This window comes from Thioclava sp. DLFJ5-1, assembly GCF_002020115.1.
Classification (GTDB): Bacteria; Pseudomonadota; Alphaproteobacteria; order Rhodobacterales; family Rhodobacteraceae; genus Thioclava; species Thioclava sediminum.
Genome location: NZ_MPZU01000001.1, coordinates 670,374 through 778,564, shown reverse-complemented (window position 1 = coordinate 778,564; position 108,191 = coordinate 670,374). Strand labels below are relative to the sequence as shown.

Below are 108,191 nucleotides of genomic sequence, written 5' to 3'. Positions count from 1 at the left end.
TCGCTCAACTGGTCGCTTGCTGCGGCATTGGCCTCGATGCTGCTGGGCGGCGTCATCATCCTCTACTGGCTCTATGACCGGCTGGTGGGCATCGACAACATGAAGCTGGGCTGAGGAGAAACACAGATGGCCGTTCCCGCATATGCAAGCCCGCTCGAGAGAACTTGGCACTACGCCTATCTCGTGATCTGTGGCCTGATCTTCTTCTTCCTGATCGCGCCGATCGTGGTGATCATTCCGCTGTCCTTCAACGCGGAGCCCTATTTCACCTTCACCGAGAAGATGCTCAGCTTCGACCCTTCCGGCTATTCGATGCGCTGGTATGACCTGCTGCTGACCTTCGGGATGCAGGAGCCGCAGGTGGAGCGTGGCTGGTCGTGGTGGATGGATGCCTGGCAGCATTCGACCTGGATCGACGTGGCGAAGAACTCGGTGATCATCGGCTTCTTCTCGACGATCCTCGCGACGGTGCTGGGCACGCTGGCAGCCCTCGGCCTGTCGCGCCCCGAGATGCCGTTCCGCCGTGCCATCATGGCGGTGCTGATCTCGCCGATGATCGTGCCGATCATCATCACCGCGACGGGGCTGTTCTTCTTCTACTCGAAGACCGGGCTCGCGCATTCCTATCCGGGCATCATCATGGCCCACGCGACCCTGGGCATTCCCTTCGTGATCATCACCGTGACCGCGACGCTGGTGGGCTTCGATCACTCGCTGACCCGCGCGGCGCAGAACCTCGGGGCCGATCCGCGTACGACCTTCTTCAAGATCGTGATGCCGCTGATCCTGCCGGGCGTGGTCTCGGGCGCGCTGTTCGCCTTCGTGACCTCCTTCGACGAAGTCGTCGTGGTGCTCTTCGTGGCAGGCTATGACCAGCAGACGATCCCGCGTCAGATGTGGAACGGTATCCGCGAGCAGATCAGCCCCGCGATCCTTGCGGTGGCCACGATCCTCGTCTTCGTGTCGATTGCGCTTCTGACCACGGTCGAGCTGCTGCGCCGCCGCTCCGAGCGCCTGCGCGGGATGTCACCGGGCTAAGGCGTCCAGCGTCAACGGGCAGCGCTCGCCCTCATAAAACGTCTCAAGGAGCCGGGTGAACACCGGCTCCTTTTTCTTTGAGGCGGCCTCGAACAGCGTCGCGCAGGAGCGCAGCTTCAGCGCATCGACCGGCCCCATGATCTCCTCTATGGGCATGCCTGCATGGGCGAGCACGGCCTCGGAGGCATCCACCAGACGCGCCCGCAACACCGGATCGGCGAGATAGGTCCGCGCCTCGGCCAGATCCGCGATCCCGTATTCCCGCGCGCGCGCAGAGCGCCCGAGCGAGGCCAGTTGCGGGAAGATCCACCAGATCCAATGGCTGGTCTTGCGACCTTGACGGAGTTCCGCGAGGGCGGTGGGGTAGTCGCGGGTTTGGGGGGCGTGGAAGCGTTGGGTCATGGGATGAGGCTAGCACGCTCTGGACATCGCGAGGAGGGCCGCGTCCGGCCCGAGGGTGGGCGCAATCGCGCCCGCCCTGGGGGCGGGTCGGGCGCGGCCCGGCCTAGGGCCGGGCGGTGGGGCAGGTGTTTAGTTCTTCAGTTTTTCGTCTCGAAGCGACTGTAATGCGTTGCCAAGTTCTGAAGAGCGCTTAAAGAGCCAATCTAGATACTTGAGCGACGACCCTTTTTCATGCTCCGTTCGAAGCATCGAATTGAGCAACTTTGCATTCTCGTTGTTAAAGAAGCGCATGAAGGAGAAGTAAGCTTTGACAAACTCCGGACCCAGTTCGGCATGAAAGTGGCCGCTATTCACCAACGGCGAAACTAGCGAATAATCAAATTCCGCAGTCGAGACGAATAGGTCCTGTTCGTCAATCTGTTGAGCGGAAATCAACTCCCTCAGTCCCGAAATGCGCTTTTTGAAGTCTTCAAGTGCTTGGAGGTTGATCGTGATCTCGGTTTTGAGGACTGCAATAGCGTTTTTTCGCTGAGAGTGTTTCACCAAGGCATTAAGCGCGTGCTGAACTAGTGCGCCTGCGACGATGCCGAGAAAGAGCCAAAACGCGTTCCAAAATGCTTGTTCCAAATTTCAGCTCCTAGCTTCAGCCCTCGCTTGCGCTCGGGCGTTCGGCACTGAAAACGCTCCACTGGAGCATTTTCGCCCCGGATCAAGATCCGGGGCCGTGCCTCACCCCCAAACCTCACAAAACTCCCGCCACTCCCCTTTGCTCATGCCAGAGGTCTCCTGCGTGATCTCCTCGCCCGCTAGACGGCGCTTCAGCAGCTCCACCGCCTTGCCCGACAGGTTCACCCCGCCCAGACGGTAATCCTCGAAGGCCGAATAGGCCGCGGGGACCCAGTCCTTGACGATGTCGCACATGGTCTCGGCATAGACGCGGATCTCGTATTGCGCGTGGCTGTCGGCGCGCAGGCGCAGGAAGTGGAAGAGGTTGTGCAGGTCCACCTTCCAATACCACTGCGTGTAGATATTGGTGGGCAGGTTCATCCGCGCCAGTTCCCGGGCGAGGCCCTGTTTGCCCGCGTCCTCGTCGGGCGTCAGCATGTCCTCGTAATGGTCATAGGCGCGCATCGCGTCGTCGCGCAGGATGTCGAGCACGCGGGCGGCCTCGGCGCCTTCGAGCACCTGACCGCGGCCCTGATGGTTCTGGCTCGATTGCGCGGCGAGCTGGCTGGCCTCGGGGATGTAGAATTCGCGGTCGAGGATCGAATAGCGCGCGGAGTATTCGTTGACGTTCGCGGTGCGGTGACGGATCCACTGGCGCGCGACGAAGACCGGAAGCTTGACGTGGAACTTGACCTCGCACATCTCGAACGGGGTCGAATGCCAGTGCCGCATCAGGTAGCGGATCAGGCCCGCGTCGCTGTTCACCGTCTTGGTGCCCCGCCCATAGGAGACGCGCGCCGCCTGCACGATCGCGGAGTCGTCGCCCATATAGTCGATGACCCGGACCACCCCGTGATCGAGCACTTCATGCGCGGTATAGAGCCGCTTCTCCATCCCCGGCGAGACCGCCCGTGCGGTCATTTGCGTCTCGGCGCGCTGTGCGTCGATCTCGGCTTGTTGTTCGGGGGTGAGCGCCATGATGTCCTCCGGATGTCTCGAATCGATCTCCACTATATATGCGATGGGCGGCTCTAGGAACCGCCATATCCTGTGGATAAGCCGGGGCGCTTGCCGCGGCTGCCTCAAGGGCTATCCTCCGGTTAACCGCAATCAGTTCCAAGGAAGCCCGTTCATGAAAATCGAATATCTGCACACGATGGTCCGCGTGCTCGACCTCGAGAAATCGAAAGCCTTCTACGAGCTTCTGGGCCTGAAGGAACGCCGCCGCATCGAAAACGACAAGGGCCGCTTCACGCTGGTCTTCATGTGCCCGCCCGATCAGGACGACGGCACGGCGGATGTGGAGCTGACCTGGAACTGGGACGGCGATAGCGGGCTGCCCTCGGACAGCCGCCATTTCGGCCACCTCGCCTACCGCGTCGAGAACATCTACGAGATGTGCCAGCACCTGATGGACAATGGCGTGACGATCAACCGCCCGCCGCGCGACGGTCACATGGCCTTCGTGCGCTCGCCCGACAATATCTCGATCGAGCTGCTGCAGATGGGCGAGCCGCTGCCGATCCAGGAGCCGTGGTCGAGCATGGAGAACACCGGCAGCTGGTGATCACTTACGGAAGTGATCCTTGAGCTTGTCGAAGGGGCTGCGGGTTTCCGTGGCCTCTTTCTTTTGCGGCGCGGGCTGCGGGGCGTCTTGCGGGGCAGGGGCGTCGGCTTTCGCCGGTGCCTTGGTTCCGGTCGAAGAGCGCGGCGGCGCGACCCGCAGGCTCACCGCATTGAGGAATTTCGAGCCGTCGCCCGCCGCCAGCGCGGGCGCCCCGTCCGAGATCCCGCGCAGCAGGTCGTCGAGCATCTCCTGCTCCGCCTTCGGGAAATCGTTGAGCACATAGCCCGCCACGCGGTCCTTGTGCCCCGGATGGCCGATCCCCAGCCGCACCCGCGCATAGTCGGGGCTCATATGCTGATGGATCGAGCGCAGCCCGTTATGCCCCGCATGGCCGCCGCCCTGTTTGAGGCGGCACTTGCCGGGGGCGAGGTCCAGCTCGTCATGGAAGACGGTAATGTCGGAGACATCGACCTTGTAGAAATCGGCCGTCGCGCGCACGGACTGGCCGGACAGGTTCATGAAGGTTTCGGGTTTCAGCAGCACAACGCGGGTCGAGCCGAAACGGCCCTCACTCACCTGACCCTGAAACTTGGCGCGCCACGGGGCGAAGCCGTGATCCTCGGCGATCCGGTCGAGCGCCATGAAGCCGATATTGTGACGGTTGTTCGCGTATTTCGCGCCCGGATTTCCCAGGCCCACCCAAAGCTGCATGCGTCTCCCCTTTCGAACGCCGGTGTCGAGGCTCTGCTCACAGAGGGATATGTGAGCGGGCGCGCAGGGGAAAGGGGGCGTCGCGCTTAAGCCGCGCGGTATTCGACATAAGTCGGGCGTCCCGACTCGCCTAGGATGATCGGGCGCTCTTGCGGCTCGGGCAGGGCGAATTCATCGAAGAGGCGCTCGCTGGTCTCGTCGATATTGCATTTCGCAATTTCTTCATACCCGTTGCGCGGGAGTCGTCTCGACGCGAAGCGGTAGAACGGGCGCAGAACCGGACGCAGCACGGCATAAACGGCGCGACCAATTGCGCTGAGCATTCTAGGCGGTAGCACCACGAATGCTGCAAGAATGAGTGCGATAAGCTCCAGCATGTGACTAGCCTTTAGGTTGTATTACCTTCGAAGCTATCGCGTTTTGGAAAAAAGGCGAGAAATTTTTTGTTCACATAAAGGTGAGCATGCGTCGCCTGCGGCGTGCCGCGCAGCTGGAAATTGCGGCTTTGGGCAAAGAAAAACGGGGCCCCGAAAGGCCCCGTCTCGAAAATCTCATCGGAAGAAGTATTACTCTTCGGTCGCTTCTTCGCTGGCTTCTTCGCCTTCGTCCTCGTCGGAGGAACCGCCACCGAAGCCTTTCGGCGGAGCGACGTTTGCGATCACGAAGTCACGCTCGATGGTCGGCTTGGCGCCTTTCGGCAGGTCCACGTCGGAGATGTGGATGGTGTCGCCGATCTGCTTGCCTTCGAGGTCGACCACGATCTGCTCGGGGATATCACCGGCGAGAACGTTGAGTTCGACTTCCGGGCGCACCGCGACGAGGGTGCCGCCGCGCTTCAGGCCGGGCGCCTTCTCGTGGTTGATGAACTCGACATGCACGAAGAGCGAGATGCGCGAGTTGCGGTGGGTCCGCATGAAGTCGACGTGGGTCGGCAGGTCCTTGACGACGTCTTTCTGAACGCCGCGGCAGATCACGCGGACATCTTCCTGGCCTTCCATCTTCAGGTTGAAGAGGGTGGACATGAAGCGGCCTTTACGCAGGCGGGTGATCAGGCGGTTGTAGTCGAGGTTGATTGCAACCGGGTCCTTGCCGTCGCCGTAGACGATACCGGGCACGAGGCCCTCACGACGCGCTTGCCGAGCGGCCCCCTTGCCCGTCCCCGTACGCGCCACGGCTTCGATCGTTTCGATCTCTTTTGCCATAACTGGTCTCCAATTTGTCAAAGTGATGGGCCGCCTCCAAGGGTGTCGGGCCCATGAAGCCGCGCGGATACTCGGGATTGGCCGAGTTGGCAAGGGGAAACCGACGGTGCGGCGGAATCCGGGTTGCTATAGAAGGATATCTGACTAATGTCAGAAAGTATCTCGGACACAGGTCAGGTATTCCCATGGACGCACTCGCACATATACGCCGGTTCAACCGGGCCGTCACCCGGCAGGTGGGCGCGCTGAACTCCTCCTTCCTCGATCGCGGGCGGCCGCTGGGGTCTGCGCGCGTGCTCAATGCGATCGGGCGCGGGCAGGGCGATGTTGCGAAGCTGCGGCAGGCGTTGGCGCTCGATTCCGGGCTGATGAGCCGTCTGCTGCGCGGGCTGGAAAGCGAAGGGCTGGTGGTGGTGGAAGACGATCCCGAAGACGGGCGCCGCCGCATCGCGCGTCTGACCGAGGCGGGACAGGCGGAATTCGCGGAATATGAAAGGCTCTCCGATGCGCAGGCGGCGGATATCCTCTCGCGCCATCCCGACCAGAGCGCGCTCTTGGCGGCGATGGACCTGATCGCGACCGCGCTGACCCGCGCCGAGATCGAAATCGTGCCCTGCGATCCGCTCGATCCGCGGGCGCGGGATTGCCTTGCGCAGTATTACGCGGAACTCGCCGCCCGGTTCGAAGGCGGCTTCGATGTGAACCTGTCGAAAGACCCCGAGGCCGACGCTATGCGCCCGCCCCGTGGCACCTTCCTGATCGCACTATCCGACGGGGTGCCGGTTGGTTGCGCGGCGCTGAAGGGCGGGGCGGACTACGCCGAGGTGAAGCGCGTCTGGATCGCGCCTGCCGCGCGCGGCCTCGGGCTGGCGCGGCAGCTGATGGAGGCGATCGAGGAGGAGGCGCGCGAGTTGGGCCAGATGCATCTGCGGCTCGATACGAATTCGGCGCTGCCCGAAGCGGTCGCGATGTATCAACGCTTAGGTTGGGATGAGATCGACCGATTCAACGACGATCCCTATCCCGACCGGTTCTTCGAGAAGCGCCTAAACCCTTAGGAGCCCGCCCTTAGGAATAGGTGTCGAAGAAGCCATTGGGGATCAGCAGATCGTCCCGGCCCAGATCCTCGATCCGACGCTCGCCGCACAGCGCCATCGAGGTGTCGAGCTCCTTCTGGATTACTTCGAGTGCCTTGGTCACGCCCGGCTCGCCCATCGCGCCCAGACCGTAGACATAGGCGCGCCCGATCATCACGCCCTTCGCGCCAAGCGCCAGCGCCTTGAGCACGTCCTGACCCGAGCGGATGCCGCTGTCGAGCCAGACTTCGGTCTTGTCGCCGACCGCGTTGACGATCTTCGGCAGCATCCGGATCGAGCTGAGCGCCCCGTCCAGCTGGCGCCCGCCGTGGTTCGAGACCACGATCGCATCGGCCCCGGTCGCGGCAGCCATCTCGGCGTCTTCCTCGCTGAGGATCCCCTTCAGGATCACCTTGCCGCCCCACATATCCATGAGCTGCTTGATCCGGTCCCAGTTCAGCGACTGGTCGAACTTCTCCGCAGTCCATGACGACAGCGAGGCCGGGTCGGCGGCGCTGTCCACATGGCCCACGATATTGCCGAAGAAGCGTCGTTTGGTCTGCAACATCTCAATGCCCCAGCGCCATTTCGTCGCCAGATCCGCCAGCACGGCCGGGGTGAATTTCGGCGGCGCGGTCAGGCCGTTCTTCAGGTCCTTGTGCCGCTGGCCCAGCAGTTGCAGATCGACCGTGATCACCAGCGCCGAACAGCCCGCTGCCCGCGCCCGCTCCAGCACCCGCTTGTTATAGTCGTCATCGGTCAGCGTGTAGATCTGGAACCAGAAGGGCTGGCTGACATTCTCGGCCACGTCCTCGATCGAGCAGATCGACATCGTGGACAGCGTGTAGGGTACGCCGAATTTCTCCGCCGCCTTCGCCGCCTTGATCTCGCCATCGGCGCGCTGCATCCCGGTCAGCCCCACGGGCGCGAGCGCCACCGGCATCGCGACCTCCTGACCCAGCATCGTCGATTTCGTTGTGCGCCCCGTCATGTCCCGCGCTATCCGCTGGTTGAGGCGGATCTGCGCGAAGTCCTCGGTGTTCTCGCGGAAGGTCTGCTCGGTGTACGAGCCGCTTTCCGCGTAATCGTAGAACATCTTCGGCGTGCGGCGCTTATGCAGACGTTTCAGATCGGCGATGGAGGTGATGACGGGCATGGGTGTTCCTCTCTCCGTGGTTAAGTTTCCTTACCAATCCCTCGAAATTTGCGCAATCACCCATCGCAAGGCTTGCAATCATGCGCGATCCGTTCCCATCTCGCCGAGCGAACACGAAAAGGAGAGCGGCGTGAACGAGATTTGGCTCGGCCTTATGGGCGGCATGGTGGCGGGCGTCGCAACGGCTGCCGGGGCGATCCCGGCGCTGCTCGGGCGCTCCATGAGCCAGCGCACCGCCGATACGATGCTGGGCTTCGCGGCGGGCGTGATGCTCTCGGCCTCGTATTTCTCGCTGATCCTGCCGGGCATCGACGTGGCCGAGACCATGTTCGGCTCGGTCTGGGTCGCCGCCGCCATCGCCGCGATCGGGATTGCCATCGGCGCGGGCTTCGTGGCCTGGCTGAACGCGACGCTGCCGCATGAGCATTTCACATCAGGGCGCGAAGGGGCGGATGCGGCGCAACTGGCGCGGATCTGGCTCTTCGTGATTGCGATCACGATCCACAACTTCCCCGAAGGCCTGTCGATCGGCGTCGCTTTCGGCGCGGGCAACGAGAATGGCTTCTCGGTGATGACCGGCATCTCGCTGCAGGACATCCCCGAGGGGCTGGCTGTGGCCGTCGCGCTGATCGGGCAGGGCTACACCCGCCGCAAGGCCTTCTTCGTCACCGCGATGACCGGGGCGGTCGAACCCGTAGGCGCGCTGGTCGGCGCGGCGGCGGTCTCGGTCTCCGGTGCGCTGCTGCCATGGGGCCTGACCTTCGCGGCGGGCGCCATGCTCTACATCATCAGCCACGAGATCCTGCCCGAAACCCACCGCAACGGGCATCAGAACCGCGCGACCGCGGGGCTGCTTTTCGGGCTGATCCTGATGATGTTCCTCGACGTGACGCTTGGCTAAACCCTCTTTACTTCCGCGCTGCCCCGGCGTAAGCGCAAACGCATGATCGCACGGACCGCATATATCACCCGTCCCCGACGTCGCCGCTGAAGCGCCTGACGTCCGATCTGCCGTGGCATGCCGCCACACCCTATCCCAAATCGCTGACCTTAGGCCCCTGAATGTTGACAGCCCCCCGGGACTGTTGCACGCATTTGCCTTCTCTTACTGGAGTTTGACCCGATGATCCCCTCCGTTTTGCCGACCTATAATCGCGCACCGCTCGCCTTCGTGAAGGGCGAGGGCTCCTGGCTGGAGACGGCGGACGGGACCCGATATCTCGACATGGGCGCGGGGATCGCGGTGAACGCGCTGGGTCATGCCGCGCCCGAACTGGTCGAGGCGCTGACCGAGCAGGCGAGCAAGCTGTGGCATGTCTCGAACCTCTATCAGATCCCGCAGCAGCAGGCGCTGGCCGATGCGCTGGTCGAGAAAACCTTCGCCGATACGGTCTTCTTCACCAATTCCGGCACCGAGGCCGCGGAACTCGCGATCAAGATGGCGCGGAAATACTGGTCCTCGAAAGGCGAGGACCGGGTGGAAATCATCACCTTCGAGGGCGCCTTCCACGGCCGCTCCACCGGTGCGATCTCGGCCACGCCGAACTCGGAAAAGATGGTGAAGGGCTTCGGTCCGCTGCTGCCCGGTTTCACCCAGCTTCCCTGGGGCGATCACGAGGCGCTCAAGGCTGCCGTCACCGACAAGACCGCCGCAATCCTGATTGAGCCGATCCAGGGCGAGGGCGGGATCCGCCCGGTGCCCGATCAATGCCTGAAAGGGCTGCGCGATCTCTGCGACGAGACCGGCGCGCTCCTGATCTTCGACGAGGTGCAATGCGGCGTGGGTCGCTCGGGACGGCTGTTCGCGCATGAATGGGCGGGCATCACCCCCGACATCATGATGGTCGCGAAAGGCATCGGCGGGGGCTTCCCGCTGGGCGCTGTGCTGGCCACCGAAGACGCCGCCTCTGGCATGGTCGCGGGCACGCATGGCTCGACCTATGGCGGCAACCCGCTGGGCTGCGCTGTCGGCGCGAAGGTGATGGAGATCGTCTCCGAGCCCGCCTTCCTCGATCAGGTGAACGCGAAGGCTGGGCTCCTGCGCCAGAAGCTCGAAGGGCTGATCGCCGCGCATCCCGACACGTTCGAGAGCGTACGCGGCACCGGTCTGATGCTCGGGCTCAAATGCAAGCGCGCGCCGACCGATCTCGTCGCGGCCGCCTACGATCAGCACCTGCTGACCGTGCCGGCTGCCGATAATGTGCTGCGCCTTCTGCCCGCGCTGAACATTTCCGAGGCCGATCTGGCCGAGGCGGTGACCCGTCTCGATGCCGCCGCGTCGCAACTCGAAAAGGCCGCCTGACTTCCTCTTGGCGTAAATATCCTCGGGGCTGCGCGGGAGCGCAGCGGGGCGGACAGCCCCTCAGGCCCCTCCACGAAAGACAAACCGATGAACCATTTCCTCGATATCCACAAAACCGACCCCGCCGCGCTGCGGTCCATGATCGACCAAGGCATCGCGATGAAGCAGGCCCGCAACGGTCGCCCGAAAGGCGCGCCCGATGACGAGCAGCCACTGGCCGGTCACATGGTCGCGCTGATCTTCGAGAAGCCCTCGACCCGGACGCGCGTCAGCTTCGATGTCGGCGTGCGCCAGATGGGTGGCCAGTCGATGGTGCTCTCGGGCGCGGATATGCAGCTGGGCCATGGCGAGACCATCGCCGACACCGCCCGCGTTCTGTCGCGCTATGTCGATCTGATCATGATCCGGACCTTCGAGGAGGAAACCCTGCTCGAGATGGCCGAATATGCTTCGGTGCCGGTGATCAACGGTCTCACCGACCGCACCCACCCCTGCCAGATCATGGCCGATGTGATGACCTATGAAGAGCAGCGCGGGCCGATCGCGGGCAAGAAGGTGGTCTGGTCGGGTGACGGCAACAACGTCTTCGCTAGCTTCGCCCATGCCGCCGCGCAGTTCGGCTTCGATCTGACTTTCACCGGGCCCGAGACGCTCGACCCCGAGCGCGCTTGGCTGGACGTGGCCGAGAAGGCGGGCCATCCGATCACCATCGAGCGGGATCCGGTCAAGGCGGTCGACGGCGCCGATCTCATCGTCACCGACACTTGGGTGTCGATGCACGATCCGGAATCCGCGAAGGAGCGTCGCCACAACCAGCTGCGCCCCTATCAGGTCAATGAGGAGCTGATGAGCCACGCCAAGCCCGACGCGCTCTTCATGCATTGCCTGCCCGCGCATCGCAATGACGAAGCGACGAGCGGCGTCATGGACGGCCCGGCCTCGGTGATCTTCGACGAGGCGGAAAACCGTCTGCACGCGCAGAAGGCGGTGATGCGCTACTGCCTCGGCAAGTAACGACTGCAGCCGGGCAGGAGTTACTCCAGCCCGGCGATGATCGCGCGCAGCGTCTCGATCCCGTCGCCCTTCTCGGATGAGGTCAGCACGATCTCGGGGAAGGCGGCCGGGTGCTTCGTCAGCGCCTTGCGCACCTGATCCAGCACCTTCTCGCAATCCTTTGCGCTGACCTTGTCGGCCTTCGTCATCACGACCTGGAAGGGGACGGCGGCGCGGTCGAGCAGCGTCAGGATTTCCTCATCCACCGCTTTCACGCCGTGGCGCGTGTCGATCAGCACGAAGGCGCGGCGCAGCGTGGCGCGACCCGACAGGTAATCCTTCAGCAGCGCCTGCCATTTCGCGACCACCGCGACGGGGGCCTGCGCGAAACCGTAGCCCGGAAGGTCGACCAGATAGGGGCCGTCCTGCGTGGTGAAATAGTTGATCTCCTGCGTCCGGCCCGGCGTGTTCGAGGCGCGCGCAAGGTTGCGGCGGTTCGTCAGCGCGTTGATCAGGCTCGACTTTCCGACATTGGAGCGGCCCGCGAAGCAGACCTCGATCCGGTCGGCAGGCGGCAGCCCCTTCATTGCGACGACGCCCTTGAGGAACTCGACGGGCGCGGCAAACAGCTTGCGCCCGCGCTCACGCGAAAAATCGTCGGGGGTCTCGGCCAGCGGGAAATTCAACTCCATCAGAGTACCTCGATCTTGTCGCCGCGCGCGATGCGGCCCGGTTTGGTGACGAGACAGAACACGCCAAGGTCGGTATGCCCGTAATGGCGGTCCAGTTCTGCCAGCATGTCGATATCGCGTTCGCCCGTCTCGAGATTGGCGTCCGTCGCACGGCAACGCCCGATACAGGCGCGCAGTTGCAGTTCCGCCTCGCCAACGCGCACCGTCTTGCCGATCAGGTCCATCTCCGCGAAGGGCTCCCAGCCCTCGACCCAGAGATTGGCGCGGAAGCGGCGGCGGTCGATCGGCTTGCCCACCCGCGCCGACAGATCGTCGAGCGAAGCCTGCCCGATCAGCGAAACATAGGGCAGGGGGTCGTCGGTGAAGGCCCGGTCGGGGCCGCGCACCAGCGCGGTCGGGCGCGGCGCACTGTCCGGCCAGAAGGTGCGCAGCCATTCGAATAGCTTGCGCTGGTCGGCTTCGCGCTCGGGGTCGATCTCGAGATGCCACTGCTCGGGATGCTCCAGCAAGATGTGCCCGTTATCGAGCATCCGCGACGTCACCCCCATCAGCCCCGGCGCGGAGCGCCCGATCACGAAGTTGATCTTCTGCCCCCAGCTATCGGCACGTCCCTCCGCGCCGACACCTACCTTGGAGCGCTCGTGCAGCACCGCCCATTGCCGGTCGCAAGGCAAGACGCGCCCCTCTTCAAGGGACGCGTCCTTCAGTTCCTCTACCCCGATCGACTTGATCGGATGTCGGTAGATGCGAGAGAGCGTTGCGCTCATTTCTTCTCTTCGGCGGGTTTCTTCCGCTGGAAGCTCTCTTTGATATTGCCGAACAGATCCGGGCGTTTCCCGTGCATCGACATGATCGTGTACTGCTGGAGGAACGTGATGGTGTTGTTCGTGATCCAGTACAGCACGAGGCCCGAGGCAAAGCTGCCCAGCATGAACATGAAGACCCACGGCATCCACGCGAAGATCATCGCCTGCGTCTTGTCCGTCGGCGCCGGGTTCAGACGCTGCTGGAACCACATCGACACACCCAGCAGGATCGGCAGGATGCCGAGCGACAGGATGAAGAGCGGCGAGCCCGGATCGGGCGCTGCGAAGGGCAGCAGGCCGAACAGGTTCAGGATCGAGGTCGGATCGGGGGCCGAGAGGTCATGGATCCAGCCGATCCACGGCGCGTGATACAGCTCAATCGTGACGTAGATCACCTTATAGAGCGAGAAGAAGATCGGGATCTGGATCAGAAGCGGCAGACAGCCCGCGGCGGGGTTCACCTTGTGCTTCTTGTACAGCTCCATCATGCCCTGCTGCATCTTCTGGCGGTCGTCGCCGGCAGCTTCCTTCATCTTCTCCATCTCGGGCTGCAGCTCTTTCATGCGCGCCATCGAGATGTAGGACTTCCGTGCCAGCGGGAAGACGATCAGCTTGATGATGAAGGTCAGTGCGATGATCGCCCAGCCCATGTTGCCGATCGCGCCATGCAGGAAGTGCAGCAGGCGGAACATCGGCTTGGTGAGGAAGTAGAACCAGCCCCAGTCGAGCGAGTCGACGAATTTCGGGATCGGGACATTGTCCTGATAGTCGCGCAGGGTTTCCCATTCCTTCGCACCGGCGAAGAGGTGGGTCTGCGCGTCGCCCTTGGCACCCGGCGCGACGTCGATCACCGGCAGGCGGGTCTCGGTCTGGTAGATGTCGGACTTCTCGCCGGAATATTTCACGACCGAGGTGAACGGGCCCGAGATCGGCGCCAGAACGGTCTGCCAGTATTTGTCGGTGAAGCCCGTCCAGCCGGCGTCCTGCACCTGCTTGATCTCGGCCTGCCCCTCGGCGCCCTTGTTATCGAGCTTGGTGATGTTCTTGTATTTGATCTCTTCGAGATTGCCGTCATCCATCGCCACGAGGCCTTCGTGGAGCACGTAGACGCGGCGCTCCTGCGGGATGCCGTGACGCGCGATGATGCCGTAGGGGGCAAGTTTCACGGGCGCATCGGTGCCGTTCTGCACCGACTGCTTGATCGTGAAGAGATACTTGTCGTCGACCGAGATCTCGCGCTGGAAGGTCAGGCCGTTGCCATTGTCCCATTGCAGCGTGACGGGGGTGTCGGGCGTGAGCTTGCCGTTGCCGACCTGCGTCCAGACCGTGTTCGGACCGGGCACCTGATCGCCGGGCAGACCGCCTGCGGGCAGCCAGCCATAGACGACGTAATAGGGCAGGGTCGAATTGCCGGTATCGCCGCTGATCGGCGACAGAAGCCGCACGTCGGGCGAATCCTCAGCCAGCGTTTCCTTGTATTTCTTGAGCGACAGATCGTCGAAGCGTCCGCCGAGAGTCGAGATCGAGCCCTCGACCGCAGGGGTGTCGATCTCGATCCGCGCGGCGCTCTGGGATTGGGCGCTCGCGGCTTGGGACATCGTCGCCGTATCGACCGGCGCACCTGTGGTGCTGTCCGCAGACTTCGGTGCGATATCAGTGCTTTCCGGCGTGGCGCTCTGCTCTGCGACCGGTTGGCTCGGTGCTGTTGTCGTGTCTTCCGTGGGCGGGAAGAAGTAGGTCCAGACGCCCAGCACGAGCGCAGAAAGCACCACCGCGAGAATGAGATTCTTGTTTTGGTTGTCCATGAAACCCTAATTCCACAAGCCTGTCGAAAACTTGCATGGGTTCAACAGAAGGGGCAGCCAAAGGTCAAGCCATTTTCCCTTGAAACAGTGGATCGGGCATGGTTTGCCATCACGCTTTTGGCGCAAATCCAGGGTCCGCAGCCGCAAAGGCCGGTCTGCGACTCGCTCTGCGGCCCGGTCTTTGGGGTGGCTCAACGCCTGCCGATCTGCGGCGTGGCGTCGAGCTTGGTGCGATGGCGTTCCGCCCATTCGAGGAATTCGCTGATCGGCATCGGCGCGGCAATCGCTTGGCCCTGCACCGCCGAGCAGCCCAACTGGCACAGCATCGCGTGTTCGGCGATCCCCGGCACCCCTTCGGCGAGCGTCTCCAGTCCCAGCCCCTCGGCCATCGACACGATCGCGGCGGTGAGGCGCTGGTGTTCGGTGTTGTGGTCGATCTCTGCCGTGAGCGAGCGATGGATGCGCAGCCGCTGCGGCCCGATCTGGCGGATCGTCTCCGCCGAGACGGGGCCGGAGCCGAATCCCGCCAGTTCGATCAGGCAGCCTAGGCGCTTGATCGCGTGCAGCGTATGGCTGCAGACCGGATCGTCGAGCCGTGCCACCATCGCCTGCGGGACGATCAGCCGCAGCCGGTTCGGGGCGATCTCGAAGCGGTCGAATTCCCAGGCCAGCCGCTCGGCCAGCTTCGGGTCGCTCATCTGTCCGGGCAAAAAGGGAAGCGAGGCCGGGCCAAAATCGCTGCCGTCGCGGGCGATGTCGCGCAGCGCGCCGAAGGCCGCGTAAAGCATGACCTCGGAGAAGCGCGCGCCCAGCCCTGCCGCCTCGATCGCGGGGAGTATCTCGCGTTCGGTCAGGATCCCGCGTTGCGCATGAAGCCAACGCGGGATCGCCTGAAATCCGCTGATATCGCCTGTGTCGGTGGAAATCTGCGGTAGGAAAAACGCCTTGATATGGCCTGCTTCGAGCGCCTCTCCGACACTGGCGGAGAGCGGATGCGGGCCCGGGTCTTTCGTGGCGATCTTGTCCGAACGGGAGGAGCGGATCGCACCGGGGCCAGATTGCATCGCGCGGTTGGCTGCGGTCTCGGCGCGCGAGAGCGCCGCCTCCGCCTCTGTGTTGGCGCGCGCGTCAGCCTTGGCCTGCGTGGCCGCGTCGTCGCGATAGGCCGGGGCCGCGGCACTTCGGCCCACGAGGTGAAACCCGATATGCATGGTGATCTGCTGCGTCTGCTCGGCAATCACGTAAGGCTCGCTCACCGCTTCCTGAAGGCGGCCGCAAAGCTGGATCATCCCTTCGAGGCCAAGCCGCGGCGTCGGGCGCAGCAGCACCGCGAACCGCGCGCCGTCCCAGCGCGTGACCACATCGCCGCTGCGCAACTGCGCCTGTAGCCGTTCGCCGATCCGGCGCAGCAGAAGGTCGAATTCCTTCGGGTGCAGTCGTCGCAGCACCTGATCGGGTGCGTCGAGCCCGAGGATCAGGCATCCGGTCGGGCGGTTGCGCCGCTGCGCATCCTGCAGGGACGCGGCCATCTCTGCAATCGCGGCACTCGGCGGCAGCAGGCCGGTTGCGGGGTCGCAGCCCTCCTCGTCGACCTCGGGCGGAACGGGCAGGGGGCGGGTCATCCAGCCCACCAGAATCGCGGTCAGACCGATCAGCACCATCGCCTCGGGTCCGACCCAAAGCAGGGCGAGCCCGCAGGCCGGCAAAAAGGCGATCATCTCGCGTCGGAGCAGAACCGGACCCGGCTTGCCCTGATATCGTGCGCGCAGCTCTGATTTGCGGGCGGCGCGCTTGCCCCCGTCATTTCCCATGACACCTACCCCCGTGGCACATGCGGGCCCCTAAAGGCCCCCTTCGCCAGCAAGGCTAGACGTCATTGGTGTTCAGCCGGTTAATCGCGCTCGCGCAAAACCGGGACGTTTTCGTTAAAATCCGCTTCACCCTCCGCGCGGCGCTCGAGCCCCGCGAAATCGAAGATCGAGGGGTCGCACAGATGCGAGGGGCGTGCGTTCATCAGCGCCTTGAACATCTTGTTCCGGCGGCCGGGGGCGTTCTTCTCCCAGCCGTCGAGCATCATCTTCACCTGCTGGCGCTGCAGCCCGTCCTGAGAGCCGCAGAGGTCGCAGGGGATGATCGGATAATCCATCGCACGGGCGAACTTCTCGCAATCGGCCTCGGAGACGAAGGCGAGCGGGCGATAGACGAAGAGATCGCCTTCCTCGTTCAGCAGTTTCGGCGGCATCGTCGCAAGGCGCGAGCCGTGGAACAGGTTCATGAAGAAGGTTTCCAAGATGTCATCGCGGTGATGGCCCAGCACCACCGCCGAGCAGCCTTCCTCGCGCGCGATGCGATAGAGGTTGCCGCGCCGCAGCCGCGAGCACAGCGCGCAATAGGTGCGGCCCTGCGGGACCTTGTCCATCACGATCGAATAGGTGTCCTGATATTCGATCCGATGCGGCACGCCCATCTTCTCGAGGAATTCCGGCAGCACGGTTGCAGGGAACCCCGGCTGGCCCTGATCGAGATTGCAGGCCAGCAACTCCACCGGCAGCAGCCCGCGCCACTGCAGCTCGTGCAGCACGGCCAGCAGCGTGTAGCTGTCCTTGCCGCCCGAGAGGCAGACCAGCCAGCGTTGTCCGCGTTCGATCATTCCGTATTTCTCGATCGCCTCGCGGGTCTCGCGCACGATGCGCTTGCGCAGCTTCTTGAACTCGGTCGTCGAGGGTGCGCCTGCGAAAAGCGGATGGATCGGGCTGTCTTCGTCATCAAGCATCTGGAGTGTCCTTCGCGTCATGCGCATGGGCGCAACGATGGGCGGCGTCAAATTCGGGATCGGCCCCGGGCACCGGGTCATAGCCATGCCCGCCCCAAGGGTGGCAGCTCAGGAGCCGCTTCCCGGCCAGCCAACCACCCTTCACCGCACCATGCCGTTCAAGCGCTTCGAGCGCATAGGACGAACAGGTCGGCTGATAGCGGCAGCCATGCCCCATCCAGGGGCTGAGCAGCAAGCGATAGGCATGAACCGGTAGGGCAAGGATTCGGGCGAGGGGGCTCATTTGCTTTTGCTCCCCTTGGGTTTGCGCGGCCGCGGCGGGGTGATCGGCAAATCGTGAATGACCGTGAGCACGGTCTCGAATTCGGCCAGCATGGCGGCGAAGTCGCGGGTGGTGGTCGCCTCGGGGCGCCCGACCAGAACATAATCCCAACCCGGCCGACCCGCCTTGGGCAGAACGGCGCGGGCGATCTCGCGCAGACGCCGTTTCGCGCGATTGCGCGCCACCGCATTGCCGAGCTTCTTCGAGCAGGTGAAACCCACGCGGATCAGATCGGGGGCGACGGGCTCGTCTCCGCGGCGCTTGCGCGCCTGCAGCAGAAAGCCGGGCATCCCCTTACGCTGCGCCGAGGCCGCTTTCAGGAAATCCGCCCGCTGCCGCAGAACCGCGGTCGGACGAGTCGGATCATCTGAGCGTATGGCGGCCATCAGGCGACCTCCGGCGAATAAACGGCGCGCAAAATAGCGAAGCCGCCGGTCTTTTCACCGATCTGACCCGAGGGCCCGACCTGCGAAAAGCATCCGGCGGCGTCAAAAGCCAGTCGCGGCTGTAACGGCCTTAAGCCGACAGACGCTTACGGCCCTTCGCGCGACGGGCGTTGAGAACCCGGCGTCCACCCTTCGTGGCCATGCGGCTGCGGAAGCCGTGGCGACGGGCGCGAACGAGGTTCGACGGCTGGAACGTGCGTTTCATCGTTTTCACTCCGGTTCGGGCCCAGAAACAGGATTCGAGGGCCAGATAGCATTTCGAAGCCGCTCTTTAGTGACCTCTCCCCAGCAAGTCAATTCGCCAAAGCGGGTTTTTTCCGGCTTTTCCGGTCGCTTCGCACGGATCGTGACCGCTCACGGGGTTTTGCCTTCTGCGCGAGCCGCCTATCTTGTGCGCAAAGCGCGGCTGACGCAGGGGACGGTATCCTTGCATCCTGACCGGCGGTGCATCAAGAGTGACATTGAAGGGGACGGGCCGATCCTGCGGGACGGCCTTGCGTTTGATAGGCGATGAAAGTGAACACTCTTTCAGGGCGGTTTCTGATCCTGACCACGGTTTTCGTGGTGCTCGCCGAGGCGTTGATCCTTTTGCCGGGTTTGGCGAATTTTCGCGAAGACTATCTTCTAACGCGACTCGAGCGCGCACAGATCGCCTCGCTTGCGCTTCTGACCACTGACACCACCATCGCACCCGATCTGGAAAAAGAGCTTCTGTCCAATGCGGGCGTCTTCAACGTGGTGCTGCGCAGAGACGCGGCGCGGCAGCTGGTGCTGTCCTCGCCGATTCCCTCTCCAGTGACCGAAACCTACGACCTGCGCGATTCGACCGAATGGACGCGGATTCGCGATGCGGTCCACGCGCTCTTCGATTCCGGGGATCGTGTGATCCGGGTGCTGGGTCAGCCGGTGCAGAAGGGCGGTATCGTGATCGAGGTGACGCTCGCGACCGAACCGATGCGGATCGCGATGGTGGAATACGGGCTGCGGCTCTTGTCGATCTCGGCGGTCTTCTCGGTGATCACCGCCGTTTTGCTGTTCCTTCTCGTGCGTCGCCTGATGGTCGTGCCGATCAAGCGGCTGGTCGCGCATATGTCTTCTTATGCGGACGCGCCCGAGGATGCCCGGCGCATCATAACTCCGCAGGCCAGCGTCGAGGAACTGCGCGTGGCGGAGGAGGCGCTGGCCTCGATGCAGCAGCAGCTCACCGCGTCGCTGCGCCAGAAGGAGCGTCTCGCGCAGCTCGGGCAGGCGGTCGCCAAGATCAGCCACGACCTGCGCAATATCCTGACCACGGCGCAGCTCTTTGCCGACCGGATGGAAAGCTCCGACGATCCCGGCGTGAAGCGCGCCGCCCCGAAGCTGACCGGCTCGATCGAGCGCGCGATCAACCTGTGCGAAACGACGCTCGCCTTCGGCAAGGCCAAGGAGCCGCCGCCGACGCTGTCGCGATTCATGTTCGGAGAGCTGGCGCAGGAAGTTCTGGAGAACGAAGAGCACCCGAGCGAAGGCCCGCTCGTCGATTTCGTCACCGACATGCCGCCGAATCTGGTGATCCGCGCCGACCGCGAGCAGCTTTATCGCGTACTCAACAACCTCGTGCGCAACGCCCGGCAGGCGATCGAAGCGACCGGCCAGAACGGCACGGTGGAGATCGGCGCAGGCGAGAATGCCGATGGCTGGTGGATTCGCGTGCAAGATAGCGGCCCCGGCCTGCCGGAGACTGCGCGCGAACACCTCTTCAAACCCTTCACGGGCGGCACGCGCGCGGGCGGCACAGGCCTTGGCCTCGCCATCGCCGCAGAGTTGATTCGTGGTCATGGCGGGCGTCTGGACCTGGTGCGGACCGACGGCAACGGCACCGAGTTCCGCATCTTCCTGCCCTCGGATATCGCGCTGGATTGCGCCTCCGAGAAGGGCGCAGGCGCAATTTCCTGAGCCTGCGCGGGGTTACGTTCCGGGAGGTGCGTACCGATCTTCAGGGCTTCCGCGAGGGCATCCAAGAATTTTGACGGTTTTCCAAAATTGCCTCGAATTTGCTCTTGCATCGCTCCGACGTGGCCGTTACATCGCCCCACATAAGCGGACCCGTAGCTCAGCTGGATAGAGCACTTGACTACGAATCAAGGGGTCGGGCGTTCGAATCGTCCCGGGTCCGCCATTTCCCCCTCCTACTGAAAGCCAATGCCTCGCAGGCCATGCCTGTCGTTCGCACTATTGTCTGCTGCGGTCTGCGCGCTCTCTTGATTGTGCATGTTGCGCCGTGGGCCTTCGGTCGTCCTTAGGGCTGCCTCATCGACAAGCTCTCGCTGCGCTGCGAGGGAGGCTCGGGACCGCGCATGGGTGTGGGGGGGGGGGGGGGGGGGGGGGGGGGGGGGGGGGGGGGGGGGGGGGGGGGGGGGGGGGGGGGGGGGGGGGGCTGCGGAGGCGTCCCAAGGGTGATTGCGGGTGCTGGTCGACGTTCTGCGCCTCCTCCGGGCTGGTTCCAAAGGCAGGGCGCCTAGAGGTCCTCTCAGGTCCCTCTCAGGCGTCTGTCGGGAGCGCCGTGAGGCTCAGCTGCTTTCAGAAAAGCAAACCCTCGGAAACGCGAAACCCCGCCACGAAGGGCGGGGTTTTCGGCGTATCGAAGTTTGTTTGGTGGAGCCAAGGGGAGTCGAACCCCTGACCTCTTGAATGCCATTCAAGCGCTCTCCCAACTGAGCTATGGCCCCACCGGAGGTCCAGCGGGTAGCCCCGCTGTGTGGGGAGGCGTATAGGCAAAGCGCCGCGGCGGTGCAAGAGGAATTTCGTCCCGAACCGCGCGAAAATTTCGTCTCTCTCACCTTCCCGAACGTCAGTCTTCATCCGCACCCGGAAACGGAGCGCGAGGCTGCGTACCGGGGCAGGGCGCCGGGCCAAAGAAAAAGGCGCCACGGTTTCCCGTCGCGCCTTGATCAATAGTCCCGAGCGGCCCAGCCGATCAGTTGTCTTCCTTATCCTCGGTGCTGACATCCGCGATGTCATCGAGCGAGACATTGTCGTCATCGTCGTCGTCGTCGAGCAGATCGTCGTCGAGATCCACGTCACCGTCATCGGTGTCGAGATCGTCATCTCCGAGACTGACGTCATCGTCTTTCTGAGACGACGTCTTGTCGGTCGTAAGCGTACGACCGCTGCCCGAGGTCAGAGCCTCGAGGGTAAAGGTGTTGTTGCAGACCGGGCAGGTCATCGGGTCGTTATTCAGGTCGTAAAAGCGGCTCGCGCAATGCGGGCACAGACGCTTGACGCCCCATTCCTCTTTCGGCATGGAATTCTCCTGCGCACTTAATCCAGCAGAGTCGCAGCCACCTGCCACATGCCGGGCAGGGTGTCAAAGCCTTTTCGTGCCTTTTCTGGTCGGGCTGCGACCCGCGGGCCACCTCTCGCTGTCGAACCTTTCGGAGAAAGCTTCTGTCCCGCACGCTCCCCATTCCCGAACTGCCTGAGGTGGAGTTGGTTCTGCGCCGCTCCGGGCGTGCCCGGCGGTTCTCTCTACGGGTGTCGCGGGTGGACGGCCGGGTGGCGCTCACGATCCCGCGGGGTGCGTCCGAGCGCGAGGCTTTGGCCTTCGCGCGCTCGCAAACCGAATGGCTGCGCAAGACCCTCGGTGCGATTCCGCCCGCGCAGGCGGTACGATTCGGACAGGGCATCCCCTTCGAGGGGCAGATGCTGACATTGGAGCCCGCACGATTGCGCAGCCCGAAGATCGACGGCGCGCGGCTCTTGGTGCCCGAAGACCCAGCGCGTCTGGGCGTGCGGGTCGAGACCTTTTTCAAACACGCGGCCCGGATGCGGCTCCATGCGGCCAGCGCGCGCTATGCCTCCGAGATCGGGCGCGACTTCGCCAAGATCACGATTCGCGATACGCGCTCACGCTGGGGCTCGTGCAGCTCAACGGGGGCGCTGTCCTATAGCTGGCGCCTGATCATGGCGCCGCCGGAGGTGCTCGACTACGTCGCGGCCCATGAGGTCGCGCATCTCGAGGAGATGAATCATTCGCCCGCCTTCTGGCGCGTCGTCGAAGCCCTGCGCCCGAGCTTCAAGACAGAGCGCGCCTGGCTCAAGCGCGAAGGGTCTGCGTTGCATGCGATCCGGTTTCGAGATTGACCCCGGCTGCTAACGTGATCACAAAAAGCGCATGACCACGATTTCCACACGTCCCATCGAGACCGCCGCCCATGATCGGCTTTACCGCGCCTTGCGTCAGCAGATCATGGTTGGGGAGTTGCTGCCGGGCACCGCGTTGACGCTGCGGGGCTTGGGTAAGCAATACGGTGTCTCCATGACCCCCGCGCGCGAGGCGCTGCGGCGGCTGGTGGCGGAAGGGGCGCTGACGCTGTCCAGTTCGGGCCGCGTCGCCACGCCGGAGCTGTCGAACGAGCGGATCGAGGAGCTGGCGGCGCTGCGCGCATTGATCGAACCGGAGCTGTCGGCCCGCGCCCTACCGCGCGCCCACCTCGCACTGATCGACCGTCTCGGCGCGATCAACGTCGCCAATGCCGAGGCCGTCGCGAAGCAGGATGCGGTGGGCTACATCCGCACCAATCTCGAATTTCACCGCACGCTCTATCTGCGAGCGCAGGCGCCCGCGATGCTCGCGGTGATCGAAACCGTCTGGCTGCAGCTGGGGCCGACGATGCGCGCCGTCTACACCAAGCTGCAGCGCAACGAACCGCCGCGCCACCACCGGATGATTCTCTCGGCTCTGCGGGCGGGCGACGAACCGGCGCTTCGATTGGCCGTGCGCACCGATGTGACCCAGGGTTTGCGTCACCTGGCCCAGCGTGGCTGGTAAAACCGCCCCTTAAGCGATGCGTGAGGGGCATAAAAACGGCTTGGGCGACTTGACGCGAGACGCCATTGCCCGTATTCCGCGCCAACAGATTTTCGGGCGCTGCCATGCGGCGCCTTCTCATGTTGGGGCCGGGCGCGCGATTCGCGTAACTTCGGCCAGGTAAGAAACGAAGGAAGAATGCCATGTCGCGCGTTTGCGAACTGACCGGCAAGGGCCCCACGACGGGCAACAAAGTGAGCCACGCGAACAACAAGTCGCGTCGTCGCTTCCTGCCGAACCTGAACGATGTCTCCCTGATCTCGGACACCCTGGGCCAGAGCTTCAAGCTGCGCGTTTCCGCAGCCGGCCTGCGCTCGGTTGACCATCGCGGCGGTCTCGACGCGTTCCTCGCCAAGGCGAAGGATGCAGAGCTGTCGGTGAATGCTCTGAAGATCAAGAAAGCGATCGCGAAAGCTCAGGCAGCCGCCTGATCCTTTCTGGATCCACAGTTACGAAAACCCCGCGCCTCGGCGCGGGGTTTTTGCTTATGCGGCGTTATCTGCCGTATTTCCCTCCCTGCGTCGTCACGCTAGTGTGAGCGCCATGTGGAGGACGCGCTTCAAGCTGCCAATCGGGATCGCCGCGGCGCTCATGCTGGCCATGACCAGCATGACGATGGCGGTCGCACGCGGTCAGGCGCGCGTCGCGGGCGAGGTGGTGCTCTGCACCGGCTATGGCGTGACCACGGTCAGCGTCGATGCCGAGGGCAACCCGACCGGTCCCGCCCATATCTGCCCCGACATGGTGCTGGCGATGATGGCCGCCGTCGCGCTCGCGCCGGCTCTGCCGACACCGCCCCAAGGCGAGGGGCGCAGTGTCGAGACGGTCGAGCCCGAGACCGCGCAGGCGCAGGCCGTCGTGGTGCCGCGCGCCCGCGGACCGCCCGTGACCGTCTGACCCCAAACTTTCAGACGAACACACCCACAGGAGACGCAAATGATCCGCAAATACCTGATGAGCGCGGCCCTGATCGCCGCAGCTCTCCCCGCCTTCGCCGCCGAACCGATCCAGATCCTCGATCCTTACGTCCGGGTCTCGACCCCGATGTCGAAATCGGCGGCAGCCTTCATGGAGATCAAGAATATCTCCGATCTCGACGATCGCCTTCTCTCGGTCAGCTCGAACGTCGCCGCGCGCGTCGAGTTGCACACCCACAAGCAAGGCCCGAATGGCGAGATGCAGATGCTCGAGGTCAAGGAGGGCTTCGAGATTCCCGCCAAGGACGAGCATGTCCTGCAGCGTGGCGGCGATCACGTCATGTTCATGGGGCTGAACCAGCCGCTCCACCAAGGCGACATGGTCACGCTCAACCTGCGCTTCGAGAAGACGGGGCTGATGGTCGTGGACATCCCGGTCGATCTCAACCGCGATCAACCCGCCGCGGCGACGCCGGATAGTGCACCGGTCGCCGATCCGCAGATTTCACATGAAGACATGACCCACGGGGAGCCGGAACATACCGAGCCCACGATGGACAAGAAAGAAAGCGATATGTGAGCGGAGCCGGGCAGGGCGGCGCTCAGCCGCCCAACTGCTCCAGCATCTCGGCTGCGGCCGCCGAGGCCGCGCTTTCGCCGCTGGCCACGGCATCGCCCAATTCGCGCATCTTGGCGCGGATCTCCGGGTCCTGACGCAACCGCGCAAGCAGCCCCTCGCGGACTTCGGCCTCGAACCAGTGGCGCGCCTGCTCGGCCCGGCGCTGATCGAAATGCCCGTTCGCGCGCCGCCACTCGGCCAGCGCGGTCATCTCGTCCCAGGCCTTCTCCAGCCCGTTCTCTTCCATCGCCGAGACCGGCAGCGCCTTGGGGAACCCCTCGGGGTCCTGAGGCCGCTTGCGCAGCAGCCGCAGCGCACCGGCGTAATCCGAGACCGTCCGCATCGCGGCCGGTTTCAGATCGCCATCCGCCTTGTTCACCAAGATCAGGTCGGCCATCTCCATGATGCCGCGCTTGACGCCCTGCAGCTCGTCGCCGCCCGCAGGGGCCATCAGCAGCACGAACAGATCCACCATCTCGGCCACGAGCGTCTCGGACTGGCCGACGCCCACGGTCTCGATCAGCACCACGTCGAAGCCCGCCGCCTCGCACAGAGACACCGCCTCGCGGGTGCGCCGCGCGACGCCGCCCAGATGCGCCTGAGACGGCGAGGGGCGGATAAAAGCATTGGGATCGCGCGAGAGCCGCTCCATCCGGGTCTTGTCGCCCAAGATCGAGCCGCCCGAGCGCGCCGAGGACGGATCGACCGCGAGCACGGCGACCTTCAGCCCCTTCGCGGTCAGCATCATCCCGAAGGCTTCGATGAAGGTGGATTTGCCCACGCCCGGCGTGCCCGAAAGCCCGATGCGCAGCGCCTGACGCCCTTCGCCCGCCAGCGTATCCAGCAATTCGACCGCCTGCGCGCGATGCTCGGCCCGGCCCGATTCCACCAGCGTGATCGCGCGGGCCAAGGCGCGGCGATCGGAGGCCAGAATGCGCGGAGCGAGGTCGGCGGGGCTTTGTTTGGTCATCGGCAGGCTTTCGCTGATTTTGGGTATTCGTGTCAAAAATGACATCAGACGTGAAGACTTAACGGTTACTTGCCTGCACCCTGCGACCTATGTCCAGACCCAATGGGAAATTCCTGACACGAGGATGCCAATGACATCTCTTTCGAACCGTTTGCCCCGCGCCTTGACCGCTGCGCTGACAGCGGCGCTGGTGATCGCGCCCCTTGGCGCAGCGCCCGCGCGCGCCGAGCAAAGCGACAAGATCGTCTTCGACGTGGTGCTCAAAGGCATCCGCGCGGGCGAGCTGGCGATCAACGGCAAGATCACCGATGGCGCCTATGGCGCGAACGGTGTGCTGCAGACGGCGGGCCTCGTGGGGCTGCTGCGCAAGATCAAGTTCTCGGCCAGCGTCTCGGGGCTTCATGACGGCGAGAACTTCACCCCGATGAAATATTCCGAGGTGGACGACGCGCCGGGGCGCAAGTCGAAGCACCAGATCATCTACAATAACGGCACCCCCGTTTCCGTCAGCCAGCAGCCGCCGCGCAAGCCCAAGCCCCGCGATGTCGATCCCGCGAAACAAGGCGGCACGGTCGATCCGCTAACTGCGCTCTATGCGGTTCTGCGCGATGTGCCGCGCGACGAGGCCTGCAAACTCGACGTGAAGATGTATGACGGCGCGCGGCGCTCGCAGGTGCGCCTGTTCGATCCGAAGCCCTATGGCAAGAACCTCGTCTGTTCGGGCGAATATCGCAGGCTCGAAGGGTTCACGGAAAAGGACATGAAGGAAAAGAGCCGCTTCGCCTTCACCCTCTATTACGAGCCGAGCCCGAAGGGCGGTTTGCAGGTCGACAAGATCGAGACCGACACGCTCTATGGAAAAGGTCGCCTCACTCGGCAATAAGGGGCGGGTGAACACAGACCGCCTCTCTCTTCCGATCGACGTGGTGCTGCCCGATCTCCGTGCGGCGCTGTCTGCCCATGGCCGCGCGGTGCTGATGGCGCCGCCGGGCGCAGGCAAGACGACCCGCGTGCCGCTTGCGCTGCTGGATCAAATCGAGGGCCGGATCGTGATGCTGGAGCCGCGCCGTCTGGCCGCGCGCGCTGCCGCCGAGCGCATGGCGGACTCTTTGGGCGAAAAGGTCGGCGAGACGGTCGGCTACCGCATCCGGGGCGAGGCGAAGGTCTCGAAATCCACCCGGATCGAGGTGGTGACCGAAGGCATCCTGACCCGCGTTCTGCAATCCGACCCGGAACTGACTGGCATCGGCTGCGTGATCTTCGACGAATTCCACGAACGCTCGCTCAACGCCGATCTGGGGCTGGCGCTGGCATGGGAGGTGCGCGGCGCGCTCAGGCCCGATCTGGCGCTGGTCGTGATGTCGGCCACGCTCGATGCCGAGCCGGTGGCGGCGCTTCTAGAGGATGCGCCGATCGTGGTGTCCGAGGGCCGGGCCTATCCGGTGGAGACGCGCTGGCTGGACCGTCCGGTCGACAGCTCGATGCGGTTCGAGGCCGCGATGGCTGGACTTATCGGGGAGGCCGCGGAGGCCACCGACGGGAGCCTTCTGGCCTTCCTGCCGGGTGAAGGCGAGATTCGCCGCGTCGAAGCTCTGCTGAAGGGCCGCTTGCCCGCCGATATAGCGATCCGCCCGCTGTTCGGCGCGATGGAATTCGCAGCCCAACGCGCTGCCATCGCGCCCGCGCCCTCGGGTCGCAAGCTGGTGCTGGCCACCGCCATCGCGGAAACCTCGCTGACCATCGAAGACATCCGCGTCGTGATCGACGGCGGCCGCGCCCGCCGCGCGCGCTTCGACCCAAGTTCGGGCATGGCGCGGCTTGTGACCGAACCCGTCTCGCGCGCCGAGGCCGAGCAGCGCCGGGGCCGCGCGGGCCGCGTGACGGAAGGCATCTGCTACCGGCTCTGGACCAAGGGCGCGGAAGGCGCGCTGCCCTCCTTCGCCCCGCCCGAGATCGAGGTAGCCGACCTCACCGGCCTCGCGCTGGAACTCGCGGTCTGGGGAACGGAAGGCGGCGATCTGGCCTTCCTTACCCCGCCGCCCGCACCCGCGATGGCGGAGGCGCGCGCTCTGCTCGAGGAACTCGGCGCGCTGAAATCAGGTCTGATCACCGAACACGGGCGCAAGCTCGCCAAACTGCCGTTGCATCCGCGCCTCGGCCATATGCTGTTGACCGCTGGCCCCGATGCTGCCCCCCTTGCGGCCCTTCTGGCCGAACGCGACCCGCTGCGCGGCGCACCCGCCGATCTGACCCTGCGCCTCAGCGCCATCCGCGACCCGAAGCGTTTCGAGGCGAACCACCCCTACACGCCGCATCGCGGCACGATCGAGCGTATCCGCTCCGAGGCGAAGCGGCTGGCCCGCCTCGCCCCCGACACGCGCGAGACCTATTCGCCCGCCGAGCAACTCGCGCTCGCTTACCCTGACCGCGTGGGCCTGCGTCGCAAGGGCGATGCGCCGCGCTACGTGCTGTCTGGCGGTAAGGGCGCGGTGGTGGCCGAGGGCGATCCGCTGGGCGCGCAACGCCTGATTGTGGTGAGCGATCTCGACGGCGATCCGCGCGAGGCGAAAGTGCGCCAAGGCATCGCGATCTCCGAAGCCGAGGTCCGCCGCCTCTTCGCCGATCAGATCGCATGGCACGATGTCTGCGACTGGTCCAGACGCGAGGGCCGGGTGATCGCGCGCAAGCACGAACGGTTCGGGGCGCTGGTGCTGGACGATCGCGTCTGGAAGGACGCCCCGCGCGAGGCATTGGCCCGCGGGGCACTGGCCGGGCTGCGCCAGATCGGGCTGCCGATGACGCCCGCCGCACGCCGCCTTCAGGCGCGGGTGGAGCTGTTGCGCGGGCAGGGGGCCGATCTGCCGGATTTCTCGGATGAGGGGCTGTTGGAGAGGGCCGAGGACTGGCTGCTGCCCTATCTCGGCAAGGTGCGGACCGAGGCCGATCTGCGCAAGCTGGACCTGACCGATCCGCTGCGCGCCGCGCTCGACTGGGAGCAGATGCAGCTGGTGGACCGGCTCGCTCCTGCGCATTTCGAGACCCCTCTGGGCCGTCGTGTGCCGATCGACTACGCGGGCGAGGCGCCGGGGATCGAGATCCGCCTGCAGGAGATGTTCGGCGTCACCGCCCATCCCACGGTCGGCCCGAAACACCTGCCGCTGCGGATCACGCTGCTGTCGCCCGGCCACAAACCCATTCAGGTGACGATGGACCTGCCCGGTTTCTGGGAGGGCTCTTACGCCGATGTGCGCAAGGATATGCGCGGTCGCTACCCCAAACACCCGTGGCCGGAAGACCCGCGCGAGGCCGATCCGACCTTGCGGGCCAAGCCGCGCAAGTAAGCTATGCGCACCGCGCGGATTGACCCCACGGGAGGCTTTCGCGCATATGGCGCGGGGCAACGAGGAAAAAACATGACCGAAACGCTGAGCTTCGAGGACCGCAAGCGCCTCGTGATGACCGTGCTGATGACGCCGGATCAGGCGAATTTCTCGGGCAAGGTGCATGGCGGCGCGCTGCTGAACTGGCTCGACCGGGTCGCCTTCTCGCTCGCCTCGCGCTACTCGCAGCGCTACGCGGTGACCCTGTCGGTCGATCAGGTGACCTTCCAGCAGCCGATCAATGTGGGCGAACTGGTCACCTTCCGCGCCAGCGTGAACCACACGGGCCGCACCTCGATGGAGATCGGCATCCGCGTCGAGGCCGAGAACATCACGGCCGGCACGCGGCGTCACACCAATAGCTGCTATTTCACAATGGTCGCGGTGGATGACGACGGTAAACCCGCCGCGGTGCCGAAGCTGGAGGCGGAGACGGCAGAGGAACGCCACCGCTGGCGCGCCGCTGAACTGCGCCGCGAACTGCGCCGTGAATTCGCCGCCAAGATGGACGCGGCCGCGGATCACGGCGAGGGGTGAGCTTTCGGGGGCAGGTGAAGCGACAGACGTAGGCCTCCCGCACCGAACTGGATCATTGAGACGCCCCACCGTTCGGGCGAGAGCCGCTCTCCTTTCATCCAGCCCACCGCAACGTCCCCGACCGGAGCTATATCGTCGCTCTCCGGCAGCCCGACGAGCTTCGGAATTCTTTCACGCAACTGCATGACCAAGGTCTGGACATTCGCGTCATCAAGCGGCGCGAAGCTATCCGAAATCGAGCAAGCCCCCTTGTTGGTGAGCAGGGAGAGATGGCTTTTCGGATCGACGTATTCATGGTGGTGGATCGTCATAGGGACATCGATCAGGCCTGAGATGTCGGCGCTTTCGCCTGTCAGCATCGGAAGGCAACGCTCCTCGAACATGCTGAGCATGGCGTGCGCCGGATCGTAAACGGTACGCGCATAGCCGTCTCGCAGGAGGTAGCCGACGGGCAGGCCGATCGCGATGGAGAGCGCCAGGTTGACGAAAAATTTGCGGGTCATTCGGAAAATGCGGCAATGAGATAAAGTCCGGGAAGGTTAGCACCCCCCGGAGGCTAAGCAAGTGCGCGCGACAGGCGAGGAACTTCAGCGGATCTCATCGCGATACCTCGCAAACGAAAAAGGGCGCCCCGCGGGGCGCCCTTTCGCATTTCGCTCGGACCTCGGCCGATCAGGCGTGGATCGCGCCGTCGCCGCAGGCGAGCGCGGCTTCGCGCACGGCTTCGGAGAAGGTCGGGTGGGCGTGGCAGGTCAGCGCCACGTCCTGCGCCGAGGCGCCGAATTCCATCGCCACGCAGATTTCGTGGATCAGGTCGCCCGCGCCGGGGCCGATGATGTGGCAGCCGAGGATGCGGTCGGTTTCCTTGTCCGCGATCAGCTTCACGAAGCCGTCCGACTGGAACACCGCCTTGGCGCGGCCATTGCCCATGAAGGAGAACTTGCCGACCTTGTAGGCGCGACCGTCCTGCTTGAGCGCCTCTTCGGTCTGGCCCACCGAGGCGACTTCCGGGGTGGTGTAGATCACGCTCGGGATCACTTCGTAGTTCACGTGACCATGCTTGCCCGCGATGACTTCGGCGACGGCCATGCCCTCGTCCTCTGCCTTGTGGGCGAGCATCGGGCCGGTGACCGCGTCGCCGATGGCGTAGATGCCCTTGGCCGAGGTCTGCCAATGCGCGTCGGTCTTCACCTGACCGCGCGGCAGCATCTCGACGCCGACGCCTTCGAGGCCCAGACCATCGGTATAGGGCTTGCGGCCGGTCGCGACGAGAACGGTCTCGGCTTCGATCGAGGCGTTGCTCTCATCCTTGCGCAGCTGGTAGTTCACCGTGGCCTTGCCGTTCTTCACGTCGACGCCCTGCACGGCGGCGCCCATGACGAATTTCAGGCCCTGCTTGGACAGGATCTTCTGGAAGTTCTTGGAGACCTCGCCGTCCATGCCGGGGGTAATCGCGTCGAGATATTCCACGACGGTCACATCCGCGCCGAGACGGGCATAGACCGAACCCATTTCCAGACCGATGACGCCCGCACCGATGACGACCATCGACTTCGGGATCTTGTTCAGCGACAGCGCGCCGGTCGAGGTCACGACGGTTTTCTCGTCGATCTCGATGCCCGGCAGCGAGGAGGGCTCGGAGCCGGTGGCGATCACGATGCTCTTGGCGTTATGGACGTCCTCGCCCACTTTCACCTTGCCGGCTTCCGGGATCGAGCCCCAGCCCTTGAGCCAGTCGATCTTGTTCTTCTTGAACAGGAACTCGATGCCCTTGGTGTTGCCGTCGATGACTTCCTGCTTGTAGGTCAGCATTTGCTTCCAATCGACCGAAGGCGATTTGCCCTTCAGGCCCATCTTGGCGAAGTTATGCTCGGCTTCGTGCAGCTGATGCGTGGCATGCAGCAGCGCCTTGGAGGGGATGCAGCCCACGTTGAGGCAGGTGCCGCCGAGGCTGTCACGGCCTTCGACACAGGCGGTTTTCAGGCCCAGCTGGGCGCAGCGGATGGCGCAGACATAGCCGCCCGGGCCGCCGCCGATCACGATCACATCATAGTCAGCCATTGTTCTTGCTCCTTGGATTGGGGCGCGAGGGGGCCTCGCGCCGGGAGGTCAGATCAGCGCGGCAATCGCCAGCGCCAGAATTGCGAAGAAGGAAAAGCCCCAGATGAGCGAGCGCCACGGCACCCAGCCCAGCAGATAGGACGGAATGTAGAGAACCCGCGCGATCAGAAAGATCCAGGCGAAGGCCGCAGTGGCGGCGCTCGACTGCCCGGTCAGGCCGATGACCAGCGCGACGGGGGCAAAGAGGATCAGCCCCTCGAAGGAGTTGTTCATCGCGCGCTGAATCCGGCCGAGCAGGGTCGAGATCGGCGGCGGCGTCCTGTCGCGCGGAGAGACGGGGTATTTCGTGCCGAGTTCCGTATTCGCTTTGACCGAATAGGCGATCATCAGCCCCAGATGGAGCAGGATCGCGAGGATGAGCACGGTGAGTTCGGGGGTCATGGGTCGCTCCCGGTGGAGAGGGCGGACCGGAGGGCTGTCTGCCCCCCGGACCCCCCGAGGATATTTGGATCAAGAGGAAGGGGCAGGGGGCTGCCGCCTTCGTCCCGGTCTTACAGGTCCATCAGCAGGCGGCGCGGATCTTCCAGCGCTTCCTTGACGCGCACGAGGAAGGTCACGGCGCCTTTGCCGTCGACGATGCGGTGGTCGTAGCTGAGTGCGAGATACATCATCGGCTTGATGACGATCTGGCCGTTCTCGACCATCGGACGTTCCTGGATCTTGTGCATGCCGAGGATACCCGATTGCGGCGGGTTGAGGATCGGCGAGGACATCAGCGAGCCGTAGACGCCGCCGTTCGAGATGGTGAACGAACCGCCCTGCATCTCGGCCATAGAGAGTTTGCCGTCACGGGCGCGGGTGCCCATCTCGGCGATCGTCTTCTCGATCGACGCGAAGCTCATCTGGTCAGCATCGCGCACGACCGGAACGACGAGCCCGTTCGGGGTGCCCACGGCCACGCCCATGTGGACGTAGTTCTTGTAGACGACCTCGTTACCGTCGATCTCGGCGTTGACTTCCGGGACCTCTTTGAGCGCGTGGCAGCAGGCCTTCACGAAGAAGGACATGAAGCCGAGCTTCACGCCGTGCTTCTTGTTGAACAGGTCCTTGTACTCGTTGCGCAGGTTCATCACGCCCGACATGTCCACCTCGTTATAGGTGGTCAGCATCGCGGCGGTGTTCTGCGAATCCTTGAGGCGCTTGGCGATGGTCGCACGCAGGCGGGTCATCTTCACGCGCTCTTCGCGCGACGCGTCATCGGCATTGACCGGGCCGCGCGGCGCCTGCGAGGGCGTCGAGGCGACGTTGACCGACGCCTGCTTCGGCGCGTTTTCGGCCTTGGCCACGTCTTCCTTCATGATCCGGCCGTCCTTGCCAGACCCCTGAACGGAGGCCGGGTCGATGCCCTTCTCGGCCATCAGCTTCTTGGCCGAGGGTGCATCCTCGACATCCTTGCCGCCCTTGCTGCCGCTCTCGGCGGGGGCTTCGGATTTGGCCTCTTCCTTCGCGGGGGCACTGTCGGAGGCGCCACCGGATTCGCCTTCAGCGATCACCGCCAGCTTGGCCGAGGCATCGACGGTCGTGCCCTCTTCGGCGACGATCTCCTTGAGAACGCCAGCCGCAGGAGACGGCACTTCGACGGAGACCTTGTCGGTTTCCAGCTCGCAGAGCATCTCGTCGGCCGCGACCTTGTCGCCAACCTTCTTGAACCACGTCGACACAGTTGCCTCGGTGACCGATTCACCAAGGCTGGGCACCATCACGTCGGTCATTTTTCCCTCATTCGATTGGGGCTGTTGGGCGGGTTTTTCCGCCGGTTTGTCGTCTTTCTTCTTCGGCGCGGGGCTGGCGCCGGCCTCTTCGATCGTCGCGAGAAGCGCATCGACGCCGACGGTCTCGCCTTCGGCGGCCACGATCTCGCCGAGCGTGCCGGCCGCGGGGCTCGGCACTTCGACGGTCACCTTGTCGGTTTCGAGCTCGCAGAGCATCTCATCGGCGGCCACCGTGTCGCCGGGCTTCTTGAACCAGGTGGCGACGGTAGCTTCCGTGACGCTCTCGCCGAGCGTGGGAACGCGGACTTCAGTGGACATCTATTCAACCCTCCAGTGCATCGTTGACGAGCGCGTCTTGCTCGGCCTTGTGGCGGCTTGCCAGACCCGTCGCGGGCGAGGCGGAAGCTGCACGGCCTGCATAGCGCGCACGGGCATGTTTCGCGTCGATCTTGGCGAGGACCCATTCGATATAGGGCTCGACGAAGAACCAAGCGCCTTGGTTCTTCGGCTCCTCTTGGCACCAGACGATCTCGGCATTCTTGAAGCGGGTCAGCTCTTTGGTGACCGCCTGCGCGGGGAACGGGTAGAACTGTTCCAGACGCAGCAGGTAGACATCGTCGAGCCCGCGTTCGTCGCGCTGTGCCAGCAGGTCGTAATAGACCTTGCCCGAGCACATAACGACGCGCTTGATCTTGTCGTCGGACTTCAGCTCCATTTCCGAGTTGCCGCGCTGGGCGTCGTCCCACAGCACGCGGTGGAAGCTGGACCCGGTGGTGAAGTCTTCCGTGGTCGAGACCGCCTTGGGGTGACGCAGAAGCGATTTCGGCGTCATCAGGATAAGCGGCTTGCGGAAGTCACGGTGGATCTGGCGGCGCAGGATGTGGAAGTAGTTCGCCGGCGTCGTGCAGTTCGCGACGATCCAGTTATCTTCCGCCGACAGCTGCAGGAAGCGCTCCAGACGGGCCGAGCTGTGCTCGGGGCCCTGACCTTCGAAACCGTGCGGCAGCAGGCAGACGAGGCCCGACATGCGCAGCCATTTCCGCTCGCCCGAGTTGATGAACTGGTCGAACATGATCTGCGCGCCGTTGGCGAAATCGCCGAACTGCGCTTCCCAGAGCGTCAGCGCCTTCGGTTCCGCCAGCGAGTAGCCGTATTCGAACCCGAGCACCGCGTATTCGCTGAGCATCGAGTCGATCACCTCGTAGCGGGCCTGACCCTCACGGATGTTGTTCAGCGGGTAGTAGCGGTCTTCGTTGTCCTGATTGACCAGCGCCGAGTGGCGCTGCGAGAAGGTGCCGCGGGTGGCATCCTGACCCGACAGACGGACCGGGTAGCCCTCGGTCAGGAGCGAGCCGAAGGCCAGTGCCTCGGCGGTCGCCCAGTCGAAGCCCTTGCCGGTCTCGAGCATCTGCTTCTTGTTGTCGAGCAGACGCCCGACCGTCTTGTGCAGCGCGAATTTCTCGGGCGCGGTCACGAGCGCCTTGCCGACCTCTTCGAAGGTCTCGGGCGCGATCGCGGTGGTGCCGCGCTCGTATTCACTCTTTTCCTGCTCCATGCCGGACCAGCGACCATCGAGCCAGTCGGCCTTGTTCGGCTTGAAGACCTTGCCGGCTTCGAACTCCTCGTTGAGATGCGACTGGAACGAGGCTTTCATATCCTCGATCTCGCCCTCGGGGATCAGGCCGTCAGCCACGAGACGCTCGGTGTAGAGCTGCAGCGTGGTCTTGTGGGTCTTGATCGACTTGTACATCACCGGGTTGGTGAACATCGGCTCGTCGCCTTCGTTGTGACCGAAGCGGCGGTAGCAGAAGATGTCGATGACCACGTCCTTGTGGAACTTCTGGCGGAACTCGGTCGCGACGCGGGCTGCGTGCACGACGGCCTCCGGATCGTCGCCGTTCACGTGGAAGATCGGAGCTTCCACCATCAGTGCGAGATCGGTCGGGTAGGGCGAGGTGCGCGAGAAGTGCGGCGCGGTCGTGAAGCCGATCTGGTTGTTCACGACGAGGTGGATTGTGCCGCCCGTGCGGTGGCCGCGAATGCCCGAGAGCTGGAAGCACTCGGCCACGACGCCCTGACCGGCGAAGGCCGCATCCCCGTGCAGCAGCACCGAGACAACCTTGGAGCGGTCCGAACGGTCGGCCAGCTGGTCCTGCTTGGCGCGGACCTTGCCGAGCGCGACCGGGTTCACCGCTTCGAGGTGCGAGGGGTTTGCGGTCAGCGACAGGTGGACCTTGTTGCCGTCGAACTCACGGTCGGCGGAAGCACCGAGGTGGTATTTCACATCGCCCGAGCCGTCCACGTCCTCGGGCTTGAACGAGCCGCCCTGGAATTCGTGGAAGATCGCGCGATAGGGCTTTTGCAGCACGTTGGCGAGGACCGAGAGACGACCGCGGTGGGGCATGCCGACCACGACCTCTTGCAGGCCGAGCTGACCGCCCCGCTTGATGATCTGCTCCATCGCGGGGATCAGCGCTTCGCCGCCATCGAGGCCGAACCGCTTGGTGCCCATGTATTTGACGTGCAGGAACTTCTCGAACCCTTCCGCCTCGACGAGCTTGTTGAGGATCGCGCGGCGGCCGGTCTTGGTGAAGGTGATTTCCTTGCCGTAGCCTTCGATACGCTCTTTCAGCCAGGCCGATTGCTCGGGATCGGAGATGTGCATGTATTGCAGCGCGAAGGTGCCGCAATAGGTGCGCTTCACGATATCCATGATCTGGCGCATCGAGGCGATCTCGAGGCCGAGCACGTTGTCGATGAAGATCGGACGATCCATGTCGGCATCGGTGAAGCCGTAGCTCTTCGGGTCGAGCTCCGGATGCTGACCGGTTTCGCGCATGTTCAGCGGGTCGAGATCGGCGGCGAGGTGGCCACGGATACGGTAGGCGCGGATGATCATCAGCGCGCGGATCGAATCCAGCACGGCGCGTTTGACCGCGGCCTCATCGACCGGAACGCCAGCCTCGGCGGCCTTCTTCTTGATCTTGTCGCCAGCAGCCTTGCCCTCGGCGGGGGCGGCGGGCCATTCGCCGGTCAGCGCGGCGGTCAGGTCGTCGGCGACTACCGGCGGCCAGTCGCGACGCTCCCAGCTTGCGCCTTCGGCGGATTTCTTCACGTCCTGATCGGGGTCACCGAGCGAGGCGAAGAAGGCAGCCCATGCGGTATCGACCGAAGACGGATCTTCGGCGAACTTGGCGTAGAGCTGCTCGACATATTCAGCATTCGCGCCTTGCAGGAACTGCGAGGCATTGAACTGGTCGTTGGGGGATTGGTCGGTCATTTTCCTCACCTTCGGTCGGTGAAACAGGGATCTTTGGAACTCGAACGTCTATCAGCGGCCCATTGAACGGTTGGTTAAACGCTGGGCGCGTGTGGTGGCGGGGTCGCGCGGCGCGCGAACGCCCTCGCGACGGATACAGGGGTGGAACGGGACATGATGTAGGGTCCTTTCCTTCGCGCGCGGGGCCATCACGGATACTCCGAAACCGGCACCTGCAGTCCCGGGCATATTGCCTTCTGGGTCAGTGATGTAGGTGCTGATGTCAGGACTTCCATGCAGGGCAGGGATGCGCGCAGTCTGAACTGCGACCGGTGAGCGGACGCCCGCGACCAGAGCGAGGCCTTTACGGGCGGGCTTCCCGGTACGATTGGCGACGCGCCATGCGCCGCGCGCTACGCGCTCAGCCGCAAAAAAAGACCGGCCCCCGTCGCTGCTTTCAAGCAGGGCGCATGCGACCGTCCCCGAAACGGGGAGGGAGGCGCGCCGTGCGATCCGCAGCGACATGGGTCCGGTCCTTTCCTTGGTCAGGATGCAGGGCCGCGTGCGCCGCGACCCCGCCTGTCTCAATGGGGCTTATTCGCCCTTGATCGCTTTCATCACAGCTTCGCCCAGCGTGGCGGGGCTGTCTGCGACGACGATACCGGCCGATTTCATGGCTTCGATCTTCGATTCCGCATCGCCTTTGCCGCCCGCGACGATCGCGCCGGCGTGGCCCATGCGGCGGCCGGGAGGGGCCGTGCGGCCAGCGATGAAGCCGGCGGTCGGCTTCCAGCGGCCTTTTTTCTTCTGCTCGGCGAGGAATTCCGCGGCTTCTTCTTCCGCAGAGCCACCGATCTCACCGATCATGATGATCGATTCCGTTTCCGGATCGTCGAGGAACATGTCGAGCACGTCGATATGCTCGGTGCCCTTGATCGGGTCACCGCCGATGCCGACGGCCGAGGACTGGCCCAGACCCATATCGGTGGTCTGCTTGACCGCCTCATAGGTCAGCGTGCCCGAGCGCGACACGACGCCGACCGAGCCACGCTTGTGGATGTGGCCGGGCATGATGCCGATCTTGCAGGCGTCGGGCGTGATGACACCGGGGCAGTTCGGGCCGATCAGACGCGACTTGCTGTCGATCAGCGCGCGCTTGACCTTCATCATGTCGAGGACCGGGATCCCCTCGGTGATGCAGACGATCAGCTCCATTTCCGCGTCGATCGCTTCGAGGATCGAGTCAGCCGCGAAAGGCGGCGGAACGTAGATCACCGAGGCGTTCGCTTCGGTCTTGGCTTTCGCCTCGTGGACCGAGTTGAAGACCGGCAGGCCGAGATGCTCTTGGCCGCCTTTGCCGGGCGTCACGCCGCCGACCATCTTGGTGCCGTACGCGATTGCCTGCTCGGAGTGGAAGGTGCCCTGCGAGCCGGTGAAGCCCTGGCAGATGACCTTGGTGTTTTCGTTGACGAGAACTGCCATGATTCTTAGCCTTTCACCGCTTTGACGATTTTTTCTGCGCCATCCGACAGGTTGTCGGCGGCGATGACGTTCAGGCCGGAATTCGCGATGATTTCCTTGCCTTTTTCGACGTTGGTGCCCTCGAGACGGACGACCAGCGGCACTTCGAGGCCGACTTCCTTCACCGCAGCGATCACGCCTTCGGCGATGATGTCGCAGCGCATGATGCCGCCGAAGATGTTCACGAGGATCCCTTTGACGTTCTTGTCCGAGGTGATGATCTTGAACGCTTCGGTCACTTTCTCTTTCGTGGCGCCACCGCCAACGTCGAGGAAGTTCGCGGGCTCCGCACCGTAGAGCTTGATGATGTCCATCGTGGCCATTGCGAGGCCAGCGCCGTTCACCATGCAGCCGATCTCACCGTCGAGCGCGATGTAGTTGAGGTCGTATTTCGACGCTTCGAGCTCTTTGCTGTCTTCTTCGGTCTCGTCGCGCAGCGCGGCGATGTCCGAGTGACGGTAGACGGCGTTGCCGTCGAAGCCGAGCTTGGCGTCGAGAACCTTGAGGTTGCCGTCGGTCATGACGATCAGCGGGTTGATCTCGAGCATCTCCATGTCCTTCTCAATGAAGGCTTGGTAGAGCTTGCCGAGAAGGCCGACCATCTGCTTCACCTGCGGGCCTTCGAGGCCGAGCGAGAAGGCGACGCGGCGGCCGTGGAACGGCTGGTAGCCGGTGGCCGGGTCGATCGAGAAGGACAGGATTTTCTCGGGCGTGTTCGCCGCGACTTCCTCGATGTCCATGCCGCCTTCGGTCGAGGCGACGATCGAGACGCGCGAGGTCACGCGGTCGACGAGCAGCGCGAGATACAGCTCGCGCTCGATGTCCGAACCGTCTTCGATGTAGATGCGGTTGACCTGCTTGCCCGCCGGGCCGGTCTGGTGCGTCACGAGCGTCTTGCCGAGCATCTGCTTGGCGAGCGTTTCAGCCTCTTCGACCGATTTGGCGAGGCGGACACCGCCCTTTTCGCCGGCTTCGGCTTCCTTGAAGTGGCCCTTGCCGCGACCGCCGGCGTGGATCTGCGCCTTGACGACCCAGAGCGGACCATCGAGTTCGCTGGCTGCGGTCTTCGCTTCTTCGGCCTTGAGGACGACACGGCCGTCCGAGACCGGTGCGCCATAGCTCTTGAGAAGCTGTTTGGCCTGATATTCGTGGATATTCATCCTTGGATACCCCATGCTGGTGCGATTTGAGGGGGTTCTAGGCTGTTAAGCGGGGCGGACAAACCGAAATCGCGACATTCTGCCCCACTCGCCCGGAAAAAGCGACATACGTGATCACAGCGCGGAAAGGTGTGATCACAAATCGGAAAATGCTGCGCTGTGGCATGGGAGCACTGGCACGACTCGGTCAATTGACCCTATCTGCGCAGAAGGCATCGGCAGGAATCGGATTTAGATGACGCAAGGGCAAGATATGCCGCGCTGGGGCGTGGTGGCGACGGTGGACGAGCCCGCAGCGCTGGTAGCCGCCTATGTCGCGCATCATCTGAGCATTGGCGCGAGCGAGGTCCACGTCTTCTTCGACCGCCCGAACCCCGAAGCCGAGGCGCTCCTTGACCCGGTTGACGGCGCGTTCATTCACCATTCCGGCGATGATGACTGGGCGCGCAGTTGGCGCAAGAAACGCCCCGCGCGCCATCAGGGCCGCCAGAAATACAATGCGACCCGTGCGCTGGCCGAAACACGGCTCGATTGGCTGATCCATTGCGACGCGGATGAATTCGTGAGCCTCGCGCGCCCGCTCGAATGGGAGCTGGCGAAGACGGGCGACCAGAAGGCGTGGCTGCGGTTGGAGGTCGATGAGCGCTGCTATCTCGACCGCACTCCGGGCCCAGACATTTTCGGCGGCGTGTTCCGGCGGCGTTGGGACGGGTTTCAGGACGACGGGCTGATGTTCTACGGCTTCCGGTCGCGCTTTTTAAAGAAGGGTCTCGCGGGTCATGTCGCCGGAAAACCTGTCGTGCGGGCCGGGCGCGGCTATGCGATCGGGGTGCACTTCCCGCTCAAAGACTGGGACAGCAAAGAAAACGATCTGCCTTATCGGCCCAGCTATAACGGTCGGCTGATGCATTTCGACGGGCTGACGCCGTTGCATTTCCTCCTCAAGATGCTGCGCCGCGCGACGACCAAGGTGCAGGGGCAGCCCGTGCCCTATGTCGGGTCCCGCAAGGCGCAATTCATGGAGGCTGCCGCGCGGGCGGCCGATCCTGCCGAGCTGATGGACCTCTGGTGGGAGGTGCAGGGGATGCGCGATTACGAGGCCGACGAGCTGGAAGCCCACGAGCTGCTGATCCGACCAGACGTGAAGATCGCGACTGAGACCCGCGCATTGTTCGGCGACAAAGTCGATCTTTCGCCCGCCGCCTTCGATCGCGCGCTGCTTCGCCATGAGGCCGAGCTGATCGCGCGGCTGCGCGCGGAATTCGGTTTCGACCCGGAGCCGCTCGTCAGTTCAGCGTGAACATCATCATGCCGGTGCGCCCGCCAACCAATCGCGAAAAGCGCGTCCAGTTCTCGGGCGTCAGCATCGGCGTGTCGGTGAAGTAAGGATCGAGCGCCCAGCCCTGAACCACCCCGGTCAGCGGCAGCGGCGCGGGATTTTCCAGCCACGCCCCCAGATCGACCCCGACCGGCACGCGCCAGAAGGGGAAAGACTTCTCGCTCGTCAGCAGCGCCTCGCCGTCGCTCAGCACCGCCCGCCACGTCTCGCCCAGACCGTCGGGAAAGTCCACGCCAAGCGCCTGATCCTGCGCATCGCTCGGAATCCATTCCGCCTGATTGTCGGTCTCCGCTTCGGCCAAATCCCAGAACTGCCGGTTATCCGCAATCATCGCCAGCCAATGGTCGCGCGCAGCACGGGTGCGTTGCGGATCGGGCTGCTGGTGGAGCATGTCGAGCACCGCCGCCGCCGGATCGATGAAGCCGAACATCATCATCCCGTCCAGCGACGTGGCTTGCCCGGTGCCCGTCGCCCTGTCGCGCGCTTCCACGAGTTTCGCATAGGTGTCCATCACCCGGGCGATGGCCGGTTCAGGGTCGAAGGCGAGGGTCAGCTCGCCCACGCCCGAGACCAGATGGGTATAGGCCGACAGCCAGGCCGCATCCGCATTGTCGAAGCGCACGATCCGCGAAGCACCGGCTTCGGCCTCGGGCGCGCGGGGCATGAACGCACCACGCAAAAGCGACACGGCGTCCTCGCCCCCGTCACGCGCGCCATCGCCATTCAGGTCAAACCAGAGATCGTTCAGGTCGATCGCAAGACCGAATTCCGGCCCATCGGCCAGCCCGTCGAGCGCGGTCTTCGCGCGGCCCATTCCGGCGATCAGTGCCTCGCTTTCGCGCGTGACCGCGTCGGCGGTGAAGGTTTCGCGCGGCGCGTCGCGCCCGCCGGGGACATTTCCGATGAATGGCATCAGCAGACGGGCAGCGCCCGCTTCCATCTGCCAGCGCATCGTCGTTTCAAGACTTGCGAGGAATTCCAGCCCGCCGAGCGCGAAACGGTCCTTCGGGTCAAGCGCGCCCCGCGATTGCAGATCGGCCAGCACCTGCGCGATCCCCTCCGCCCCGATCTGCGCCGAAATCGGATCGGCGGCAGGCGCCTCGCTCCGCGCGATCTTGGCGGTCACCGGCCCGTCCTGCGCATGCGTGATGAGAGGGGATAAAGTGAGCACGGCGGCAAGGCACGTGACGAGACGGGCGGAACACATGGCACTCTCCAAAACAAAGGGCGCGCCTACGAAGGCGCGCCCCAAGTTTGGATCAGTCGTGTTTTTCGATCAAGCGAGCGTGCTGTCGATACCTTTGCAGGCGGCCACGAGGCCTTTGACTGCGTCGACCGACTTGTCGAACATCGCCTGCTCGTCCTTGTTGAGCTTGATGTCGATGACCTTCTCGATGCCTTTGGCGCCGATCACGGTCGGCACGCCGACATAGAGACCGTCGAGGCCGAGCGCACCTTTGACGTAAGCCGCGCAGGGCAGAACGCGCTTTTGGTCTTTCAGGTAGGCTTCCGCCATCTCGATCGCCGAGGTGGCCGGAGCGTAGAAGGCCGAACCGGTCTTCAGCAGGCCCACGATCTCTGCGCCACCGTCACGGGTGCGCTGGATGATCGCGTCGAGCTTCTCCTGCGTGGTCCAGCCCATCTGCACGAGGTCGGGCAGCGGGATGCCACCGACGGTCGAGTAGCGTGCGAGCGGCACCATGGTGTCGCCGTGGCCGCCGAGCACGAAGGCGTTCACGTCACGCATCGAGACGCCGAATTCCAGCGACAGGAAGTGACGGAAACGTGCCGAGTCCAGAACGCCCGCCATGCCGACGACTTTCTCTGCCGGCAGGCCCGAGAATTGCTGCAGCGCCCAGACCATCGCGTCGAGCGGGTTGGTGATGCAGATCACGAACGCGTCCGGTGCGTGGGCAGCGATGCCTTCACCGACCGATTTCATGACCTTGAGGTTGATGCCCAGCAGATCGTCGCGGCTCATGCCCGGCTTGCGCGGAACGCCAGCCGTCACGATGCAGACATCCGCGCCCGCGATACCGGCGTAATCGTTGGTCCCCTTGAAGGAGCCGTCGAAGCCCTCGGACGGGCCCGATTCCGCGATGTCGAGCGCTTTGCCCTGCGGCGTACCTTCGGCGATATCGAACAGAACGACGTCACCGAGTTCCTTGATGGCGGCGAGATGGGCGAGCGTGCCGCCGATCTGGCCGGCGCCGATAAGGGCGATCTTGGGTCTGGCCATTTGGTCCTCCGGGTGGATGGATTGGAAAATAGATCGCAGGTGGAGTAGCCCTTTGGCTCGCAAAGGGCAAGGGCGCTGCGCTGCGGCGACACTGTTTGTATGCACTCGTATGCCGAAACTGGTTCCGCACACTGACGTGCGGTTCCGTTTCGTCACGCGCCGTGTCAGCAAGGGGGCAAGACGGGGCAGAGCGATTCTGTGACCCGCAGGGAAGGGAGCATCCGAATGGAGTTGAGCCTGCTCGGTTGGGCGCTGGCGCTGCTCGCCGCGGTGATGGTGGGGCTGTCGAAAGGCGGTATCCCGATGGCGGCCTCGATCTCGGTCCCGGTCCTGACGATCGTGATGGACCCGGTCGCGGCGGCGGGGTTGTTGCTGCCGGTCTATATCATCGCGGACATGTTCGGTCTCTGGGCCTATCGCAAGCATTTCGACAAGCGGGTGCTCGCGATCATGATCCCGGCCACGACGATCGGGATCGGCATTGGCTGGGCCACAGCCGAGGTCGTGTCCGAACGCTGGGTGACGCTGATGGTGGGGGTGATCGGCGCGCTTTTCGCGCTGAACGCGCTATTCCGGCATCGGCACGGCGCGCGGCAGGAGGCGAAAGTCGCGCCGGGCCTGTTCTGGGGTACCATCGCGGGCTTCACCAGCTTCGTCAGCCATTCCGGCGCGCCACCCTTTCAGGCCTATACGATCCCGCTGAATCTGCCGAAACAGGTCTTTGCGGGCACGGCGACGGTTCTCTTTACCTATGTGAATCTTGCGAAACTCGGACCGTTCATCGCGCTGGGCGAGGTGAACTGGGACAGCCTCGGCACCGCGCTGATCCTGGCGATCCCCGCCTCGGCCTCGGTGTTCCTTGGCGTCTGGCTGGTGAAGCGGATGCCCACGGAGATCTTCTTCAAGGTGGTGATCTGGGCACTTCTTCTGATCTCGCTGAAGCTGATCCAGCAAGCGATCACCGGGTGAGGGCGCGCCTAGAGCGCCGCGTCCTTTTCCTTGAGTGTCCCGTCGAGTTCCTCGAACGCCTCGCCCGAGGCGATCAGGCAACTCACGCCATCCGCCGGTGTGACGATGATCGTCCAATTGCCCGCCTCGGCTGCGAAGATCTCCAGCACGGAGTTATTCGCGGAGAGCGCCACCATGCGGCGGCTCTCGTGATATTTCGCTTCAAGATTGGCCACGATCTCATCTCGCTTGCCGCAGGCGCGCGACGGATCAGACGGGTCCCGCGTCTCTCCGTAAGAAGCCTGTGCGAAGCCGATCGCTGCGGCCAAGCCGAGCGTTAGCACATAAGTTTTGTTCAGCATTTTGATCCCTCTGAGGTCATCATCAAAGAGTGACGGCCTAGCTGTCAAGAAAGCTTTACGTCGCGGCTTCGTATCGCTGAACGTTGTGATTTTTCTGCGTTGCGGCAAATCTGGGCTTGCCGATTCTGTCTCATTCGTGCGATTTGGCGAAAGAAAATTACGAGATGGAGAATCAAATGGCCCGCCCGACCCGTTCCGTGCTCTACATTCCCGGCTCGAAAGAGCGTGCGCTGGAGAAGGCCACCGGGCTTGCCTGTGACGCGATCATCTTCGACCTCGAAGACGCCGTGGCGATCGACGAGAAGGCCAATGCGCGCGCGCTGCTCGCGAAGACGCTGACCGAGGCAGATTACGGTCCGCGCATGAAGATCGTTCGGATCAACGGGCTCGACACCGAATGGGGGCGCGAGGATGTGCTGGCCTTTGCGGACGCGATCCGCAACGGCGCCAAGGTCGATGCGATCCTGATCCCGAAGGTCTCCACCCCCGCCGATCTTGTCGCGGTGGCCGATCTCATTCAGGGCGTGCCGCTCTGGGCGATGATGGAGACCGCGCTGGGGATGCTCAACGCGGGCGATATCGCTGCCTATCCGCGGCTCGAAGGCATGGTGATGGGCACGAACGACCTCGCGAAGGAGTTGGGCAGTCGTTTCCGCGCCGACCGTCTGCCGATGCTGCCAGGGCTGGGCCTGTGCCTGCTGGCCGCGAAAGCGCATGGAAAGAACATCGTCGACGGCGTCTATAATGCGTTCAAGGATGACGAAGGTCTGAAGGCCGAATGCGAACAGGGCCGCGACATGGGCTTCGACGGCAAGACCCTGATCCACCCGGCGCAACTCGAGGTCTGCAATGCGGCCTTTGCGCCCTCCGAGGCCGAGATCGACCTCGCCCGACGTCAGATCGCTGCCTTCGAGGAAGCCGAGAAAGCGGGGCAGGGTGTCGCGGTCGTGGATGGAAAGATCGTCGAAAATCTGCATATCGTCACGGCGCGGCAAGTCCTCGCCAAGGCGGAGGCGATTGCCGCGCTTGGCAGCTAAGAGGCAATCGCAATGGCACTACTCATCCTCGGCGTCCTGATCTGGTCGCTCGCACATCTGGCAAAACGGATCTTTCCGGGCTTCCGGCGCGCGCTCAAAGGGGCCGAGCGTCCGATGGTCGCCGCGCTCCTCCTGATCAGCCTCGTTCTGATGTTCGTCGGCTGGCGCGCCGCCGATCCGGTCTTCTACCTCTGGACGCCGAACGCGGCGCTCAAGGGGATCAACAACCTGTTGATGATCTTCGCGGTCTACCTGTTCGCCGTCTCGGGCATGAAGCTCTGGCTCAGCGGCAAGATCCGTCACCCGCAGCTGACCGGCGTGAAGACCTGGGCCTTGGCCCACCTGCTGGTCAATCCGACCCTGCCGGGGATCATCCTGTTCGGCGGTCTGCTGGCTTGGGCGGTGGTCGAGGTCATCCTGATCAACAAGGCGTCGAAGCCCGCCAAGATCACGCCCGAGGTGAAGATGGGCAAGGAAATCGGCGGGATCGTCGGCACGCTGGTCCTCTACGGCCTGATCGCGGCGATCCATATCTGGTTCGGCCACAACCCGTTCGGAGCCTGATATGCAGATTTACCGCCTTCTGACCGAGGACGACACCTCGGCCTTTTGCCACAAAGTGAGCCTCGCGCTCTCGAAAGGCTGGGTGCTGCATGGCGATCCGCAATACGCCTTCGATCAGGCGAAGGGCGTGATGCGCTGCGCGCAGGCCGTGACCAAAGAGATCGAGGGGGAGTATCACCCCGACATGAAGCTGGGAGAGCAATGATGGGCAAGACCAATCCGGGCCGTTTCTTCGAGGATTACAAGCTGGGCGACGTGATCCGTCACGCCGTCCCGCGCACCGTCGCGGAAGGGGAGCGCGCGCTCTATCACGCGCTCTATCCGGCGCGCCATGCGCTCTATTCCTCGGACGAATTCGCGGCGGCCTGCGGATTGGAGGGCTCGCCGATCGACGATCTGATCGCCTTCCACGTGGTGTTCGGCAAGACCGTTCCGGATGTCTCGCTCAATGCGGTGGCCAATCTCGGCTATGCGGAAGGGCGCTGGCTGAAGCCGGTCTATCCCGGCGACACGCTGCGCTCGGAGAGCGAGGTGATCGGGGTCAAGCAGAACTCCAACGGTAAGTCGGGCGTGGTCTATGTCCGCACCCGTGGGCTGAACCAGGTGGGCGAAACTGTGCTGGAATATGTCCGCTGGGTGATGGTGCGCAAAGGCGATCTGGATGCGCCTGCGCCCGAGACCGTGTTGCCCGATCTGGCATCGGTCGTGGCGCCTGCGGATCTGGTGATTCCGGACGGGCTGAGCTTCGACGATTACGATTTCGATCTGGCGGGCGAGCCGCATCTCTGGGGCGAATACGACATCGGCGAGAAGATCGACCATGTGGACGGCGTCACCATCGAGGAAGCCGAGCACATGATCGCCACGCGCCTGTGGCAGAACACCGCCAAGGTGCATTTCGACGCGACCTTCCGCGAGGACGGCCAGCGCCTGATCTATGGCGGTCATGTGATCTCGATGGCCCGCGCGCTCTCGTTCAACGGCTTGGCGAACGCCCAGATGATCGTGGCGCTCAATGGCGGGGCGCATGCCAATCCCTGCTTCTCGGGCGATACGGTGAAGGCATGGTCGGAAGTGCTCGACAAGGCCGAGACCGGCGCGCCCGGCGTGGGCGCGATCCGTCTGCGTCTGGTCGCCGTGAAGCAGGGCGCGCCCGAGTTCGCCTATAAGGGAGAAGACGGCAAATACCTGCCCGAGGTCCTGCTCGATCTCGACTACTGGGCGCTGATGCCGATCTGAACTCGTCTCGAGAGACTCACTCGCGGGGGCAGAGCGCCCGCGAGCGTTAACATGTGATCACGCACAGAAATTATGTGATCACAAAGTGAATTTTTCGCCGTTCTTTATGCGCAAATGACAGGTTTTCAACCTTGCCCCCCGTGACTTGGGAGAAATTTACGCTACTAAAAGAGCCAATTCCGGCCAGCTCCGCGCCAGCGCGTGCCTCCCATCGAGGCCGACGAGAGCGCCGAGCCCAGCGAAAAGGGACCGATCATGGCTGAAGCGAAACAGGTTGAGCGTCCGCTTTCCCCGCACCTTCAAATTTACCGCCCGCAGATGACGTCTTTCTCGTCGATCATGACGCGGATCACCGGCAACGGCATCATCGTCGGCGTGCTGCTGCTCGTCTGGTGGCTTCTCGCCGCCGCGACCAGCCCCGACTACTTCAACTTCGTGAACGCGATCGCGACCTCGTGGTTCGGCGATCTCGTCTTCACCCTGTCGCTGCTAGGCGTCTGGTATCACTACCTCGCCGGCATCCGGCACCTGATCTTCGATGCGGGTAAATACATGGACATCAAATCCGCCGAGATGCTCGGCTGGATCTGCACCATCGGTTCGGTCGTGCTGACCGTGCTGACCCTCATCATCATCCAATTCTGACGGAGGCCCTCATGCGTTACCTCACCGACCGCAAGCGCGCCGTGGGCAAGGGCGCCTCGGGCACCGGCCCCGAGCATCACTGGTGGATGTCGGCCTCGGCCGTGGCTCTCGCCTTCATGATCCCGACCTGGCTCTACATCGTAGGTACTACTCTGGGTGCCGACCAGCAGACCGTGATCACGACCTTCTCGCAGCCCTTCCCGGCCATCCTGACCGCGCTGGTCGTGATCGTCGGCATGCGCCACTTCGCGAAGGGCACTGAGATCTGGATCGAGGACTACATCCACGGCACCGCCGCAAAGGCGACCAAGATCGCGATGCATTCGCTGGCTTACGTGATCATGGCGACCGCACTCTATGCACTCGGCAAGATGGTCTTCATCGGCCTTCTGCTGGGCAACTGAACGGGACGAGATAATGGCTGCTTACGAATACGAAACGCATAATTACGACGTGGTCGTGGTCGGCGCCGGTGGCTCGGGTCTGCGCGCCACGCTCGGCATGGCCGAACAGGGCCTGCGCACCGCCTGCGTGACCAAGGTCTTCCCGACCCGCTCGCACACGGTCGCCGCACAGGGTGGCATCGCCGCCAGCTTGGGCAACATGGGCCCGGACAGCTGGCAGTGGCACATGTACGACACGATCAAGGGCTCGGACTGGCTCGGCGATAACGACGCGATGGAATACCTCGCGCGTCACGCCCCCAAGGCCGTCTACGAGCTCGAGCATTACGGCGTGCCGTTCTCGCGCACCGAAGAGGGCAAGATCTACCAGCGTCCCTTCGGCGGCCACACCACCGAATACGGTGAAGGCCCGCCCGTGCAGCGCACCTGTGCCGCCGCGGACCGCACCGGTCACGCGATCCTGCATACGCTCTACGGTCAGTCGCTGAAGAACAACGCAGAGTTCTACATCGAATATTTCGCGATCGATCTGATCATGTCCGATGACGGGCAGTGTCAGGGCGTCGTCTGCTGGAAGCTCGACGACGGCACGATGCACGTCTTCAACGCGAAGATGGTTGTGCTGGCGACCGGCGGTTACGGCCGCGCCTATTTCTCGGCCACCTCGGCCCATACCTGCACCGGCGACGGTGGCGGCATGGTCGCGCGGGCCGGTCTCGCGCTGCAGGACATGGAATTCGTGCAGTTCCACCCGACCGGCATCTACGGCTCCGGCTGCCTGATCACCGAAGGCGCACGCGGCGAGGGTGGTTACCTGACCAACTCCGAAGGCGAGCGCTTCATGGAGCGTTACGCGCCGACCTATAAGGATCTGGCGTCGCGCGACGTGGTCTCGCGCTGCATGACGATGGAGATCCGCGAAGGCCGCGGCGTGGGCGAGCACAAGGACCACATCTTCCTCAACCTCAGCCACCTTCCGCCGGAAGCTCTGGCCGAGCGTCTGCCGGGCATCTCGGAATCGGCGAAGATCTTCGCCGGTGTCGACGTCACCAAAGAGCCGATTCCGGTTCTGCCGACCGTGCACTACAACATGGGCGGCATTCCGACGAACTACCACGGCGAGGTCATCAACCCGAAAGAGGGCGACCCCGATGCGATCGTGCCCGGCCTGATGGCCGTGGGCGAGGCGGGCTCGGCGTCTGTGCACGGTGCGAACCGTCTGGGCTCCAACTCGCTGATCGACCTCGTTGTCTTCGGCCGTGCCGCCGCGATCCGCGCTGGCAAGGTCGTCGACGCGGATGCGTCCAACCCGGTCATCCCGAAAGCCAAGATCGACGCGATCTTCGAGCGCTTCGACAAGGTGCGTTACGCCGATGGCGGCACGCCCACGGCCGAGTTGCGCCTCGAGATGCAGCGCACGATGCAGGCGGATGCGGCGGTGTTCCGCACCGACAAGACGCTGGCCGAGGGTGTCGAGAAGATGAAGGCGGTCGCCGCCAAGCTCGACGATCTCAAGGTCACCGACCGTTCGCTGATCTGGAACTCGGACCTGATGGAAACGCTGGAACTCGAGAACCTGATGCCGAACGCGCTGGCGACCATCGTGGGCGCCGAGGCGCGCAAGGAAAGCCGCGGGGCGCACGCCCACGAGGATTACCCCGATCGCGACGACACCGAGTGGCGCAAGCACTCGATCATGCATGTGGAAGGCGCGAACGTCGATCTGACCTTCCGCCCGGTCCACATGGACCCGCTGACCCCCGAGGATCAGGGCGGGATCGAGATCAAGAAGATCGCGCCGAAGAAGCGGGTCTACTGATGCGTCACGCACCGGCATATGGGCTTCTCGCGGCAGGGCTTGGCCTTGCCGCTTGCGGCCCTATTCCGGTCGAGCAGGCCGAGCGCCAGTGCTACGCCCAGTTCGCGCCCAAACCGCCCATCTCGGGCGAGGCGGGCATGGGGGTGACCAGTGACGGCTTCCGCTCGAACATGAAGGTCGAGCTCAATGTCGGGGCCTATGTGCAGGGCGATCCGTCTGCGGCCTACGACTCCTGCGTTTTCAGAAAATCCGGCCGAATGCCCACGCGGCCGCTCTATTCGTACTGACGGAAAGGGGACCAACCATGGTTCAGTTCACGCTTCCGAAGAATTCCAAGATCCGCGTCGGCAAGACCTGGCCGAAGCCGGATGGCAAGAATATCCGCAAGTTCCAGATCTATCGCTGGGACCCGGATACCGGGGAAAACCCGCGTCTCGACACTTATTTCATCGACATGGATAAGTGCGGGCCGATGGTTCTCGACGCGCTCTTGAAGATCAAGAACGAGATCGACCCGACGCTGACCTTCCGCCGCTCCTGCCGCGAAGGCATCTGCGGCTCCTGCGCGATGAACATCGACGGGATCAACACGCTGGCCTGTATCTACGGCCTCGACGAGGTCAAGGGCGACGTGAAGATCTACCCGCTGCCGCATATGCCGGTGGTGAAAGACCTTATCCCCGACCTGACCATGTTCTACGCCCAGCACGCGTCGATCATGCCGTGGCTCGAGACCAAGACGAACCGTCCCGAGAAGGAATGGCGTCAGTCGATCGAAGACCGCAAGAAGCTCGACGGTCTGTATGAATGCGTGATGTGCGCCTCGTGCTCGACCTCCTGCCCGAGCTACTGGTGGAACGGCGACAAGTATCTCGGCCCGGCAGCGCTGCTGCACGCCTATCGCTGGATCATCGACTCGCGCGACGAAGCGACGGCTGAGCGTCTCGATCAGCTTGAAGACCCCTTCAAGCTCTATCGTTGCCACACGATCATGAACTGCACCAAGACCTGCCCGAAAGGTCTGAACCCGGCGAAAGCGATTGCCGAGATCAAGCGGATGCAGGTCAACCGGGTCGTCTGATCCAATGCATATATTGGGGTGAGCCTATGGTTCACCCTCAACGATTTGTGGAAGGGGCGGCGCGAGCCGCCCTTTTTGCTGCGTTGCGGCAAATGCATATCGCACATGCAGCATTTTGGGTTTGATTCCGCGGAAAAATCCCTAAATCGGGTGGCAGGGAGGAACTCGAAACGTGACTGGAGAGAGTTCCATGGTCGACATCGTCAAATTCCCCAAAGGGGCGCAACCGATCCAGGTGGCCGAAGAGCATCTGGCTTACTACACCCCTGAGAAGTCCACGCCCGTATTCATCCCGACCGCGAAGACCGAAAATACCGACGGTCTCGAAGCGGTCGAGCTGATGTACGAGTATTACACCGCGGCTTGAGCGGTGACCTCCCGAATAGTTCTGTCGTGACTACCCCGGCTTCGGTCGGGGTTTTTCTTTGCGCCTTTCGCTCTTGGTCGGGGCAGGGCAGAGTGGCCGCGACAAGGAGGGAGCCCCATGCATCCGACGCCCGAGCACGCCGCGCCCGAAGACGCCCAAGCCCGCCGCGATATCGCCCCGGTGATCTGTTACCCGAACGATGCGCTGCCCGCACCGGACCTGTCCGCCTATCGCGCCGCGCGTGAGGGCTGGGAGAAGGTCGCCGATCTGCGCGTGCCCCCGCGCGAGGCGCTGGCCTTCGACGTGCCCGCCGGGCATTTCTTCCGCATCGCTTCGGTCGAGGGGCCGCAGGTGGGCGATCTGAACCTGTTCTCGGCGGACCTGTCCGAGCGGTTCTATTCCGGCAAGACGCGCGCGCTGCATGGCACGCATCTGAGCCGCGGCGACCGGATGTGGTCGGGCTTTCCGACGATGCGCCCGCTGGCGACGATCACCGAGGATACGCTCGACTGGTATGGCATCGACGCATTCGGCGGCTCGGTCCATGACGTGATCGGGACGCGCTGCGATCCTTACACGCATTGCCTGCTGTCAGATGGCGGGCAGTATCACCATTGCTGCCATTCGAACCTGACCCGTGCGCTGGCCGTAGCCCGCGATCTGCCGCTGCGCGAGGCGGAGGCGCTGGTGCATGACGTGCTCAACGTCTTCATGTGCACCGGCTTCACCCGAGACACCGGGCAGTATTTCATGAAGGCGAGCCCGGTGCGCCCCGGCGATTACCTCGAATTCTTCGCAGAGACCGATCTGCTGGGCGTGCTCTCGGCCTGTCCGGGCGGGGATTGCTCGTCCGAGCACAGCTCGGATACGGCGGCCTGCTACCCGCTGGGCGTCGAAATCTACCGTCCGAAATCAGCGCCCGAAGGCTGGGCGCCGCCTGCGCCCAACGCCTACGATCGCAGCCACGGGCTTTAGCGGTTCGAGGTCAGCGAAACGAAGACTTCCTCCAGCCCCGGCTGTTCGCTCGCGATGTCGCGAATCTCGACATCAGCGGCGCGCAGCGCATCGAGGATATCTTCCGCCGAGGTGTCGGTGCGCGAATAGGAAAACGCCATCTGCCCGCCCGGGCGGGTCTCCATGGTGACGCCTTCGGGTAGGCGAATCTCTTGGCTGACCTCATTGCGCGGCTCGACCACCAGCGCCTTGCGGTCCATCCGCTTGAGCAGGTTTGGCGTGGTGTCGCGCACGATCAGCTCTCCATTGTTGATGATCGCGATCTCGTCGCACATCTCCTCTGCTTCCTCGAGGTAGTGGGTCGTGAGGATGATCGTCATGCCCTGCTCGTTGAGCTTGCGGACATTGCGCCACAGCATCGCGCGCAGCTCGATATCGACGCCTGCGGTGGGCTCGTCCAGTACTAGGATCTGCGGCCGATGCACCAGCGCCTTGGCCAGCAGAAGCCGCCGCTTCATCCCGCCTGAAAGGTTGCGCGCATAGGCCTCGGCCTTGTCCGACAGCCCCACCAGTTCGAGAATCTCATCGGTCCAGCGCTCGGATTTCGGGACGCCGTAGAGGCCTGCCTGCATCTCCAGCGCCGCGCGCGGCGTGAAGAACGGATCCATGTTCAGCTCCTGCGGCATCACCCCGATCGCGGCGCGCGACTGGCGCGGGTTCACATCCTGATCGAATCCCCATATCACGACGCGCCCGTCGGTTTTCTTCACCAGACCCGCAAGAATATTGATCAGCGTCGACTTGCCCGCCCCGTTTGGCCCAAGCAGCCCGAAGATCGAGCCTTCGGGGATCGACAGGTCGAGCCCCTTCAGCGCTTCCTTCGGTTCCTGCTTCTTGCCGCCTGCATAGGTCTTGCGCAGCCCGGTAACTTCGATTGCCTGCTGTTCCAACTTGCCCCGCCTTTCGCGATTGCTAGAATGAAGCCCAAATTCAGGGCGCGGTTTTCGTGCCTTATATAGACGGAGCATCCATGACTGCCACCCATTCGCCTAATGCCCCCGAGGCACCCGAGACCGAGGTCGTCACCACCTGGAAGGTCGCCTGCGATGGCGGCGAGGGGGCGTTGGGTCATCCGCGCGTCTGGCTGTCGATCCCGCGTGACACCGGTTTCGTCGAATGCGGCTATTGCGACAAGAAATATGTGATCGACCGCGATCACGCGCATGACGATCACTGAACCACTTTTGCCAGCAGAGCGTGCGGCGCGGGTGAAAGCCAGCGCGGCGCGGCTCGACTTCGAGGATCCGTCGCTGTTTCGCGACGCCTTCGCGCGGCTCTTCGCGGTCCATCCCGAGCTTGATCAGGTGCTGCCCAACAGCGAAGGCGGGCAGCAGCTGAAATATGCCGCGATGATGGAGGTGATCCTCTCCACGCTCGATCCACCCGAGGAGCAGGAGCTGGAACTGCCCGGCCTCGGCCAGATGCATGTGCTCTTCGGAGCCGAGCCGGACTATTACGTTTGGCTGTCAGAGGCAGTGATCGCTGGCCTCGCGGCCAAGCTGGGCGATCACTGGACGCCCGAACTGGCCTCCGACTGGGCCGAGTTGTTCAGCAAGGTCTCGGCTCAGATGATGACCGGGGCCGCGGCGCTGGAAGATCAGCTTTAGGCACCGGTCTGCCTGCCGCGCCTCACTTATCCTTCTTCGCCGCCGCCTTCATCCGTTCGAGCAGCGCAGCCTTCGGGTCTTTCTTCCCGTAAGGCGTCTTGTCACTGCCATAGGCGTTGTGCTCGGCATGTTTGGGCGTGTTCTTCGGCGGCCTTGCGCCACCCATTTTGGAATAATCCATCGGTTCGATCCTTTGCGGTTGTCGCTTGAGATGGGGGATTTCAGGGGTTCTGACAAGAGGGCGCTTCGCTATGAGGGACGCACCCGAGCCCCGGGTGGGCGCTTTGATCCCTTGGAGGTCGGGCGCGGCCCTCCGCTTCCAGCCTCCCCGATCCTCTTCCCCTCCGCACCCCCCTGTGGCACAACCGGGGCCAACGCGCGAAGGAGGGCTCTCGCAATGGCATTCGGCAAAGGCTGTCACCTGCATCTTATCGACGGTTCGGCCTTCATTTTCCGCGCCTATCACGCGCTGCCGCCGCTCACGCGCAAGTCCGACGGGCTGCCGATCGGGGCGGTCGCGGGCTTTTGCAACATGCTGTGGAAATACATCGAAGATGCCAAGGGCTCGGACGCGCCGACCCATGCGGCGGTGATCTTCGACAAGGGCAGCCACACCTTCCGCAACGACCTCTACGATCAATACAAGGCCAATCGCGACGAGATGCCCGAGGAGTTGCGCCCGCAGATCCCGCTGACCCGTGACGCGACCAAGGCGTTCAACATCGCCTGCGAGGAACTGGCGGGCTACGAGGCCGACGACATCATCGCGACGCTGGCGCGGCAGGGCCGCGAGGCGGGCGGGCGTGTGACGATCATTTCTTCGGACAAGGACCTGATGCAGCTCGTCGGCGGCGGCGTCGAGATGTTCGACGCGATGAAGAACCGCGCCATCGGCGTCGAGGAGGTCGAGGCCAAGTTCGGCGTCGGCCCCGAGCGTGTGATCGACGTGCAGGCGCTGGCGGGCGACTCGGTCGACAACATCCCCGGCGCGCCCGGGATCGGCGTGAAGACGGCGGCGCTGCTGATCAACGAATATGGCGATCTGGACACGCTGCTGGAGCGCGCCTCCGAGATCAAGCAACCCAAGCGCCGCGAGACGCTGATCGAGAAGGCCGACCAGATTCGCCTCTCGAAACAGCTGGTGACGCTCGACGATCAGACGCCCATCGAATTCACGCTCGACGATCTGGAAATCCGCGAGCCGGATGTCGACACGCTGATGGGCTTCCTCAACGAGATGGAATTCCGCACGCTGACCCGCCGCGTGGCCGAGAAATTCGGTGCCGAGCCGCCGGCTGCGCCGGAAGTCTCGGATGTGCCGGCGAGCCATGACAACGCTACGCCCGAGGTCGAGCAGCCACCCTTTGACCCCGAAAGCTATGTCTGCATCCGCGACGCCGAGACGCTGACGCAATGGCTCGATGAGGCCCGCGCCAAGGGCTGGGTTGCGGTCGATACCGAGACCACCTCGCTCAACGAGATGCAGGCCGAACTGGTCGGCGTGTCGCTTGCCATCGAGGCGGGGAAAGCGGCCTATCTGCCACTCGGGCACAGCAAAGGCGAAGGCGATCTGTTCGGCGGAGCCGAGCGCGCCGAGGGGCAGATGGACCTCAAAGAGGCGCTCGCGCTGCTCAAGCCCGTGCTCGAGGATTCCGCGATCCTCAAGATCGGCCAGAACATGAAGTACGACTTCAAGATCTTCGCCCGCCACGGCATCCGCGTTGCGCCCATCGACGACACGATGCTGATGTCCTACGCGATGTTCTCGGGGCTGCATGGCCATGGGATGGATGCGCTCTCGGATCGCTACCTCAATCACCAGCCGATCCCGATCAAGGAGTTGATCGGCTCTGGCAAGAGCCAGATCACCTTCGACAAGGTCGAGATCGACAAGGCCACCCGCTACGCCGCCGAGGATGCCGATATCACGCTGCGCCTCTGGCAGCAGTTCAAGCCGCGCCTCCATCGCGAACAGGTCACTACCGTCTACGAGACGCTGGAGCGCCCGATGGTCCCGGTGCTCGCCGATATGGAAATGGCGGGTGTAAAGGTCGACGCCTCGGTGCTGTCGCGCATGTCCAACGCTTTCGCGCAGAAGATGGCGCAGCTCGAAGACGAGATCGCCGAGATCGCGGGCCAGCCCTTCAATGTCGGCTCGCCGAAACAGCTGGGCGAAATCCTGTTCGACACGATGGGCGTCGAGGGCGGCAAGAAGGGCAAGACCGGCGCCTATGGCACCGGGGCGGACGTGCTCGAAGACGTGACCACGATGGAGGACACCAACCCGCAGGCTGCGAAGCTGGCGGCGCGGGTGCTCGATTGGCGGCAGATCTCGAAGCTGAAATCGACCTATACGGATGCGCTGCAAACCCATGTGAACCCGGATACGGGCCGCGTTCACACCTCCTATTCTATCGCGGGCGCGAATACCGGGCGTCTGGCTTCGACCGATCCGAACCTGCAGAACATCCCCGTGCGCTCCGAGGAAGGTCGCCGCATCCGCGAGGCGTTTGTCGCGCGCGACGGCTGCAAGATCGTCTCGCTCGACTATTCCCAGATCGAGTTGCGCATCCTCGCCCATGTCGCGGACCTTCCCGAGATGCGCGAAGCCTTCAAGGACGGCCTGGACATTCACGCGGCCACCGCGTCGGAGATGTTCGACGTGCCGCTGGATCAGATGACGCCCGAAATCCGCCGCCAGGCGAAGGCGATCAATTTCGGGGTGATCTACGGGATTTCCGGCTTCGGTCTCGCGCGCAACCTGCGCATCCCGCGCGCCGAGGCGCAGGGCTTCATCGACCGCTATTTCGAGCGTTTCCCCGGTATCCGCAAATACATGGACGACACCGTGGCCTTCGCGAAAGAGCACAAATTCGTCCAGACCCTTTTCGGTCGCAAAATCCACACGCCCGATATCGGGGCGAAGGGACCGTCGGCAGGCTTCGCCAAGCGCGCAGCGATCAACGCGCCGATCCAGGGGGCAGCGGCCGATATCATCCGCCGCGCGATGGTGCGGATGCCCGAGGCGATCGAAGGCATCCCCGCGCGGATGCTGCTACAGGTGCATGACGAATTGATTTTCGAGGTCGAGGAGGCTGCGATCGACGACCTGATCAAGACCGCCCGGGCCACGATGGAAGGCGCGGCGGAGCCTGTGATGAAACTCTCGGTGCCGCTCGTCGTCGATGCGGGGCAGGGCGATAGCTGGGCTGCCGCTCACTGAGCCGCGGGCTGGCGCACCAACAGATTGGTCACGCGCCGTGCAAACGGCGCGACGATCAGCACTGACGGGTAGGAGAGCATCCAACTGGACACCCAGCTTGCCACCCACAGCGCCGTGAAGTCTTCCACCATCCCCGTCGCGCGGTAGGTCGCGATGCCCGAGACCAGAAACGACATGATCCCCGACAGGATCAGGCTGAAAATGAAATGCGCGTAGCGGGCGGGGATCATCGGGTCTCCTCCTTGGGCCGGAAAGTCAGTCGCTCGCATTTTGGTGATTGGACGTGAGCACGCAACGCACAAACCTGTGTGTTCATTCGCGCAGAGACACCGTCCCGCATTGACCCTGCCGCCCGGCAATGTTGAGACTGCGCATGCCTCCGGCGGGGATATTTGCGCCAAGCCGAATTGCACGCTTGGTCTTCGGCTTGGTCCAAATATCCCCCGCGGAGCGTCCCAACCGCGCCTCAGGCGCCGAGAACCGAGAAGAGCGCCCATGCCCCACGATCATCACCACCACCACAATCTGGACGATGCCAGTGACAACCGTGTGCTCTGGGCGGTGGTCGTCAATGTCGTGCTTACCTTTGCGCAGGTCTTCGGCGGGGCGATCGCGGGCTCGATGGCGCTGATCGCGGACGGGGTGCATAACTTCTCCGACGCGGCGGCGCTGGTGCTGGCCTTCGGGGCGCGCAAACTGGCCAAGCGCGGGGCGGATGCGGCGATGAGCTTCGGCTGGTCGCGCGCCGAGGTCATCGCGGCCTTCGTCAATTACATCGCGCTGATCCTGATTTCGGTCTGGCTGGTCGTCGAGGCCGTGGGGCGGATGATTCACCCGCCGCAGGTCGATGGCTGGATCGTGGTCTGGCTGGCGACGCTGGCGCTGATCATCGATCTGGCGACGGCCGCGCTGACCTATGCGCTTTCCAAGCACAGCCTGAACATCCGCGCGGCCTTCCTGCACAACCTCGCCGATGCCGGGGCCTCCGTCGCGGTGATCGTGGGCGGTATCGTGATCCTGCTCTACGACTGGCGGCTGGTCGATCCGATCCTGACGATCGGCATCTCGGTCTTCATCCTGTGGCATGTCGCGACCGATCTGAAACCGGTGCTGCGCATCCTGATGCTGGGCGCGCCGCCCGAGAAGGATTGCACGGAGGTGCAGGGCGCGCTGGGCGAGGTCGAGGGCGTCGCGAGCGTGCACCACGTCCACCTGTGGCAGATCGACGAGAAGCGCGTCTCCGTCGAGGCGCATCTGGTGCTGGACGAGGGGCGGGATTATGCCACGGTCATCGCGCGGGCCAAGGATATGCTGGCGCATCAGTTCGGCATCCACCACGCGACGCTGGAGCCGGAAAGCGCGAGCCTGGGCTGTGCCGATCACGCGGACCATGACGACCACGAAGATCATGGGCACGCAGATCACGGGCACTCAGATCATGCCCACGCGGGCCATCCGGCGCATTGAGTTAGCGCGGAAGCCAGCCCAGCGTTTCGCGCGTCTCCGCCTGCGGGGTGTATTCCGCTGACGCATAGCCCTCGTAGCCGTCAGCATCGAGCGTCGCGAAGAAACCTTCCAGATCGATCTTGCCCGAACCGGGGCCGCCGCGCCCCGGGGCATCGGCAAATTGCACATGGGCCGCACGGTGACCATGTTTCGCCCAAGCTCCCGCCACATCGCCGGTCAGCATCTGCGCGTGATAGGCGTCGAATTGCAGATGCAGGTTCGGGGCGGCGACCGCATCGAGAATCTCCGCCGCGAGATCGAAATCGTTCAGGAAATAGCCCGGCATGTCGATCGGGTTGATCGGCTCGATCGTCAGGCGCCGTTTCGGTGCGCGCGCCGCCGCCCAGTTCAGGTTCTCGATATAGGTCGCACGGGCCTCCGCGCCCTCGGCCTTGCCCGCCATGATGTGGATAACGCGCGGCTTCAGGATATCCGCGAAGCGCATCGCGCGGTCGAAATCGCGACGGAAGCGGTCTTCAAGCCCCGGCACGGCGGCAAAGCCTCGACCGCCGCCCGTATAATTCGGCGGCGGCACGTTCATCAGCACGAAGCTCAGGTCGTGACGGATCAACTCGTGGCGCATCTCCTGCGCGGAGGCGTCGTAGGGAAACAGCACCTCGACCGCATCGAACCCGGCCTGTTTCGCCGCTTTGAACCGCTCCATGAAGGGCAGTTCGGTGAAGAGGAAGGTCAGGTTCGCCGCGAATTTCGGCACGTTACAGCTCCGCGGCGCGAAGGATCGGGAAGAAGCTGCCCGCCGAGATCACGCCCGTCCACGCCTCGCCCTCATGCTCGCGCGTCACGGCGAGATCGACGAGCCGGTAGAAGCTCTTGCGGTCGATCAAAGCCTCCAGCCCGCGCCGGACATGCAGGTAGGGGCGGGGCTCGCCATCCTCGCTATGTTTCACCCGGATCGCGTGCTCCGCATCGGCCAGAACCACGTCGCCGACATTGGTCGTGAAGCGAATCGTTTGGTCGTCACCTTCGCCCTCTGTTGTGAAATCGACGGCGATGAAAGGCGCGTCCTCGACCCGGATACCGACCTTCTCGACCGGGGTGACGAGATAGTATTTCCCGTCCTCGAGTTTCAGAATCGATGAAAACAGTCGCACCAGCGCCTCGCGGCCGATGGGCGTGCCAAGATAGAACCATGTCCCGTCCCGGCGGATCTCCATATCGAGATCGCCACAGAAGGGCGGATCCCACAAATGCACGGGCGGCGGGCCCTTTTTGCTGGCTTTCTTGGCGGCATCGGCAAGCCCGTCTGCCGTTGGGGAAGGGGTCGAAACTGTCTGTTTGTGATCCGTCATGTAAATTTGGCCGTTGGTCGGAGCGTGGATATCTGCTTTGCTGGGAAAGATAGGCATCAACGGGGAGAATGTCATGGCCGAGCCCGAAAAGCTGATGGAAGATATCGAACGACTTGGCGGCAAGCTCGCACAGGCGCGCGCGTCGATCGACCGGCGATTCATCGGGCAGGACCAGGTGGTGGAGCTGGTTTTGGCCGCGATGCTCTCCGGGGGGCATGCGCTTCTGGTGGGCCTGCCGGGCTTGGGCAAGACGCTTCTGGTCGAGACGCTGTCCACCGTGATGGGGCTGGGCTCGAACCGCATCCAGTTCACGCCCGACCTGATGCCCGCCGATATTCTGGGCTCCGAAGTTCTGGAAACCGCGCCCGATGGCAGCCGCGCATTCCGCTTCCTCGAAGGCCCGGTCTTCTGCCAGTTGCTGATGGCCGACGAGATCAACCGCGCCTCGCCCCGGACGCAATCGGCGCTCTTGCAGGCGATGCAGGAGCGTGAGGTCACCATCGCGGGCGAGCATCGCCCGCTTGGCCCGCCCTTCCACGTCCTCGCCACGCAGAACCCGATCGAACAGGAGGGCACCTATCCGCTGCCCGAGGCCCAGCTCGACCGTTTCCTCGTTCAGATCGATGTCGATTACCCCGACCGCGAGACCGAGCGCTCGATCCTCTTGGCGACCACCGGCGTCTCGGCGGAAGGTGCGCATACCGTCTTCACCCCGGCCGAACTGATCGAGGCGCAGGGGATTGTGCGGCAGATGCCGGTGGGCGAGAAAGTCGTCGATGCGATCCTCGATCTGGTGCGACTGTGTCGTCCGCGCGAGGCCGAGGCGCCTGACTTCATCCGCGATGCGCTGGCCTGGGGGCCGGGGCCGCGTGCGGCGCAGGCGCTGATGCTGACCGTGCGGGCGCGCGCACTGATCAATGGCCGCCTCGCGCCGACGTTGGAGGACGTGCAGGCGATGGCGCGCCCGGTGCTGATCCACCGCATGGCGCTGAGCTTCGCGGCCCGCGCTCGTGGCGAGACTTTGGGCGATCTGATCGACCGCGCCGTGGCAGAGGTCACCGGGCCGCGCGCCGCCGGTGCCGCCGCTTGAGCGTAACCTCCGATACCGCAGCGTCGGGGCAGTCCCCCGCGCTGAGCCTGCGCCGCGAGGCGGAAGGGGCGGCCTCTGCGCTGCCTCCGCTGCTGGTCGCGGCGGAGCATCTGGCGGCGACCGTCCAGATGGGCGCGCATGGCCGCAGGCGCGCGGGATCGGGCGAGGAATTCTGGCAATACCGTCCCGCCCATGCGGGCGACGAGCTGCGCTTCGTCGATTGGCGGCGCTCGGCGCGCTCGGATAGCCAATATGTGCGCCAGCGGGAATGGCAGCTGGCGCAATCGGTCCATCTCTGGGTCGACGACGCGGCCTCGATGCGCTTCACCGGGGCCGAGAGTGGGCGCAATGCGCGCGTCACCAAATCAGAGCGCGCCCGTGTTCTGGGACTCGCGCTTGCGGTGCTGATGGTGCGCGGCGGCGAACGCGTGGGGCTGACAGGCCCGCTCGCACCGCCACGTCCGGGCCGCGCGCAGCTGATGGAGCTTGCAGGCCTTCTGTCGCGTGAGGCGGGCGTGCAGGATTACGGCGCCCCCGAAATCGCAGGCGTCACGCCGCAATCGCGCGTGGTGCTGCTGTCGGATTTCTTCGGTGATCTCGGACCGATCGAAGCCGCGCTGGGGCGTCTGGCCGATCGTGGTGTGTCGGGCGTGATGATGCAGGTGCTCGACCCCGACGAGGAAGACTTCCCCTATGACGGTCGCACGATCTTCCAGTCGATGACGGGCTCGCTGATCCATGAGACCCGCAAGGCGGGCGATCTGCGTTCGCGCTATCTCGACCGGTTGGCCGCGCGGCGCGATCAGCTCGCCCGGCTGGCGCGCAGCGCGGGCTGGCAATTCTCGACCCATCACACGGGCGATCCGGCGCAGGCTGCGCTGCTGTGGCTTTACTCCGCGCTCGAGAGGGGGCGCTGATGTGGATGCTTGGCCCCATCGGCTTCACCGCGCCCTGGCTTTTGCTGGGGCTGGCCGCGTTGCCGATCATCTGGCTGATCCTGCGCGCGGTGCCGCCCGCGCCGATCCGCAGGCGTTTTCCCGGCGTCGCGCTGCTCTTGGGCCTCAAAGACGAGGAAGTGCAGGCCGCGCGCACGCCGTGGTGGCTGCTGGCGCTGCGTCTTCTGGCGTTGGCCGCCGCGATCATCGGTTTTGCCGGGCCGGTCCTGAACCCGCAGCGGGCCGTGCCCGGCACCGGGCCGCTCCTGATCGTGGCCGACGGTAGCTGGGCCTCCGCGCGCGACTGGCCGCGCCGGGTGGAGCGGATGACGTCGGCGCTGAAGGATGCGCAGCAGGCGGGACGTCCCGCAGCAGTGATTTCGCTGGCCGATCCGCCGCCCGCGCAGGTAAGTTTCACGGATGCGGGCGCGCTGATCCAGTCGCTGCCCGGTATCCAGCCGCAGCCCTGGGCCCCGCAGAGCTTCGATGCAGCAAACCTGCCCGAGGGGAATTTCGAGACGCTCTGGCTGTCGGACGGCTTGGCCCGCGACAGCCGCGCGGGCGTTCTGACTGCGCTGGAGGCGCGCGGTCCGGTCAAGGTCTGGCAACCGCAACTGCCGGTCTTGGCGCTAGGGGCGGCGCGGATCGAGGACGGCGCGCTCGTCGTGCCTGCGCTCGCCTCAACCATCCCGCCCAGCCCGCGCGATGTCGCGGCCGTGGGGCGCGACCCGGCGGGGATCGAGCGCGAACTGGCCAGCCAGCCGCTGCAATTCACCGACAGCCGCGAGACCGAGCTGCGCTTCGATCTGCCGCCCGAGCTGCGCAACCGCATCACCCGGATCGAGATCACCGGCATGCGCTCGGCAGGCGCCGTCAGCCTGACCGATGACGCGGTGAAGCGCCGCAAGGTCGCGATCCTGTCGGGCGCGCGCGACCGCGAGGGGCTGGAGCTGCTCTCGCCCACCCATTACCTGCATCAGGCGCTCGCCCCCACGGCGGACCTGATCGAGGGCACGCTGGCCGATGTGCTGACCGCCGATCCGGACGTGATCATCCTCGCCGATATGGCCGATCTGCCCGAGCAATCGAAGCTGCACGACTGGGTCGAGAAGGGCGGGCTGCTGATCCGTTTCGCGGGGCCCCGCATGGCCAATGCCGATCTCGATGCCGATACGCTTCTGCCCGTGCAGCTGCGCGCGGGCGGCCGCTCGCTGGGCGGCACGATGAGCTGGGGCGATCCGCGCGCGTTGGCGCCCTTCCCGGAGAACTCGCCCTTCGCCGGGCTGCAAGTGCCCGACGATGTGACCGTGAAGGCGCAGGTGATGGCCGAGCCCACGCCGGACCTTTCCGAGCACACCATCGCCGCGCTGACCGATGGCACGCCGCTCGTGACCCGCGCCAAGATGGGGCAGGGGGCGGTCGTGCTGTTCCATGTCACCGCGAATGCCGAATGGTCGACCCTGCCGCTGTCGCTTCTGTTCCCGCAGATGCTGGAACGGCTCGCGGTCTCGGCCCGGCCAGCCGCGCCCGAAGAGGCTGATCTCGCAGGCCAGACCTGGGTGCCGCAGAAGCTGCTCGACGGGTTCGGACGGCTGCAGGACGCAGGCGCGGCGGCGGGCGTTCCGGGCGAGGAACTGGCCAAGGCCGAGCCGGGGCCGAAGCTGCGCCCGGGCATCTACACCGCCGAGGATCGCTCGGTCGCGCTGAACGCCCTTCCACGCGGCGCGACGTTGTCCCCGGCCAGCTGGCCTGCCAATGTCCCCGTCGAAGGGGCCTTCGAGCAGCGCGAAATGCCGCTGAAAGGCTGGCTGCTGGGCGCGGCGCTGGTGGCGCTGCTGATCGATATTCTTGCGACGCTGGCGCTCTCGGGCAAGCTATGGGGGCCGCGCGCGATGAAAGCCGCCGCTTTTGGAGCCGCCCTGATCCTCGCCAGCTTCGCACCGCCGCAAGCCCATGCCGAGGATATGGATCCCGCCCGTGCGATCGAGGCTGCGTCCAACGTGGTTCTGGCCGCGATGCCCACCGGCGATGCTGAGGTGGACCGGGTGTCCATGGCGGGGCTGAAGGGGCTGTCGCAGGTCCTCAATCGCCGCACTACGGTCGAGCCTTCCGCGCCGATGATGGTCGACCTCGAGAACGACGATCTGGCCGTCTTCACCTTCATCTACTGGCCGATCACCGCAGATCAGCCCGCGCCGAGCCCGATGGAATATGCCAAGCTGAACCGCTACCTGCGCGGCGGCGGCATGATCCTGTTCGACACGCGCGACGCCGATATCGCGGGCTTCGGCGAGGCGACGCCTGCGGGTAAGCGCTTGCAGGCGCTGGCAGCCCCCTTGGACATTCCGCCGCTTGCGCCGATCCCGGACGATCACGTGCTGACCCGCACCTTCTACCTGCTGCAGGATTTCCCCGGCCGCTACGACGGCACGATCTGGGTGGAGGCCCCGCCCGCCGATGCCGAACGCGCCGAGGGGATGCCGTTTCGCAACCTCAATGACGACGGGGTGACGCCGGTGGTGATCGGCGGCAATGACTGGGCCTCGGCCTGGGCCGTCGACGATCGCGGGATGCCGATGTTCCCCGTGGGCCGTGGCCGCACCGGCGAGCGTCAGCGCGAGATCGCGGATCGTTTCGGGGTGAACCTGATCATGCATGTGCTGACCGGCAACTATAAATCCGATCAGGTCCATGTGCCTGCGCTTCTCGAAAGGCTGGGGCAATGAACGGGATGTCGATCATCTTCGCACCGCTTCTGCCGTGGCCTGTGATCGCGGGCGCAGGCGTGGTGGCGGTCGTGCTGCTGGCGCTTGCGCTGTGGCGCGGGCTGAAAGGCTGGGCGCTGCGGGCGCTGGCGGCGCTGGTGCTGCTGGCGGCGATCGCGCAGCCCTCCTTGCAGCGCGAACAGACCGCGCCGCTGTCCAATATCGTGCTGCTGATCGACGACCGTTCCTCGTCGCAGAAACTCTCGGATCGTGTTGCGCAGACCGATACCGCCCTGACACGTCTGCAGGCGCAGCTCGACGCGATGCCCAATGTCGAGACGCGCCGGATCACCGTGCCGGACGGGGCGGACAATGCGGGCACCGAACTGGGCTCGACCCTGGCCGAGGCGCTCGCCGCAGAGCCGCGCGCACGGGTCGCAGGCGCGCTGATGGTCACCGACGGGCAGGCACATGATGCGCAGCTCGCCCCCGATCTGCCCGCGCCGCTGCAGGTGCTGCTGACCGGCAAGCGAAGTGACTGGGATCGTCGCATCCTGATCGAGACCGCGCCGTCCTTCGGGATCATCGGGGAAGAGACTGATATCCGCCTCAAGGTCGAGGATATGGGCAACGTGCCCGAAAGCGCGGGCGGCACGGCCGATCTGACCATCTCGATCGATGGCAAGGATCCGAAAAGCTACACGGTGCGCACCGACCGCGATCTGGAACTGCCGCTGACGCTGACCCATGGCGGGCAGAACGTGGTGCAGTTCACGCTGTCGCCGACCGAGGGCGAGCTGACCGATCGCAACAATGTGGCGACCGTGCAGATCAACGGCGTGCGCGACCGGCTGCGGGTGCTCTTGGTCTCCGGCCAGCCCCATGCGGGCGAGCGGACTTGGCGGAACCTGCTGAAATCGGATGCGGGGGTGGACTTGGTGCATTTCACCATCCTGCGCCCGCCCGAGAAACAGGACGGCGTGCCGGTGACGGAACTGTCGCTTATCGCCTTCCCGACGCAGGAACTGTTCGTCGACAAGATCGACGAGTTCGATCTGATCATCTTCGACCGTTATGGCGCGCGGGGCATTCTGCCGTCCGCGTATTTCGACAATATCAAGGATTACGTCGAGCGCGGCGGGGCGATCCTCGTGGCCGCCGGTCCGGAATTCGCGACCGTCGAGAGCCTCTATCAGACGAGCCTTGGCGATATCATGCCCGCGCGTCCGACGGGCCGGGTGATGTCGGAAAGCTTCCTGCCGCGCCCGACCGATTTGGGGCTGCGCCATCCGGTGACTGCGGGGCTGGAAGGCGCCCCCGCGCCCGAGGGCGAGGATACGGCCGCCGAGAAAGACGGCCCGCATTGGGGCCACTGGCTGCGCCAGATCGAACTGACGAACCCCACCGGCGAGGTGGTCATGTCCGGCGCCGAAGGCAAGCCGCTTCTGGTGCTCTCACGCGAAGGCGAGGGGCGCGTGGCGCTGCTGGCCTCGGATCAGGCGTGGCTCTGGGATCGCGGCTATGACGGCGGCGGGCCGCAGCTCGAATTGCTGCGCCGCATCGCGCATTGGGAAATGAAAGAACCCGAGCTGGAGGAAGAGGCGCTCTATGCCGAGATCGATCCCGGCGCGCTCTCGATGCGGATCATCCGCCGCACGATGGAAGACACCGCGCCGCCGGTGACCGTGACGCTACCCGATGGCTCGACGCAAGAGGTGCCGCTGACCGAGACAGCACCCGGCCGCTTCACCGCGCGTTGGACCGCGCCCGAGGCGGGGCTCTACCGCCTCAAGGACGGCGATCTCGAACGTGTCGTGGCGATGGGGCCTGCAAGCCCGCGCGAGTTCGAGCAGACGATCGCCAGCGGCGATCCCCTCTCAGCCGTGGTCGAGGCGTCGAATGGCGGCGTGACGCGGCTCGAGGACGGGGTGCCCGCCATCCGCGAAGTGCGCGCGGGTCGCCCGACATCGGGGCGCGGCTGGATCGGCATCACGCCGCGTGGTGCCACGGCCACGACCGATATCCGGGTGCAGCCGCTGCTGCCCGCCTGGGCCTGGCTGATCCTGGCGGCCCTGCTGACCGTGGGCGCGTGGCTGGTCGAAGGGCGCAATCGGCGCGGTGGCGGCGGCGATAAGGGCGGACCGACCGCAGCGTGATCCCTGCGGGGATTGCCCGGACACCGCTTCGCGTGTAGCAGGTGTTAGCGGTATCGGAATGAGGAGGCCCCCGATGATCCTGAGTTGTGGCGAAGCACTGATCGACATGCTCCCGCGCGAAAGCGTGCAAGGCGAGGCGGCGTTTGCGCCCTATCCGGGCGGTGCGGTGTTCAACACCGCGATTGCGCTGGGGCGGCTCGGTGCGCGCTCGGGGTTCCTGTCGGGGCTGTCGGAAGACCTGTTCGGCCAGATGCTGATCCGCTCGCTCTCCGATAGCGGGGTGGATGCGGGGCTTGCAGTGCGCTCGGACCGGCCCACGACGCTGGCCTTCGTCACGCTCACCGATGGCCATGCGAGCTACGCCTTCTACGACGAGAACACCGCAGGCCGGATGCTGAAGATCGAGGACATGCCTGCGATCCCGGCAGAGGTGAAGGCCATGTTCTTCGGCGGCATCTCGCTGCCGGTCGAGCCTTGCGGCGCGGCCTATGAGGCGCTGATGCTGCGCGAGACCGAGAGCCGCGTGACCATGATCGACCCGAATATCCGCCCCGGATTCATCGGCGATGAGGCGGCCTATCGCGCGCGGTTGGAACGGATGTTCGCCGTGGCCGATATCGTGAAGGTCTCGGACGAGGATCTGCGCTGGATCGAAGGGCCGGGCACCATTGCCGATCTCGCGCGCGGGATGCTGGCGAAAGGGCCGAAGCTTGTCTTCGTGACCGAAGGCGCGACCGGCGCGCATGGCTTCTCGAAACACTGCGAAGTGTTCGTTCCGGCGCGCAAGGTCGAGGTCATCGACACGGTCGGGGCAGGCGATACGTTCAACGCGGGCGTGCTGGCCGCGCTGGACCGTGCCGAGGCGCTCGACAAAGGTGCGCTCGCACGCGCCGAGGAAGGGCTGATCTCGGACTGCCTGAAACTGGGCGTGGCCGCCGCTGCGGTGGTCGTCAGCCGGGCAGGGGCCAACCCGCCCTGGGCGGACGAACTGGCATGAGGGCGCTGATCCAGCGGGTCTCCGAGGCCTCGGTCACCGTCGACGGCAATCGCATCTCCGAGATCGGGCCGGGCCTTCTGATCCTGTGCTGCGCGATGCAGGGGGATGACGAGAAAGTCGCCGAGAAACTGGCCGAGCGCGTCTCGAAGCTGCGCATCTTCAAGGATGAGGCGGGCAAGATGAACCGGGCGGTGGGTGACATCGGCGGCGCCTGTCTCGTGGTCAGCCAGTTCACGCTGGCGGCTGACACATCGCGCGGCAACCGCCCCGGTTTTTCTGCGGCAGCCCCGCCGGAAGACGGCGACCGGCTGTATCAGCATTTCGCCCGGCACCTCGAATCTCTGGGCCTGCCGGTCCAGACCGGGGAGTTCGGTGCGGATATGAAAGTAGCGCTTCTGAATGACGGGCCGGTCACGATCTGGATGGACAGCGCCGACCGTCCCTGAGCGTCGCGTGGGCAGTCTTGCTCCCCTGAAAATCGCGGGCTATTGCAGGCCATGGCCAAGCTCTACTTCCATTATTCCACGATGAACGCGGGCAAGAGCACGATCCTCTTGCAAGCCTCCCACAACTATATCGAACGCGGCATGGAGACCTTCCTCGTGACCGCGCGGCTCGACAATCGCGCGGGCGACGGGCGCATCGCGAGCCGGATCGGCATCGGTGCGGAGGCGGCCTGTTTCTCCGAAGAGACCGACATGTTCGCGCTGATCGAGGCGCGGCTGGCGGAGGGCCCCTGCGCCTGCATCTTCGTGGACGAGGCGCAGTTCCTGACCGAGACGCAGGTCTGGCAGATCGCCCGCGCGGTCGATGACCTGCGCGTGCCGGTGATGTGCTACGGGCTGCGGGTGGATTTTCAGGGCAAGCTGTTCCCCGGCTCGGCGGCGCTGCTCGCGCTGGCCGACGAGATGCGCGAAGTCCGCACGATCTGCCATTGCGGCAAGAAGGCCACGATGGTGGTGCGGATGGGCCCTGACGGACAGGCGCTGCGCGATGGCGATCAGGTGCAGATCGGCGGCAACGAGACCTATGTCAGCCTCTGCCGCCGTCACTGGCGCAAAGCGATGGGTGAGGCGTAAGCCTCAGATCTTCTCGACCACGACCGAGCCCACCGAATAGCCCGCCCCGAAGGAACAGATCAGCCCGATCTCGCCCGGTTTGAAATCGTCGGAATATTTCGAAAACGCGATGATCGACCCGGCGGAGGACGTGTTGGCGTAATCCTGCAGGATATTGGGCTGCTCGCCCGGCTCGGGATCGCGGCCGAGCACCTTTTTCCCCACAAAGTCGTTCATCGTCTTGTTGGCCTGATGCAGCCAGAGACGGTGCAAATCCTCGGGCTTCACCTGTGCATCGGCGAGATGGCCGAGGATGTGCTGCGCGACCATCGGCATCACTTCCTTGAAGACCTTCCGACCCTCTTGCATGAACTGCATGTCGCGACGGTCGGCCACGCCATCGGGGCGGGTGCGGCGCAGGAAGCCGTTATTGTTGCGGATGTTGTTGGAAAATTCCGTCGCGCAACGGGTGGAGCGGATCAGGAAGCCATGCGGCGCATCCTCACGCCGCTCGATCAGCGTCGCGGTCGCCACATCGCCGAAGATGAAGTGGCAATCGCGGTCGCGCCATTCCAAATGACCGGAAGTGATCTCGGGGTTCACGACCAGCGCGCGGCGCACGGAGCCCGTGCGGATCATGTCGGCGGCGGCCTGAATGCCGAAGGTGGCCGAGGAACAGGCGACGTTCATATCGAAAGCGAACCCGCCCGCGCCGAGAAGCTTCTGGATCTCGATGGCGACGGCGGGGTAGGCGCGCTCCATATTCGAAGCGGCGCAGATCACGAGATCGACGTCCTCGCCCTTCCGTCCGGCCTGCGCCAGCGCCTTGTTGCAGGCATCGAGCGCGATCTCGGCCATGATGCCCGGCTCGTCATCCGAGCGTTGGCGAAGGCGCGGATACATGCGCGTGGGGTCCAGCACGCCTTCCTTGTCCATCACGTAGCGCTGCTCGATCCCGGAGGCTTTCAGGATGAACTCGACCGAGCTATGCGGCTTGGCCTCGATCTCGCCCGCGGCGATGGCCTCTGCGTTCTCGGCGTTGAACAGATCGGCATAGGCGTTGAACGCCTCGACCAGTTCGGCATTCGTGATGACGTGTTCCGGCGTATAGACCCCGGTCCCGGTAATGACGGCTTGATGCATCGGATCCTCCTTGGCAGAGCCTCCCGCCAAGGAGGTGAAAGGTCAAGACGACACGCGATTGGGCGGCGCGTTGCCGTCACGAAAGGCGATAAGATTGTCGACCGCCATGTGGCCCATGTCGTCACGCACCTCAAGAGCGGCGGTGCCCAGATGCGGAAGCAACGTGACGTTATCCAGTGCGCGCAGGGCTTCCGGCACATAAGGCTCGCGCTCGTAGACATCGAGACCCGCGCCCGCGATCACATTGCCCTGCATCGCGGCCACCAGTGCCGCCTCGTCGACGATATCGCCGCGCGCGATGTTGATCAGATGCGCATGCGGCTGCATCTTCGCGATCTCCGCCGCGCCGATCAGGTGATGCGTGGCGGGGCTTGCGGGCACCGCGATCACCACGAAATCGGAAGTTGCGAGCAGCTCGTCCTGGCTCAGATGCGTCGCGGGGTAGCCCGGATCGACGGGGGTGCGCTTGGTGTAGGCGACCTCCATGCCGAAGCCGAAATGGCAGCGTTTCGCAATCGCAGTGCCGATGCGGCCCAGACCGATGATACCGACCTTCTTGCCCGAGACGTGCTGGCCAAGGAATTGCGTTGGCGTCCAGCCGGTCCAGTCGCCGCGCCGCACGAAGCGCTCGCCCGCCGAGGCACGTCGCGCGCTCATCAGGATCAGCATCATCGCGATATCGGCGGTCGCATCGGTCACCGCGCCCGGCGTGTTGGTCACCGTGATGCCCTTTGCCTCGGCGGCGGCCACGTCAATATGGTTATAGCCCACCCCGAAGTTGGCCACGATCCTCGCGCGGGGGCTACCCTCGAAGGCCGCTGCCGTCACCTTGTCGCCCAAGGTCACAAGAAGCGCATCGTATTCGGCCAGCGCCTGCCGCGCCTCGTCTTCGGTCATCGGCGCGGCCCCGTTGCGGAAGGTCACGTCGAATTCTTTCGCCACGCGGGCCTCGACCTCGTCGGTCAGCTTGCGGGTCACGAGGAGCTTCATCAGAACATCCTCCCGCCGATCGGCACGTCCTTGTCGGGCGTCAGCAGTACGACCTCGCCGTCTTCATCGGGCACGCCGAGCACCAGCGCCTCGGACATGAACGGCCCGATCTGGTGCGGCGGAAAGTTGACCACACCGAAGACCAGCTTGCCGACCAGCTCCTCGGGCGCGTAATGCACCGTGATCTGGGCGGAGCTTTTCTTCACGCCGATCTCGGGGCCGTAATCGACCCAGAGCTTGATCGCGGGCTTGCGCGCCTCAGGGAAGGGCTCGGCTGCGGTGATCCGGCCGCAGCGGATGTCGACCTTCATGAAGTCGTCGAAGGAGATGGTCATTTCCCCAGCTCCCGGTTGCGCGCGATATTCGCCGCGACCGCTTTGCGCATCAGGGGCGGCATGCCGGTCTCGGGGTCCATCAGAACCTCCAGCGCCGCAGCCGTCGTCCCGCCCGGAGAGGTCACGTTCTCACGCAGCTTGGACGGGCTCTCGTCGCTATCCTCGGCCAGTTGCCCCGCGCCGCCCACGGTCGCCTTGGCGAGCCGCAGCGCCAGGTCCGGATCGAGCCCCTCGGCCTCGCCCGCCGCGGCCATCACCTCGATCAGGTGGAAGACGTAAGCCGGGCCCGAGCCGGAGACGCCAATCACGGCGTTCATCTGTTCCTCATCGTCGAGCCGCACAACCTGACCCACGCCGGTCATCAGCGCATCCGCCGTGTCCAGATCATCGCTCGTCGCGTTCGGATTGCCGACAATCGCGGTCACGCCACGGCCGATCGCGGCAGGCGTGTTGGGCATCGCGCGCACCAGCCGGGCCTGCGTGCCCAGCATCTTCTCATAGCCCTCGATGGTGATCCCGGCGGCGACGGTGACAAACAGCGTATCGCCCTCGGCCATGGCCGAGAGTTGCGGCAGCGCGTCGGCCATCATCTGCGGCTTCACCGCGACCAGAACGACAGCGGGAGTCTCGGGCAGATCGGCGTTGAGATTCACGCCGGACTCTTTCAGCCAATCGGATGGATTCGGATCGACCACCCAGACCGAGGCTGCGGGCAGACCGCCCTTCAACAGCCCCTGAAGGATCGCGCCGCCCATGCGTCCGCAGCCCAGAATGACGAGGCCGCGGTCGGAAATCTTGTCAAAGCTCATGCTTCCCCCTTTTGGTTCGGGGGGAGATTAGGCGCGCCCGTAGGCCTCCGCAATGGCCACCTGCATCGCGTCTTCGGGATCGCGCTCGCCCCAGGTCGCCAGCTGGAAGGCCGGGTAGAACCGCTCGGAGGACACGACAGCCGCGCCGATCAGACGGTCGATCTGCTCCGGTCCGGGCAGCTGCCCGCCCGAGAGCACGAGCCCATGCCGCCAGACCATCAGCCGCTGATCCGGCCAGAAGGTGAAGGCGCCGGTCCAGACCCGGTCGTTGATGCGGTTGAGAAGCTCGTAAAGCGCGCCTTCGCGGGCCGGCGGCGGGTCCATCTCGAAAGTGCAGATCAGCCGCAGGGTTTCGTCCATCGGCGACCAGGCGAGGGTGATCGAGTAGGTCCGCCACTGACCCTCCACCGCCATTGCGATCTGGTCATCGGTGACCCGGTCGAATTCCCATTCATGGGCTTCGGCCAGCGTCTCGACGATGTCGATCGGGTGGAGTTCTTCGGCGTACAGATAGTCTTCGCTCAGTGCCATGCTCGTATCCCCCTGCCTTTTCTAGATGCCCGGGGTGCAGCTCCCCTAGGGCTTGTCGGCTTTACAAGGAACGGCGGTAGCAGCCGCCTGTCCCTACAAGATATCGTGTAGGCAGGTTGCTATTGTGTAAAGCAATTTCTGGTGGATAAGCCGGGTGGCCCCCACGAAATCTGGGGATAGTTCATCCACAACGCGGGGCGAATTGCGGATTGCTACACGCTAAGCATTTGAGATTGTTTGGAAACGCAAAAAGCGCCCGAAGATCGGGCGCTTTTTGAAGCGGTTTGGTGGAGCCTAGGGGGATCGAACCCCTGACCTCGTCATTGCGAACGACGCGCTCTCCCAGCTGAGCTAAGGCCCCGAACCGTGGCGTGGTATTTCGCGCAAGGCGCGGGCTTTGTCAAGCGACCCGCCCGTGGCTCGCGCGAAAAATTCCGCGTAATCCGCGTTATGCGGGCACCGAGATTTTCGACTTCACGAAATTGACCAGATCGCCTGCCGGGCGGGCGCCTGCGGCGCGGGCGACCTCGCGGCCCTTGGCGAACAGGATGAAGGCGGGAATGCCCTGAATCCGGTAGCGCTGAGTCGCGGTGGGGTTCACCTGCGTGTTGATCTTCGCCAGCCGCACATGCGGTGTCAGCTTCTCGGCGGCCATGTTGAACTGCGGCGCCATCGCCTTGCACGGGCCGCACCACGGCGCCCAGAAATCGACCAGCAGCGGCAGGTCGTCCTTTTCGGCCTTGGCGAGCGTCTTGAAGTCGACTTCGGTCACCTTGTGCGAGACGAGCCAGCCGCCGCAGGTGCCGCATTTCGGGTTCGCGCCCAGCTTCTCGGCGGGAACGCGGTTGGCCTGCCCGCAATCGAGGCAGGTCACACGGTAGCTTTGAGAGGATTGGGTCATGTCACCCCTCCTTTACATTGGGTTGCAAGATATATCGGGAACCCACTTCGGCTTTGCAAGGAGACGACATGACGCGCTGGAAAGAGCTGAGCCCCGAACGCCAGATGGACCTTCGCGCCGCCTATGACATCGAGATGGCGCGGCAAACCAATTCCTGTTCGCTCGACGAGAAGATCGCGCGCTTCGCCGAATGGCTCGCCCCGCAGGGCATCGCCTTCGGGATGGACGATCTCGCGAAAGGCTGACCCGCTCAGCGGCTCTTCAGGTAGAAGAGCGTTCCCCCGACGATCACCGCAGCGAGCACCGCCAGCGCGATCTTCCATGCCGACCACGGACGATCCCCGCGCACGCGGCCCGTCTGGGCGTTCACGACGAAGCGGTAGGAGCGGCCACGGAACTTGTAGGCGGCGGTCCAGATCGGCAGCAGGATATGCTTGAAGGTCTCGGCCGAGAACTGCGGGTCCATCGCGCCGATCCGCTGTTCGTCGCCGCCGATATCGCGGCGAATGTCGGTCTGGATGACGCGGATCATCTCGGCCTGCGCGGCGTGATGACCCTCCTGCAGTTGCACCGTGTAGCCTTCGGCGGTGAAGCCCGCGAGATAATCGCGCCGATAGGGTTCGAGCGCCGTCAGGTCCCACGGGCGCAGCGCCTGCACGTAATCGGGCGGCAGCGAGCGCGCGGCGTAGATCACCACATCGTCGAAATCGCGCGCCACCTGACCCGAGACCGGCGTCCAGCGGATTCGGCGGACCTGCTCGGTGCGCGGGCCCTTGTCGGTCTGTACGGTGCGCGTGATGTAATAGGCGTCGCCGCGCTGGCCGGAATAGCGGGTGCGGGTCGCGGCGTCGAAGGTCCAGAAGGGCGCGTAGATGCCGGTCATGCGCCGGCCCTTGCGGGCATATTGCGACAGCCCGTTAGGCGCGAACCACAGCGAGCCGAGCCATTTCGAGAGCGCCGCGCGCGCTTGGTCCTCGGTCAGCTGGAAGGGCAGCACCCCTTGCGGCTTGATCAGCCGCGTCGTGCCCGTATCGACCACCACGGGCGTCGCGCAGAACGGGCATTCGGTCGCGTGCTCGCCGTTCTGCAACTCGATCGAGGCGCCGCAATTGGGGCAGGAGACGGTGCGGTGCTCCTCCATCTCCTGCGCGGGCAATTCGCGGGTCAGCGCCTCGTCGAGCGGCAATTCGCGCAAGCGCGCCTCTCCGCGCCCGGTGGCGGAGGGAATGTCCTGCACATGGCCGCAATGATCGCAGACGAGCCGCGTCTGGCCCGGAGCGAAGCGCAGATCGGCGCCGCAGCTTTCGCAGTGATAGTGGCTCTCGCCGCGTGGGTCGGCAGGGGCGGCAGCCGCGCTCCGCCCCACTTTCGGGAAACCCAGCATTGGATCAGCTCGCAGGTGGCGCAGCAGGCGGGGGCGGCGGCGGCGCGATGGTGAAGAGCTGCGCCAGTTCGGTCACGTCCTCGGCGCGCATCCAGCCGTTCTGACCCGGCGTCCAGACGAGGCTGTCGCGGGTGAGCGAGCCTTCCGAGACCATACGCCCCAGATGCCCGCGCCCGTACGGGCCCTGCGTTTGCCCATTCACCGCGAGATGCCAGACCTTCTCCACCGGCGGCGGGGGAGGGGGCGGCGGCGCGGCGGCGGCGGGTTGCTGACCCATCTGCCCCCAGGGCCCCATCTGCTGGCCCATCGCCATGCCCATCCCGGCGCCCATGCCCGCGCCCATCGCGGCGCCCATCCCCGCGGAGGCACCGGAACCCGGCTGGCCCATCGCCTCGGCGGCATTGTACTGCATGTATTTGTTCAGATCGCCCACGATCCCCATCGATGTGCGCTTGTCGAGAACCGCCTCCACCGCTTCGGGCAGCGAGACGTTCTCGATGTAGAACTCGGGCAGCTCCAGCCCGTAATTCGCGATGGTCGGCGCGATTGCCTTGGTGATCAGCTTGCCCATGTCGGCGGTGTTCGCCGCCATGTCCAGGATCGGGATGCCCGAGCTGGCAATGGCGCGCGAGAACTCCTGCACGATCACGTTGCGCAGCTGGTAGCTGATCTCGTCAGAGGTGAACTCGCCATCGGTGCCGACGATCTCGGTCAGGAACTTGCCCGGATCGGTGACGCGCATCGAATAGGTGCCGAAGGCGCGGATGCGCACCGGGCCGAATTCCGGATCGCGCGCCATGACCGGGTTCTTCGTGCCCCATTTGAGGTCGTTGAACCGGGTGGTGTTGACGAAATAGATCTCGGACTGGAAGGGCGATTTGAACCCGTGATCCCAATGCTGAAGCGTCGTGAGGATTGGAAGGTTGTTGGTCTCGAGCATATAGAGCCCGGGCCCGAAGATATCGGCCAGTTGCCCTTCATGGACGAAGACGGCGGCCTGACCTTCGCGCACGGTCAGCTTCGCGCCGTATTTGATCGCGTGACCCTCGCGCTCGAACCGCCAGACCATCGTGTCTCGGGTGTCGTCGGTCCAGCCAATGACGTCGATGAATTCGCCGGAGAGGAAATCGAGAATGCCCATGGATGCGGTTCCTTCTTGGTTCTCAGCTTGCGCCGCCCAGCAATTCGGAGGCGATGGTGGTGACGATCGGGCGGGCCTCGCGTTCGGTCATGCCGGGCGTCAGGCGCGGGTCGTAAAGCATCTGCAGCAGCAACTCGTCATGCTTGGTCAGCAGCGAGAATTCCTCATCATCGTTGAAGATCGAGGGCCGCGCGCGCGGATAGTCATTGGCGAGACCCAGCCCCTGGGCCAGTTCCTCATGGATGCAGCTGGTGCGCAGTTCCGGCGGGTGTTCGCCCCGGATCACCGCGACCGCGTCGGTATAGATCGGACTGTCGCCCTGCGAGAAGGCGAAGACCACGCAATAAGTCGAGAGCGGCAGGTTGGTGATCGCCTCGACCGAGCTGTCATCGATCCCCGGCACCAATTGGCGCAGGCGCGGACCGATCGCCCGGCGCTCATCCTCGTTGAGGAACAGCACGTGGAAATTGCCGCCGCGGTTCACCACGCTGACCGGATGGCGCGAGGCGCGCGCAAGCTTGCCCGCATAGGCGCGCACTTCCGCGATGTCCGAGGCGCGGTCGGCCTTGGGGATCGAGGCGCCGAAGTCGATATCCATCCGCACCGGCTTGTCCCAGCGCCGCAGGCGCGAGGGGGTCTGGCGGGCGACGAACCCGCCACCCTGCGCCGCGTATTCGTCGTAAAGCGCGATATGGATGAAGTCCTGCACCAGCTGCCGCTGGTTGAACGGCGCATCGCGCGGCGCGACATCGGTGCGCAGCTGGCCGCGCGCTTCCATCTCGGCGGCGGTCTTGGCGAAATAGGCCGACATCTCCCGCGAGAGCGCGCTTTGCTTGGTAGCGTTCGAGCGATCGAGATCGGCCGGTGCGCTGGGCGGGCGCGCGGTCTTGTCCGGTGCGAGCGGCGAGCCGCCCAAGCCCGGCGCGCAGGCCGAAAGGGCCAGCGCCGCCAGCCCTGCAAGAACCGGAAAGGCCGCACGCATCCGTGTCATCCCGCAGCCCCGCCAGCCTGTGCGGAGGATTTCGCCGCCGACAGGGTGTCGCGCAGCTTGTCTTCCATTTCGACCAAGTCATGCTCTGCCGCGGCGCGCTTGCGCTTGCCTTCATCCGCGATACGCAAGGAGTCCTCGATCGTGGCGACCAGATCGGCATTGGCCGCCTTCACCGCCTCGATATCGAAGACGCCGCGCTCCATCTCGGTGCGGATCTCGGCATTGGCTTCGCGCAGATTCTTGGCATTCGATTTCAGAAGCTCGTTGGTCAGATCGTTGGCCTCGCGCACAGCGCCTGCCGCCTCGCGCGAGCGTTGGATCGTGACCGCCTGCGCCAGTTGGGTCTCCCACAGCGGCACGGTGTTCACCAGCGTCGAGTTGATCTTGGTCACGAGGCTCTTGTCGTTTTCCTGAACCAGCCGGATCGAGGGCAGCGACTGCATCGTCACCTGACGGGTCAGTTTCAGATCATGCACTCGGCGCTCCAGATCGTCGCGGGCTGCGCGCAGATCGCGGATTTCCTGCGCCTTGAGCACTTTCTGATCCTCGGACGCGGCTTCCATCGCCGCCTCTTTCGCAGGGATTTCCTCGCGGTCGAGCTGGGCCAGCTTTTCCTCGCCCGCCGCGATATAGAGCGCGAGTTCGTCATAGAAATGCAGCGTCTTGTCGTAGAGCATGTCGAGCGATTTGATGTCCTTGAGCAGCTTGTGCTCGTGGCTCAGCAACTCGTCGGTGACGCGGTCGATCTGGCCCTGCACCTCTTCGAACCGGGCGATGAAGTTGCCAAACGGCGCGGCGCGGCCCAGCAGCTTTTCCCACCAGCTCCGCTTGCGGCGCACGTCGAGCTCCGAGACCGAGAACCCGCGGATCGTGGTGACGATCTGGCGCAGGCTGTCCCCGGCGGGGCCGACATCCTTGTTCTTGACGCCCGAGAGCATCTCCTGGCTGATCGATTGCAGATCGACCTGCGCGCGCGAGCCGAACTGCACAATCGAATTCGAGTCGCCCATGTCCAGCTCGGCCATGCGCTTGCGGATTTCTTCGGCGGTCTCGGGCGGGGCCTGATCGAGCGGCGTCACCGCCTCTGCCGGGCCCGGCTCGGGCAGCAGCGAACCGCTGACACCTTCCACTTCGGTCATCAGCTCGGTTGCCTTTTGGCGGGTCGTCTCGGTCATCTCAGGGCCTCCTTGCGCCTGTCGGGGCAGTTCCCGGTGTCACTCATCAACTCACGCTTCGTCAATTCTCGCGGGTCGTCGGCACGACCCCTTCGCGCGCCAGCCGGTCGCGCAGCACGTCGATCTCGATCTCCAGCCCCTCGCGGCCATCTTCCAGCATCTTGCGGGTGCGGGCGGTGAAATTCGCTTCCAGATCATCGAGCAGCGCCGCGTAATCATCGCGTGCCTTTTGATCGCGCGTGTTGCGCCACAGATCGGCGAACTTGATCGTCGCGTCGCGCGCGCCCTCCAGATAAACGGTCATGTAGCGCCGCGCCTGCGCCAGATCGCCGGGATCTTCCTCGACCGCGCGGAACAGATCGCGCGCGGTGGTGGCGAACTGCTCGACCCGGGTGATCAGGACGCGTTCGCCCGAGGGGGTGATGGCCTTGCGCATCTCGGCCAGATAGGCCTCGCCTTCCTTGACCACGCGGGCGACGCGCTCTTGCTGAAATTCGTCGACGCCCTCCATCCCCTTGTCTTTCAGCGGATCGAGACCGAAAGCCACGAGCGAGACCACCGTGCCGATAGCCCCGATCCCGGCCGCGCCGATCACGCCCAGTTCGGGGGCCTGTGCGCCCAGTGCGAGCCCCAGACCATAGGCGACGGAACCCAGAATTTTCCGCGGGAAGGCCGGGCGCTTGGCCGAGCTGCGCGCGACATAGGCGAATTCGGCCCGCAGCCCCTCGCGGATCGTCCAGGCGGCGCCTGCGATCAGTGCGAAAGCGCCAAGCGCGCGGGCCAGTGCGAAGGGGCCTTCGCCGAAGGCGCCCAGCAGGAAGGGCAGAGCAGCGGCCACGATCCAGAACGGACGGCCTTCTTCGGGGTGTCTTGCATCGGGACGACGATGGGGCGGCACGCTGCGGGGATCGTGCAGGTCGGGCCCGCTGGCCGAGCCTTGGGGCGAGTATTTTCCGCCATAGCGTTGAGCCATCATACGCTCCCGGTGAGCGCGACCGACAGCGTCAGCGCGATCATCAGCCAGAAAGCGATTCTCTTTTGCGCCTCGCGCGACATCGCCAGCCCCTGCCATCGGACGCGAATTTCGACGTCCTCAGGGGAATTTATAAGCAGGCTGGCGGGTCTATGCCAGAGAGACGGTGTGAAATTCGCGTAAACTCGCCGAGGAAAAAGAAGAGGGGAAAACCACGGCGGTTTTCCCCTCCCTAAAAGCGCGTTTTCGCCGGTCAGTCGCGATTGCCACCGCGCGGCTTGCCACCGAAGGGCTTGCCACCGGGTTTCCCGCCCGGTTTGCCCGAATGCGACTTGAAACCGCCCGAGCGTGCGGGCCGGTCGCCGCGCGCGTCGCCGTGGGATTTGAACCCGCCCGAGCGTGGCTTGCCGCCCGGCTTTCCGCCATGCGATTTGAAGCCGCCCGAGCGGGGCTTGTCGCCGCCACGGTCGTCACGGCCACCTTCGTCGCGATCCCGGCTGAAGCGCGCCTTGTCGCCGAATTTCCCGCTGGGCTTGCCGCCGAACTTCCCGCCCGAGCGGTCATCGCGGTCGCGGTTGAAGCTGGGCTTGTCGCCGCGCGGCCCACGATCGGGGCGGTCGCCACGATCTTTCGAGAAACGCGTACCCCGGTCGCCGCGCTCGCCTTCATCGCGATGCGATTTGAACCCACCGGTGCGCGGCTTGCGCGGCCCGTCGCGGAAGGGGCGATCCTCGCGCCCGCCCTCTTCGCGATCCTTGCGGAAACGCGGTTTGTCGTCACGGCCGCCCTCGTCGCGGTCGCGGTTGAAGCGCGGCTTGTCGCCACGCGGCCCGCGATCCGGGCGGTCGCCCCGATCCTTCGAGAAACGCGGTCCACGATCGCCGCGCTCGCCCTCGTCACGATGCGATTTGAAGCCGCCGGTACGCGGCTTGCGCGGACGATCTTCACGGCCGCCTTCGTCGCGATCCTTGCGGAAGCGCGGCTTGTCATCGCGCCCGCCGTCATCGCGATCGCGCTTGAAACGCGGCTTGTCGCCCCGATCCTTGCGATCGCCGCGCTCCGGACGATCCCCACGCTCTTTGCGCTCGGGCTTGGCCTCGCCGCCCACCGGCTTGTCGTCGAGCAAACCGCCAAGCTGATCGCGCAGCATCCGGCGCTTCACTTCCATGACGTCGCCCGCCTTCATGTCCATCAGGCGGAAGGGACCGTAGCTGATCCGGATCAGGCGGTTCACCTGGAAGCCGATCTCGGTCATTGCACGACGGATTTCGCGGTTGCGGCCTTCGCGGATGCCCACGGTCAGCCACGCATTCGCGCCTTGCTGACGGTCGAGCGAGACCTCCATCGGCAGGAATTCCTCGCCGTCGATGGTGATACCCTGACGCAGCGGCTCGAAAGACTGCTCGGTCGGGCGGCCATTCACGCGCACGCGGTATTTGCGCAGCCAGCCGGTCTCGGGCAGCTCCAGACGGCGCTTCAACCCGCCATCATTGGTCAGCAGCAGCAGACCTTCGGAGTTGATGTCGAGACGGCCCACGTTCAGCACGCGCGGCATGCCTTCGGGCATCTCGTCGAAGATCGTGCGGCGGCCCTGTTCGTCTTTCTCGGTCGTGACCAGACCCAGCGGCTTGTAATAGAGCCACAGCCGCGTTTCCTGCGGCGCGTCGATCGGCTTGCCGTCGATGGTGATCTTGTCAGACGCAGCCACGTCGAGCGCGGGCGAGTCGATCTGCTTGCCGTTCACTGCAACCTTGCCGGCAAGGATCATCTTCTCGGCGTCGCGGCGCGAGGCCACGCCGGAGCGCGCGATCACCTTGGCGATGCGTTCTTTCGCGCTGGATTTGTCGGCGGATTTCGAAACGGAATTTTCGGGGGAGTTGTCGGGAGTGTCGGTCATGTCCGGTTCCTTCTAGGGGAGGGGGCGCGCGAGTCACTCGGGCGCGAAAGATGGCGATCTACACCTTTCTGCTGCGCGTGGGAAGCGTCTTGATAAGCGCGGATTTGCAAGCGATGAAGAGCCATGGAATTCCGGTCTTTCATGCAACAGGCGCTGGCAGAAGCCCGCGAGGCTGCCAAGCGCGGCGAGGTGCCCGTGGGCGCAGTCATAGTCTCCCCTGACGGTAGGGTGGTGGCCGCCGCTGGCAACCGCACCCGCGAGCTGGGCGATCCGACCGCCCATGCGGAGATCCTCGCGATGCGCGAGGCCTGTGCGCAGATCGGCTCGGAGCGGCTGCCGGGCTATGATCTCTATGTCACGCTCGAGCCCTGCCCGATGTGCGCCTCGGCGATCTCTCAGGCCCGGATCGCGCGGCTTTATTACGGCGCAGCCGATCCGAAATCGGGCGGCGTCGCGCAGGGGCCGCGCGTCTTCTCGCATCCGCAAAGCCACCACGTGCCGGAAATCTATGACGGCATCGGCGCGGCGGAGGCCGAGGCGCTTCTGAAGGATTTCTTCGCCGCGCGCCGCTGAGCGACGCCCGTCTGGACGGATTGCCTTTCCTGTGGCATATCAATCTCATCGCAGGCCCCAAGGGCCGCGACCCCCGACATTGGTATCAGTCAGAAGGAGCGGGCATGCGTCCGGCACTGCGTCTGCGCGAAGGTGGCCTTGCGGCCTATCAGCAAGAGATGAAATGGGTCGCTCTGGCCCTCGGCATCGCCTCGACTATCGCCATCGTGCAGAACTGGTACCCGCTCAATCTCTTTCTCAGCCTGCCGTTCTGCCTGATCTGGGCCTATCACGCCTGGCTCCATACCGAGCGCCAGCTGAAATATCTCAACATCATGTTCACCGGTTTCTACCTCTACGGGATCGCGCGCTATTTCCTGATGTCGCAGGGGCAGGGCTGAGGCGCGGGTCTTGTAACCCCGTCGGCCAGCGGGGATAGTCGCGCAAGATATTCGGGGATGATTTCATGAGCGACGAGAACGACAAGATACTCGAACAGGCCCGCCAGTTCATCGAGGCGATCCCGCATTCCCGCGCGCTCGGGATGCAGATGGACGAGATCCGCCCCGGCTGCGCGACCCTGTCGATGCCCTATGACGCGCGGTTCGTGGGCGATCCGCGCACCGGCGTGATCCATGGCGGCGCGGTTTCGGCGCTGATGGATACCTGCGCGGGCGCCGCCGTGATGAGCCACCCGCAAGCGGGCGCTTCCACCGCGACGCTCGATCTGCGCATCGATTACATGCGCCCCGCGACACCCGGCCAGCGGATCACCGCGCGGGCCGAATGCTATCACGTCACCCGCTCGGTGGCCTTCGTACGCGCCACCACCCATGACGAGGATGCCGAGCGTCCCGTGGCGACCGCCACCGGCGCCTTCACCGTCTCGCGCCCCGACAAACCCAAATCGGAGGGGCAAGCATGAGCCGTCCCAAGCCCGAACCCGTCCAGCAGGTCAAGCAGCGCCGCGACGGCGCGCTCAAGATGCTCGTCGAGGGCATTCCTTACGCGCAGTTCCTCGGCATCGGTTTCGACCGGCGCGGCGATGAGCTGACCGGCGTTCTGTCCTATGACGACAAGCTGATCGGCAACCCGATGCTGCCCGCGATCCATGGCGGGGTGACGGCGGCCTTTCTCGAGGTCACCGCGATCATCGAACTCAGCTGGTCCTACCTGTGGGACGATATCGAGGCGGGGCGGATCGATTTCGACGCGCTCACGCCCGAGAGCCTGCCGCGGCTGCCCAAGACGATCGATTTCACCGTGGACTACCTGCGCTCCGGCCTGCCGCGCGACGCCTATGCGCGGGCGCGGGTCAACCGCTCGGGGCGGCGTTACGCCAGCGTCCATGTCGAGGCGTGGCAGGACAACCGGACCCGGATCTTTGCCCAAGCGACCGGCCATTTCCTGATGCCCGCGCGGGACGACACCTCCGCCAATGGCTGAGATTACCCATGCGCGGGTTCTGAAGATCGCGCTGCCCATCGTCCTCTCGAACGCCACGATCCCGATCCTCGGCGCGGTCGACACGGCCGTGGTCGGCCAGATCGGCCTGCCCGCACCGATCGGGGCGGTGGGGATCGGGGCGGTGATCCTCTCGTCGCTCTACTGGATATTCGGCTTCCTTCGGATGGGCACGACCGGTCTCGTGAGCCAGGCGCATGGGACGGGCGATACCGGCGAGGTCTCTGCCGGGCTGATGCGGGCGCTGATCATTGCGGGCATCGCCGGGCTGAGCCTGATCGTGCTGCAACTGCCGCTCTTCTGGGCCGCGTTTCAGCTTGCCCCGGCGAGCGACGAGGTCGAGCGCCTTGCTCGCGACTACCTGCAGATCCGCATCTGGGGCGCGCCGCTCACCATCTCGCTTTACGCCTTCACCGGCTGGCTGATCGCGCTGGAACGCACGCGCGGTGTCCTCTTGCTGCAGGTGGCGATGAACGCGCTGAACGTGGGGCTGGATCTTCTCTTCGTGCTGGGCCTCGGCTGGGGCGTGCAAGGCGTCGCGGGCGCCACGCTGATCTCCGAGATCAGTGGTGTGGTGCTGGCGCTGTGGCTCTGTCGCGCGGCCTTCGCAGGCGGGTTGTGGCGGGCGCGCGCAATCTTTGATCGGGTGAAACTGGCGACGATGGCGCGGGTGAATACCGACATCATGCTGCGCTCGATCTTGCTGCAGGCGAGCTTCACCTCCTTCCTCTTCCTCGGCGCGGGGCAGGGCGATGTGACCCTTGCGGCCAATCAGGTGCTGCTGCAATTCCTGCAGATCACCGCCTTCGCGCTGGACGGGTTCGCCTTCTCCGCCGAGAGCCTCGTGGGCCAAGCGGTGGGCGCACATTCGGCTGCAAGGCTGCGCCGGGCGAGCATCGTGTCCTCGCAATGGGGGATCGGCGGCGCGCTCGCGCTGGGCGCGGTCTTCCTGCTCGCGGGGCCTGCGATCATCGACCTGATGACCACCGCCCCGAATGTCCGCATCGAGGCGCGCGACTATCTGATCTGGATCGCCGCCGCGCCGCTGATCGGCGGGCCGGCCTGGATGCTAGACGGCATCTTCATCGGCGCGACCCTGACCCGCGAGATGCGCAACGCGATGGTGATCTCGGTCGCGATCTACACGGCCGCGCTTTTCGTGCTGATCCCGCTTTTCGGCAATCACGGGCTCTGGGCGGGGCTGATGATCCTCAACGCCACGCGCGGCCTGACAATGGCGCGGCTCTATCCCCGTGCCGAGGCGAAAGCGGCAGCCGGGTAGGGGCGCTGCCCCTCTGCCTGCGCCCCGCCGCTCCCTTCCCCTTGGGAGAAATATCCCGGGGGTGAGGGCGAAGCCCGAGGGGGCAGCGCCCCCTTCAGACGGTATCTAGGTAAAGCTCGGTCTGTTCCTGATCCGACAGCTCGGCCATGTAATGCAGCTCCTGCCGCTTGGTCATGGCGAAATTGGTGATCAGGTCGCGGTCGAAGATGCGCGGCATGATCTCGCAATTCTGGAAAGCGTCGATCGCCGCTTCCCAGTCGGTCGGCATCTGCGGAAGGTCGAGCGCATAGGCGTTGCCCTTGATCGGCTCGGGCGCTTCCATCTTGTCCTCGATCCCGATCAGGGCGGCACCCAGAATCGCTGCGATCATCAGGTAGGGGTTCACGTCGCCGCCTGCCACGCGATGCTCGATCCGTCGCGCCTGCGGTCCCGAGGCCGGGATGCGCAGCGCCGCGGTGCGGTTCTCATAGGCCCAGGCGATGCCGGTCGGCGCATGGGCGTCGGGCACGAGCCGGTCATAGCTGTTCTCATGCGGCGCGAAGATCAGGCCCGAGCCCGACATCGCGGCCAGACACCCGGCGACCGCATGGCGCATCTGGTCCGAGCCCTGCGGTGTGCCGTCGTTGAAGATGTTGTTGCCCTCGGCGTCGAGCACCGAGAAATGCATATGCATCCCGTTGCCGGGCCATTCGTCGTAAGGTTTCGCCATGAAGGACGCGGCGAAGCCATGCGCGCGCGCCAGACCTTTCACCAGCATCTTGAACAGCCAGCTGTCATCGGCGGCCTTCAGCGGGTCGGGCTGGTGCGAAAGGTTGATCTCGAACTGGCCCGGACCCGCTTCGGAGATCGCGGTATCGGCAGGAATATCCATCGCCTCGCAGGCGTCGTAGAGCTGGCTGAAGAAGATGTCGAACGCGTCGAGCGCGCGGAGCGAGAGGACCTCACCGCCGGTGCGGCGCTTACCCGAGCGGGGCGAGGGCGGCACGCGCAGCGTCTTGCCGCTGTCGTCGATCAGGAAAAACTCCAGCTCGGTCGCGACCACCGGGGTCAGCCCCAGCGCCTTGTAGCGTTCCACGACGCGCGCGAGCGCCTGCCGCGGATCGCCCGCATAGGGCTTGCCGTCCATATGGAACATCCAGATCGGCAGCAGCGCGGTCGGCGCCGAGAGCCACGGCATCGGCAGGAAGCCCCGCTCGGTCGGCATCAGAAGCCCGTCGGCATCGCCGGATTCGAAGACAAGCGGGCTGTCTTCGACATCCTCGCCCCAGATATCGAGGTTCATCACCGAATAGGGAAAACGCGTCCCTTCGGTGAAGACCTTATCGGCGAAGCGGGCTGGCAGGCGCTTGCCGCGCGCCACCCCGTTGAGATCGGCCGCCGCCACGCGGATCGTGCGAACGTCGGGATGGTCGTGCAGCCAGTTCATGTGTCACCTGATAATCTGCGGCCTGAACCGGAAGCGCTTGCGGCTTTCCTGCGGCAGATGGCGGTTCAGGCGGCGGTTGATCACCCCGAAGACCGCGATGACGCAGAGCGTAAGCAGGATGAAGTAGAACGCCGCGATCGGGTAGGGGATGAAGGGGTTGAAGGTCTTGTCCGCGAAATACTTCGCGTAATAGAGCGCGTCGCCCTCCTGCCGGAACGCCGGGAAGCCCGAGAAGAACACGAGCGTCGTGGCGTGGAACAGGAAGATCGCCTCGTTTGTGTAGGACGGCCAGCCGAGCCGGAGCATCGTCGGCCATGTCACGCGGCGGAACTTGGTCCAGCCGGTCATGCCGTAGGCGTCGGCGGCCTCCATGTCGCCTTTCGGCACGGAGCGCAGCGCGCCGTAGAAGATCTCGGCGGCATAGGCGGAGGTGTTGAAGAACAGCACAATCAGCGCGCCTGCCCAGGCCCGCGTGATCCAGTCCGTCGCGACCGTGATCCCGAGGATTGGGAAGCCCGCACGGGGCAGCATCGCGAAGGCCTCGTAGGCGAGGAAGAACTGGATGAAGAGGGGCGAGCCGCGGAACAGGAAGATGAACCATTCGGCCGGTTTGCGGAAGATCGCGCGATCGGAGTTCTTCGCGACCGCGAGCGTCGTGGCGAGGAAGAACCCCGCCAGAAGCGCGAGAATGCCGAAATAGAGGTTCCAGATCATCCCCGAGCCGATCAGGGTGAATTGCTGGCACATCGTGAAATCGGAGCGCGGCAGCAGCCGCTCGCCGATGCCCACGGAGCGCAGCCCGTAATCCGCGATGGTCTGAATGCAGCTCATGCGTCCGCCTTTCTCAGCGCTTCACCAGCAGCCGTGGCCTGCCCGAAGGCGAGGCGGCGGTTGATGCGGGCCAGCACGATCTCGGAGAGCTTGGTCATCACCAGATAGAAGACCAGCAGCGCGAGGAAGTAATAGAGACGCCAGTCGGGATGCGGATAGGCGTAGATGCTCGACTTGGTCGCGCCGAGTTCGCGCGCCCAGTAGACGATATCCTCGATGCCCAGCAGGAACAGCAGCGGCGTCGCCTTGATGAGGATCATCCAGAGGTTCGACAGGCCGGGGATCGCATAGGCCCACATCTGCGGGATCAGCACGCGGCGGTTCACCTGCGCGCGGGTCATGCCGTAGGCCTCGGCGGTCTCCAGCTGCGCGCGCGGCACCGCCTGCATAGCGCCGAACAGCACGTTGGCGGCGAAGGCGCCGTAGACGATAGAGAAAGCCACCACGGCCAGCGCGAAGCCATAGGCCTCGTGATAGAATTGCGGGGCCGTGCCGAGCGGGATTTTCGCGGAGGCACAGACGTGGAATTCGTTACCCGTCCAGGCCGGGCCGGGATCGGGGCAGACCGCGCGTGACTTCAGGTATTCGAGGCCCTGGTCCATCGCGATCGGCACGAAAAGGAAGAAGATGATATCGGGCACACCGCGCACCATCGCGATGTAGCCCCGTCCGAGAAGGCGCAGCGGGGCGGCGCTCGACCGGGCGGCGAGTGCCCCGCCGAAGCCGAAGATCAGCGCCACCGGCGCGGTCACGGCCAGCAGGATCAGCACGATGCCGAACGAGCCATAGAACATGATCTGCTTACCCGTGGTCAGGTAGCAGAGCAGCCAGCCAAGCCCGTGAAGGGCAGAGGGATCGGAACAGCTTTCGAACATCGGACTTTCGGTCGGGACCGGAGCGGCTCATGCCGCCCCGGCCTCGTTTTCTGGATCAGTTCTTGAAGGTCAGGGCGTCGTCGCCGAAATACTTCTTGAGCAGTTCGTTGAGCGTGCCATCGGCTTTCAGCTTGGAAATGCCGTCGTTGAACTTGTCCTTCAGCTCGGTGTCGGACTTGCTCAGGCCGATGCCGATACCCTTGCCGAGCTGCACGTCGTCGCCCACGAATTCCATGTTGTCCTGGCCCGCGAAGGGCTTGAGCGCGTCCTTGTCGGCGAAGACCGCGTCGGCCTCACCGTTCTTCACGGCGGCGATCGTGTCGTCGAGGGTCGCGTATTCGGCCAGCGTCGCGCCGGTTTCAGCGACATGGGCCGCCTGAATGGTGCCGGTCTGCGCCGCGATCACGCCGCCCTTGAGGTCCGCGCCCGGGTCCATCGACATGTAGGACGAAGCCGCCGGCGGGTAATAGGCCTGGGTGAAGTCGATGGTCTTCTCACGCTCAGCGGTGATCGACATGCCAGCCATGATCGTGTCGTAGTTGCCCGAGAGCAGGTTCGGGATGATCGAATCCCAGTCATTGGTGACCCAGGTGCAGTCGAGGCTCTCCATCTCGCAGAGCTTGTCGCCGAGTTCGCGCTCGAAACCCGCGACTTCACCGTTATCGTCGATGAAGTTGTAGGGAGGGTAGGCGCCCTCGGTGCCCATGCGGACGGTCTGTGCCGCGGCGACGCCGGCCGAAAGGCCAAGGATGGCAGCGGTCAGGATCAGTTTTTTCATTTTGGTTCCCCGTTGTTAATTCTTGGGTTGGTTCACGCCGGCGCGGTGGCCGACAGGAATTGTTGCAGGCGCGTCGATTTCGGCGCGCCGAACAGAGCCTCTGGCGGGCCCTCTTCCTCGATCTTGCCCTGATGCAGGAAGACGACGTGGTCGGAGACGTCACGCGCCAGCCGCATGTCGTGGGTGACGAGGATCATGGTGCGGTGTTCGGCGGCGAGGTCCTTGATGACCTTTACCACCTCTTGCTGCAATTCCGGGTCGAGCGCCGAGGTGGGCTCGTCGAAGAGAAGCGCCTTGGGCTCCATGCACAGCGCCCGCGCGATCGCCGCGCGCTGCTGCTGGCCGCCCGAGAGCTGCGCGGGCCATGCGTCGCATTTGTCGCCGATGCCGACCTTGTCGAGCAATTGGCGCGCCAGCGGTTCTACCTCCGCCTTGTCACGGCCCAGCACCGTCACCGGCGCTTCCATCACGTTCTGCAAGATCGTCATGTGCGCCCAGAGATTGAACTGCTGGAACACCATCGACAGGTTCGTGCGGAACCGGGTGACCTGCGCGCGGTCGGCAGGGCGACGATTGAGCCCCTCGCCACGCCAATGCACAGACTCGCCTTCGAAGATCACATCGCCCTTCTGGCTGTCTTCAAGCAGGTTGCAGCATCGCAAGAGGGTCGATTTGCCCGAGCCGGAGGAGCCGATCAACGACACCACATGGCCGCGCGGCGCGGTGATCGAGACGCCTTTTAGCACCTCGAGCGAGCCGTAGCTCTTGTAAAGGTCACGGATTTCGATGACGGGCGCGTCTTTGGGCGCAGGCTCGTTTCGGGTCACGCAGGCAGCTTCTCTTTGTCCATCCGCGCAATCTGGCGCGATTTGACCGGTGAATGCAACTGCGTCTGCCCGGTTGACGATGGGGAAGGGGCCGAAATCACGAGCATCTGAGGAAAAAACAGGCGCGGAGCGGTCGCGCCCCGCGCTGCCTTGCCCGTCGAATTCAGGTGCGGCGTGCCTCGACGCGTTGCCGCGCCACCGCCGAATCGACATCGTTGACGCCCAGAAGCTTCGCCGCGAGCCGGATCAACGCATCCTCATGAGCATCGCGCACGCCATCGGCCAGCGCCACGTCCCACAGCGCCTCGATCACGCCGGTGCGGTCCTCATAGGCGACCTTGTCCTTCAGCGCGCGGGTGAAGCGGACCGTGTCGGGCGCGCCCGCCTCGACCTCTTCGGCGCGTTTGCGCATCTCGGTCGCTTCGAAGCCCGAGAGCCCGTTGCGCTGAGCGAGAACCCGGTCGATCCGGATTTTCTCCTCTTCGGTATAGTTTTCATCCGACCGCGCGAGCCGCACCAGAAGTGCGCCAAGCGCCAATTCGCGATCTTCCCCCTCCATCGGATCGGGGGCGGGATCGTTGAGCATATCGAAAAGGCGTCCAAACATAGGCATAGAGATAAGCGATGCGCGGCGCAGGGCAAGTCACGGATGCGAAAGCCCTGCGCGCGTGCCTCGCTTTTAGCCGACTTTCACGACCATCTTGCCGAAATTGCGGCCCTCCAGCAGGTCGTAGAGCCCCTGCGGCGCGGCCTCGAGGCCCTCCACCACCTGCTCCTTGTACTGAACCTTGCCCTCTTTCAGCCAGCCGGTCATCGCCTCGGAGAATTCCTGATAGAGCTCGATCGGGAAGCTGTCGAAGATGATGAAGCCCTGCACCTTCACCTTCATGCGCAGGATCGTCGAGAGGATCTGCGGCCCGTGATCGGGCCCCTCGGGCAGGCCTTGCAGGTTATACCACGCGACCATGCCGCAGACCGGCATCCGCGCGAAGGGGTTGAGAAGCGGCAGCACGCCGTAGAGCACCTTGCCGCCGACATTCTCGAAATAGACGTCGATCCCGTCCGGGCAGGCTGCGGCCAGTTGCTCGGCGAAATCCTCGGCGCGGTGGTCGATGCAGGCGTCAAACCCCAGCGTGTCGGTGACATGGGCGCATTTCTCGGCCCCGCCCGCGACGCCGACGACGCGGCAGCCCTTGATTTTGGCAATCTGGCCGACCGTTGCACCGACGGGACCGGAGGCGGCGGCAACCACAACCGTCTCGCCCGGTTTCGGCTCGCCGATCTTCAGCAGGCCCGCATAGGCCGTGTAGCCCGGCATCCCCAGAATGCCCAAGGCCCAGCTTGGGTTCTCCGGCTCCGGCCCGAGATTGAGCACCTGCGTGCCATCCGAGACGAAGAAGTCCTGCCAGCCCGAGGGCGAGAGCACATAGTCGCCCTTCGAGAAGCCCGCGACATCGCTCTCCATCACCTCGGCCACGACCTGACCGGTCATCACGCCGCCGATCTCGACCGGGGTCGCGTAGGATTTCGCATCCGACATCCGCCCGCGCATATAGGGGTCGAGCGACAGATAGACGGTGCGCAGCAGCATCTCGCCTTTGCCGGGTTGCGGCACGGCCTCGGTCTCGAGCTTCAGCGTGTTCTCGTTCGGCGCGCCTTTCGGGCGCTCGGCGAGGATGATCTTGCGGTTGGTGTCGGTGGTCTGTGCCATGAAAGCCTCCTGTTTGAGAGGCCAGCTAGCACGCGGTTCGCGCGGGGAAAGGGGGCGCTGCCCCCTCGGGCTTCGCCCTCACCCCCGGGATATTTCGGCAAGAGCGAAGGCAGGCACGGGCCGCCCCTTCGCTCTTGGAAAATATCCCGGGGTGAATGCCGTAAGGCAGAGGGGCAGCGCCCCTTAGCTGCGGGCCGCTTTCTCGGCGATGCCGGACGTCCCTTCGCGGCGCTCCAGTTCGGCCAGCACATCGGCCAGCTTCACGTCGCGCGCCGCCAGCATCACCAAGAGGTGATAGAGCACATCCGCCGCCTCATAGGTCAGGTTCTCGCGGTCGTTCTTCGCTGCGGCGATGATCGCTTCCACCGCTTCCTCACCGAATTTCTCGGCGCATTTCTCCGGGCCCTTGGCCAGCAGTTTCGCGGTCCACGACGTGTCGGGATCGGCGCCCTTGCGGCTCTCGATGGTCGCGGCGAGTTGGTCCAGAATGCTCATTGCAGCCTCATCGGAATGCCCGCGGCGGCCATGTATTCCTTGGCCTCGCGGATCGTGTATTCGCCGAAGTGGAAGATCGAGGCGGCGAGCACGGCCGACGCCCCGCCTTTCGTCACGCCTTCCACCAGATGATCGAGATTGCCGACGCCGCCGGAGGCGATCACCGGCACGTCGACCGCGTCCGAGATCGCCTTCGTCAGCTCCAGATTGAAGCCCGCGCGCGTGCCGTCGCGATCCATCGAGGTCAGCAGGATTTCCCCCGCGCCCTTCGCAGTCACGGTGCGCGCGAATTCCACTGCGTCGATGCCAGTGGATTTGCGGCCCCCGTGGGTAAATATCTCCCAGCGGCCCGGCTCTACGGTCTTGGCGTCGATCGCGCAGACGATGCACTGGCTGCCGAAGCGGTCGGCGGCCTCGGTGATCACGTTCGGATCGGCCACGGCGGCGGAGTTGAACGAGACCTTGTCGGCCCCGGCCAGCAGAAGCGCGCGCACGTCCTCATGGGTGCGCACACCGCCGCCCACGGTGAGCGGCATGAAACACTGCTCGGCGGTGCGGGTCACCAGATCGAACATCGTGCCGCGGTTTTCGTGCGTCGCGTGGATGTCGAGGAAACACAGCTCGTCGGCGCCGGCCGCGTCATAGGCCTTGGCGGCTTCGACCGGGTCGCCCGCGTCGATCAGGTTCACGAAATTGACGCCTTTCACGACGCGGCCATCGGCGACGTCGAGACAGGGAATGATGCGGGTCTTCAGCATGGGCGGCGCTCCTTTGGCGCTTTCATAACGCGCAGGTGCCGCGAGGCAAAGGGGCAGAGTGCTCAGACCGGCTCGACCGGGCAATGCGGCAGGAGGCGGCGCACCATCGCGGCCGAGCAGAGATCGGTCGCAGGCGTGGTCACGGCCGCCGCCGCGCCCGCGGCGCCTTGCTGCAACGCTTCGCGGAAGGACTTGCCGCGGGAAAGCGCCAGCGTGAAGGCCCCCACGAAGCTGTCGCCCGCGCCCACTTTCGACACGACGTCGACCTTCGGCGCCACGGCGAACCAGCGCGCATCCTTGGTGGCCAGCACGTTTCCGTCCGCGCCGCGCGCGACGATCACCGCATGGGCGAGCCCGCGCTGCACGAGGCTTTGGGCAAAATCGGCGCTATCCCGGCGTTCGGGCAGTTTGCGACCCGCCAGCCCCTCGGCCTCCAGCTCGTCCATCCGCAGCACGTCGGCGGGTTTCGCCTCGCTTTCCATCAGTTGGTGCAGCGCTTCGCCGGAGGTATCGAGGAAAAGCCGTGCCTTGGTCCGCGCCATCTTCGTCGCCAGACGCGCGGGGAAATCCTCGGGCACGCCGGGCGGCTGCGAGCCGGACAAAACCACGATCCCACCTTCGGGCGCGGCCCGTGCGATCCGGCTGAGCGCCTTGGCGACATCGCGCGCGCCCCAGTCTGGCCCCGGCATCACGAAGCGATATTGCGCGCCCGTGCTTTGATCCGTGGCGGTCAGGCTCATCCGCGTCTCGCCCGGCGCGGGGAAGGGGAAGACGGCGATCCCGGCCTCGGCCAGAAGCCGCATCACCCGATCGCCGGTGGTCCCGCCAAGGGCCACGAAAGCCGTGGAATTGCCCCCCAGAGCGGCGATCGCGCGGCTGACATTCAGGCCGCCGCCGCCCGGATCCGTGAGCGGCCGCGTACAGCGCAGCTTGCGCTCGGGGGCGACCTCGGGGGTCTCGATCGACAGATCGACCGTCGGGTTGAGCGTGATCGTGAGGATCGAGGTCATCGCGTCTCCTTTTGGCCCAGAGCCCGACTTTGCGGCGCGGAGCGCGCGCCTGTCAACGCAGTGTTAAGGGACGGTACGCTATGACTGCTCCCGTGCTGTTTCAAAGGAGTGTGAGGATGGTTCCGGGTGCCGATGATCCGCGATGGAAGAGGGTTTTGACGAGTCAGAGCGATTTGAGTGCCGCGTCGCTGGCGACGAAGATCTTGATTGCGCGCTTGCGTCGCGAGGTGGCCGCGCGCCCGGCCTCGCTTGGCGACAAGATCGCGGAGCTGCGTGAGTTCGTGACGAAAAATGCTTTTGCCGCCGGCGATGTCGCGGCGTTCTAGGCTCGAGAGGGGATCCGGTATGAAAAATGAGATGTTGGGCGTGGCCGAGGCCGCCGCGCGGATCGAGGCGGGCGACGTCATGGTCGTGGCGGGGGACGAGGCGCTTCTGGCGCAGCTCCCGCGCGGCAAATGGATCGGCGGCACCACCGTTTATTTCGTCACCGAAGAGGGCGGGGCGGTGGTGCGCGACAAGCTGTTCTGCACCCGGTTCGAGCGGACGACGGGCGCGGTGCCGCGTTGGCTCGAGGTGGGCGATCTGCCGAAGATCTCCGAAGGCTACGCCGAAAATGGCTTCACCATGATCATGATCCCCGCCTTCTCGGTGGCGCATTCCGACTTTGCGGTGGAAGGGCAGGGCTATCCCGGTCTCTTCGATCAGCCGCTTACGGGCTGGATCACCGGGGTACATCTCGACGAGCTGGGCAAACGCGCGCCGAAGGTGTTCGACGGCGCGACGGGCGTGGCGCATGATGAAGGGGCGGTGCTGCTGCATGTCGAGTTGCCCGATGGCGTCGCGGCCGATCTCGACATCCTCAATATCTTTGCCCAAGGCGAGGCCGAGGCGCTGACCTTCACCTTCCCGAAGGCGGGGTTCGAAGCCGAGGTGGCGACGGTCGAGGGGCAGGAGGTCAATCTCGCCCGCTACATCGCCGAGCATGAGCTCGACACGCGGCTGCCGCTGGTCGCAAATTACGCAGGTACGCTCGTCAATGTCTCTATCCAGGAGGTCGATGCCGAGGCAGGCAAGGTGAAGTTCTACGCCCCCGTTGTCGAAGGGGTCGAGTACCGTCTGGCGCAGGCGCTGGGCTCCTACGCGCAGGCCTTCGCTGAAGGCGCGGGGGGCAAAGGCGCCAAAGAGTATTCGTGCAACTGTATCCTGAACTATCTCTACGGCGAGTTGGAAGGACAGCGCACTGGCGGCTTCACCGGCCCCGTCACGTTCGGCGAGATCGCCTATATCCTGCTCAACCAGACCCTCGTGCGCATGGAGCTGCATGAGGGCGATGCCGCCGCCTGACGGGCGGGGCGCAGCCAGTCGGGAGCCTTACAGGCGTGCCCTCTCAGAGCGAGCTGATACAAGAAAAGCGCGCGCCGGTCGGGCGCGCGCCTGAAAAGTCTCCACGTGGGCTTTGCCCGCACCCATCACGGATCAGACGTTGAGCTGATAGGTGATCGGATGGAAGTGGAAGCCGGTGTCCAGCGCCTCGAGATGGCCGACGCCGGGGAAGGGCATGTGATAGCCGATGAAGGCCAGCTTGTCGGCGGCGACACGGCCCAGAAGCTCCTTGCGGGTCTTCGCGGCCATCTCCTTGTCCATGTCGTATTTCACTTCCCAATCGGGACGCTGAAGCGACCAGACATAGTGGTTCGACGTATCGGCGGCGAGCATCAGCCCTTTGCCACCCGACTCCACCATGAAGGCCATATGGCCCGGCGTGTGGCCGAACGCCTCGACCGCCGAGATGCCGGAGACGACCGAATCGCCACCCTTGAGATAGCTCATCTTCTCGGCCAGCGGACGAACCTTGGCCTCGAACGTGTCGTTGCCCGCATTCGACCAATGGTCGAATTCTTTCTGGCCGGTGATATAGGCGGCATTGGCGAAGGTCTCGCCACCGTCGCCCATCAGCCCGCCGATATGGTCGCCATGCATATGGGTGATCACGACATGGGTGATGTCCTCGGGCGAATGCCCCGCTGCGGCAAGCGCCGAAGTGATCCCTTCGGGCGACAGGCCGGTGTCGAAGAGGATCTTCTCCGAACCGGTCTCGATCAGTGTGGGCGTGAAGAAATTCAGAGACTTGTCGGCGGGAATATAGGCGGCTTCCGAGACGGCCGCGAAGTCTTCGGGGCTGGCATTCATGCCGAAGATCGTCTGCGGATCTTCCAGCTCGCGGGATCCGGCGAGCAGGGTTGTGATCGTAAGGTCGCCCATCTGCATCCGGCGATAACGCGGGATCGCGGGCGGGGCTTCGTTCGAGCTTTGCGCGGCGGCGCCGGTCCCGGTCAGAAGGGCGGGGGCGGCGGGCAGGAAAGCGGCGGTTTTCAATGCTGCACGGCGGGTCATGAAGGTCCTGGTCATCGGGTCTCTCCCTCTCGATGGTTGGTCTTCGCAGGTCGAAGTCTAGCGCATCGCGCCGCTTCCACAGAGTCGTGAACGTTGCGTGAGCCGCTTCGGTTCACTCCCACCAGCGATCGATCGACGAAATATCCGCGTCGGACCATCCAAGGTGATGCGCCAGTTCATGCACGAAAATATGGGTGACGAGGGCGCCCAAGGGCTCGTTGCCACGCAAAATCCACTCGTCGAGGATCGGCCGGCGGAAGAGCCAGATCACATCCGTGTGGCCGCCGGGGTCCATCACGGATTTCTCGGTCAACGGGATGCCGTCATAGAGCCCGGTCAGTTCGAAAGGGTCCTCGATGCCGAGATCGGCGAGCATCGCCTCGGAGGCGAAGTCTTCCACCCGGATCGCGACGCCCTGCGCGGCGCGGGCGAATTCCGGCGGAAGCGCAGCACGCGCGGCCTCGGCCAGCGCCTCGATCTCCTCGATGCCCGGCGCCGTGACCTCCGCCCAGTCGTAACCCTCGCTCATCGCACCCTCCAAGCCGCTCTGCACGCGCCGCATGGCCCCTCATATGGACAAACGGGCCGCCTTGTGAAAGAGCAGGCGCCAACAGGAGTTTGCCAAGATGACCACCGTTACCCGTTTCGCCCCGTCGCCCACCGGCTATATCCATGTCGGCAACCTGCGCACCGCGCTGATGAACTACCTGATCGCCCGCAAGACCGGCGGTCAATTCATACTGCGCCTCGACGATACCGATCAGGAGCGTTCGAAGCAGGAATATATCGACGCGCTGAAGCAGGACCTCGAATGGCTCGGCATCGAATGGGACCGCGAAGAGCGCCAGTCGCTGCGTCTCGACCGCTATGCCGAAGTGGCCGAGCAGCTGAAGGCCGACGGTAAGCTTTATGAATGTTTCGAGAGCCCGACCGAGCTGGACCTCAAGCGCAAGAAGCAGCTCAACATGGGCAAGCCGCCGGTTTATGACCGCGCGTCGATGCATCTGTCGGATGCCGAAAAAGACGCGATGCGCGCGGAAGGCAAGGAAGGTTACTGGCGCTTCAAGCTGGAACTCGAGCGGATCGAGTGGAAAGACGGCATCCTCGGCGATCTGTCGATCGACGCGGCCAGCGTGTCCGATCCGGTGCTGATCAAGGCCTCGGGGCAGGTGCTCTATACCTTCGCCTCACCGGTCGACGACGCGGATATGGGCATCACCCATATTGTGCGCGGCGGCGATCACGTCACCAACACCGCGACGCAGATCCAGATCATCGAGGCGATCGGCGGCAAAGTGCCCAGCTTCGCGCACCATTCACTGCTGACCGGCCCGCAGGGCGAGGAACTGTCGAAGCGCCTTGGCGCGCTTTCGATCCGCGATCTGCGTGCCGAAGGCATCGCCCCCGAGGCGCTGCTGTCGATGATGGCGCGTCTTGGTTCGAGCCAGCCGATCGAGCTGAAGATGTCGATCGATGAACTGGCCGACGGGTTCGAGCTGAACCACTTCGGTTCGGCGCCGACGAAATTCGACCCGGCGGACTTGATCCCGCTGACCCGCGCGCGCAACCAGCACCTGCCGTTCTCGGCCGTGGCGGATCGTATCGCGGAGCTCGGTATCCCCGAGGAGCAGCGCGAGCGCTTCTGGAAGGTCGCTTCGCAGAATATCGACAAGCTGGACGATCTGAAGGGCTGGGCCGATCTGTGTCTGAACGGCGCGGAGCCGGTGATCGACGAGGAAGATCGCGACTTCATCGCGCAGGCCATGACGATGCTGCCCGCGCCGCCCTATTCCGACACCACGTGGAAGGACTGGACCTCGGAGGTGAAGGAAGCGACCGGGCGCAAGGGCAAGGGTCTGTTCATGCCGCTGCGCAAGGCCGTGACCGGCATGGCGCACGGGCCCGATATGGGCGAGCTGATGCCGCTTCTGCACAAGGTTCCGGCGCGCGGCTGACGGCTCCGCCGCAGGCTTGCACAACCAATTCGAGAGGCGCGAGGGGTGAACCCCTCGCGCTTTTTGTTTGGGCAATTCGCGACCTCGTGAGGTCGTTTTCGGCGGTAAAGCGGCGGTTTTGGCGATTGGGGCTTGTCAGTTGCGCGGGGCCTCAGGTAATCGGGAGAAGTCGGATACGGGAGAATCCGGGGGAAACCTCGGTGCCGAAGGAGCAACCGCCCCGGTAAACTCTCAGGCAAAAGGACCGTGCCCGACGAAGGACTCTGGAGAGTGATGCGGCGTGCAATCGCGGCATCCGCCGAAGGGATAACGATCTCAGGCGTCTGCATCGCAGGCACGGACAGAGGGGGCATCGGGCGAGCCGGAAGGCTCATGAATCGATGCCGGATCATCCGGCTGAAGGGGAGGCCGCGATGAGCGAGTTGAAACGCACACCGCTATACGATCTGCATGTTGAGCTGGGCGCCAAGATGGTGCCTTTCGCGGGCTACGAGATGCCCGTGCAATACCCGCTGGGCGTGATGAAGGAGCACCTGCACACCCGCGCCAAGGCCGGGCTGTTCGATGTCAGCCACATGGGGCAGGTGATCGTGCCGGGCGAAGGCGCTGCCGAGGCGTTCGAGGCGCTGGTGCCGGTGAGCCTGATGGGCCTGAAAGAGGGTCGACAGCGCTATGCGATGTTTACCGATGAGAATGGCGGCATTCTCGATGATCTGATGGTGGCGAACCGTGGCGATCATCTCTTCGTCGTGGTGAACGCGGCCTGCAAGGAAGACGACATCGCCCATATGCGGGCGCATCTGGAATCGGTCGAGGAACTCACCGACCGCGCGCTGCTGGCGCTGCAAGGGCCCGCCGCCGAGGGCGTGCTGGAGGCGCTGGTGCCCGGCACCGCCAAGATGCGCTTCATGGATGTGGGCGTCTATCACTGGAACGGGGCGGAGCTTTGGATCTCGCGCTCGGGCTATACCGGCGAGGATGGCTACGAGATTTCCGTGCCCGCGGACCGCGCGGTGGAATTTGCCCGCAAGCTGCTCACCGATGAGGCGGTGGAGCCGATCGGTCTGGGCGCGCGCGACAGTCTGCGGCTCGAAGCGGGGCTTTGCCTCTACGGCCATGATATCGACACCACCACGACCCCGGTCGAGGGCAATATCGCCTGGGCAATCCAGAAGGTGCGCCGCAAGGGTGGCGAGCGCGAAGGCGGCTTCTCCGGCGCGGACCGCATCCTGAGCGAACTGGAAAACGGCCCGAGCCGCCTGCGTATGGGGTTGCGTCCAGAGGGGCGCGCGCCGATGCGCGAGGGCGTCGAAATTTTCGCCGAGGCCGAGGGTGGCGATCCGATCGGGCGCGTGACCTCGGGCGGCTTTGGCCCCTCGATCGAGGCGCCGATGGCGATGGCCTATCTGCCCGCGGGCACCGAGGAAGGCACCACTGTCTACGGCGAGGTGCGCGGCAAGCGTCTGCCCGCCAAGGTCGTGCCGATGCCCTTCCGTCCTGCAACTTACAAACGCTGAACAACCAATCGGGAGACGTTACATGAAATTCACCGAAGACCACGAATGGCTCAAAACTGAAGGCGACGTTGTGATCGTCGGCATCACCGAGCACGCTTCCGAGCAATTGGGCGATGTCGTTTTCGTCGAGCTGCCCGATGTGGGCGACACGGTCGAAAAGGGCGACGAGATCTGCGTGATCGAGTCGGTCAAGGCCGCCTCCGACATCCTCGCGCCGCTCGATGGCGAGATCGTCGCGATCAACGAGGATCTGGCCGACAATCCGGGCCTCGTGAACGAAGACCCGCTGGGCAAGGCGTGGTTCTTCAAGATGAAACTCACCGACGCGTCCGCGCTCGACGGCTTCATGGACGAGGCCGCTTACAAAGACTTCATCGGGTAATATCCATGACCTTCACCCCCACGACTTACGACAGTTACGATTTCGCCAATCGCCGCCATATCGGGCCCTCACCGGCCGAGATGGAGGAGATGCTCAAAGCCGTGGGGGCGCCGGACCTCGACGCGCTGATCGCCGAGACGGTGCCGAAAAGCATCCGTCAGGCCGAGCCGCTGGGCTGGGCGCCGCTGACCGAATACGGCCTCCTGCAGAAGATGGAAGGCGTCGCGAAGAAGAACCGCGTGATGACCAGCCTGATCGGGCAGGGCTATTACGGCACCGTCACGCCGCCCGCGATCCAGCGCAATATCCTCGAGAACCCGGCTTGGTACACGGCCTACACGCCGTATCAGCCCGAGATCGCGCAGGGGCGCCTCGAGGCGCTTCTGAACTTCCAGACGATGGTGTCGGACCTGACCGGCCTGCCTGTCGCCAATGCCTCGCTTCTGGACGAGGCGACGGCGGCGGCGGAAGCCATGGCGATGGCGCAGCGCGTGTCAAAATCGAAGGCCACCGCCTTCTTCGTCGACGAGAACTGCCACCCGCAGACGATCGGCGTGATTCAGACCCGCGCCGAGCCACTCGGGATCGAAGTGATCGTGGGCGCGCCCGAGACGCTGGAGGCCGAGAAGGTCTTCGGCGCGATCTTCCAGTATCCGGGCACTTATGGCCATGTCCGCGACTTCACCGCCGAATGCGAGGCGCTTCATGCCGCGAAAGCCGTGGCCGTGGTCGCGACCGATCTTCTGGCGCTGTGCCTGCTCAAGGAGCCGGGCGCGATGGGCGCGGATATCGCCGTGGGCTCTGCGCAGCGGTTTGGCGTGCCGATGGGCTATGGCGGCCCGCATGCGGCCTTCATGTCCTCCACCGACAAGATGAAGCGCGCGATGCCGGGCCGGATCGTCGGCGTGTCGATCGACAGCCACGGCAACCGCGCTTATCGCCTGAGCCTGCAGACCCGCGAGCAGCATATCCGCCGCGAGAAGGCGACCTCGAATGTCTGTACCGCGCAGGCGCTTCTGGCCGTGATGGCGAGCTTCTACGCGGTCTTCCACGGCCCCGTCGGGCTGCGTGCGATCTCGGAACGCGTGCACCTTCTGACCGTGCAGCTGGCCGATGCGTTGAAAGCGGCAGGCGCCTTGGTCGAGCCCGCGAATTTCTACGATACGATCACCGTTGAGGTGGGCGTGGGCCAGCAGGGCATCCTTGCCGCTGCGCGTCATCGCGGGATCAACCTGCGCAAGGTGGGCCGCGACCGGGTCGGGATTTCGCTCGACGAGACCAGCGATCCGGGCGTGGTGGCGAAGGTGCTCGACGCCTTCGGGATCACCGAAGCGGCGCCCGAGGCCACGCAACCGGCGGTGCCGGATGCGCTGCTGCGCGAGAGCGACTACCTCACCCATCCGGTCTTCCACATGAACCGCGCCGAATCCGAGATGATGCGCTACATGCGCCGCCTCTCGGATCGCGATCTCGCGCTCGACCGCGCGATGATCCCGCTCGGGTCCTGCACGATGAAGCTCAACGCAGCCGCCGAGATGATGCCGCTCACCTGGCCGGAATTCGGCTCGCTGCACCCGTTCGTGCCGCTCGATCAGGCGCAGGGCTATGCAGAGATGATCGACGATCTGACCGCGAAGCTGTGCGAGATCACCGGCTATGACGCGTTCTCGATGCAGCCCAATTCGGGCGCGCAGGGGGAATATGCGGGGCTGCTGACCATCGCCGCCTATCACCGCGCCAATGGCGACGATCAGCGCGATGTCTGCCTGATCCCGATGTCGGCGCATGGCACGAACCCGGCTTCGGCGCATATGGCGGGGATGAAGGTCGTGGTGGTGAACTCGGCGCCAAACGGCGATGTGGATCTGGAGGATTTCGAGGCGAAGGCGGCAGAGGCAGGCGACAAGCTCGCGGCCTGCATGATCACCTATCCCTCGACCCATGGCGTCTTTGAGGAGACGGTGAAGCGCATCTGCGACATCACCCACGAATATGGCGGTCAGGTCTATCTCGACGGTGCGAACCTCAACGCGCTGGTGGGGCTGGTGAAGCCGGGCGAGATCGGCTCGGACGTCAGCCACCTCAACCTGCACAAGACCTTCGCGATCCCGCATGGTGGCGGCGGTCCTGGCATGGGGCCGATCGGCGTGAAGTCGCACCTCGCGCCCTTCCTGCCGGGCCATCCCGAGACCGGCGGAGACGAGGGGCCGGTGAGTGCCGCGCCTTATGGCTCGGCCTCGATCCTGCTGATCTCCTGGGCCTATATCCTGATGATGGGCGGGCCGGGCCTGACGCAGGCGACCCGCGTCGCGATCCTCGCCGCGAACTACATCGCCGCGAAGCTGAAAGAGGGCTACCCGATCCTCTTCATGGGCAATCGCGGACGTGTCGCGCATGAATGCATCATCGACACGCGGCCCTTCGCGGAGGTGGGCGTGACGGTGGACGACATTGCCAAGCGCCTGATGGATAACGGTTTCCACGCCCCCACGATGAGCTGGCCGGTCGCTGGTACGCTGATGGTGGAGCCCACGGAGTCCGAGACCAAGGCCGAGATCGACCGCTTCATCACCGCGATGCTCTCGATCCGCGACGAGATCCGCGAGATTGAAGCGGGGGAGATCACCCCCGAGGACAGCCCGCTGCGCCATGCGCCGCACACGGTCGAAGACCTCGTGGCCGATTGGGACCGGAAATACACCCGCGAACAGGGCTGTTTCCCGGCAGGCGCCTTCCGGGTCGACAAATACTGGCCGCCCGTGGGCCGTGTCGACAACGTCTTCGGCGACCGCAATCTGATCTGCACCTGCCCGCCGGTCGAGAGCTATGCCGACGCGGCGGAGTAAATGAAGAAAGGCCGGAGCATCGCGCTCCGGCCTTTTCTCTTCTTCTCGATAAAAATATCGAGACGCGCCGGTTACTTCACCGGGTTGCGGTAGATCACGCGGCGCAGCGAGCCGGTTTTCGAGCGCATCAGCATCGTCTCGGATTCGATATAGGTCGGCTCGCGCTTCACGCCCTTCACGATCGAGCCGTTGGTCACGCCGGTCGCGGCGAAGATCACGTCCGAACGCACCATCTCGTCACGGGTGTAGACCTTGTCGAGATCGGTGATCCCGGCCTTCTTCGCACGGCCACGCTCGTCGTCGTTGCGGAACAACAGCTTGCCCCACATCTGGCCGCCCATGCATTTCAGCGCCGAGGCCGCCAGCACGCCCTCCGGCGCGCCGCCCGAGCCCATATACATGTCGATGCCGGTGAAATCCGGCTCGGCGCAGTGAATGACGCCCGCCACGTCGCCATCGGTGATTAGGCGGATCTTCGCGCCGGTCTCGCGGACCTCGGCGATCATGTCCTCGTGGCGCGGACGATCGAGGATGCAGACCGCGATGTCCTTGGTCTCGACGCCTTGCGCCTTGGCCAGCGCCTGAACACGCTCGGTCGGGCTCATGTCGAGCGAGACCACGTCCTTCTCGTAGCCCGGGCCGATGGCCAGCTTGTCCATGTAGACGTCGGGCGCGTGCAGCATCGTGCCGCGCGGCGCCATCGCGATCACGGTCAGCGCGTTGGGCATGTCCTTCGCGGTCAGCGTGGTGCCTTCCAGCGGGTCGAGCGCGATATCCACTTCCGGGCCGACGCCCTGACCGACTTCCTCGCCGATATACAGCATCGGAGCCTCGTCGCGCTCACCTTCCCCGATGACCACGGTGCCGCGGATTTCCAGCTTGTTGAGCTGATCGCGCATCGCGTTCACCGCCGCCTGGTCGGCAGCTTTCTCGTCGCCGCGACCGATCAGGTCGGCGGAGGCATGAGCAGCCGCTTCCGACACGCGGGCGAGGCCCAGCGAAAGCATGCGGTCGTTGAAATCACTCGGAGGGGTCATTTGGGTCTTCCTGTCTGCCTAGGCGTTGTGGGCCGGGCATAGGTAAAGCCTGTGGGGCCGCGAAGGGCAACCCCGTGAACGCTAACAGGAGGGGCCAGCCGCTATTGCGGTGAAAAATGGCACGCAATGCGGGGTTTGGGCAGCCTGCGGTCGCGAAAATAGGCGCCGTAATAATCCGCGTGATAGTGCGGGCGCAGCCCCGGCGGGCCCTCATCTGTGCCGCCCAGTTCCAGCGCGAGGGCGTGCACCGCATCGACCGTCGCACGGTCGGGCGCATCGAACCCGACCATCGGACCGTTGCCTGGGGCGGGGGCGTCGCCCTTGAAGGGGCGGGTGATAAAGAAGATCGGGCGGCTGTCATCCTCGGCGGTCCAGCCTGCCCACTGTGTTGCGGGCTCGGAAAAGCGCAGCGCCAGACCGAGCCGCTCCATCAGCGGGGCGTAGAATGTCAGCGCCCGGTCGAGATCGGAGATGCCCAGCGAGACATGGCTCAGCATCCCCATCCGCTTAGACCTCTTCGATGCGGATCGCGATCGGCTCGCCCTCGACCACGCGGGTCGCGGGCAGGGCGTCGATCGCGGCGTCGACTGCGTCGCGGGTCGTCTTGTGGGTGACGATCAGCACCGGGGCCGAGGTGTCGGCATGGCCGTATTGGCGCATCCGGCTGATCGAGACACCCGCCTCGCCCAGAACGGTCGCGACCTTCGCCAGCGCACCGGGTTTGTCCGACAGTTGCAGGCGCAGGTAATAGGGCGCGGGGATCGCGGTGACGGCGGGGGTGGGGGCTTCGAGCTTGTCTGCGGGCTGGCCGAAGACCGGAAGCCGCAACCCGCGGGCGAGGTCCATCACATCGCCCATCACGGCGCTCGCGGTCGGGCCTTCGCCCGCGCCCGCGCCACGCAGCACGATCTGGCCGACCGAGTCGCCTTCCAAAACGGTCATGTTGGTGCCGCCGGTCAGCTGACCCAGCGGCGAGGTGGCGGGCACGAGACAGGGCGTCATCCGCTGCTCCAGCCCGCGGCCGGTCATCTGCGCGACGCCCAGAAGCTTGATCTTGTAGCCCATGTCGCCCGCGCGGCGGATATCGTCGATCGAGATCCGCCCGATCCCTTCCAGCGTCACGTCGTCGAAGGCGACCTGCGTGCCGAAGGCGATGGAGGCGAGGATGGCGAGCTTGTGGCCCGCGTCGATCCCGCCCACGTCGAGGTTCGGATCGGCCTCGAGATAGCCGAGCGCGCGCGCCTCTTCGAAGACCGTGTCATAGGGCAGGCCCGCATCTTCCATCCGCGTCAGGATGTAGTTGCAGGTGCCGTTCATCACGCCCATCACGCGGCGGATGCCGTTGCCGGCAAGCCCTTCGGTCAGCGTCTTGATGACCGGGATGCCGCCCGCGACAGCGGCCTCGTAGCGGATCGTGCGGCCGAGGCTTTCGGCGAGTTCCGCGAGCGCCTGACCGTGATGTGCGAGAAGCGCCTTGTTCGCGGTCACCACGTCCTTGCCTGCTTTCAGCGCGGCTTCGGTCGCGTCCTTCGCGGGGCCATCATGGCCGCCCATCAGTTCGACGAAGACGTCGATGTCGTCGCGCTGCGCGAGCGTCACCGCATCGTCTTCCCACGCATAGCTCGAAAGGTCCGCATCGCGGTTCTTCGTGCGATCGCGGGCCGAGACGGCGGTGATTTCGACCGGACGGCCTGCGCGGGCTGCCAGCAGATCGGCATGGCGTTGCACGATCTTCACCACACCGATGCCCACGGTGCCGAGACCCGCGATGCCAAGACGCAAGGGTGCGGTATCTGAGACGGCGGACATAGGAACCTCATGAGAGAAACTGGTGGTTTGCGCCCTGTTAGCGGGAAAGCGCAGGCAGGGCAACGCGGCGTGCGGCTTCAACCGCTCTATGGCGTGATTTTATTGGCTGCGCATCGCGTCTGCGCGGGAGCGCAACGCATCGGCGCGGGCCTCCAGCTCGGGGGCCGGATCGGGGGTGAGGGGCTGATCGGTCAGGATCTCGTCCATCGGCAGCAGCGTCGGATAGCCCTCCATCGACTGTTTCGAACAGGCGGCGAGCGAGGCCAGCAAGGCAAACAGGGCGATCAGGGCAGGGGCGCGCATGGTTTCTCCTCTCGGGACAGGGGCAAACTATTGCGCGCGCGGCCCCATTGCCAGTGCCGATTGCGCCGCAAATCGGGTTTGATAATGAACGCCCGTTCAGTTAGCGTCGGTATCATGGCACGCAAGACTGGCTCCCATTCCGAGATTACCGGCCCGAAGATCCGCGCCGAAGCGCAAAGACTCTTTGCGCGGCACGGGTTTGCTGCGGTCTCGATGCGCCAGATCGCAGGCGCGGTGGGGGTCCAGGCGGGGGCGCTCTACCTCTATACGCCCGACAAAGAGGCGCTGCTGTTCGACCTGCTCAAGACCCACATGGACGAGCTGATCGCCGCGTGGCACGCCGAGCCCGGCGGGGGCGACGCCCATGCGCGGCTGGAGCGTTTCGTGCGCTTCCACATCCGCTTCAACCTCGAGCGGGCGGAGGCGGTGTTCCTCAGCTATATGGAGCTGCGCAACCTGAGCCCGGAGAATTTCGCGGTGATCGAGGGGCTGCGCAAGACCTACGAGACCGAGCTGGAAGCGATCCTGAAGGCAGGGCAGGACGAGGGCGTGTTCCTGATCCCGGATACCAAGCTTGCGACGATGGCGATCATCGCGATGCTGACCGGGGTGAATACATGGTTCCGCGAAGGTGGTCGTCTGAGCCGCGCCACCGTGGCCGATATCTACTGGGATATGGTGCGCAAATCGGTGGGTGCCTGAGCTAAGGAAAAGGGCGACCGAAGCCGCCCTGTACCTCTGTGATGAATTGCTTAACACGACTTAGCCGGGCTGAGCCTCCTGCGGCGGCGGCTCCAGAACCGGTGCTGTGGGCGCTTTCGGCCGATCGAATTGCAGGCTGTGAATGCCGCCGAAGCCTTCCCAGCCGCCCTGGAAGAAGAGATCGCCGCCGACGTTCCAATGCTCGCCCATCAGCCCGCCCGTGCCGAACCAGCCGCGGCTGCCATAGCCCATGCCCAGTTCCGCCATGGCGTTGTCTTGACCCGCGACCCCCGTCAGCTTGATCTTGCCCTGCACCGGCCCCGGACCGATGCCGAGATGCAATGACAGCTTCGCCCCGTTGATGTCGCCATCCGGATCGAGGTCGTAATTCATCGCGCCGAACACCCCTTCAAGGCCGCTCGCGCCCGGGCCGAAGGTCCAGTTCAGACCCACAAAGCCTTTGGTATCATTCGCCATGGCCGCGCTTGCGAGGCAAGCGGTCACCGCGGCAATCGTCATCATGCGTTTCATGGCACCCTCCACACTTGGTGTTAACGCTGGGTTAACCCTCACGCGGAAATTCACATGGCGCAATGATTTGTGTCACTTGCGGTGGATTTCCTCAGCGCTGTGTCAGGCGCGCAGCGCGGCCAGTGCCTCGGTCAGATCGAGCGCCCCGTCATAGATCGCGCGCCCCGAGATCGCGCCCGCGATCACGCCCGTGTCGCGCAGGGCAATCAGGTCGGGCAAGGACGACACGCCACCGCTCGCGATGACCGGGATTTCGACCGCGCGGGCCAGTGCCTCGGTCGCGGCGATATTCGGCCCGCCCATCGCGCCGTCGCGCATGATGTCGGTGTAGATGATCGCGGCGACGCCCGCGTCCTCGAAGGACTTCGCCAGATCGGTGACCATCACATCGGTCTCTTCCGCCCAGCCCTTGGTCGCGACTTTGCCGTTGCGCGCGTCGATCCCGACGGCCACCTGACCGGGGAAGGCTTTCGCCGCCTCGCGCACCAGATCGGGGTTCTCGACCGCGACGGTGCCGAGGATCACCCGCGCCAGCCCTTTGTCGAGCCAACGCTCGATCGTCGCCATGTCGCGGATGCCGCCGCCCAGCTGAGCGGGGACCTTGATGCGCGACAGGATCGCCTCGACGGCGGCCGCGTTCACCGGCTCGCCCGCGAAGGCGCCGTTGAGGTCCACCAGATGCACCCATTCGCAGCCCGCCGCCTCGAACTTGGCCGCCTGCGCCGCCGGGTCGTCACCGAAGACCGTGGCCTTGTCCATCTCGCCATGCAGCAGACGCACGCATTGGCCATCCTTGAGATCGATTGCGGGGTAGAGGATCATCTGTGGGCACTCCTGAACTGTCGCGATGCCTCTTGCCACGGGTTCGCGGATTTTCCAAGCCTGACGCGGACGTCACGTCAGTCTTGCCGGGAATCGCTCTTGCATGGCCTGATGCGGCCAGCAGGCAAAAGGGAGGAGATTTGCCATGACGACTTTGATGATCGCCGCAGCGACCCTGGCACTGGGCGCAGGCGCGGCGCTTGCCGACCCGATCGAGGGCACCTGGAAAACGCAGCCCGATGACGGCGCCTATGCCTATGTGGACATCGCACCCTGCGGCTCGAAGTTCTGCGGGACAATCGTTCGGACCTTCAAGGGCGGCAGCGAGTACAAGTCGGAGAACCTCGGCAAGCAGCTCGTGATCGGGATGGAGCCGAAGGGCAACAACAAATACCAAGGCAAGGTCTGGCGCCCGTCCAACAACAAGATCTACCTCGGCAAGGTCACCGTGAACGGCAACGCGATGGCGCTGGCCGGTTGCGTAGCGGGCGGTCTGTTCTGCAAGTCGCAGGACTGGCAGCGCGTGAAGTGATGCTTTTCCCGGCCCCTGCGAGGACGCAGTGGGCCGGGATTTCTCGCCGGACTTACTCCGGGATCAGATCGGCATAGGCGAACCCGTCGCGCATCACCGTCTCGCCCACCCGCACCGGGATCGGCGCGTCGAAGATCGGGCCCGCGCTGACGGCGGTATGAAACTCGCCATTCTCGCCGCAGGGATCGACGCCTTCGGGCAGATCGGCCAGCAGGCTTTCATCGAACCGCCGCCCCGCGAAGCTGGGATCGAGCTTGCTCGGGTCCACCGTCACCAGATGCGTGACGAACCCCGCCGCGATCATCTCGCGCGCCAGCTGATCCGTAGGCCGCTGCCAGAGCGGGAAGAGCGCCTCGACGCCCAGCGGTTTCAGCTTCTCGATCCGGTAATCGCGCACGTCTTCGAGGAAGAGATCGCCGAAGACCATCGTCTCGA

Annotated in this window: 117 protein-coding genes, 3 tRNA genes and 1 riboswitch (2 of these 121 cut by a window edge); of the genes, 55 read left to right on the top strand and 65 right to left on the bottom strand. The window is 64.8% G+C overall.

Annotated elements, in window-relative coordinates; translation table 11 throughout:
* Positions 1-114: the 3' end of an ABC transporter permease gene (locus BMI86_RS03790; protein WP_078539815.1), read on the top strand. 1,167 nt of this gene lie to the left of the window's left edge; only the last 114 of its 1,281 coding nucleotides appear in the window; the start codon falls outside the window, past its left edge; its stop codon occupies positions 112-114.
* Positions 115-126: 12 nt separating this feature from the next.
* Complete coding sequence (locus BMI86_RS03785; protein WP_078539814.1) at positions 127-1,038, top strand: ABC transporter permease; 912 nt, start codon at positions 127-129, stop codon at positions 1,036-1,038.
* Here BMI86_RS03785 and BMI86_RS03780 read toward each other — a convergent pair.
* The 3 genes from BMI86_RS03780 to thyX all read right to left on the bottom strand — a co-directional run bounded on the left by BMI86_RS03780 (position 1,027) and on the right by thyX (position 3,084).
* The gene (locus BMI86_RS03780; protein WP_078539813.1) at positions 1,027-1,440 is read right to left on the bottom strand and encodes a DUF1810 domain-containing protein; all 414 of its coding nucleotides are present in this window, start codon (positions 1,438-1,440) and stop codon (positions 1,027-1,029) included. The genes BMI86_RS03785 and BMI86_RS03780 overlap by 12 nt on opposite strands.
* Positions 1,441-1,569: 129 nt before the next feature.
* Positions 1,570-2,067, bottom strand: coding sequence for a hypothetical protein (locus BMI86_RS03775; protein ID WP_078539812.1), 498 nt, complete (start codon positions 2,065-2,067; stop codon positions 1,570-1,572).
* A 102-nt stretch (positions 2,068-2,169) separates the two neighbouring features.
* A complete protein-coding gene (gene thyX / locus BMI86_RS03770) occupies positions 2,170-3,084 on the bottom strand; it encodes an FAD-dependent thymidylate synthase (protein WP_078539811.1) in 915 nt (304 codons plus the stop codon).
* Positions 3,085-3,238: 154 nt separating this feature from the next.
* Between thyX and BMI86_RS03765 the strand changes: the two genes are divergently transcribed.
* Positions 3,239-3,673 (top strand): VOC family protein, encoded by a 435-nt coding sequence (locus BMI86_RS03765; RefSeq protein WP_078539810.1) that lies wholly within the window; start codon positions 3,239-3,241, stop codon positions 3,671-3,673.
* Here the strand turns inward: BMI86_RS03765 and pth are convergent, their stop codons facing one another.
* From pth to BMI86_RS03750, 3 genes are all read right to left on the bottom strand, one after another.
* Entirely contained in the window at positions 3,674-4,384 is a 711-nt protein-coding gene (pth, locus tag BMI86_RS03760; RefSeq protein WP_078539809.1) for an aminoacyl-tRNA hydrolase, read from the bottom strand.
* An 86-nt stretch (positions 4,385-4,470) separates the two neighbouring features.
* A complete protein-coding gene (locus BMI86_RS03755) occupies positions 4,471-4,761 on the bottom strand; it encodes a hypothetical protein (RefSeq protein ID WP_078539808.1) in 291 nt (96 codons plus the stop codon).
* A 189-nt stretch (positions 4,762-4,950) separates the two neighbouring features.
* The gene (locus tag BMI86_RS03750; protein WP_078539807.1) at positions 4,951-5,586 is read right to left on the bottom strand and encodes a 50S ribosomal protein L25/general stress protein Ctc; all 636 of its coding nucleotides are present in this window, start codon (positions 5,584-5,586) and stop codon (positions 4,951-4,953) included.
* 185 nt (positions 5,587-5,771) lie between these two features.
* On the opposite strand from BMI86_RS03750, the gene BMI86_RS03745 reads away from it, so the two are divergent.
* On the top strand, positions 5,772-6,644 hold the full coding sequence (locus BMI86_RS03745; protein WP_078539806.1) for a helix-turn-helix domain-containing GNAT family N-acetyltransferase: 873 nt from the start codon (positions 5,772-5,774) through the stop codon (positions 6,642-6,644).
* Positions 6,645-6,654: 10 nt separating this feature from the next.
* Here BMI86_RS03745 and BMI86_RS03740 read toward each other — a convergent pair whose 3' ends face one another.
* Entirely contained in the window at positions 6,655-7,818 is a 1,164-nt protein-coding gene (locus BMI86_RS03740; RefSeq protein WP_078519749.1) for an alpha-hydroxy acid oxidase, read from the bottom strand.
* 154 nt (positions 7,819-7,972) lie between these two features.
* Here BMI86_RS03740 and BMI86_RS03735 point away from each other — a divergent pair, with 154 nt between their 5' ends.
* The 3 genes from BMI86_RS03735 to argF all read left to right on the top strand — a co-directional run bounded on the left by BMI86_RS03735 (position 7,973) and on the right by argF (position 11,134).
* A complete protein-coding gene (locus BMI86_RS03735) occupies positions 7,973-8,719 on the top strand; it encodes a ZIP family metal transporter (RefSeq protein ID WP_078520030.1) in 747 nt (248 codons plus the stop codon).
* A 222-nt stretch (positions 8,720-8,941) separates the two neighbouring features.
* Entirely contained in the window at positions 8,942-10,120 is a 1,179-nt protein-coding gene (locus BMI86_RS03730) for an aspartate aminotransferase family protein (RefSeq protein ID WP_078539805.1), read from the top strand.
* Positions 10,121-10,207: 87 nt separating this feature from the next.
* Positions 10,208-11,134: an ornithine carbamoyltransferase gene (gene argF / locus BMI86_RS03725; RefSeq protein WP_078539804.1), complete on the top strand. Its 927-nt coding sequence runs from the start codon at positions 10,208-10,210 to the stop codon at positions 11,132-11,134.
* A gap of 20 nt (positions 11,135-11,154) precedes the next feature.
* On the opposite strand, the gene yihA is transcribed toward argF, so the two are convergent.
* From yihA to rpmH, 8 genes are all read right to left on the bottom strand, one after another.
* Positions 11,155-11,805, bottom strand: coding sequence for a ribosome biogenesis GTP-binding protein YihA/YsxC (gene yihA, locus BMI86_RS03720; protein WP_078539803.1), 651 nt, complete (start codon positions 11,803-11,805; stop codon positions 11,155-11,157).
* Positions 11,805-12,572 carry an MOSC N-terminal beta barrel domain-containing protein gene (locus tag BMI86_RS03715; RefSeq protein ID WP_078539802.1) on the bottom strand — a complete coding sequence of 256 codons (768 nt, stop codon included), beginning with the start codon at positions 12,570-12,572 and terminating at the stop codon, positions 11,805-11,807. Before BMI86_RS03715 ends, yihA begins: the two co-directional genes overlap by 1 nt.
* On the bottom strand, positions 12,569-14,416 hold the full coding sequence (gene yidC, locus BMI86_RS03710) for a membrane protein insertase YidC (protein WP_078539801.1): 1,848 nt from the start codon (positions 14,414-14,416) through the stop codon (positions 12,569-12,571). The genes BMI86_RS03715 and yidC overlap by 4 nt, the downstream gene beginning before the upstream one ends.
* A 191-nt stretch (positions 14,417-14,607) precedes the next feature.
* Positions 14,608-16,227, bottom strand: coding sequence for an EAL domain-containing protein (locus tag BMI86_RS03705; RefSeq protein ID WP_078539800.1), 1,620 nt, complete (start codon positions 16,225-16,227; stop codon positions 14,608-14,610).
* An 80-nt stretch (positions 16,228-16,307) separates the two neighbouring features.
* Entirely contained in the window at positions 16,308-17,189 is an 882-nt protein-coding gene (gene ttcA, locus BMI86_RS03700; protein ID WP_078539799.1) for a tRNA 2-thiocytidine(32) synthetase TtcA, read from the bottom strand.
* The gene (gene yidD / locus BMI86_RS03695) at positions 17,182-17,472 is read right to left on the bottom strand and encodes a membrane protein insertion efficiency factor YidD (RefSeq protein ID WP_078519741.1); all 291 of its coding nucleotides are present in this window, start codon (positions 17,470-17,472) and stop codon (positions 17,182-17,184) included. Before yidD ends, ttcA begins: the two co-directional genes overlap by 8 nt.
* Entirely contained in the window at positions 17,469-17,897 is a 429-nt protein-coding gene (gene rnpA, locus BMI86_RS03690; RefSeq protein ID WP_078539798.1) for a ribonuclease P protein component, read from the bottom strand. Before rnpA ends, yidD begins: the two co-directional genes overlap by 4 nt.
* Positions 17,898-18,027: 130 nt before the next feature.
* A complete protein-coding gene (gene rpmH, locus BMI86_RS03685; RefSeq protein ID WP_075776231.1) occupies positions 18,028-18,162 on the bottom strand; it encodes a 50S ribosomal protein L34 in 135 nt (44 codons plus the stop codon).
* Positions 18,163-18,467: 305 nt separating this feature from the next.
* Between rpmH and BMI86_RS03680 the strand changes: the two genes are divergently transcribed.
* Positions 18,468-19,892 (top strand): HAMP domain-containing sensor histidine kinase, encoded by a 1,425-nt coding sequence (locus tag BMI86_RS03680; RefSeq protein ID WP_078539797.1) that lies wholly within the window; start codon positions 18,468-18,470, stop codon positions 19,890-19,892.
* A gap of 146 nt (positions 19,893-20,038) precedes the next feature.
* Positions 20,039-20,115 (top strand) — tRNA-Arg (locus BMI86_RS03675).
* A 474-nt stretch (positions 20,116-20,589) separates the two neighbouring features.
* Here BMI86_RS03675 and BMI86_RS03665 read toward each other — a convergent pair.
* A tRNA-Ala gene (locus BMI86_RS03665) sits at positions 20,590-20,665 on the bottom strand.
* A gap of 248 nt (positions 20,666-20,913) precedes the next feature.
* The gene (locus tag BMI86_RS03660; protein ID WP_078519738.1) at positions 20,914-21,240 is read right to left on the bottom strand and encodes a TIGR02300 family protein; all 327 of its coding nucleotides are present in this window, start codon (positions 21,238-21,240) and stop codon (positions 20,914-20,916) included.
* A 179-nt stretch (positions 21,241-21,419) separates the two neighbouring features.
* Between BMI86_RS03660 and BMI86_RS03655 the strand changes: the two genes are divergently transcribed.
* The 5 genes from BMI86_RS03655 to BMI86_RS03635 all read left to right on the top strand — a co-directional run bounded on the left by BMI86_RS03655 (position 21,420) and on the right by BMI86_RS03635 (position 24,303).
* Entirely contained in the window at positions 21,420-22,079 is a 660-nt protein-coding gene (locus BMI86_RS03655) for a SprT family zinc-dependent metalloprotease (protein ID WP_244176546.1), read from the top strand.
* A gap of 31 nt (positions 22,080-22,110) precedes the next feature.
* Positions 22,111-22,767, top strand: coding sequence for a GntR family transcriptional regulator (locus tag BMI86_RS03650; protein WP_078519736.1), 657 nt, complete (start codon positions 22,111-22,113; stop codon positions 22,765-22,767).
* A gap of 182 nt (positions 22,768-22,949) precedes the next feature.
* Positions 22,950-23,237 (top strand): 50S ribosomal protein L28, encoded by a 288-nt coding sequence (gene rpmB / locus BMI86_RS03645; protein WP_078519735.1) that lies wholly within the window; start codon positions 22,950-22,952, stop codon positions 23,235-23,237.
* Between the two features lie 112 nt (positions 23,238-23,349).
* Positions 23,350-23,703 carry a hypothetical protein gene (locus BMI86_RS03640; protein WP_078539794.1) on the top strand — a complete coding sequence of 118 codons (354 nt, stop codon included), beginning with the start codon at positions 23,350-23,352 and terminating at the stop codon, positions 23,701-23,703.
* A gap of 39 nt (positions 23,704-23,742) precedes the next feature.
* Complete coding sequence (locus BMI86_RS03635) at positions 23,743-24,303, top strand: copper chaperone PCu(A)C (RefSeq protein ID WP_078539793.1); 561 nt, start codon at positions 23,743-23,745, stop codon at positions 24,301-24,303.
* 22 nt (positions 24,304-24,325) lie between these two features.
* Here the strand turns inward: BMI86_RS03635 and meaB are convergent, their stop codons facing one another.
* A complete protein-coding gene (gene meaB / locus BMI86_RS03630; RefSeq protein ID WP_078539792.1) occupies positions 24,326-25,312 on the bottom strand; it encodes a methylmalonyl Co-A mutase-associated GTPase MeaB in 987 nt (328 codons plus the stop codon).
* 130 nt (positions 25,313-25,442) lie between these two features.
* Here meaB and BMI86_RS03625 point away from each other — a divergent pair, with 130 nt between their 5' ends.
* The 3 genes from BMI86_RS03625 to BMI86_RS03615 all read left to right on the top strand — a co-directional run bounded on the left by BMI86_RS03625 (position 25,443) and on the right by BMI86_RS03615 (position 29,229).
* Complete coding sequence (locus BMI86_RS03625) at positions 25,443-26,195, top strand: DUF3108 domain-containing protein (RefSeq protein ID WP_078539791.1); 753 nt, start codon at positions 25,443-25,445, stop codon at positions 26,193-26,195.
* 7 nt (positions 26,196-26,202) lie between these two features.
* Positions 26,203-28,653: an ATP-dependent helicase HrpB gene (gene hrpB, locus BMI86_RS03620; RefSeq protein WP_246831617.1), complete on the top strand. Its 2,451-nt coding sequence runs from the start codon at positions 26,203-26,205 to the stop codon at positions 28,651-28,653.
* 72 nt (positions 28,654-28,725) lie between these two features.
* Positions 28,726-29,229, top strand: coding sequence for an acyl-CoA thioesterase (locus tag BMI86_RS03615; RefSeq protein ID WP_078539789.1), 504 nt, complete (start codon positions 28,726-28,728; stop codon positions 29,227-29,229).
* Here BMI86_RS03615 and BMI86_RS03610 read toward each other — a convergent pair.
* From BMI86_RS03610 to sucC, 7 genes are all read right to left on the bottom strand, one after another.
* Complete coding sequence (locus BMI86_RS03610) at positions 29,214-29,732, bottom strand: hypothetical protein (RefSeq protein WP_078539788.1); 519 nt, start codon at positions 29,730-29,732, stop codon at positions 29,214-29,216. The two genes, BMI86_RS03615 and BMI86_RS03610, sit on opposite strands and share 16 nt — an antisense overlap.
* 169 nt (positions 29,733-29,901) lie before the next feature.
* A complete protein-coding gene (lpdA, locus tag BMI86_RS03605) occupies positions 29,902-31,290 on the bottom strand; it encodes a dihydrolipoyl dehydrogenase (protein WP_078539787.1) in 1,389 nt (462 codons plus the stop codon).
* A 48-nt stretch (positions 31,291-31,338) separates the two neighbouring features.
* The gene (locus tag BMI86_RS03600) at positions 31,339-31,731 is read right to left on the bottom strand and encodes an MAPEG family protein (RefSeq protein WP_078539786.1); all 393 of its coding nucleotides are present in this window, start codon (positions 31,729-31,731) and stop codon (positions 31,339-31,341) included.
* 110 nt (positions 31,732-31,841) lie between these two features.
* Positions 31,842-33,380, bottom strand: coding sequence for a 2-oxoglutarate dehydrogenase complex dihydrolipoyllysine-residue succinyltransferase (gene odhB / locus BMI86_RS03595; RefSeq protein ID WP_078539785.1), 1,539 nt, complete (start codon positions 33,378-33,380; stop codon positions 31,842-31,844).
* A 4-nt stretch (positions 33,381-33,384) separates the two neighbouring features.
* Positions 33,385-36,342 carry a 2-oxoglutarate dehydrogenase E1 component gene (locus BMI86_RS03590; RefSeq protein WP_078539784.1) on the bottom strand — a complete coding sequence of 986 codons (2,958 nt, stop codon included), beginning with the start codon at positions 36,340-36,342 and terminating at the stop codon, positions 33,385-33,387.
* A gap of 573 nt (positions 36,343-36,915) precedes the next feature.
* Positions 36,916-37,803 carry a succinate--CoA ligase subunit alpha gene (sucD, locus tag BMI86_RS03585; protein ID WP_075776193.1) on the bottom strand — a complete coding sequence of 296 codons (888 nt, stop codon included), beginning with the start codon at positions 37,801-37,803 and terminating at the stop codon, positions 36,916-36,918.
* Between the two features lie 5 nt (positions 37,804-37,808).
* Complete coding sequence (sucC, locus tag BMI86_RS03580) at positions 37,809-39,002, bottom strand: ADP-forming succinate--CoA ligase subunit beta (RefSeq protein ID WP_078539783.1); 1,194 nt, start codon at positions 39,000-39,002, stop codon at positions 37,809-37,811.
* A 235-nt stretch (positions 39,003-39,237) separates the two neighbouring features.
* Here sucC and BMI86_RS03575 point away from each other — a divergent pair, with 235 nt between their 5' ends.
* Complete coding sequence (locus BMI86_RS03575; RefSeq protein WP_078539782.1) at positions 39,238-40,302, top strand: glycosyltransferase family 2 protein; 1,065 nt, start codon at positions 39,238-39,240, stop codon at positions 40,300-40,302.
* Here BMI86_RS03575 and BMI86_RS03570 read toward each other — a convergent pair.
* Together BMI86_RS03570 and mdh are read right to left on the bottom strand one after the other, a co-directional pair.
* On the bottom strand, positions 40,289-41,548 hold the full coding sequence (locus BMI86_RS03570) for a hypothetical protein (RefSeq protein WP_143594672.1): 1,260 nt from the start codon (positions 41,546-41,548) through the stop codon (positions 40,289-40,291). The two genes, BMI86_RS03575 and BMI86_RS03570, sit on opposite strands and share 14 nt — an antisense overlap.
* Positions 41,549-41,617: 69 nt before the next feature.
* On the bottom strand, positions 41,618-42,580 hold the full coding sequence (mdh, locus tag BMI86_RS03565; RefSeq protein WP_078539780.1) for a malate dehydrogenase: 963 nt from the start codon (positions 42,578-42,580) through the stop codon (positions 41,618-41,620).
* 225 nt (positions 42,581-42,805) lie between these two features.
* Between mdh and BMI86_RS03560 the strand changes: the two genes are divergently transcribed.
* The gene (locus tag BMI86_RS03560) at positions 42,806-43,549 is read left to right on the top strand and encodes a sulfite exporter TauE/SafE family protein (protein ID WP_078539779.1); all 744 of its coding nucleotides are present in this window, start codon (positions 42,806-42,808) and stop codon (positions 43,547-43,549) included.
* 8 nt (positions 43,550-43,557) lie between these two features.
* Here BMI86_RS03560 and BMI86_RS03555 read toward each other — a convergent pair whose 3' ends face one another.
* Positions 43,558-43,890 carry a hypothetical protein gene (locus BMI86_RS03555; protein WP_216644087.1) on the bottom strand — a complete coding sequence of 111 codons (333 nt, stop codon included), beginning with the start codon at positions 43,888-43,890 and terminating at the stop codon, positions 43,558-43,560.
* Positions 43,891-44,054: 164 nt separating this feature from the next.
* Between BMI86_RS03555 and BMI86_RS03550 the strand changes: the two genes are divergently transcribed.
* The 11 genes from BMI86_RS03550 to BMI86_RS03505 all read left to right on the top strand — a co-directional run bounded on the left by BMI86_RS03550 (position 44,055) and on the right by BMI86_RS03505 (position 52,021).
* Complete coding sequence (locus BMI86_RS03550) at positions 44,055-44,927, top strand: CoA ester lyase (RefSeq protein ID WP_078539778.1); 873 nt, start codon at positions 44,055-44,057, stop codon at positions 44,925-44,927.
* 12 nt (positions 44,928-44,939) lie between these two features.
* Positions 44,940-45,491, top strand: a complete 552-nt coding sequence (locus BMI86_RS03545) for an NnrU family protein (RefSeq protein ID WP_078539777.1) — start codon at positions 44,940-44,942, stop codon at positions 45,489-45,491.
* Between the two features lies 1 nt (position 45,492).
* Positions 45,493-45,696, top strand: coding sequence for a DUF1737 domain-containing protein (locus BMI86_RS03540; protein ID WP_078539776.1), 204 nt, complete (start codon positions 45,493-45,495; stop codon positions 45,694-45,696).
* Positions 45,696-46,730: a MaoC family dehydratase gene (locus BMI86_RS03535; RefSeq protein ID WP_078539775.1), complete on the top strand. Its 1,035-nt coding sequence runs from the start codon at positions 45,696-45,698 to the stop codon at positions 46,728-46,730. Before BMI86_RS03540 ends, BMI86_RS03535 begins: the two co-directional genes overlap by 1 nt.
* 255 nt (positions 46,731-46,985) lie before the next feature.
* On the top strand, positions 46,986-47,375 hold the full coding sequence (gene sdhC / locus BMI86_RS03530; RefSeq protein WP_075776227.1) for a succinate dehydrogenase, cytochrome b556 subunit: 390 nt from the start codon (positions 46,986-46,988) through the stop codon (positions 47,373-47,375).
* An 11-nt stretch (positions 47,376-47,386) separates the two neighbouring features.
* Positions 47,387-47,779 (top strand): succinate dehydrogenase, hydrophobic membrane anchor protein, encoded by a 393-nt coding sequence (locus tag BMI86_RS03525; RefSeq protein ID WP_078539774.1) that lies wholly within the window; start codon positions 47,387-47,389, stop codon positions 47,777-47,779.
* Positions 47,780-47,792: 13 nt separating this feature from the next.
* Positions 47,793-49,598, top strand: a complete 1,806-nt coding sequence (gene sdhA, locus BMI86_RS03520; RefSeq protein ID WP_078539773.1) for a succinate dehydrogenase flavoprotein subunit — start codon at positions 47,793-47,795, stop codon at positions 49,596-49,598.
* Positions 49,598-49,885: a hypothetical protein gene (locus BMI86_RS03515; protein WP_078539772.1), complete on the top strand. Its 288-nt coding sequence runs from the start codon at positions 49,598-49,600 to the stop codon at positions 49,883-49,885. Before sdhA ends, BMI86_RS03515 begins: the two co-directional genes overlap by 1 nt.
* A gap of 17 nt (positions 49,886-49,902) precedes the next feature.
* Positions 49,903-50,679, top strand: coding sequence for a succinate dehydrogenase iron-sulfur subunit (locus BMI86_RS03510; RefSeq protein ID WP_078539771.1), 777 nt, complete (start codon positions 49,903-49,905; stop codon positions 50,677-50,679).
* A 190-nt stretch (positions 50,680-50,869) separates the two neighbouring features.
* On the top strand, positions 50,870-51,046 hold the full coding sequence (locus BMI86_RS21180) for a hypothetical protein (RefSeq protein ID WP_158522076.1): 177 nt from the start codon (positions 50,870-50,872) through the stop codon (positions 51,044-51,046).
* Between the two features lie 117 nt (positions 51,047-51,163).
* Positions 51,164-52,021, top strand: a complete 858-nt coding sequence (locus BMI86_RS03505; protein ID WP_078539770.1) for a DUF1989 domain-containing protein — start codon at positions 51,164-51,166, stop codon at positions 52,019-52,021.
* On the opposite strand, the gene BMI86_RS03500 is transcribed toward BMI86_RS03505, so the two are convergent.
* Positions 52,018-52,950: an ABC transporter ATP-binding protein gene (locus tag BMI86_RS03500; protein ID WP_246831616.1), complete on the bottom strand. Its 933-nt coding sequence runs from the start codon at positions 52,948-52,950 to the stop codon at positions 52,018-52,020. The genes BMI86_RS03505 and BMI86_RS03500 overlap by 4 nt on opposite strands.
* 80 nt (positions 52,951-53,030) lie before the next feature.
* On the opposite strand from BMI86_RS03500, the gene BMI86_RS03495 reads away from it, so the two are divergent.
* Together BMI86_RS03495 and BMI86_RS03490 are read left to right on the top strand one after the other, a co-directional pair.
* Complete coding sequence (locus BMI86_RS03495) at positions 53,031-53,237, top strand: zinc-finger domain-containing protein (RefSeq protein WP_078519710.1); 207 nt, start codon at positions 53,031-53,033, stop codon at positions 53,235-53,237.
* Entirely contained in the window at positions 53,224-53,667 is a 444-nt protein-coding gene (locus BMI86_RS03490) for a globin domain-containing protein (protein ID WP_078539768.1), read from the top strand. Before BMI86_RS03495 ends, BMI86_RS03490 begins: the two co-directional genes overlap by 14 nt.
* Positions 53,668-53,689: 22 nt before the next feature.
* Here the strand turns inward: BMI86_RS03490 and BMI86_RS21175 are convergent, their stop codons facing one another.
* Positions 53,690-53,848 (bottom strand): hypothetical protein, encoded by a 159-nt coding sequence (locus tag BMI86_RS21175; protein ID WP_165757027.1) that lies wholly within the window; start codon positions 53,846-53,848, stop codon positions 53,690-53,692.
* 216 nt (positions 53,849-54,064) lie between these two features.
* Here BMI86_RS21175 and polA point away from each other — a divergent pair, with 216 nt between their 5' ends.
* Complete coding sequence (polA, locus tag BMI86_RS03485) at positions 54,065-56,890, top strand: DNA polymerase I (protein WP_078539767.1); 2,826 nt, start codon at positions 54,065-54,067, stop codon at positions 56,888-56,890.
* Here the strand turns inward: polA and BMI86_RS03480 are convergent.
* Positions 56,884-57,120, bottom strand: coding sequence for a DUF2798 domain-containing protein (locus BMI86_RS03480; RefSeq protein ID WP_078519707.1), 237 nt, complete (start codon positions 57,118-57,120; stop codon positions 56,884-56,886). The genes polA and BMI86_RS03480 overlap by 7 nt on opposite strands.
* Positions 57,121-57,385: 265 nt before the next feature.
* Between BMI86_RS03480 and BMI86_RS03475 the strand changes: the two genes are divergently transcribed.
* Positions 57,386-58,357, top strand: a complete 972-nt coding sequence (locus BMI86_RS03475) for a cation diffusion facilitator family transporter (protein WP_078539766.1) — start codon at positions 57,386-57,388, stop codon at positions 58,355-58,357.
* Position 58,358: 1 nt separating this feature from the next.
* Here BMI86_RS03475 and BMI86_RS03470 read toward each other — a convergent pair whose 3' ends face one another.
* Together BMI86_RS03470 and BMI86_RS03465 are read right to left on the bottom strand one after the other, a co-directional pair.
* Positions 58,359-59,111 carry a TIM barrel protein gene (locus BMI86_RS03470; RefSeq protein WP_078539765.1) on the bottom strand — a complete coding sequence of 251 codons (753 nt, stop codon included), beginning with the start codon at positions 59,109-59,111 and terminating at the stop codon, positions 58,359-58,361.
* Between the two features lies 1 nt (position 59,112).
* Positions 59,113-59,706 (bottom strand): DUF1285 domain-containing protein, encoded by a 594-nt coding sequence (locus BMI86_RS03465; protein ID WP_078539764.1) that lies wholly within the window; start codon positions 59,704-59,706, stop codon positions 59,113-59,115.
* Positions 59,707-59,779: 73 nt separating this feature from the next.
* Between BMI86_RS03465 and BMI86_RS03460 the strand changes: the two genes are divergently transcribed.
* The 7 genes from BMI86_RS03460 (at position 59,780) to BMI86_RS03430 (ending at position 68,668) form a co-directional block, all read left to right on the top strand.
* Positions 59,780-60,796 (top strand): MoxR family ATPase, encoded by a 1,017-nt coding sequence (locus BMI86_RS03460; protein ID WP_078539763.1) that lies wholly within the window; start codon positions 59,780-59,782, stop codon positions 60,794-60,796.
* On the top strand, positions 60,793-61,713 hold the full coding sequence (locus BMI86_RS03455; protein WP_078539762.1) for a DUF58 domain-containing protein: 921 nt from the start codon (positions 60,793-60,795) through the stop codon (positions 61,711-61,713). Before BMI86_RS03460 ends, BMI86_RS03455 begins: the two co-directional genes overlap by 4 nt.
* Positions 61,713-64,457: a DUF4159 domain-containing protein gene (locus tag BMI86_RS03450; RefSeq protein WP_078539761.1), complete on the top strand. Its 2,745-nt coding sequence runs from the start codon at positions 61,713-61,715 to the stop codon at positions 64,455-64,457. The genes BMI86_RS03455 and BMI86_RS03450 overlap by 1 nt, the downstream gene beginning before the upstream one ends.
* Positions 64,454-66,592: a hypothetical protein gene (locus BMI86_RS03445; protein WP_078539760.1), complete on the top strand. Its 2,139-nt coding sequence runs from the start codon at positions 64,454-64,456 to the stop codon at positions 66,590-66,592. The genes BMI86_RS03450 and BMI86_RS03445 overlap by 4 nt, the downstream gene beginning before the upstream one ends.
* A gap of 73 nt (positions 66,593-66,665) precedes the next feature.
* Positions 66,666-67,589, top strand: coding sequence for a carbohydrate kinase (locus tag BMI86_RS03440; RefSeq protein ID WP_078539759.1), 924 nt, complete (start codon positions 66,666-66,668; stop codon positions 67,587-67,589).
* Positions 67,586-68,035, top strand: coding sequence for a D-aminoacyl-tRNA deacylase (gene dtd / locus BMI86_RS03435; RefSeq protein WP_078539758.1), 450 nt, complete (start codon positions 67,586-67,588; stop codon positions 68,033-68,035). The genes BMI86_RS03440 and dtd overlap by 4 nt, the downstream gene beginning before the upstream one ends.
* 51 nt (positions 68,036-68,086) lie before the next feature.
* Complete coding sequence (locus BMI86_RS03430; RefSeq protein ID WP_078539757.1) at positions 68,087-68,668, top strand: thymidine kinase; 582 nt, start codon at positions 68,087-68,089, stop codon at positions 68,666-68,668.
* Between the two features lie 3 nt (positions 68,669-68,671).
* Here BMI86_RS03430 and BMI86_RS03425 read toward each other — a convergent pair whose 3' ends face one another.
* The 7 genes from BMI86_RS03425 to BMI86_RS03395 all read right to left on the bottom strand — a co-directional run bounded on the left by BMI86_RS03425 (position 68,672) and on the right by BMI86_RS03395 (position 73,356).
* Positions 68,672-69,790, bottom strand: a complete 1,119-nt coding sequence (locus BMI86_RS03425; protein WP_078539756.1) for a beta-ketoacyl-ACP synthase III — start codon at positions 69,788-69,790, stop codon at positions 68,672-68,674.
* Between the two features lie 42 nt (positions 69,791-69,832).
* On the bottom strand, positions 69,833-70,780 hold the full coding sequence (locus BMI86_RS03420) for a D-glycerate dehydrogenase (RefSeq protein ID WP_078539755.1): 948 nt from the start codon (positions 70,778-70,780) through the stop codon (positions 69,833-69,835).
* A complete protein-coding gene (locus BMI86_RS03415; protein ID WP_078539754.1) occupies positions 70,780-71,115 on the bottom strand; it encodes a tRNA-binding protein in 336 nt (111 codons plus the stop codon). Before BMI86_RS03415 ends, BMI86_RS03420 begins: the two co-directional genes overlap by 1 nt.
* Positions 71,112-71,924 carry a pyrroline-5-carboxylate reductase gene (gene proC / locus BMI86_RS03410; protein WP_078539753.1) on the bottom strand — a complete coding sequence of 271 codons (813 nt, stop codon included), beginning with the start codon at positions 71,922-71,924 and terminating at the stop codon, positions 71,112-71,114. The genes BMI86_RS03415 and proC overlap by 4 nt, the downstream gene beginning before the upstream one ends.
* Before the next feature lie 27 nt (positions 71,925-71,951).
* Complete coding sequence (locus BMI86_RS03405; protein ID WP_078519694.1) at positions 71,952-72,455, bottom strand: YbjN domain-containing protein; 504 nt, start codon at positions 72,453-72,455, stop codon at positions 71,952-71,954.
* 285 nt (positions 72,456-72,740) lie between these two features.
* Positions 72,741-72,816, bottom strand: a tRNA-Ala gene (locus BMI86_RS03400).
* A gap of 87 nt (positions 72,817-72,903) precedes the next feature.
* Positions 72,904-73,356 carry a thioredoxin domain-containing protein gene (locus BMI86_RS03395; RefSeq protein ID WP_078539752.1) on the bottom strand — a complete coding sequence of 151 codons (453 nt, stop codon included), beginning with the start codon at positions 73,354-73,356 and terminating at the stop codon, positions 72,904-72,906.
* A gap of 68 nt (positions 73,357-73,424) precedes the next feature.
* On the opposite strand from BMI86_RS03395, the gene BMI86_RS21170 reads away from it, so the two are divergent.
* Positions 73,425-73,601: a hypothetical protein gene (locus BMI86_RS21170; protein ID WP_168173771.1), complete on the top strand. Its 177-nt coding sequence runs from the start codon at positions 73,425-73,427 to the stop codon at positions 73,599-73,601.
* Positions 73,602-73,606: 5 nt separating this feature from the next.
* Here the strand turns inward: BMI86_RS21170 and BMI86_RS20855 are convergent, their stop codons facing one another.
* From BMI86_RS20855 to BMI86_RS03370, 6 genes are all read right to left on the bottom strand, one after another.
* The gene (locus BMI86_RS20855) at positions 73,607-74,740 is read right to left on the bottom strand and encodes a zinc ribbon domain-containing protein (protein ID WP_246831615.1); all 1,134 of its coding nucleotides are present in this window, start codon (positions 74,738-74,740) and stop codon (positions 73,607-73,609) included.
* A 4-nt stretch (positions 74,741-74,744) separates the two neighbouring features.
* The gene (locus BMI86_RS20850) at positions 74,745-75,881 is read right to left on the bottom strand and encodes an SPFH domain-containing protein (RefSeq protein ID WP_143594671.1); all 1,137 of its coding nucleotides are present in this window, start codon (positions 75,879-75,881) and stop codon (positions 74,745-74,747) included.
* A 22-nt stretch (positions 75,882-75,903) separates the two neighbouring features.
* Positions 75,904-76,872 (bottom strand): DUF2927 domain-containing protein, encoded by a 969-nt coding sequence (locus BMI86_RS03385; RefSeq protein WP_078539751.1) that lies wholly within the window; start codon positions 76,870-76,872, stop codon positions 75,904-75,906.
* Positions 76,869-78,047, bottom strand: coding sequence for a toxic anion resistance protein (locus tag BMI86_RS03380; protein ID WP_078519690.1), 1,179 nt, complete (start codon positions 78,045-78,047; stop codon positions 76,869-76,871). Before BMI86_RS03380 ends, BMI86_RS03385 begins: the two co-directional genes overlap by 4 nt.
* A gap of 61 nt (positions 78,048-78,108) precedes the next feature.
* Entirely contained in the window at positions 78,109-79,020 is a 912-nt protein-coding gene (locus tag BMI86_RS03375) for a 5-bromo-4-chloroindolyl phosphate hydrolysis family protein (RefSeq protein ID WP_078539750.1), read from the bottom strand.
* Positions 79,021-79,273: 253 nt separating this feature from the next.
* Positions 79,274-80,917 carry a pseudouridine synthase gene (locus BMI86_RS03370; RefSeq protein WP_078539749.1) on the bottom strand — a complete coding sequence of 548 codons (1,644 nt, stop codon included), beginning with the start codon at positions 80,915-80,917 and terminating at the stop codon, positions 79,274-79,276.
* 123 nt (positions 80,918-81,040) lie between these two features.
* Here BMI86_RS03370 and BMI86_RS03365 point away from each other — a divergent pair, with 123 nt between their 5' ends.
* The 5 genes from BMI86_RS03365 (at position 81,041) to BMI86_RS03345 (ending at position 84,215) form a co-directional block, all read left to right on the top strand.
* Positions 81,041-81,490, top strand: coding sequence for a nucleoside deaminase (locus tag BMI86_RS03365; RefSeq protein ID WP_078539748.1), 450 nt, complete (start codon positions 81,041-81,043; stop codon positions 81,488-81,490).
* 104 nt (positions 81,491-81,594) lie between these two features.
* Entirely contained in the window at positions 81,595-81,870 is a 276-nt protein-coding gene (locus tag BMI86_RS03360; protein WP_078539747.1) for a peptidase, read from the top strand.
* 65 nt (positions 81,871-81,935) lie between these two features.
* Positions 81,936-82,394, top strand: a complete 459-nt coding sequence (locus tag BMI86_RS03355) for a PaaI family thioesterase (protein WP_078539746.1) — start codon at positions 81,936-81,938, stop codon at positions 82,392-82,394.
* The gene (locus tag BMI86_RS03350) at positions 82,391-82,915 is read left to right on the top strand and encodes a PaaI family thioesterase (protein ID WP_075776152.1); all 525 of its coding nucleotides are present in this window, start codon (positions 82,391-82,393) and stop codon (positions 82,913-82,915) included. The genes BMI86_RS03355 and BMI86_RS03350 overlap by 4 nt, the downstream gene beginning before the upstream one ends.
* Positions 82,908-84,215, top strand: coding sequence for an MATE family efflux transporter (locus BMI86_RS03345; RefSeq protein WP_078539745.1), 1,308 nt, complete (start codon positions 82,908-82,910; stop codon positions 84,213-84,215). The genes BMI86_RS03350 and BMI86_RS03345 overlap by 8 nt, the downstream gene beginning before the upstream one ends.
* Before the next feature lie 94 nt (positions 84,216-84,309).
* Here the strand turns inward: BMI86_RS03345 and BMI86_RS03340 are convergent, their stop codons facing one another.
* The 10 genes from BMI86_RS03340 to BMI86_RS03295 all read right to left on the bottom strand — a co-directional run bounded on the left by BMI86_RS03340 (position 84,310) and on the right by BMI86_RS03295 (position 92,926).
* Positions 84,310-85,641 carry a glutamine synthetase family protein gene (locus tag BMI86_RS03340; protein WP_078539744.1) on the bottom strand — a complete coding sequence of 444 codons (1,332 nt, stop codon included), beginning with the start codon at positions 85,639-85,641 and terminating at the stop codon, positions 84,310-84,312.
* A gap of 3 nt (positions 85,642-85,644) precedes the next feature.
* Entirely contained in the window at positions 85,645-86,472 is an 828-nt protein-coding gene (locus tag BMI86_RS03335; protein WP_078519682.1) for an ABC transporter permease subunit, read from the bottom strand.
* The gene (locus tag BMI86_RS03330; protein WP_078539743.1) at positions 86,469-87,347 is read right to left on the bottom strand and encodes an ABC transporter permease subunit; all 879 of its coding nucleotides are present in this window, start codon (positions 87,345-87,347) and stop codon (positions 86,469-86,471) included. The genes BMI86_RS03335 and BMI86_RS03330 overlap by 4 nt, the downstream gene beginning before the upstream one ends.
* 55 nt (positions 87,348-87,402) lie before the next feature.
* Entirely contained in the window at positions 87,403-88,125 is a 723-nt protein-coding gene (locus tag BMI86_RS03325; RefSeq protein WP_078539742.1) for a transporter substrate-binding domain-containing protein, read from the bottom strand.
* 32 nt (positions 88,126-88,157) lie between these two features.
* Positions 88,158-88,952 carry an amino acid ABC transporter ATP-binding protein gene (locus tag BMI86_RS03320; RefSeq protein WP_078519679.1) on the bottom strand — a complete coding sequence of 265 codons (795 nt, stop codon included), beginning with the start codon at positions 88,950-88,952 and terminating at the stop codon, positions 88,158-88,160.
* Positions 88,953-89,115: 163 nt separating this feature from the next.
* Positions 89,116-89,559 (bottom strand): TerB family tellurite resistance protein, encoded by a 444-nt coding sequence (locus tag BMI86_RS03315; RefSeq protein ID WP_078539741.1) that lies wholly within the window; start codon positions 89,557-89,559, stop codon positions 89,116-89,118.
* Between the two features lie 72 nt (positions 89,560-89,631).
* A complete protein-coding gene (locus tag BMI86_RS03310) occupies positions 89,632-90,663 on the bottom strand; it encodes an NADP-dependent oxidoreductase (protein WP_078539740.1) in 1,032 nt (343 codons plus the stop codon).
* Between the two features lie 183 nt (positions 90,664-90,846).
* The gene (locus BMI86_RS03305) at positions 90,847-91,158 is read right to left on the bottom strand and encodes a phosphoribosyl-ATP diphosphatase (protein ID WP_078519676.1); all 312 of its coding nucleotides are present in this window, start codon (positions 91,156-91,158) and stop codon (positions 90,847-90,849) included.
* Complete coding sequence (gene hisF / locus BMI86_RS03300; protein ID WP_078519675.1) at positions 91,155-91,916, bottom strand: imidazole glycerol phosphate synthase subunit HisF; 762 nt, start codon at positions 91,914-91,916, stop codon at positions 91,155-91,157. The genes BMI86_RS03305 and hisF overlap by 4 nt, the downstream gene beginning before the upstream one ends.
* Before the next feature lie 62 nt (positions 91,917-91,978).
* A complete protein-coding gene (locus BMI86_RS03295; protein ID WP_078539739.1) occupies positions 91,979-92,926 on the bottom strand; it encodes a 1-phosphofructokinase family hexose kinase in 948 nt (315 codons plus the stop codon).
* Positions 92,927-93,042: 116 nt separating this feature from the next.
* Between BMI86_RS03295 and BMI86_RS03290 the strand changes: the two genes are divergently transcribed.
* Together BMI86_RS03290 and BMI86_RS03285 are read left to right on the top strand one after the other, a co-directional pair.
* A complete protein-coding gene (locus BMI86_RS03290; protein ID WP_078519673.1) occupies positions 93,043-93,252 on the top strand; it encodes a hypothetical protein in 210 nt (69 codons plus the stop codon).
* A gap of 19 nt (positions 93,253-93,271) precedes the next feature.
* Positions 93,272-94,270 carry a hypothetical protein gene (locus BMI86_RS03285; RefSeq protein WP_078539738.1) on the top strand — a complete coding sequence of 333 codons (999 nt, stop codon included), beginning with the start codon at positions 93,272-93,274 and terminating at the stop codon, positions 94,268-94,270.
* Positions 94,271-94,402: 132 nt separating this feature from the next.
* On the opposite strand, the gene BMI86_RS03280 is transcribed toward BMI86_RS03285, so the two are convergent.
* Together BMI86_RS03280 and BMI86_RS03275 are read right to left on the bottom strand one after the other, a co-directional pair.
* On the bottom strand, positions 94,403-95,335 hold the full coding sequence (locus BMI86_RS03280; RefSeq protein WP_078539737.1) for an MBL fold metallo-hydrolase: 933 nt from the start codon (positions 95,333-95,335) through the stop codon (positions 94,403-94,405).
* A gap of 97 nt (positions 95,336-95,432) precedes the next feature.
* Positions 95,433-95,849: a metallopeptidase family protein gene (locus tag BMI86_RS03275; RefSeq protein WP_078540418.1), complete on the bottom strand. Its 417-nt coding sequence runs from the start codon at positions 95,847-95,849 to the stop codon at positions 95,433-95,435.
* 97 nt (positions 95,850-95,946) lie between these two features.
* On the opposite strand from BMI86_RS03275, the gene gltX reads away from it, so the two are divergent.
* The 4 genes from gltX (at position 95,947) to gcvP (ending at position 102,020) form a co-directional block, all read left to right on the top strand.
* Positions 95,947-97,275 carry a glutamate--tRNA ligase gene (gene gltX / locus BMI86_RS03270; RefSeq protein ID WP_078539736.1) on the top strand — a complete coding sequence of 443 codons (1,329 nt, stop codon included), beginning with the start codon at positions 95,947-95,949 and terminating at the stop codon, positions 97,273-97,275.
* Positions 97,276-97,441: 166 nt separating this feature from the next.
* Positions 97,442-97,532, top strand: a riboswitch (glycine riboswitch).
* Between the two features lie 156 nt (positions 97,533-97,688).
* Positions 97,689-98,792 (top strand): glycine cleavage system aminomethyltransferase GcvT, encoded by a 1,104-nt coding sequence (gene gcvT, locus BMI86_RS03265; protein WP_078540417.1) that lies wholly within the window; start codon positions 97,689-97,691, stop codon positions 98,790-98,792.
* Between the two features lie 22 nt (positions 98,793-98,814).
* Complete coding sequence (gene gcvH, locus BMI86_RS03260; RefSeq protein ID WP_078539735.1) at positions 98,815-99,174, top strand: glycine cleavage system protein GcvH; 360 nt, start codon at positions 98,815-98,817, stop codon at positions 99,172-99,174.
* 5 nt (positions 99,175-99,179) lie between these two features.
* Positions 99,180-102,020 (top strand): aminomethyl-transferring glycine dehydrogenase, encoded by a 2,841-nt coding sequence (gene gcvP / locus BMI86_RS03255; protein ID WP_078539734.1) that lies wholly within the window; start codon positions 99,180-99,182, stop codon positions 102,018-102,020.
* A 71-nt stretch (positions 102,021-102,091) separates the two neighbouring features.
* Here the strand turns inward: gcvP and glpX are convergent, their stop codons facing one another.
* The 4 genes from glpX to BMI86_RS03235 form a co-directional block, all read right to left on the bottom strand.
* On the bottom strand, positions 102,092-103,057 hold the full coding sequence (glpX, locus tag BMI86_RS03250) for a class II fructose-bisphosphatase (protein WP_078539733.1): 966 nt from the start codon (positions 103,055-103,057) through the stop codon (positions 102,092-102,094).
* A 101-nt stretch (positions 103,058-103,158) separates the two neighbouring features.
* A complete protein-coding gene (locus tag BMI86_RS03245) occupies positions 103,159-103,560 on the bottom strand; it encodes a VOC family protein (RefSeq protein WP_210402684.1) in 402 nt (133 codons plus the stop codon).
* A gap of 4 nt (positions 103,561-103,564) precedes the next feature.
* Positions 103,565-104,866 (bottom strand): homoserine dehydrogenase, encoded by a 1,302-nt coding sequence (locus BMI86_RS03240; RefSeq protein WP_078539732.1) that lies wholly within the window; start codon positions 104,864-104,866, stop codon positions 103,565-103,567.
* 99 nt (positions 104,867-104,965) lie between these two features.
* Positions 104,966-105,169 carry a hypothetical protein gene (locus BMI86_RS03235; protein WP_078539731.1) on the bottom strand — a complete coding sequence of 68 codons (204 nt, stop codon included), beginning with the start codon at positions 105,167-105,169 and terminating at the stop codon, positions 104,966-104,968.
* A 114-nt stretch (positions 105,170-105,283) separates the two neighbouring features.
* On the opposite strand from BMI86_RS03235, the gene BMI86_RS03230 reads away from it, so the two are divergent.
* On the top strand, positions 105,284-105,871 hold the full coding sequence (locus BMI86_RS03230) for a TetR/AcrR family transcriptional regulator (protein ID WP_078539730.1): 588 nt from the start codon (positions 105,284-105,286) through the stop codon (positions 105,869-105,871).
* Between the two features lie 60 nt (positions 105,872-105,931).
* On the opposite strand, the gene BMI86_RS03225 is transcribed toward BMI86_RS03230, so the two are convergent.
* Positions 105,932-106,402 (bottom strand): hypothetical protein, encoded by a 471-nt coding sequence (locus tag BMI86_RS03225; RefSeq protein ID WP_078539729.1) that lies wholly within the window; start codon positions 106,400-106,402, stop codon positions 105,932-105,934.
* 102 nt (positions 106,403-106,504) lie between these two features.
* Positions 106,505-107,224 carry a 1-(5-phosphoribosyl)-5-[(5-phosphoribosylamino)methylideneamino]imidazole-4-carboxamide isomerase gene (hisA, locus tag BMI86_RS03220; RefSeq protein ID WP_075776131.1) on the bottom strand — a complete coding sequence of 240 codons (720 nt, stop codon included), beginning with the start codon at positions 107,222-107,224 and terminating at the stop codon, positions 106,505-106,507.
* 145 nt (positions 107,225-107,369) lie between these two features.
* On the opposite strand from hisA, the gene BMI86_RS03215 reads away from it, so the two are divergent.
* Positions 107,370-107,756 (top strand): DUF2147 domain-containing protein, encoded by a 387-nt coding sequence (locus BMI86_RS03215; RefSeq protein WP_078539728.1) that lies wholly within the window; start codon positions 107,370-107,372, stop codon positions 107,754-107,756.
* Positions 107,757-107,808: 52 nt separating this feature from the next.
* On the opposite strand, the gene BMI86_RS03210 is transcribed toward BMI86_RS03215, so the two are convergent.
* A protein-coding gene (locus BMI86_RS03210) for an ATP-binding protein (RefSeq protein ID WP_078539727.1) crosses the window boundary here: on the bottom strand, positions 107,809-108,191 show its 3' portion. The gene runs 283 nt beyond the window's last position; 383 of the gene's 666 nt are visible here — the last part of the coding sequence; its start codon lies beyond the right edge, outside the window; the stop codon is at positions 107,809-107,811.

Bases quoted from the DNA above. Each gene is read 5' to 3' on its own strand.
- sucD (WP_075776193.1), bottom strand. From the start codon at position 37,803: ATGGCAGTTCTCGTCAACGAAAACACCAAGGTCATCTGCCAGGGCTTC.
- BMI86_RS03240 (WP_078539732.1), bottom strand. From the start codon at position 104,866: ATGTCCGCCGTCTCAGATACCGCACCCTTGCGTCTTGGCATCGCGGGT.
- BMI86_RS03715 (WP_078539802.1), bottom strand. From the start codon at position 12,572: ATGAGCGCAACGCTCTCTCGCATCTACCGACATCCGATCAAGTCGATC.
- gcvH (WP_078539735.1), top strand. From the start codon at position 98,815: ATGAAATTCACCGAAGACCACGAATGGCTCAAAACTGAAGGCGACGTT.
- BMI86_RS03480 (WP_078519707.1), bottom strand. From the start codon at position 57,120: ATGATCCCCGCCCGCTACGCGCATTTCATTTTCAGCCTGATCCTGTCG.
- BMI86_RS03350 (WP_075776152.1), top strand. From the start codon at position 82,391: ATGAGCCGTCCCAAGCCCGAACCCGTCCAGCAGGTCAAGCAGCGCCGC.
- BMI86_RS03610 (WP_078539788.1), bottom strand. From the start codon at position 29,732: ATGACCCGCAAATTTTTCGTCAACCTGGCGCTCTCCATCGCGATCGGC.
- BMI86_RS03215 (WP_078539728.1), top strand. From the start codon at position 107,370: ATGACGACTTTGATGATCGCCGCAGCGACCCTGGCACTGGGCGCAGGC.
- BMI86_RS03785 (WP_078539814.1), top strand. From the start codon at position 127: ATGGCCGTTCCCGCATATGCAAGCCCGCTCGAGAGAACTTGGCACTAC.
- BMI86_RS03590 (WP_078539784.1), bottom strand. From the start codon at position 36,342: ATGACCGACCAATCCCCCAACGACCAGTTCAATGCCTCGCAGTTCCTG.
- BMI86_RS03640 (WP_078539794.1), top strand. From the start codon at position 23,350: ATGTGGAGGACGCGCTTCAAGCTGCCAATCGGGATCGCCGCGGCGCTC.
- sdhC (WP_075776227.1), top strand. From the start codon at position 46,986: ATGGCTGAAGCGAAACAGGTTGAGCGTCCGCTTTCCCCGCACCTTCAA.
- BMI86_RS21170 (WP_168173771.1), top strand. From the start codon at position 73,425: ATGACGCGCTGGAAAGAGCTGAGCCCCGAACGCCAGATGGACCTTCGC.
- BMI86_RS03365 (WP_078539748.1), top strand. From the start codon at position 81,041: ATGGAATTCCGGTCTTTCATGCAACAGGCGCTGGCAGAAGCCCGCGAG.
- BMI86_RS03445 (WP_078539760.1), top strand. From the start codon at position 64,454: ATGAACGGGATGTCGATCATCTTCGCACCGCTTCTGCCGTGGCCTGTG.
- BMI86_RS03345 (WP_078539745.1), top strand. From the start codon at position 82,908: ATGGCTGAGATTACCCATGCGCGGGTTCTGAAGATCGCGCTGCCCATC.
- meaB (WP_078539792.1), bottom strand. From the start codon at position 25,312: ATGACCAAACAAAGCCCCGCCGACCTCGCTCCGCGCATTCTGGCCTCC.
- BMI86_RS03355 (WP_078539746.1), top strand. From the start codon at position 81,936: ATGAGCGACGAGAACGACAAGATACTCGAACAGGCCCGCCAGTTCATC.
- BMI86_RS03475 (WP_078539766.1), top strand. From the start codon at position 57,386: ATGCCCCACGATCATCACCACCACCACAATCTGGACGATGCCAGTGAC.
- BMI86_RS03420 (WP_078539755.1), bottom strand. From the start codon at position 70,780: ATGAAGCTCCTCGTGACCCGCAAGCTGACCGACGAGGTCGAGGCCCGC.
- glpX (WP_078539733.1), bottom strand. From the start codon at position 103,057: ATGACCCCTCCGAGTGATTTCAACGACCGCATGCTTTCGCTGGGCCTC.
- BMI86_RS03740 (WP_078519749.1), bottom strand. From the start codon at position 7,818: ATGCCCGTCATCACCTCCATCGCCGATCTGAAACGTCTGCATAAGCGC.
- yidD (WP_078519741.1), bottom strand. From the start codon at position 17,472: ATGAGCCCCCTCGCCCGAATCCTTGCCCTACCGGTTCATGCCTATCGC.
- gltX (WP_078539736.1), top strand. From the start codon at position 95,947: ATGACCACCGTTACCCGTTTCGCCCCGTCGCCCACCGGCTATATCCAT.
- BMI86_RS03625 (WP_078539791.1), top strand. From the start codon at position 25,443: ATGACATCTCTTTCGAACCGTTTGCCCCGCGCCTTGACCGCTGCGCTG.
- BMI86_RS03635 (WP_078539793.1), top strand. From the start codon at position 23,743: ATGATCCGCAAATACCTGATGAGCGCGGCCCTGATCGCCGCAGCTCTC.
- BMI86_RS03510 (WP_078539771.1), top strand. From the start codon at position 49,903: ATGGTTCAGTTCACGCTTCCGAAGAATTCCAAGATCCGCGTCGGCAAG.
- BMI86_RS03325 (WP_078539742.1), bottom strand. From the start codon at position 88,125: ATGAAAAAACTGATCCTGACCGCTGCCATCCTTGGCCTTTCGGCCGGC.
- gcvT (WP_078540417.1), top strand. From the start codon at position 97,689: ATGAGCGAGTTGAAACGCACACCGCTATACGATCTGCATGTTGAGCTG.
- BMI86_RS03305 (WP_078519676.1), bottom strand. From the start codon at position 91,158: ATGAGCATTCTGGACCAACTCGCCGCGACCATCGAGAGCCGCAAGGGC.
- BMI86_RS03525 (WP_078539774.1), top strand. From the start codon at position 47,387: ATGCGTTACCTCACCGACCGCAAGCGCGCCGTGGGCAAGGGCGCCTCG.
- BMI86_RS03550 (WP_078539778.1), top strand. From the start codon at position 44,055: ATGGAGAATCAAATGGCCCGCCCGACCCGTTCCGTGCTCTACATTCCC.
- BMI86_RS03370 (WP_078539749.1), bottom strand. From the start codon at position 80,917: ATGACCGACACTCCCGACAACTCCCCCGAAAATTCCGTTTCGAAATCC.
- BMI86_RS03615 (WP_078539789.1), top strand. From the start codon at position 28,726: ATGACCGAAACGCTGAGCTTCGAGGACCGCAAGCGCCTCGTGATGACC.
- BMI86_RS03755 (WP_078539808.1), bottom strand. From the start codon at position 4,761: ATGCTGGAGCTTATCGCACTCATTCTTGCAGCATTCGTGGTGCTACCG.
- BMI86_RS20855 (WP_246831615.1), bottom strand. From the start codon at position 74,740: ATGCTGGGTTTCCCGAAAGTGGGGCGGAGCGCGGCTGCCGCCCCTGCC.
- mdh (WP_078539780.1), bottom strand. From the start codon at position 42,580: ATGGCCAGACCCAAGATCGCCCTTATCGGCGCCGGCCAGATCGGCGGC.
- hisA (WP_075776131.1), bottom strand. From the start codon at position 107,224: ATGATCCTCTACCCCGCAATCGATCTCAAGGATGGCCAATGCGTGCGT.
- BMI86_RS03540 (WP_078539776.1), top strand. From the start codon at position 45,493: ATGCAGATTTACCGCCTTCTGACCGAGGACGACACCTCGGCCTTTTGC.
- BMI86_RS03340 (WP_078539744.1), bottom strand. From the start codon at position 85,641: ATGAACTGGCTGCACGACCATCCCGACGTTCGCACGATCCGCGTGGCG.
- BMI86_RS03570 (WP_143594672.1), bottom strand. From the start codon at position 41,548: ATGTGTTCCGCCCGTCTCGTCACGTGCCTTGCCGCCGTGCTCACTTTA.
- proC (WP_078539753.1), bottom strand. From the start codon at position 71,924: ATGAGCTTTGACAAGATTTCCGACCGCGGCCTCGTCATTCTGGGCTGC.
- BMI86_RS03465 (WP_078539764.1), bottom strand. From the start codon at position 59,706: ATGACGGATCACAAACAGACAGTTTCGACCCCTTCCCCAACGGCAGAC.
- BMI86_RS03735 (WP_078520030.1), top strand. From the start codon at position 7,973: ATGGGCGGCATGGTGGCGGGCGTCGCAACGGCTGCCGGGGCGATCCCG.
- BMI86_RS03515 (WP_078539772.1), top strand. From the start codon at position 49,598: ATGCGTCACGCACCGGCATATGGGCTTCTCGCGGCAGGGCTTGGCCTT.
- BMI86_RS03405 (WP_078519694.1), bottom strand. From the start codon at position 72,455: ATGGCACTGAGCGAAGACTATCTGTACGCCGAAGAACTCCACCCGATC.
- thyX (WP_078539811.1), bottom strand. From the start codon at position 3,084: ATGGCGCTCACCCCCGAACAACAAGCCGAGATCGACGCACAGCGCGCC.
- argF (WP_078539804.1), top strand. From the start codon at position 10,208: ATGAACCATTTCCTCGATATCCACAAAACCGACCCCGCCGCGCTGCGG.
- ttcA (WP_078539799.1), bottom strand. From the start codon at position 17,189: ATGCTTGATGACGAAGACAGCCCGATCCATCCGCTTTTCGCAGGCGCA.
- BMI86_RS03575 (WP_078539782.1), top strand. From the start codon at position 39,238: ATGACGCAAGGGCAAGATATGCCGCGCTGGGGCGTGGTGGCGACGGTG.
- hisF (WP_078519675.1), bottom strand. From the start codon at position 91,916: ATGCTGAAGACCCGCATCATTCCCTGTCTCGACGTCGCCGATGGCCGC.
- BMI86_RS03375 (WP_078539750.1), bottom strand. From the start codon at position 79,020: ATGGCTCAACGCTATGGCGGAAAATACTCGCCCCAAGGCTCGGCCAGC.
- BMI86_RS03705 (WP_078539800.1), bottom strand. From the start codon at position 16,227: ATGGGAAATGACGGGGGCAAGCGCGCCGCCCGCAAATCAGAGCTGCGC.
- lpdA (WP_078539787.1), bottom strand. From the start codon at position 31,290: ATGGCTGACTATGATGTGATCGTGATCGGCGGCGGCCCGGGCGGCTAT.
- BMI86_RS03295 (WP_078539739.1), bottom strand. From the start codon at position 92,926: ATGACCTCGATCCTCACGATCACGCTCAACCCGACGGTCGATCTGTCG.
- BMI86_RS21180 (WP_158522076.1), top strand. From the start codon at position 50,870: ATGGTCGACATCGTCAAATTCCCCAAAGGGGCGCAACCGATCCAGGTG.
- BMI86_RS03650 (WP_078519736.1), top strand. From the start codon at position 22,111: ATGACCACGATTTCCACACGTCCCATCGAGACCGCCGCCCATGATCGG.
- BMI86_RS03360 (WP_078539747.1), top strand. From the start codon at position 81,595: ATGCGTCCGGCACTGCGTCTGCGCGAAGGTGGCCTTGCGGCCTATCAG.
- BMI86_RS03660 (WP_078519738.1), bottom strand. From the start codon at position 21,240: ATGCCGAAAGAGGAATGGGGCGTCAAGCGTCTGTGCCCGCATTGCGCG.
- BMI86_RS03750 (WP_078539807.1), bottom strand. From the start codon at position 5,586: ATGGCAAAAGAGATCGAAACGATCGAAGCCGTGGCGCGTACGGGGACG.
- sucC (WP_078539783.1), bottom strand. From the start codon at position 39,002: ATGAATATCCACGAATATCAGGCCAAACAGCTTCTCAAGAGCTATGGC.
- rpmB (WP_078519735.1), top strand. From the start codon at position 22,950: ATGTCGCGCGTTTGCGAACTGACCGGCAAGGGCCCCACGACGGGCAAC.
- BMI86_RS03545 (WP_078539777.1), top strand. From the start codon at position 44,940: ATGGCACTACTCATCCTCGGCGTCCTGATCTGGTCGCTCGCACATCTG.
- BMI86_RS03460 (WP_078539763.1), top strand. From the start codon at position 59,780: ATGGCCGAGCCCGAAAAGCTGATGGAAGATATCGAACGACTTGGCGGC.
- gcvP (WP_078539734.1), top strand. From the start codon at position 99,180: ATGACCTTCACCCCCACGACTTACGACAGTTACGATTTCGCCAATCGC.
- BMI86_RS03415 (WP_078539754.1), bottom strand. From the start codon at position 71,115: ATGACCATCTCCTTCGACGACTTCATGAAGGTCGACATCCGCTGCGGC.
- BMI86_RS03285 (WP_078539738.1), top strand. From the start codon at position 93,272: ATGAAAAATGAGATGTTGGGCGTGGCCGAGGCCGCCGCGCGGATCGAG.
- BMI86_RS03315 (WP_078539741.1), bottom strand. From the start codon at position 89,559: ATGTTTGGACGCCTTTTCGATATGCTCAACGATCCCGCCCCCGATCCG.
- BMI86_RS03380 (WP_078519690.1), bottom strand. From the start codon at position 78,047: ATGACCGAGACGACCCGCCAAAAGGCAACCGAGCTGATGACCGAAGTG.
- BMI86_RS21175 (WP_165757027.1), bottom strand. From the start codon at position 53,848: ATGGATTATTCCAAAATGGGTGGCGCAAGGCCGCCGAAGAACACGCCC.
- BMI86_RS03280 (WP_078539737.1), bottom strand. From the start codon at position 95,335: ATGACCAGGACCTTCATGACCCGCCGTGCAGCATTGAAAACCGCCGCT.
- odhB (WP_078539785.1), bottom strand. From the start codon at position 33,380: ATGTCCACTGAAGTCCGCGTTCCCACGCTCGGCGAGAGCGTCACGGAA.
- BMI86_RS03395 (WP_078539752.1), bottom strand. From the start codon at position 73,356: ATGACCCAATCCTCTCAAAGCTACCGTGTGACCTGCCTCGATTGCGGG.
- BMI86_RS03230 (WP_078539730.1), top strand. From the start codon at position 105,284: ATGGCACGCAAGACTGGCTCCCATTCCGAGATTACCGGCCCGAAGATC.
- BMI86_RS03555 (WP_216644087.1), bottom strand. From the start codon at position 43,890: ATGCTGAACAAAACTTATGTGCTAACGCTCGGCTTGGCCGCAGCGATC.
- yidC (WP_078539801.1), bottom strand. From the start codon at position 14,416: ATGGACAACCAAAACAAGAATCTCATTCTCGCGGTGGTGCTTTCTGCG.
- BMI86_RS03560 (WP_078539779.1), top strand. From the start codon at position 42,806: ATGGAGTTGAGCCTGCTCGGTTGGGCGCTGGCGCTGCTCGCCGCGGTG.
- BMI86_RS03495 (WP_078519710.1), top strand. From the start codon at position 53,031: ATGACTGCCACCCATTCGCCTAATGCCCCCGAGGCACCCGAGACCGAG.
- pth (WP_078539809.1), bottom strand. From the start codon at position 4,384: ATGCAGCTTTGGGTGGGCCTGGGAAATCCGGGCGCGAAATACGCGAAC.
- BMI86_RS03535 (WP_078539775.1), top strand. From the start codon at position 45,696: ATGGGCAAGACCAATCCGGGCCGTTTCTTCGAGGATTACAAGCTGGGC.
- BMI86_RS03275 (WP_078540418.1), bottom strand. From the start codon at position 95,849: ATGAGCGAGGGTTACGACTGGGCGGAGGTCACGGCGCCGGGCATCGAG.
- BMI86_RS03310 (WP_078539740.1), bottom strand. From the start codon at position 90,663: ATGGCACAGACCACCGACACCAACCGCAAGATCATCCTCGCCGAGCGC.
- BMI86_RS03780 (WP_078539813.1), bottom strand. From the start codon at position 1,440: ATGACCCAACGCTTCCACGCCCCCCAAACCCGCGACTACCCCACCGCC.
- BMI86_RS03290 (WP_078519673.1), top strand. From the start codon at position 93,043: ATGGTTCCGGGTGCCGATGATCCGCGATGGAAGAGGGTTTTGACGAGT.
- BMI86_RS03600 (WP_078539786.1), bottom strand. From the start codon at position 31,731: ATGACCCCCGAACTCACCGTGCTCATCCTCGCGATCCTGCTCCATCTG.
- BMI86_RS03440 (WP_078539759.1), top strand. From the start codon at position 66,666: ATGATCCTGAGTTGTGGCGAAGCACTGATCGACATGCTCCCGCGCGAA.
- BMI86_RS03385 (WP_078539751.1), bottom strand. From the start codon at position 76,872: ATGACACGGATGCGTGCGGCCTTTCCGGTTCTTGCAGGGCTGGCGGCG.
- dtd (WP_078539758.1), top strand. From the start codon at position 67,586: ATGAGGGCGCTGATCCAGCGGGTCTCCGAGGCCTCGGTCACCGTCGAC.
- BMI86_RS03235 (WP_078539731.1), bottom strand. From the start codon at position 105,169: ATGCGCGCCCCTGCCCTGATCGCCCTGTTTGCCTTGCTGGCCTCGCTC.
- BMI86_RS03450 (WP_078539761.1), top strand. From the start codon at position 61,713: ATGTGGATGCTTGGCCCCATCGGCTTCACCGCGCCCTGGCTTTTGCTG.
- BMI86_RS03225 (WP_078539729.1), bottom strand. From the start codon at position 106,402: ATGAAACGCATGATGACGATTGCCGCGGTGACCGCTTGCCTCGCAAGC.
- BMI86_RS03245 (WP_210402684.1), bottom strand. From the start codon at position 103,560: ATGGGGATGCTGAGCCATGTCTCGCTGGGCATCTCCGATCTCGACCGG.
- BMI86_RS03745 (WP_078539806.1), top strand. From the start codon at position 5,772: ATGGACGCACTCGCACATATACGCCGGTTCAACCGGGCCGTCACCCGG.
- BMI86_RS03765 (WP_078539810.1), top strand. From the start codon at position 3,239: ATGAAAATCGAATATCTGCACACGATGGTCCGCGTGCTCGACCTCGAG.
- BMI86_RS03730 (WP_078539805.1), top strand. From the start codon at position 8,942: ATGATCCCCTCCGTTTTGCCGACCTATAATCGCGCACCGCTCGCCTTC.
- polA (WP_078539767.1), top strand. From the start codon at position 54,065: ATGGCATTCGGCAAAGGCTGTCACCTGCATCTTATCGACGGTTCGGCC.
- BMI86_RS03425 (WP_078539756.1), bottom strand. From the start codon at position 69,790: ATGCATCAAGCCGTCATTACCGGGACCGGGGTCTATACGCCGGAACAC.
- BMI86_RS03330 (WP_078539743.1), bottom strand. From the start codon at position 87,347: ATGTTCGAAAGCTGTTCCGATCCCTCTGCCCTTCACGGGCTTGGCTGG.
- BMI86_RS03335 (WP_078519682.1), bottom strand. From the start codon at position 86,472: ATGAGCTGCATTCAGACCATCGCGGATTACGGGCTGCGCTCCGTGGGC.
- BMI86_RS20850 (WP_143594671.1), bottom strand. From the start codon at position 75,881: ATGGGCATTCTCGATTTCCTCTCCGGCGAATTCATCGACGTCATTGGC.
- yihA (WP_078539803.1), bottom strand. From the start codon at position 11,805: ATGGAGTTGAATTTCCCGCTGGCCGAGACCCCCGACGATTTTTCGCGT.
- rnpA (WP_078539798.1), bottom strand. From the start codon at position 17,897: ATGGCCGCCATACGCTCAGATGATCCGACTCGTCCGACCGCGGTTCTG.
- BMI86_RS03430 (WP_078539757.1), top strand. From the start codon at position 68,087: ATGGCCAAGCTCTACTTCCATTATTCCACGATGAACGCGGGCAAGAGC.
- sdhA (WP_078539773.1), top strand. From the start codon at position 47,793: ATGGCTGCTTACGAATACGAAACGCATAATTACGACGTGGTCGTGGTC.
- rpmH (WP_075776231.1), bottom strand. From the start codon at position 18,162: ATGAAACGCACGTTCCAGCCGTCGAACCTCGTTCGCGCCCGTCGCCAC.
- BMI86_RS03680 (WP_078539797.1), top strand. From the start codon at position 18,468: ATGAAAGTGAACACTCTTTCAGGGCGGTTTCTGATCCTGACCACGGTT.
- BMI86_RS03505 (WP_078539770.1), top strand. From the start codon at position 51,164: ATGCATCCGACGCCCGAGCACGCCGCGCCCGAAGACGCCCAAGCCCGC.
- BMI86_RS03490 (WP_078539768.1), top strand. From the start codon at position 53,224: ATGACGATCACTGAACCACTTTTGCCAGCAGAGCGTGCGGCGCGGGTG.